The 115,343-nt window shown below is 34.2% G+C and carries 100 protein-coding genes and 4 tRNA genes; 45 read left to right on the top strand and 59 right to left on the bottom strand.

The window, feature by feature from the left end; genetic code table 11:
* Positions 1 to 231: 231 nt before the first annotated feature.
* Positions 232 to 585, bottom strand: a complete 354-nt coding sequence (locus B6C99_RS01605) for a DMT family protein (protein ID WP_086358231.1) — start codon at positions 583 to 585, stop codon at positions 232 to 234.
* A gap of 196 nt (positions 586 to 781) precedes the next feature.
* Here B6C99_RS01605 and B6C99_RS01600 point away from each other — a divergent pair, with 196 nt between their 5' ends.
* Positions 782 to 1,945 carry a sugar transporter gene (locus B6C99_RS01600; RefSeq protein ID WP_086358230.1) on the top strand — a complete coding sequence of 388 codons (1,164 nt, stop codon included), beginning with the start codon at positions 782 to 784 and terminating at the stop codon, positions 1,943 to 1,945.
* Positions 1,946 to 1,972: 27 nt separating this feature from the next.
* Here the strand turns inward: B6C99_RS01600 and B6C99_RS01595 are convergent, their stop codons facing one another.
* Entirely contained in the window at positions 1,973 to 3,907 is a 1,935-nt protein-coding gene (locus B6C99_RS01595) for an ABC transporter ATP-binding protein (protein WP_086358229.1), read from the bottom strand.
* Positions 3,908 to 4,106: 199 nt separating this feature from the next.
* Here B6C99_RS01595 and B6C99_RS01590 point away from each other — a divergent pair, with 199 nt between their 5' ends.
* Positions 4,107 to 6,278, top strand: coding sequence for a MerC domain-containing protein (locus tag B6C99_RS01590; RefSeq protein ID WP_086358228.1), 2,172 nt, complete (start codon positions 4,107 to 4,109; stop codon positions 6,276 to 6,278).
* A gap of 60 nt (positions 6,279 to 6,338) precedes the next feature.
* Here B6C99_RS01590 and glyA read toward each other — a convergent pair whose 3' ends face one another.
* Positions 6,339 to 7,595 carry a serine hydroxymethyltransferase gene (glyA, locus tag B6C99_RS01585; protein WP_086358227.1) on the bottom strand — a complete coding sequence of 419 codons (1,257 nt, stop codon included), beginning with the start codon at positions 7,593 to 7,595 and terminating at the stop codon, positions 6,339 to 6,341.
* A gap of 524 nt (positions 7,596 to 8,119) precedes the next feature.
* Between glyA and B6C99_RS01580 the strand changes: the two genes are divergently transcribed.
* The 5 genes from B6C99_RS01580 (at position 8,120) to B6C99_RS01560 (ending at position 13,353) form a co-directional block, all read left to right on the top strand.
* Positions 8,120 to 8,395, top strand: coding sequence for a hypothetical protein (locus tag B6C99_RS01580; protein WP_086358226.1), 276 nt, complete (start codon positions 8,120 to 8,122; stop codon positions 8,393 to 8,395).
* A gap of 89 nt (positions 8,396 to 8,484) precedes the next feature.
* A complete protein-coding gene (locus B6C99_RS01575; RefSeq protein ID WP_086358225.1) occupies positions 8,485 to 9,411 on the top strand; it encodes a TIGR01212 family radical SAM protein in 927 nt (308 codons plus the stop codon).
* 386 nt (positions 9,412 to 9,797) lie between these two features.
* Positions 9,798 to 10,919: a glycosyltransferase family 4 protein gene (locus B6C99_RS01570; protein WP_086358224.1), complete on the top strand. Its 1,122-nt coding sequence runs from the start codon at positions 9,798 to 9,800 to the stop codon at positions 10,917 to 10,919.
* On the top strand, positions 10,912 to 11,715 hold the full coding sequence (gene rfaP / locus B6C99_RS01565; RefSeq protein ID WP_065614468.1) for a lipopolysaccharide core heptose(I) kinase RfaP: 804 nt from the start codon (positions 10,912 to 10,914) through the stop codon (positions 11,713 to 11,715). The genes B6C99_RS01570 and rfaP overlap by 8 nt, the downstream gene beginning before the upstream one ends.
* A gap of 15 nt (positions 11,716 to 11,730) precedes the next feature.
* On the top strand, positions 11,731 to 13,353 hold the full coding sequence (locus B6C99_RS01560; RefSeq protein WP_086358223.1) for a DUF2813 domain-containing protein: 1,623 nt from the start codon (positions 11,731 to 11,733) through the stop codon (positions 13,351 to 13,353).
* A gap of 63 nt (positions 13,354 to 13,416) precedes the next feature.
* On the opposite strand, the gene ettA is transcribed toward B6C99_RS01560, so the two are convergent.
* Positions 13,417 to 15,084, bottom strand: a complete 1,668-nt coding sequence (ettA, locus tag B6C99_RS01555; protein WP_086358222.1) for an energy-dependent translational throttle protein EttA — start codon at positions 15,082 to 15,084, stop codon at positions 13,417 to 13,419.
* Between the two features lie 221 nt (positions 15,085 to 15,305).
* Between ettA and B6C99_RS01550 the strand changes: the two genes are divergently transcribed.
* Positions 15,306 to 16,175 carry a YcxB family protein gene (locus B6C99_RS01550; RefSeq protein WP_086358221.1) on the top strand — a complete coding sequence of 290 codons (870 nt, stop codon included), beginning with the start codon at positions 15,306 to 15,308 and terminating at the stop codon, positions 16,173 to 16,175.
* 56 nt (positions 16,176 to 16,231) lie between these two features.
* On the opposite strand, the gene nfsB is transcribed toward B6C99_RS01550, so the two are convergent.
* Positions 16,232 to 16,876, bottom strand: coding sequence for an oxygen-insensitive NAD(P)H nitroreductase (gene nfsB, locus B6C99_RS01545; protein ID WP_086358220.1), 645 nt, complete (start codon positions 16,874 to 16,876; stop codon positions 16,232 to 16,234).
* Between the two features lie 743 nt (positions 16,877 to 17,619).
* Here nfsB and B6C99_RS01540 point away from each other — a divergent pair.
* From B6C99_RS01540 to B6C99_RS01510, 7 genes are all read left to right on the top strand, one after another.
* Positions 17,620 to 19,311 (top strand): hypothetical protein, encoded by a 1,692-nt coding sequence (locus tag B6C99_RS01540; RefSeq protein ID WP_086358219.1) that lies wholly within the window; start codon positions 17,620 to 17,622, stop codon positions 19,309 to 19,311.
* A gap of 385 nt (positions 19,312 to 19,696) precedes the next feature.
* Entirely contained in the window at positions 19,697 to 21,370 is a 1,674-nt protein-coding gene (locus B6C99_RS01535) for a hypothetical protein (RefSeq protein ID WP_086358218.1), read from the top strand.
* Positions 21,371 to 21,747: 377 nt separating this feature from the next.
* The gene (gene leuA, locus B6C99_RS01530) at positions 21,748 to 23,295 is read left to right on the top strand and encodes a 2-isopropylmalate synthase (RefSeq protein ID WP_086358217.1); all 1,548 of its coding nucleotides are present in this window, start codon (positions 21,748 to 21,750) and stop codon (positions 23,293 to 23,295) included.
* 69 nt (positions 23,296 to 23,364) lie between these two features.
* Positions 23,365 to 24,444 (top strand): 3-isopropylmalate dehydrogenase, encoded by a 1,080-nt coding sequence (gene leuB / locus B6C99_RS01525; RefSeq protein ID WP_086358216.1) that lies wholly within the window; start codon positions 23,365 to 23,367, stop codon positions 24,442 to 24,444.
* A gap of 65 nt (positions 24,445 to 24,509) precedes the next feature.
* Complete coding sequence (leuC, locus tag B6C99_RS01520; RefSeq protein WP_086358215.1) at positions 24,510 to 25,919, top strand: 3-isopropylmalate dehydratase large subunit; 1,410 nt, start codon at positions 24,510 to 24,512, stop codon at positions 25,917 to 25,919.
* An 11-nt stretch (positions 25,920 to 25,930) separates the two neighbouring features.
* A complete protein-coding gene (gene leuD, locus B6C99_RS01515; protein ID WP_086358214.1) occupies positions 25,931 to 26,533 on the top strand; it encodes a 3-isopropylmalate dehydratase small subunit in 603 nt (200 codons plus the stop codon).
* A 39-nt stretch (positions 26,534 to 26,572) separates the two neighbouring features.
* Positions 26,573 to 27,337 (top strand): class I SAM-dependent methyltransferase, encoded by a 765-nt coding sequence (locus B6C99_RS01510; RefSeq protein WP_086358213.1) that lies wholly within the window; start codon positions 26,573 to 26,575, stop codon positions 27,335 to 27,337.
* 35 nt (positions 27,338 to 27,372) lie between these two features.
* Here B6C99_RS01510 and B6C99_RS01505 read toward each other — a convergent pair whose 3' ends face one another.
* The 4 genes from B6C99_RS01505 to lptC are packed head-to-tail and all read right to left on the bottom strand — an operon-like array spanning position 27,373 to position 30,645.
* Complete coding sequence (locus B6C99_RS01505; protein WP_086358212.1) at positions 27,373 to 28,788, bottom strand: RNA polymerase factor sigma-54; 1,416 nt, start codon at positions 28,786 to 28,788, stop codon at positions 27,373 to 27,375.
* Between the two features lie 6 nt (positions 28,789 to 28,794).
* A complete protein-coding gene (gene lptB / locus B6C99_RS01500) occupies positions 28,795 to 29,520 on the bottom strand; it encodes an LPS export ABC transporter ATP-binding protein (protein ID WP_086358211.1) in 726 nt (241 codons plus the stop codon).
* Positions 29,521 to 30,075: a lipopolysaccharide transport periplasmic protein LptA gene (gene lptA, locus B6C99_RS01495; RefSeq protein WP_086358210.1), complete on the bottom strand. Its 555-nt coding sequence runs from the start codon at positions 30,073 to 30,075 to the stop codon at positions 29,521 to 29,523. It lies immediately after the preceding gene.
* Positions 30,076 to 30,078: 3 nt separating this feature from the next.
* Positions 30,079 to 30,645, bottom strand: coding sequence for an LPS export ABC transporter periplasmic protein LptC (gene lptC, locus B6C99_RS01490; protein WP_086358209.1), 567 nt, complete (start codon positions 30,643 to 30,645; stop codon positions 30,079 to 30,081).
* A gap of 398 nt (positions 30,646 to 31,043) precedes the next feature.
* On the opposite strand from lptC, the gene B6C99_RS01485 reads away from it, so the two are divergent.
* On the top strand, positions 31,044 to 31,637 hold the full coding sequence (locus B6C99_RS01485) for a CHAP domain-containing protein (RefSeq protein ID WP_086358208.1): 594 nt from the start codon (positions 31,044 to 31,046) through the stop codon (positions 31,635 to 31,637).
* Between the two features lie 98 nt (positions 31,638 to 31,735).
* Here B6C99_RS01485 and yccX read toward each other — a convergent pair whose 3' ends face one another.
* The 5 genes from yccX to manD all read right to left on the bottom strand — a co-directional run bounded on the left by yccX (position 31,736) and on the right by manD (position 37,071).
* Positions 31,736 to 32,014, bottom strand: a complete 279-nt coding sequence (yccX, locus tag B6C99_RS01480; protein WP_086358207.1) for an acylphosphatase — start codon at positions 32,012 to 32,014, stop codon at positions 31,736 to 31,738.
* An 84-nt stretch (positions 32,015 to 32,098) separates the two neighbouring features.
* Positions 32,099 to 32,782, bottom strand: coding sequence for a GntR family transcriptional regulator (locus tag B6C99_RS01475; protein WP_086358206.1), 684 nt, complete (start codon positions 32,780 to 32,782; stop codon positions 32,099 to 32,101).
* Positions 32,783 to 32,967: 185 nt separating this feature from the next.
* Entirely contained in the window at positions 32,968 to 34,449 is a 1,482-nt protein-coding gene (locus B6C99_RS01470; protein ID WP_086358205.1) for a mannitol dehydrogenase family protein, read from the bottom strand.
* 48 nt (positions 34,450 to 34,497) lie between these two features.
* Complete coding sequence (locus B6C99_RS01465) at positions 34,498 to 35,832, bottom strand: MFS transporter (RefSeq protein ID WP_081300034.1); 1,335 nt, start codon at positions 35,830 to 35,832, stop codon at positions 34,498 to 34,500.
* 24 nt (positions 35,833 to 35,856) lie between these two features.
* Positions 35,857 to 37,071, bottom strand: a complete 1,215-nt coding sequence (gene manD, locus B6C99_RS01460) for a D-mannonate dehydratase ManD (RefSeq protein ID WP_034902860.1) — start codon at positions 37,069 to 37,071, stop codon at positions 35,857 to 35,859.
* A 309-nt stretch (positions 37,072 to 37,380) separates the two neighbouring features.
* Here manD and B6C99_RS01455 point away from each other — a divergent pair, with 309 nt between their 5' ends.
* A complete protein-coding gene (locus B6C99_RS01455; protein ID WP_086358204.1) occupies positions 37,381 to 37,953 on the top strand; it encodes an aminodeoxychorismate/anthranilate synthase component II in 573 nt (190 codons plus the stop codon).
* A gap of 1 nt (position 37,954) precedes the next feature.
* Positions 37,955 to 39,694 (top strand): aminodeoxychorismate synthase component I, encoded by a 1,740-nt coding sequence (gene pabB, locus B6C99_RS01450; RefSeq protein ID WP_158092420.1) that lies wholly within the window; start codon positions 37,955 to 37,957, stop codon positions 39,692 to 39,694.
* A 61-nt stretch (positions 39,695 to 39,755) separates the two neighbouring features.
* On the opposite strand, the gene B6C99_RS01445 is transcribed toward pabB, so the two are convergent.
* From B6C99_RS01445 to B6C99_RS01435, 3 genes are read right to left on the bottom strand one after another with little or no spacing between them, the layout of a single operon-like run.
* Complete coding sequence (locus B6C99_RS01445) at positions 39,756 to 40,340, bottom strand: ABC-type transport auxiliary lipoprotein family protein (protein WP_086358202.1); 585 nt, start codon at positions 40,338 to 40,340, stop codon at positions 39,756 to 39,758.
* The gene (pqiB, locus tag B6C99_RS01440) at positions 40,340 to 41,977 is read right to left on the bottom strand and encodes an intermembrane transport protein PqiB (protein WP_086358201.1); all 1,638 of its coding nucleotides are present in this window, start codon (positions 41,975 to 41,977) and stop codon (positions 40,340 to 40,342) included. Before pqiB ends, B6C99_RS01445 begins: the two co-directional genes overlap by 1 nt.
* 15 nt (positions 41,978 to 41,992) lie before the next feature.
* Positions 41,993 to 43,237: a PqiA/YebS family transporter subunit gene (locus tag B6C99_RS01435; protein WP_158092419.1), complete on the bottom strand. Its 1,245-nt coding sequence runs from the start codon at positions 43,235 to 43,237 to the stop codon at positions 41,993 to 41,995.
* 436 nt (positions 43,238 to 43,673) lie between these two features.
* Between B6C99_RS01435 and recA the strand changes: the two genes are divergently transcribed.
* The 10 genes from recA (at position 43,674) to rarD (ending at position 51,284) form a co-directional block, all read left to right on the top strand.
* Complete coding sequence (gene recA, locus B6C99_RS01430; RefSeq protein ID WP_086358199.1) at positions 43,674 to 44,720, top strand: recombinase RecA; 1,047 nt, start codon at positions 43,674 to 43,676, stop codon at positions 44,718 to 44,720.
* Positions 44,704 to 45,219, top strand: a complete 516-nt coding sequence (locus tag B6C99_RS01425) for a regulatory protein RecX (protein WP_158092418.1) — start codon at positions 44,704 to 44,706, stop codon at positions 45,217 to 45,219. Before recA ends, B6C99_RS01425 begins: the two co-directional genes overlap by 17 nt.
* Positions 45,220 to 45,413: 194 nt before the next feature.
* On the top strand, positions 45,414 to 48,047 hold the full coding sequence (alaS, locus tag B6C99_RS01420) for an alanine--tRNA ligase (protein ID WP_086358197.1): 2,634 nt from the start codon (positions 45,414 to 45,416) through the stop codon (positions 48,045 to 48,047).
* Positions 48,048 to 48,188: 141 nt separating this feature from the next.
* Positions 48,189 to 48,389, top strand: coding sequence for a carbon storage regulator CsrA (gene csrA / locus B6C99_RS01415; protein ID WP_086358196.1), 201 nt, complete (start codon positions 48,189 to 48,191; stop codon positions 48,387 to 48,389).
* A 123-nt stretch (positions 48,390 to 48,512) separates the two neighbouring features.
* Positions 48,513 to 48,605, top strand: a tRNA-Ser gene (locus B6C99_RS01410).
* Positions 48,606 to 48,623: 18 nt separating this feature from the next.
* Positions 48,624 to 48,700 (top strand) — tRNA-Arg (locus B6C99_RS01405).
* Between the two features lie 17 nt (positions 48,701 to 48,717).
* Positions 48,718 to 48,794 (top strand) — tRNA-Arg (locus tag B6C99_RS01400).
* A 19-nt stretch (positions 48,795 to 48,813) separates the two neighbouring features.
* Positions 48,814 to 48,890, top strand: a tRNA-Arg gene (locus B6C99_RS01395).
* A 135-nt stretch (positions 48,891 to 49,025) separates the two neighbouring features.
* Positions 49,026 to 50,318 carry a serine--tRNA ligase gene (gene serS / locus B6C99_RS01390; RefSeq protein WP_086358195.1) on the top strand — a complete coding sequence of 431 codons (1,293 nt, stop codon included), beginning with the start codon at positions 49,026 to 49,028 and terminating at the stop codon, positions 50,316 to 50,318.
* Between the two features lie 69 nt (positions 50,319 to 50,387).
* The gene (rarD, locus tag B6C99_RS01385; RefSeq protein ID WP_086358194.1) at positions 50,388 to 51,284 is read left to right on the top strand and encodes an EamA family transporter RarD; all 897 of its coding nucleotides are present in this window, start codon (positions 50,388 to 50,390) and stop codon (positions 51,282 to 51,284) included.
* A 47-nt stretch (positions 51,285 to 51,331) separates the two neighbouring features.
* On the opposite strand, the gene pflA is transcribed toward rarD, so the two are convergent.
* From pflA to B6C99_RS01360, 5 genes are all read right to left on the bottom strand, one after another.
* Entirely contained in the window at positions 51,332 to 52,090 is a 759-nt protein-coding gene (gene pflA / locus B6C99_RS01380; RefSeq protein WP_086358308.1) for a pyruvate formate lyase 1-activating protein, read from the bottom strand.
* 231 nt (positions 52,091 to 52,321) lie between these two features.
* Positions 52,322 to 54,604 carry a formate C-acetyltransferase gene (gene pflB / locus B6C99_RS01375; RefSeq protein WP_086358193.1) on the bottom strand — a complete coding sequence of 761 codons (2,283 nt, stop codon included), beginning with the start codon at positions 54,602 to 54,604 and terminating at the stop codon, positions 52,322 to 52,324.
* A gap of 64 nt (positions 54,605 to 54,668) precedes the next feature.
* The gene (focA, locus tag B6C99_RS01370) at positions 54,669 to 55,517 is read right to left on the bottom strand and encodes a formate transporter FocA (protein WP_216819339.1); all 849 of its coding nucleotides are present in this window, start codon (positions 55,515 to 55,517) and stop codon (positions 54,669 to 54,671) included.
* Between the two features lie 203 nt (positions 55,518 to 55,720).
* On the bottom strand, positions 55,721 to 56,791 hold the full coding sequence (gene mltC, locus B6C99_RS01365; protein ID WP_086358307.1) for a membrane-bound lytic murein transglycosylase MltC: 1,071 nt from the start codon (positions 56,789 to 56,791) through the stop codon (positions 55,721 to 55,723).
* Positions 56,792 to 56,801: 10 nt separating this feature from the next.
* Complete coding sequence (locus B6C99_RS01360; protein WP_086358191.1) at positions 56,802 to 57,071, bottom strand: oxidative damage protection protein; 270 nt, start codon at positions 57,069 to 57,071, stop codon at positions 56,802 to 56,804.
* A gap of 193 nt (positions 57,072 to 57,264) precedes the next feature.
* Here B6C99_RS01360 and B6C99_RS01355 point away from each other — a divergent pair, with 193 nt between their 5' ends.
* The 3 genes from B6C99_RS01355 to B6C99_RS01345 all read left to right on the top strand — a co-directional run bounded on the left by B6C99_RS01355 (position 57,265) and on the right by B6C99_RS01345 (position 60,151).
* Positions 57,265 to 58,476 (top strand): aspartate aminotransferase family protein, encoded by a 1,212-nt coding sequence (locus B6C99_RS01355; RefSeq protein WP_086358190.1) that lies wholly within the window; start codon positions 57,265 to 57,267, stop codon positions 58,474 to 58,476.
* Between the two features lie 76 nt (positions 58,477 to 58,552).
* Positions 58,553 to 59,155 (top strand): ribosome biogenesis GTP-binding protein YihA/YsxC, encoded by a 603-nt coding sequence (yihA, locus tag B6C99_RS01350; protein WP_086358306.1) that lies wholly within the window; start codon positions 58,553 to 58,555, stop codon positions 59,153 to 59,155.
* A gap of 9 nt (positions 59,156 to 59,164) precedes the next feature.
* Complete coding sequence (locus B6C99_RS01345; RefSeq protein ID WP_086358189.1) at positions 59,165 to 60,151, top strand: serine/threonine protein kinase; 987 nt, start codon at positions 59,165 to 59,167, stop codon at positions 60,149 to 60,151.
* A 9-nt stretch (positions 60,152 to 60,160) separates the two neighbouring features.
* On the opposite strand, the gene B6C99_RS01340 is transcribed toward B6C99_RS01345, so the two are convergent.
* Entirely contained in the window at positions 60,161 to 60,475 is a 315-nt protein-coding gene (locus B6C99_RS01340) for a GIY-YIG nuclease family protein (protein WP_086358305.1), read from the bottom strand.
* A gap of 265 nt (positions 60,476 to 60,740) precedes the next feature.
* Here B6C99_RS01340 and B6C99_RS01335 point away from each other — a divergent pair, with 265 nt between their 5' ends.
* The 13 genes from B6C99_RS01335 to B6C99_RS01275 all read left to right on the top strand — a co-directional run bounded on the left by B6C99_RS01335 (position 60,741) and on the right by B6C99_RS01275 (position 73,215).
* On the top strand, positions 60,741 to 61,445 hold the full coding sequence (locus B6C99_RS01335; RefSeq protein WP_086358188.1) for a lipopolysaccharide core heptose(II) kinase RfaY: 705 nt from the start codon (positions 60,741 to 60,743) through the stop codon (positions 61,443 to 61,445).
* 192 nt (positions 61,446 to 61,637) lie between these two features.
* Positions 61,638 to 62,222 carry a hypothetical protein gene (locus tag B6C99_RS01330; protein WP_086358187.1) on the top strand — a complete coding sequence of 195 codons (585 nt, stop codon included), beginning with the start codon at positions 61,638 to 61,640 and terminating at the stop codon, positions 62,220 to 62,222.
* 283 nt (positions 62,223 to 62,505) lie between these two features.
* Positions 62,506 to 63,177: a CsgG/HfaB family protein gene (locus tag B6C99_RS01325; protein ID WP_086358186.1), complete on the top strand. Its 672-nt coding sequence runs from the start codon at positions 62,506 to 62,508 to the stop codon at positions 63,175 to 63,177.
* 31 nt (positions 63,178 to 63,208) lie between these two features.
* On the top strand, positions 63,209 to 63,568 hold the full coding sequence (locus tag B6C99_RS01320; protein WP_086358185.1) for a DUF4810 domain-containing protein: 360 nt from the start codon (positions 63,209 to 63,211) through the stop codon (positions 63,566 to 63,568).
* A gap of 3 nt (positions 63,569 to 63,571) precedes the next feature.
* On the top strand, positions 63,572 to 64,228 hold the full coding sequence (locus tag B6C99_RS01315; RefSeq protein ID WP_086358184.1) for a DUF799 domain-containing protein: 657 nt from the start codon (positions 63,572 to 63,574) through the stop codon (positions 64,226 to 64,228).
* A gap of 191 nt (positions 64,229 to 64,419) precedes the next feature.
* Positions 64,420 to 65,472, top strand: a complete 1,053-nt coding sequence (locus tag B6C99_RS01310) for an ABC transporter substrate-binding protein (RefSeq protein WP_305793979.1) — start codon at positions 64,420 to 64,422, stop codon at positions 65,470 to 65,472.
* A gap of 9 nt (positions 65,473 to 65,481) precedes the next feature.
* Positions 65,482 to 66,495 (top strand): iron ABC transporter permease, encoded by a 1,014-nt coding sequence (locus B6C99_RS01305; protein ID WP_086358182.1) that lies wholly within the window; start codon positions 65,482 to 65,484, stop codon positions 66,493 to 66,495.
* A 1-nt stretch (position 66,496) separates the two neighbouring features.
* Complete coding sequence (locus B6C99_RS01300) at positions 66,497 to 67,237, top strand: metal ABC transporter ATP-binding protein (RefSeq protein ID WP_086358181.1); 741 nt, start codon at positions 66,497 to 66,499, stop codon at positions 67,235 to 67,237.
* Between the two features lie 3 nt (positions 67,238 to 67,240).
* Positions 67,241 to 67,981, top strand: coding sequence for a substrate-binding domain-containing protein (locus tag B6C99_RS01295; protein WP_086358180.1), 741 nt, complete (start codon positions 67,241 to 67,243; stop codon positions 67,979 to 67,981).
* Positions 67,982 to 68,255: 274 nt separating this feature from the next.
* Positions 68,256 to 69,551 (top strand): 2-hydroxycarboxylate transporter family protein, encoded by a 1,296-nt coding sequence (locus B6C99_RS01290; RefSeq protein ID WP_086358179.1) that lies wholly within the window; start codon positions 68,256 to 68,258, stop codon positions 69,549 to 69,551.
* A 99-nt stretch (positions 69,552 to 69,650) separates the two neighbouring features.
* Complete coding sequence (locus B6C99_RS01285; protein WP_086358178.1) at positions 69,651 to 70,808, top strand: NADP-dependent malic enzyme; 1,158 nt, start codon at positions 69,651 to 69,653, stop codon at positions 70,806 to 70,808.
* 114 nt (positions 70,809 to 70,922) lie between these two features.
* Positions 70,923 to 72,539, top strand: a complete 1,617-nt coding sequence (dcuS, locus tag B6C99_RS01280; protein ID WP_086358177.1) for a DcuS/MalK family sensor histidine kinase — start codon at positions 70,923 to 70,925, stop codon at positions 72,537 to 72,539.
* 4 nt (positions 72,540 to 72,543) lie between these two features.
* Positions 72,544 to 73,215, top strand: a complete 672-nt coding sequence (locus B6C99_RS01275; RefSeq protein ID WP_086358176.1) for a response regulator — start codon at positions 72,544 to 72,546, stop codon at positions 73,213 to 73,215.
* Between the two features lie 78 nt (positions 73,216 to 73,293).
* On the opposite strand, the gene yfbR is transcribed toward B6C99_RS01275, so the two are convergent.
* The 21 genes from yfbR to B6C99_RS01170 form a co-directional block, all read right to left on the bottom strand.
* Entirely contained in the window at positions 73,294 to 73,887 is a 594-nt protein-coding gene (gene yfbR, locus B6C99_RS01270; protein ID WP_086358175.1) for a 5'-deoxynucleotidase, read from the bottom strand.
* Between the two features lie 80 nt (positions 73,888 to 73,967).
* Entirely contained in the window at positions 73,968 to 74,882 is a 915-nt protein-coding gene (lpxC, locus tag B6C99_RS01265; protein WP_086358174.1) for a UDP-3-O-acyl-N-acetylglucosamine deacetylase, read from the bottom strand.
* A 65-nt stretch (positions 74,883 to 74,947) separates the two neighbouring features.
* Entirely contained in the window at positions 74,948 to 76,093 is a 1,146-nt protein-coding gene (gene ftsZ, locus B6C99_RS01260; protein ID WP_086358173.1) for a cell division protein FtsZ, read from the bottom strand.
* An 80-nt stretch (positions 76,094 to 76,173) separates the two neighbouring features.
* Positions 76,174 to 77,427 carry a cell division protein FtsA gene (gene ftsA / locus B6C99_RS01255; RefSeq protein ID WP_086358172.1) on the bottom strand — a complete coding sequence of 418 codons (1,254 nt, stop codon included), beginning with the start codon at positions 77,425 to 77,427 and terminating at the stop codon, positions 76,174 to 76,176.
* 14 nt (positions 77,428 to 77,441) lie between these two features.
* Entirely contained in the window at positions 77,442 to 78,281 is an 840-nt protein-coding gene (locus B6C99_RS01250) for an FtsQ-type POTRA domain-containing protein (protein ID WP_086358171.1), read from the bottom strand.
* A 14-nt stretch (positions 78,282 to 78,295) separates the two neighbouring features.
* Entirely contained in the window at positions 78,296 to 79,204 is a 909-nt protein-coding gene (locus B6C99_RS01245; RefSeq protein WP_086358170.1) for a D-alanine--D-alanine ligase, read from the bottom strand.
* A gap of 2 nt (positions 79,205 to 79,206) precedes the next feature.
* Entirely contained in the window at positions 79,207 to 80,655 is a 1,449-nt protein-coding gene (gene murC / locus B6C99_RS01240) for a UDP-N-acetylmuramate--L-alanine ligase (RefSeq protein WP_086358169.1), read from the bottom strand.
* A gap of 142 nt (positions 80,656 to 80,797) precedes the next feature.
* On the bottom strand, positions 80,798 to 81,850 hold the full coding sequence (murG, locus tag B6C99_RS01235) for an undecaprenyldiphospho-muramoylpentapeptide beta-N-acetylglucosaminyltransferase (RefSeq protein WP_086358168.1): 1,053 nt from the start codon (positions 81,848 to 81,850) through the stop codon (positions 80,798 to 80,800).
* Positions 81,850 to 83,001 (bottom strand): cell division protein FtsW, encoded by a 1,152-nt coding sequence (ftsW, locus tag B6C99_RS01230; protein ID WP_086358167.1) that lies wholly within the window; start codon positions 82,999 to 83,001, stop codon positions 81,850 to 81,852. The genes murG and ftsW overlap by 1 nt, the downstream gene beginning before the upstream one ends.
* Positions 82,998 to 84,329: a UDP-N-acetylmuramoyl-L-alanine--D-glutamate ligase gene (murD, locus tag B6C99_RS01225; RefSeq protein WP_086358166.1), complete on the bottom strand. Its 1,332-nt coding sequence runs from the start codon at positions 84,327 to 84,329 to the stop codon at positions 82,998 to 83,000. Before murD ends, ftsW begins: the two co-directional genes overlap by 4 nt.
* Before the next feature lie 24 nt (positions 84,330 to 84,353).
* The gene (gene mraY, locus B6C99_RS01220) at positions 84,354 to 85,436 is read right to left on the bottom strand and encodes a phospho-N-acetylmuramoyl-pentapeptide-transferase (protein ID WP_086358165.1); all 1,083 of its coding nucleotides are present in this window, start codon (positions 85,434 to 85,436) and stop codon (positions 84,354 to 84,356) included.
* 4 nt (positions 85,437 to 85,440) lie between these two features.
* Positions 85,441 to 86,805: a UDP-N-acetylmuramoyl-tripeptide--D-alanyl-D-alanine ligase gene (gene murF / locus B6C99_RS01215; protein ID WP_086358164.1), complete on the bottom strand. Its 1,365-nt coding sequence runs from the start codon at positions 86,803 to 86,805 to the stop codon at positions 85,441 to 85,443.
* Complete coding sequence (gene murE / locus B6C99_RS01210; protein ID WP_086358163.1) at positions 86,802 to 88,349, bottom strand: UDP-N-acetylmuramoyl-L-alanyl-D-glutamate--2,6-diaminopimelate ligase; 1,548 nt, start codon at positions 88,347 to 88,349, stop codon at positions 86,802 to 86,804. Before murE ends, murF begins: the two co-directional genes overlap by 4 nt.
* A 13-nt stretch (positions 88,350 to 88,362) precedes the next feature.
* Positions 88,363 to 90,135: a peptidoglycan glycosyltransferase FtsI gene (ftsI, locus tag B6C99_RS01205; RefSeq protein ID WP_086358162.1), complete on the bottom strand. Its 1,773-nt coding sequence runs from the start codon at positions 90,133 to 90,135 to the stop codon at positions 88,363 to 88,365.
* A complete protein-coding gene (gene ftsL, locus B6C99_RS01200) occupies positions 90,135 to 90,509 on the bottom strand; it encodes a cell division protein FtsL (protein ID WP_086358161.1) in 375 nt (124 codons plus the stop codon). Before ftsL ends, ftsI begins: the two co-directional genes overlap by 1 nt.
* The gene (gene rsmH / locus B6C99_RS01195) at positions 90,499 to 91,437 is read right to left on the bottom strand and encodes a 16S rRNA (cytosine(1402)-N(4))-methyltransferase RsmH (protein ID WP_086358160.1); all 939 of its coding nucleotides are present in this window, start codon (positions 91,435 to 91,437) and stop codon (positions 90,499 to 90,501) included. Before rsmH ends, ftsL begins: the two co-directional genes overlap by 11 nt.
* 15 nt (positions 91,438 to 91,452) lie before the next feature.
* A complete protein-coding gene (gene mraZ / locus B6C99_RS01190) occupies positions 91,453 to 91,899 on the bottom strand; it encodes a division/cell wall cluster transcriptional repressor MraZ (RefSeq protein WP_086358159.1) in 447 nt (148 codons plus the stop codon).
* Between the two features lie 371 nt (positions 91,900 to 92,270).
* On the bottom strand, positions 92,271 to 92,969 hold the full coding sequence (gene pgl, locus B6C99_RS01185; RefSeq protein ID WP_086358158.1) for a 6-phosphogluconolactonase: 699 nt from the start codon (positions 92,967 to 92,969) through the stop codon (positions 92,271 to 92,273).
* A gap of 13 nt (positions 92,970 to 92,982) precedes the next feature.
* On the bottom strand, positions 92,983 to 94,443 hold the full coding sequence (zwf, locus tag B6C99_RS01180) for a glucose-6-phosphate dehydrogenase (protein ID WP_086358157.1): 1,461 nt from the start codon (positions 94,441 to 94,443) through the stop codon (positions 92,983 to 92,985).
* A gap of 191 nt (positions 94,444 to 94,634) precedes the next feature.
* Positions 94,635 to 94,919 (bottom strand): 50S ribosomal protein L25, encoded by a 285-nt coding sequence (gene rplY, locus B6C99_RS01175; protein WP_086358156.1) that lies wholly within the window; start codon positions 94,917 to 94,919, stop codon positions 94,635 to 94,637.
* 188 nt (positions 94,920 to 95,107) lie between these two features.
* Entirely contained in the window at positions 95,108 to 95,980 is an 873-nt protein-coding gene (locus B6C99_RS01170; RefSeq protein ID WP_086358155.1) for a D-hexose-6-phosphate mutarotase, read from the bottom strand.
* Between the two features lie 187 nt (positions 95,981 to 96,167).
* Between B6C99_RS01170 and hemW the strand changes: the two genes are divergently transcribed.
* Entirely contained in the window at positions 96,168 to 97,304 is a 1,137-nt protein-coding gene (gene hemW / locus B6C99_RS01165) for a radical SAM family heme chaperone HemW (protein ID WP_086358154.1), read from the top strand.
* Between the two features lie 220 nt (positions 97,305 to 97,524).
* Here hemW and B6C99_RS01160 read toward each other — a convergent pair whose 3' ends face one another.
* From B6C99_RS01160 to dnaG, 15 genes are all read right to left on the bottom strand, one after another.
* On the bottom strand, positions 97,525 to 98,475 hold the full coding sequence (locus B6C99_RS01160) for a sugar kinase (RefSeq protein WP_086358153.1): 951 nt from the start codon (positions 98,473 to 98,475) through the stop codon (positions 97,525 to 97,527).
* Positions 98,476 to 98,480: 5 nt separating this feature from the next.
* Positions 98,481 to 99,314 (bottom strand): DeoR/GlpR family DNA-binding transcription regulator, encoded by an 834-nt coding sequence (locus B6C99_RS01155; RefSeq protein ID WP_086358152.1) that lies wholly within the window; start codon positions 99,312 to 99,314, stop codon positions 98,481 to 98,483.
* A 330-nt stretch (positions 99,315 to 99,644) separates the two neighbouring features.
* Positions 99,645 to 100,094 carry a hypothetical protein gene (locus tag B6C99_RS01150; RefSeq protein ID WP_086358151.1) on the bottom strand — a complete coding sequence of 150 codons (450 nt, stop codon included), beginning with the start codon at positions 100,092 to 100,094 and terminating at the stop codon, positions 99,645 to 99,647.
* A 76-nt stretch (positions 100,095 to 100,170) separates the two neighbouring features.
* Positions 100,171 to 101,274: a bifunctional diaminohydroxyphosphoribosylaminopyrimidine deaminase/5-amino-6-(5-phosphoribosylamino)uracil reductase RibD gene (gene ribD / locus B6C99_RS01145; protein WP_086358150.1), complete on the bottom strand. Its 1,104-nt coding sequence runs from the start codon at positions 101,272 to 101,274 to the stop codon at positions 100,171 to 100,173.
* A gap of 20 nt (positions 101,275 to 101,294) precedes the next feature.
* Entirely contained in the window at positions 101,295 to 101,747 is a 453-nt protein-coding gene (gene nrdR / locus B6C99_RS01140) for a transcriptional regulator NrdR (protein ID WP_034882816.1), read from the bottom strand.
* A 149-nt stretch (positions 101,748 to 101,896) separates the two neighbouring features.
* Positions 101,897 to 103,186, bottom strand: a complete 1,290-nt coding sequence (thrC, locus tag B6C99_RS01135; RefSeq protein ID WP_086358149.1) for a threonine synthase — start codon at positions 103,184 to 103,186, stop codon at positions 101,897 to 101,899.
* A 77-nt stretch (positions 103,187 to 103,263) separates the two neighbouring features.
* Positions 103,264 to 104,202 (bottom strand): homoserine kinase, encoded by a 939-nt coding sequence (thrB, locus tag B6C99_RS01130; protein ID WP_086358148.1) that lies wholly within the window; start codon positions 104,200 to 104,202, stop codon positions 103,264 to 103,266.
* Positions 104,203 to 106,659: a bifunctional aspartate kinase/homoserine dehydrogenase I gene (gene thrA, locus B6C99_RS01125; RefSeq protein ID WP_086358147.1), complete on the bottom strand. Its 2,457-nt coding sequence runs from the start codon at positions 106,657 to 106,659 to the stop codon at positions 104,203 to 104,205.
* Positions 106,660 to 106,977: 318 nt separating this feature from the next.
* A complete protein-coding gene (locus B6C99_RS01120) occupies positions 106,978 to 107,307 on the bottom strand; it encodes a hypothetical protein (protein WP_086358146.1) in 330 nt (109 codons plus the stop codon).
* 142 nt (positions 107,308 to 107,449) lie between these two features.
* Complete coding sequence (locus B6C99_RS01115; protein ID WP_086358145.1) at positions 107,450 to 108,202, bottom strand: SDR family oxidoreductase; 753 nt, start codon at positions 108,200 to 108,202, stop codon at positions 107,450 to 107,452.
* Between the two features lie 179 nt (positions 108,203 to 108,381).
* Entirely contained in the window at positions 108,382 to 108,834 is a 453-nt protein-coding gene (uspA, locus tag B6C99_RS01110; protein ID WP_034882809.1) for a universal stress protein UspA, read from the bottom strand.
* Positions 108,835 to 108,898: 64 nt separating this feature from the next.
* Complete coding sequence (gene pitA / locus B6C99_RS01105; protein ID WP_086358144.1) at positions 108,899 to 110,413, bottom strand: inorganic phosphate transporter PitA; 1,515 nt, start codon at positions 110,411 to 110,413, stop codon at positions 108,899 to 108,901.
* A gap of 68 nt (positions 110,414 to 110,481) precedes the next feature.
* Positions 110,482 to 111,453: a bile acid:sodium symporter family protein gene (locus B6C99_RS01100; RefSeq protein WP_086358143.1), complete on the bottom strand. Its 972-nt coding sequence runs from the start codon at positions 111,451 to 111,453 to the stop codon at positions 110,482 to 110,484.
* A gap of 62 nt (positions 111,454 to 111,515) precedes the next feature.
* On the bottom strand, positions 111,516 to 113,354 hold the full coding sequence (gene rpoD / locus B6C99_RS01095) for an RNA polymerase sigma factor RpoD (protein WP_086358142.1): 1,839 nt from the start codon (positions 113,352 to 113,354) through the stop codon (positions 111,516 to 111,518).
* A gap of 82 nt (positions 113,355 to 113,436) precedes the next feature.
* Positions 113,437 to 115,218, bottom strand: coding sequence for a DNA primase (dnaG, locus tag B6C99_RS01090; RefSeq protein ID WP_086358141.1), 1,782 nt, complete (start codon positions 115,216 to 115,218; stop codon positions 113,437 to 113,439).
* Positions 115,219 to 115,343 lie beyond the last annotated feature (125 nt).

The following is a 115,343-nucleotide window of genomic DNA, read 5'->3' as shown; positions in this document are numbered from 1 at the left end:
ACGCAACTTAATAGAACCAATAAAGAAACGGCAAGTTTTATATGTAATGGGATTAGCAATAATTATTATAAATACAGTACTATTTGATAATAAAACATTAAACATTGGTTAGCAAAAATCTTTTTATGAAGAACAGCACATTACTATTTATTGTTTAAGATTTTTGATAACCGCATAATTTATGGTGATGAATAAACAAGTTGTATAATATTCCGACTATGAATATTGCTATTAAGCGATAATTTTATCCTTGAACATAAAAAACACTGCTCCGAGCAAGCATAAACCAGCCCAAATATAATCGGTTTTAAATGGTTCTTTTAGAATGTAAACTGAAAATGGAATAAATACAGACAAGCTAATCACTTCTTGAATTATTTTTAATTGCCCTGCACTGGCGACTTGGAAACCAATACGGTTTGCGGGGACTTGTAGCAAATATTCAAACAGTGCAATTCCCCAACTGATAAATACGGCAACAATCCAAACTTGATTATGCAAAAACCGTAAATGACCGTACCAAGCAAAAGTCATAAAAATATTACTACAGGTTAGTAGACAAACTGTGATCAAAAGTTGATTCATGATATTTAATCGAACGATTAATTGTAGGTGGCGATATTATATACCTTTATATTTTTTAATGTAGAAAAACAGCTCACTGATTAAACAAAAAATAACTAATTTAATCTAATGATTTATTTGCCATCGTTGTTTAATAGTCAATAATATTCAGCTATAATCAAATTATTGAATCTCAATCCCTTCTATAACATTAATCATGAATAATGCTAATAAACGGTCTCGAATCTGGTCGTCGATTCTCTGCCTTGCCCTTGCTGCTTTTATATTCAATACCACAGAGTTTGTACCAGTTGGATTACTGCCGAATATTGCTGAAAGTTTTTCGATGGATGTCGCGCATGCCGGACTATTATTAACTATTTATGCTTGGGCTGTATCGTTATTATCTTTACCTTTAACGGTATTAACCGCAAAAATGGAACGCCGTAAACTACTTATATTTTTATTTTGTTTATTTATTGGTAGTCACATCTTGGCTGGCTTTGCTTGGAGTTTTTATAGTTTAATGGTTGCTAGAATCGGTATTGCTTGCGCCCATGCTGTATTTTGGGCAATTACCACGCCTTTAGCGGTTCGATTAGCACCCAATGGTAAAAAAGCTAAAGCGATGGGTTTTATTGTGGTTGGCACTTCAATGGCAACAGTATTAGGGATTCCTATTGGAACAATGATCGGCCAATTAGTTGGCTGGCGAGTCACATTTTTATGTATCGGGGTTATCGCATTTTGTGTAATGGCTTCATTAATTTATTTGTTACCGGCTGTTCCTAGTATGAACACAATTTCACTAAAAGCCATTCCTGAAGTACTTAAACGACCTGTATTACTAAATATTTATTTATTAACTGCTATTATTATTACCGGCCATTTTACCACTTATACTTATATAACGCCATTTATGCTTAATGTTGGTGGCTTTAGCGAACAAATTGTCGTGAGCTTATTATTAGCTGTCGGTTTTTCAGGCATGATAGGTAGTTTAATTTTTGCCAAATATTCCGAACCACATCCAACCGCCATCTTAGTTATGCCGGTGATATTATTAATTATCTGTTTATTATCGCTTTATGTCTGTTCTTTTAGTCTCATAACCGCAATAGTACAAGGTATGGTTTGGGGACTTGCGATTACCATTATTGGTATGGTGATGCAGAGTAAAGTTATTGATGCTGCACCTGATGCAGCTGATATTGCGACCTCGGTTTATTCGGGTATTTATAATATCGGTATAGGTGGTGGCGCCTTTGTCGGCAGCCAAGTATTGGTTTACTTATCCACCCATTATATTGGCTTTGTTGGTGCTATTTTTGTGATTATAGCGCTAATACTCTTTTACTTTTTATCCAAAAAAACTTGGTAGTCATGAATAAGCGCTCACATTGAGCGCTTATTGAGTTAATGCTTCTAACTGTTCCCAACGTTCAAATACCACTTCAAGCTCGGCTTCTTTATCGGCTAAAGATTGTAGTATTGGGCTCGTGACTTCATGAGGTTGATTGAAAAAGTCACTATGGCCAATTTGTGCTTGAAGATCAGCAATAGCTGTTTCTAATTCCTCGATTTTATTAGGTAACTGGGCGAGTTCTCGTTGTTCGTTATAGCTTAATTTAACCTTCTTTTTAACCGCTTGCTCTGGCGTTTGGTTTGAACTATTGGTTTTGTTGGTGTCACTTTTAACTGATTCATTACTCTTACTATTGGTAGCTTGAGCACTCACTGGTTTAGTCTGCTGTTGTTGCTGTAAAGCATCAGTATAACCACCAGCATAAATACCAATTCGTCCTTGTTCTTCAAAAAACCAACACTGAGTAACCACGTTATCGACAAATTGCCGATCATGGCTAACTAATAAAACCGTTCCTTGATAATCGTTCACAAGTTCTTCTAATAGTTCCAATGTTTCAATATCAAGGTCATTAGTTGGTTCATCAAGCACCAATAGATTACTTGGTTTTAAAAATAATTTTGCTAATAGTAAACGATTTCGTTCACCGCCCGAGAGTGCTCTAACCGGTGTTCGAGCTCGTTTTGGTGGAAATAGGAAATCTTGTAAATAGCCAAGCACATGCCTTGAACGACCATTTACCATCACCTCTTGCTTACCTTCTGCAAGGTTATCCATAACGGTTTTTTCTGGATCAAGCTCTAATCGATACTGATCAAAATAAGCCACTTCAAGTTTGGTACCGCAATGAACACTTCCTGATGTCGGTGCTAAACTACCTAGCATCAGTTTTAATAATGTGGTTTTACCAATACCATTGGGGCCAATTAGGGCAATTTTATCACCACGTAACACTTGTACCGAGAAGTCCTTAACTAACACTTTATCATCGATTTGATAACTGACATTATCTAGCTCAAAGACAATTTTTCCTGAACGCAGTGCCTCCTCGATTTGCATTTTTGCATTGCCCATAACTTGACGACGCTGTGAATATTCTTGTCTCATCGCTTTTAATGCTCTCACTCTACCCTCATTACGAGTTCGACGAGCTTTAATACCCTGACGGATCCAGACTTCTTCTTGTGCTAACTTTTTATCAAATTCGGCATTTTGTAACTCTTCAACACGCAGCGCTTCTTCTTTACCTAGCAAATAACTGTCATAATCACCGCCCCAAGAAGCAACCTTACCGCGATCTAAATCAATAATCCGAGTCGCCATTTGGCGAATAAAAGAGCGGTCATGCGATATAAAAACAATACTGCCATTAAAGCTTTTTAAAAATTCTTCCAGCCATTTAATGGTATCGATGTCTAAATGGTTAGTTGGTTCATCCAATAATAGTACTGATGGTTGGCAAACTAGTGCCTTTGCTAATGCCGCTTTACGCAACCAACCACCCGATAACGAAGACAATAATGCCTCACCATCTAACGATAATGAGGAAATGACGTTACGAATACGATTATCCAATTGCCAACCATTTTGATGATCTAGCTGTTCTTGCATTTTAGCTAATTTAGATAGATTACCCTCACTTGGATCAGTTTCAACTAAGTGTGACAATGCATAGTAATCTTTTAATAATTGCGCTTGTTCTTTTAAACCTTCCGCAACAAAATCAAAAACATTTCCTTGAATATCTCGAGGGGGATCTTGCTGCAATCGAGAGACAATAACGTTGTTTTCATAAACAATTTGTCCTTCATCGAGCGGTACTTCTTTATTCAGCACTTTTAGCAAAGTTGATTTACCGGCACCGTTACGACCAACAAGACAGACGCGCTCGTTAGTTTCTATCGACATATCAATATGATCAAGAAGTGGCGCATCACTAAATGATAAATAGGCATTGGTAAGATTAATTAATGACATATTTGTGGTTTTTATTTGGATATTAAATAATAAGGCGGTATTCTATCATAAAGTTGCGGTTGGCAACCAAAATCAATTATCAAAGATACAATTAACGGCTCTTAAAACGTGAGCATTCCAATTCTCTTCTAAAAAAATGAATACTGTTATAATTATTAATAATTGAATATATTAATAATATTTCGGTATGGAGGTGATTATGAGTCATACTTGGACATTTCAACGTGTTGGTGGATTAGATCAAGTCGTATTAAAAAATGCCGATGACATTATCAATTTACCCAATTTAGATCCTAAATTATGGGTTGCACTCAGTTGCCCAACCACAGGGCTAGATTTTGATCAAAGAACATTACAATTATTAGATTCAGATAACGATGGTCGCATTCGTATTCCCGATATTTTAGAGGCAATTAATTGGCTTAAAGATAAAATAGTTTCTTTTGATAATATTGTTCAATCATCACAAACTTTATCATTATCACAAATTGATGATTCAAACGAACAAGGTAAAAAATTATTAATTACCGCCCATAGCATTTTAGCGAACTTAAATAAAAGCCAAGCCGATTATTTAACGCAAGATGATGTGCAACAATCACTTAAAATTAATGCCAGCAAACTCTACAATGGCGATTTAATTTTTCCACCTTCAGCCGAATTATCACCAGAAATGCAAAATTTTATTCAGGCAGCAATAAAAACAACTGGTGCCGAAAAAGATATGAGTGGTCAGGATGGAATTAATTTAGAGATTGCGCAAACTTTTGTTAAGAACTTAAAAAGTTGGCAAAAATGGCAAACCGATATCAGTAATACCGAAACACCTTTTGGCGAAAACCGCTCAGAAATATGGAAATTGGTTCAAGAATTAAAGCCGAAAATTGATGACTACTTTTTGCGTGTTGAATTAGCACAATACGCACCTCAGGCACAAACAGCGTTAAATGTTGACGAGAAATATATTGTCCCAACCCAAAATGGATTACTTTCTGATGAAGCTTTATCTGAGCTACCTCTATCTAAAATTGATACCAATAACGCATTAGATCTGGTTAATGGCCTGAATCCACTGTGGAAAACTAAAATCATTCGATTTAGAGATTTAGTCGTTTCACACTTAGCCGATCCCAAACAACTAACTGCACAAGAATGGCAAGATATTCAGACTGGTCTTAATGCTTACACTACACTAATCAGTTCTAAACCTGAGATGCAACAATTAAGTGTAACAACTAAACCAACCGCTAGCATTGAGGATCTTACTGGCAATCAAATTGCTAATTTAGTTGATGATAATTTACTAAACGAATTTGAAAAAATGGTCGAACAGGATAACCAAACACCTATTTCAGCCTCAGATGTTTTTGTATTAGAAAAACTAGTCTTATTTCAAAAACATCTCTATCGTTTATTGATTAACTTTGCTTCGTTTGCTGAATTCTTCTCACTTGACCATTATGCGGCTTTTCAATTAGGTAAGCTTTATATTGATGGTCGCTGTGCTACACTTTGCGTTGCCGTTGATAATATCGCCAAACATTCAACCATGGCAAATTACTCTGAACTTTGTTTACTTTATTGTGAATGCACAAGACACGGTCAAAAACAGACAATTGCTGCAGCAATTACCGCTGGACAAGGTGATTTATTAATCGAAGGCCGCAACGGCGTATTTATTGATAATGAAGGCAATGATTGGGATGCAAATGTTGTTAAGATGATTACTAAACCAATTAGTATCCAACAAGCCATTTGGGCACCTTATCAACGTATTGGCCGTTTAATTACTGAACAAATAAATAAATGGGCAAGTAATAAAGATGCTAACATTGAGAAAACCAGTACACAAGCGGTGCAAAATCCAGAAAGCAAATTTGATATTGGTAAAAGTGTTGGTATCTTTGCAGCTATTGGCTTAGCTATTGGCGCTATTGGTACCGCTTTAGCGACTATTTTTCAAGCTATCTTCTCGCTTACATGGTGGCAATTCCCATTAGTGATTTTAGGTTTATTCTTGATTATATCTGGACCATCAGTAATATTGGCTTGGTTAAAATTAAGAAGAAGAACACTTGGGCCACTACTTGAAGCATCTGGTTGGGCGATAAATGGACAAGTTAAAATCAATTTACTGCTTGGTGGTCTGCTTACCAGTAAAGCCGAATTACCTGCCAATGCAAGACGTAATTTAACTGACCCTTTAAAAAAACGTAATAAAAAAGCCCGAATATTATTTTGGTCAGCAATTTTACTAGGCGTAGTAATCGTCGGTACGGCTTTTTGGTTTAAAAATGATATTGCCAATTATTTTAAACAGCAACAACAGATGTTAAGTCAGCAACAAAATAATACTACTGAAAAACAATAACAACTGTTGAATTATGCTTAATAATTTTTCGCCGACATTACGTCGGCGAATATTTTATGATTAATGTTGATAAACAGGTAATCGTCGGCAAATCGCCAACACTTTTTGTTTAACTGATTGAATAGCTTGTTCGTCATCAATGTTATCTAATACGTCACAAATCCAATTAGCTAGTTCACGAGACTCTTCCTCTTTGAAACCACGACGAGTCACTGCTGGTGTACCAATCCGCACACCAGATGTTACAAATGGACTTTGCGGATCATTTGGCACACTATTTTTATTCACGGTAATATTAGCGCTACCTAAAGCAGCATCAGCTTCTTTACCAGTGATATTTTTATCAACTAAATCTATTAATAATAGATGATTTTTTGTTTCACCAGATACTACTTTATAACCACGTTTGATGATCACATCAACCATCGCTTGAGCATTCTTCACGACTTGTTGTTGATATTCTTTATAAGCTGGCTCCATCGCCTCTTTTAATGCAACGGCTTTTGCTGCTATCACATGCATTAATGGACCACCTTGTGCCCCTGGGAATACAGCAGAATTCAATTTTTTGTAAAGTTCTTCACTACCACCTTTGGCTAAAATAAGTCCACCACGCGGTCCGCCAAGGGTTTTATGCGTCGTTGTCGTCACAACATGAGCAAACGGCACTGGATTTGGATAGACACCGGCCGCCACCAAACCAGCCACATGAGCCATATCAACAAATAAGAAGGCTCCTACACTATCAGCAATCTCACGCATGCGCTGCCAATCAACTACGCCAGAATAAGCAGAAAAACCACCTATAATCATTTTTGGTTTTGACTCTGAAGCTATTTTCGCTAATTGCTCATAATCAATATGTCCCGTTTCGTCGACACCATAAGCAACCACATTATACAGCTTACCTGAAAAACTGACCGGTGAACCATGCGTTAAATGCCCTCCTTGTGACAAGTTCATGCCTAGCACCGTATCACCCGGTTTTAATAATGCCATATAAACAGCAAAATTGGCTTGTGAGCCAGAATGCGGTTGAACGTTAGCATAATCAGCACCAAATAGTTCTTTAGCACGATCAATAGCTAACTGCTCAACAATATCAACATATTCACAACCGCCATAGTAGCGCCTACCAGGATAGCCTTCAGCATATTTATTGGTTAGTTGAGTGCCTTGTGCTTGCATCACTCGAGGACTGGTATAGTTTTCCGATGCAATAAGTTCTAAATGATCTTCTTGGCGTTGTTCTTCGCCTTTAATAGCATCCCATAACTCTTGATCATAATCGGCAATGGTCATTTGTTTACTAAACATATTGGCTCCTTGTAAGCAATTACGTCAGCCTAACGGCTCGTTACTGTATTTGATTAGTACAAAAAATATCACATTATCGTCACTTAATAAGCGTTAAATTTCAATCTTTTTTTGATGTTATAAATAATATTTATAAATTATTAAGCTGCTAATTAATTTCATTAGCTAAATTATCCAAATTTAAGCCGACAAAAATCGCCCCTCTACTCTCTATAGTTTCAACATTTAGCGTTGATTTTGCACCTTTTAAACCGTGAAGCATAATTTTAACTAAAAATATTTTCTTTAATATAAATGCAAATAAAACTATCTATTACAAAATATCTATACTCTAATTGATATATTTATCGTTAAGTATAAAGTCTACCAAAAATAGATTTGGCTATTTAATTACATTTTAATAAAAAAATAATTTTGTCTATGGTTTTATCTATTACCTATTTTTTTGCCTATCGGTTAATGCTAGTCAGGTTAATATTAGTTTATTAACTGGCACACTTCTTGCTGATCCGCAAATTGCCATTATGTCATTCTCACCTAGCGATGAGAATAGTAAAACTTTACCAAAACGAGAATATAATAATGTTGAGTTAGAGGTGTTAGTCACTGCTGCAAATATTACTGAAAAGAGAGCTGATAGCCTATGCACTTTGCCTAACAACCAATCTTACAAAATATCGGTCAGTTTAAGAGACGAATATAGTTTAAATAATGCTAATAAAGGAGAGCAAATCAAGTTATTGCATATTTATAAAAATTACCCAAACGGTGAATACAAAGATTATATCTTACAAAACTAATCATTTGATTAGTTGTTTCCCTTAGCATAATAGCCATTGAGTATCTTACATATCTTGGTAAAATAGCCAAAAATTTTGTTTGGTTTATTATGCAACTTCATTTAGTGGTTAATACCTTTGGTTCGGATTTGCAACGTCGCTATGGCGAAAAAATCTATAAGCTCACTTTGCATGGTGGTTTTAGTTGCCCCAATCGTGACGGCACTATAGGGCAAGGTGGTTGTACCTTTTGTAATGTGGCATCCATCATTGATGAATCAATTCAGATTAAATCAATATCAGATCAATTGCTATCGCAAGCCAAGCAAATGAAAAAATCTAAACGTTACCTTGCTTATTTTCAGGCCTATACCAGTACCTATGCTGAAGTGGAAATTCTTAAAAATATGTACCAAGAAGCGCTGAACAGTGCCGACATTGTTGGTCTTTGTGTTGGTACACGTCCAGATTGTGTACCCAAAGAAGCATTAGATTTGCTCGCTGATTATCAAAATCAAGGTTACGAAGTCTGGTTAGAACTCGGTTTACAAACCGCTCACGACAAAACATTACACCATATTAATCGAGGTCATACCTTTGCGGATTATCACCAAACGGTACAAAAAGCACGACAATTAGGTATAAAAGTGTGTACTCACCTTATTATTGGCTTACCCAAGGAGAATAAACCAGACAATCTCATCACTTTAAACAAAGTATTAGACAGTGGCGTTGATGGTTTAAAAATTCATCCGTTACATATTGTTGAAGGCAGTATTATGGCCAAAGCATGGCGAGCTGGGCGGATCAATATGTTATCTCTTGAAGATTATGTTGATATTGCCGGTGATATTATTCGACAAACACCAGCCAATATTTTATACCATAGGATTTCAGCCAATGCCAGAAAACCAACCTTACTGGCACCTGATTGGTGTGAAAACCATTGGCAATCAATGAATGCAGTTGATCATAATTTACGACAATTTGGTGCTCAAGGTAGTGCTATTGGTGATACCTATTCTTTCAAACAATAAAGTATAATTAATATTTTAAAAAATTTTGAGGAACGCCTATTTTTAATACTGATAGTTGCGATAAAAACTGAATTTGTTAATTAAATTATATAAATTTCAACTTCAAAAACCCCTCTCCTCAAATTTTTTAGCCAACATATTTACGCGTTAGATATTGAACTTATAAATTCATCAGAATACGTTTTAATAAATTAAAATATAGCTATGTATTAGGAATAATAGGCTATTTAATCTAGTGTTTTTTCGTTTCGTTACTGTTAAAACAATAGGTTTATTGTATATTGCTACATAGCAATATGTTTGAAATAATTATTAACATCTGGGTATTTTTGTACCTTTGTTAACAACAAGTATATAATGATGTTTTATCATTTGAGATAATCTGCATGCAACTAGCTTTTTGTATTTATAAATTTTTCCCTTTTGGTGGTTTGCAACGCGATTTTTTGCAAATTGCTACTGCTTGCCAAGCTCGAGGACATCAAATCCGTGTTTATGTATTGGATTGGCAAGGCGATAAACCAGCTAATTTTGATATCATAATCGTTCCTAAAAAAGGATTATCTAACCATAGCCGTAATCAAGCTTATTATCATTGGGTAAAGGCTCACTTACAAAGCAATCCTGTAGATTGTGTGGTAGGTTTTAACAAAATGCCGGGCTTAGATGTCTATTTTGCTGGTGATACTTGTTTTGCTGAAAAAGCTGCCCATAAAGGCTTTTTTTATAAACTATCAAAACGTTGTAAACACTATTTGGCATTTGAACAAGTGGTATTTGCTCCTAGTTCGTCCACCAAAATCATGGTGTTAACTAAGCAACAAATTCAAGATTTTAAAAACCATTATCATACTCAAGATGAACGATTCTTTTTATTACCGCCCGGCATTGCGTTAGATCGAAAATATAGCGTTGATTCACCTCAAAAACGTCAACAATTTCGACAATCTAATCAAATTGGCCAAGATGATTTTGTGATTGTACAAATTGGCTCCGATTTTAAACGTAAAGGCGTTGATCGCTCTTTGAGAGCGATCGCAACCTTACCTGATGAACTAAAACAAAAAGTTACTTATTTGGTGGTTGGGCAAGATAAATCAGAGGCATATCAAAAGTTAGCAGATGAATTAGGTATTGCTAAACAGGTGAGATTCTTCTCTGGTCGCAATGACATCCCTGATTTCTTATTTTCAGCTGATTTATTACTACATCCAGCAAGGCAAGAAGCGGCCGGTATGGTTTTGATTGAAGCGTTAGCTGCAGGGGTTCCAGTGATCGTATCAGGTATTTCCGGATATGCTTATCACATTAGCCAAGCTAATGCCGGTATTGTATTATCAGAACCTTATAAGCAAAACATTTTAGATCAAGCGTTAGAACAATCAATTAGAGATAAAGAGCAATGGCTTAATTGGCATAACAATGCCATTGCTTATGGTAATAGTGAAGATTTATATCATTTAGCCCAACGAGCAGCAGACATTATTTTAGGATGTCATTATGAATGAGATTAAACTTAAATCACCCTTTCAACAATTATGGCAAGGTAAAGATCCATTTAATGAAGTGGAATTAATTTCAGGTAAAGTTTACCGTGCAGTCAAACAACGTAAAACCCTTAATTTTCAATTAGAAGATCAATCATATTTCATTAAAATTCACCGTGGTACAACGGTAAAAGAGATTGTAAAAAACCTCATTTCGCTACGGTTACCGGTTTTAGATGCTAAACAAGAGTGGGATGCAATTCATCGTTTGGAACAAGTTGGTGTCAATACCATGGATGGGCGAGCTTTTGGACGTAAAGGATTAAATCCGCTTACTCGACATTCATTTATTATTACCAAAGACCTTAATCCAACTATTAGTTTAGAAGATTTTACTAAACCATGGCTAACTAACCCACCTAGCTACCATTTAAAACGATCATTAACTATTTATTTAGCAAATATGACCGCAAAAATGCATGGAGCAGGCGTAAATCATCGTGATTGTTATTTATGTCATTTTTTATTGGATTTACCTTTATTTGAAAATAATCAGCAAATAAAACTCTCGGTAATTGATCTTCATCGTGCACAAACTCGCGATAAAGTTCCTACCCGTTGGCGTGATAAAGATTTAATTGGGCTCTATTTTTCATCAACAAATATTGGACTTAACCAACGAGATATTTGGCGTTTTTTAAGAAACTATTTTAATAAACCCATTAAAACCATTTTGCGCGATGAACATAAATTAATTGATAGTGCTAAGCGAAAAGCTGAGCGCATCGCTAAAAGAACTGAAAAGTATCATCTTTAACCATAAGGACATGACATGTTTATTGAACAAATTGATATCAAAGGATTTAGAGGAATTAAGCAACTTTCATTGAAACTTAATGCTAAATCTAGCGTGCTGATTGGTGAAAATCAATGGGGTAAATCGAGTTTAATCAGTGCATTAAAATTGCTAACTCTAGATAATAAATTTTATCAATTTGTAGATTCAGATTTCTATTATGATAAGGATGATGGTAATCACATTTCAATAAATGTTGTTTATTGTGAATCTTATGCAAATCAATTAACTGAACAAGCTTATCAGCCTCTGACAGCAGTTAGTTATCGCTCACCAGCAGATAATTTATATCGAATTACTTACCAGATTAATGCCCAAAAAAATGGTGATACTATTATCACTGAACATAATTTGTTGGATGAATATGGTGAAAGGTTAAATCTAGATAATCCAAAATTATTAATCGCTATTTTGATTAACTTAAATCCAGTCATGCCGCTTAAAAATTCAGTTAATGCCAAGGATTTACCTGTCACTAATGAGCCATTATCTCAATACTTTATTGATCAACTATCTGAACAATTAAAAGCACACTCGGCACAATTAAGTCAAGATGAGCTTAATCGTGGCTTACAAGCTGCTCGTTCGTTATTAGCATACTATTTTGTTGATTCTCAACAACGATCTAACTATAAAAAATTAGCACAAAAAAGTAATCCAAAAACCGAAGATTGGAATTCGCTCGAACGAATCAATAATGTCTTAGATGATTTAGATAATGATTATCTTCGCACCGCACTTTTAGGTATATTTGGTTCGATTGTTAATGCTAAAGGAGATAATCCCCTCTCTCACAGTTCAGTGCCAATTTTAGTTTTAGAAGAACCTGAAAGCCAGTTACATCCAATTATTTTATCGGTTGGCTTCCGATTGTTAAAAAATTTACCTACCCAAAAAATTATTACCTCTAACTCAAGTGATTTAGTGTCTCTCTTTCCATTAGAGAGTATTTACCGATTGATCCGCCAACCCGATCAAATTGTCAGTAAGTATATTGCTCCTCATGGGTTAAGTGTTGGCGATAGTCGACGCATTTTATTCCATGTACTTTATCGACGCCCTACTGCGCTATTTGCCCGTTGCTGGTTATTGGTTGAAGGCGAAACTGAAGTATGGCTACTCAGAGAGCTTGCCGAACAAAGTGGCTATCATCTAAGTTCAGAGGGAATCCAATTGTTGGAATTTGCTCAATGTGGTTTAAAACCATTAATTCACTATGCTAATAAAATGGGGATCCGCTGGTATGTGATTACTGATGGTGATATGGCAGGGAAAAAATATGCTGAGACGGTACAATCACAATGTGCACCCGGCGAAAATTTGAATGATTATATCACCGTATTACCAGCCCGTGACATTGAAAATTTTCTCTTTAAACATGGTTTTAGTCACGTATATAAGTTAACTGCTTATAATACCGTTGCCCATATTGATATGTCAGTACCGAAAATTATTCAAAAAGCAATCCACAAAAGTTCTAAACCAGATTTAGCAATTGCCGTTTGTGATGATGCAAAAGCGCGTGGTATTACAGCCATTCCTCGATTATTAACCGATACTTTTGCTAAGTTGGTTAAAACATCAAAATCATTGCTGTAAATTTTTTTATTTATTTAGTAATAAAAAAACGCCGATAATTATCGGCGGAATTTTTTTATAAAACTATTTCCTAATACGTTTATATTTAGCACGTTTAGGTTCAAGCGCTTCTGCCCCTAAAGTGCGTTTTTTCCACTCTTCATATTCGGTAAAGTTACCTTCAAAGAACTCAACATGCCCTTCGTCTTGATAATCTAAAATATGAGTAGCAATACGGTCAAGGAACCAGCGGTCATGCGAAATGACTAACGCACAGCCCGGAAACTCTAATAAGGCATTTTCCAGTGCACGCAAGGTTTCGACATCAAGATCATTGGTCGGTTCATCAAGTAATAGTACATTACCACCAACTTGTAATAATTTAGCTAAATGTACACGCCCTCGTTCACCACCAGACAGTTCACCAACACGTTTTTGCTGATCAACGCCTTTGAAATTAAAGCGTCCGACATAGGCACGACTTGGGATCTCAAAATTACCAATGCGCATTATATCTTGGCCATTAGAAATTTCATCCCAAACGGTTTTTTTATCATCCATACTATCGCGGAACTGATCGACAGAAGCAAGTTGGACGGTATCACCTAAAGTAATAGTGCCTGAATCCGGTTGTTCTTTGCCTGATAACATTCTAAATAGCGTTGATTTACCGGCACCATTAGGCCCAATAATACCCACAATGGCTCCTTTCGGAATGCTAAATGAGAGGTTATCAATCAATACGCGATCACCATATGATTTGGTTAAATTAGCCACTTCAATAACTTTATCACCTAAACGTTGCCCAGGTGGAATGAAGAGCTCGTTGGTTTCATTACGTTTTTGGTAATCATTGCTATTTAATTCTTCAAAACGCGCTAACCGTGCTTTGCTTTTTGCTTGACGACCTTTTGGATTTTGGCGTACCCACTCTAATTCTTTTTCAATTGATTTACGACGCGCCGATTCGGTTGCCGCTTCTTGAGCTAATCGTTGATCTTTCTGTTCAAGCCAAGATGAGTAGTTACCTTCCCATGGAATACCTTCACCACGGTCAAGTTCTAAAATCCAACCAGCAACATTATCTAAGAAATAACGGTCATGGGTAACAGCAACCACTGTACCTTCATAATCATGTAAAAAGCGTTCTAACCAAGCAACAGATTCAGCATCCAAATGGTTGGTTGGTTCGTCAATTAATAACATATCTGGTTTTTCAAGCAATAATTGGCAGATAGCAACACGACGACGCTCACCACCTGATAAATTTTCAATTTTCGCATCCCAATCAGGTAAACGTAAGGCATCAGCTGCACGCTCTAATTGGTTATCAAGATTGTGGGCATCTTGCGATTGAATTATTGCTTCAAGCTCGGCTTGTTCTTTAGCTAATTTATCAAAATCGGCATCAGGATCGGCATAAGCTGCATAGACTTCATCTAACCTAGCCAATGCGTTTTTAGCATCGCCAACAGCCTGTTCAATTGCTTCACGTACAGTCTGTTTAGGGTCAAGTTTAGGTTCTTGAGGTAAATAACCGATTTTAATACCTGGTTGCGGACGAGCTTCACCTTCAATCTCAGTATCTACGCCAGCCATAATGCGTAGTAATGTAGACTTACCGGCTCCATTTAAACCGAGAACACCAATTTTAGCTCCCGGAAAAAAACTTAAAGAAATATCTTTTAAAATATAGCGTTTAGGGGGAACAATCTTCCCCACGCGGTTCATGGTATAGACATATTGCGCCATAAATCATTATCCGTTTAATTAATTAAAACTAGCAAATAGTATTGCTATGTGATTGATGGCGTATATTGTAATGATTCTAGCTGTGTGGTCTAGGGTTATTTATGAATTATGTTATAAATATGGATGAACTATCAACTAATATATAATTCAATATTCAATTAATATATGATTGTTTATTGAAAAATCTGTATAAGCATACTAAATAATTTATAAGGGATAAAATGGAAAAACAAACTGTAGTTATTGAATATTATGTTAATACCCAGTATTGGTTAGATGCTTATTATGCAAAATATGGCGTATTAGACCATGAGTTCGCACAAAAATTGAATGATTCAACACCAGATAATATGCGGCACTTTACTATGTCGTTTAATAATGAAAAATTAGTCATTTTTAATAAAGATAAAAATGAAATCAACACTTTCTACTATCAAGATTTATATTGCATTAATAAAACTGAAAACGGCTATTTATTTTTTATCAATAATCAAGATTTTTATTTTGTTAGTCAACAGTCTTTCAAATCAGATGAACTAGAAATTATTCATGATTTTTTATGTGATTATTTAGAAAAAAATTTAGAAACACAAATAGCAGAGATAGACACCTATGAAATGGATGTTAATAGAATCTATTATTGTTTTTATTATTTACTATTTAAAAAATCTATAATGGCACCTATTTATATACTTGTAATGTTTTTACCATGCTATCTTTTAATAAAAGATTCTAGCCATGCATTATTTTTCGTTTGTATTACAATTATATATTCAATTGCAATCTACTTCAGTATCAAACCTGGTTTGAAATTTTCAGCTGAAAATTGGTGTAAAACAAGTAATAAAATTTTTATTTGTTCAAAGGTCATTTTTTATGAAGATAGATTTACAATGACAGCTAAAACCCAATTAAGTACTACTGTTATAAAGTATGATCAATTACACAAAATAAGAAAGATAAAAAAAGGTTATCTGTTTATTATAAATTGTAATAGTGGTTATCTATTTTATAACGAGGATTTTACATCCCAACAACGACAAGTTCTTGAAGATAAACTAATGCAATATAATAATTTTTATTTAAAATAACACTCGTAAACTTACCCCACTGTTCATCTGGCGGGATAAGTTATAGAGGTATTTTGTTATAAAAAAGTGAAGATTTGTTCTTCTGGTAACCGTGATTTTGGTCGATGGGCATTGCCATCATTTTCAGAGCGATAACCTAATGTCGCAATGACTAAGCTTTTTAATCCTTTGCGCTTTAAATCTAAAATCTCATCCATTTTATCACAATCAAATCCTTCGATAGGCGTTGAATCAACACCAATTGCCGCGGCTGCAAAAAGTAATTGTCCTAATGCTAAATAAGTTTGTTTGCCTTCCCAACTCTGTTGGGACTCAATTGTTTTACTGTTTTTTGTGACAAAAAAACGTCTTGACTCATCCTGAGTTTGTTTAAGTTCTGATGATGGTAATCGTCCATCTTTCTCCTCTTGGTTAAGCAAATTAACTAAATGCGCATCTTCTAAAGGTGATTTAATACAAAACAAAATAGTATGAGAGGAATCAGTTACGCGTGGCTGATTAAATTCAGCTATGGCTGGTAAAATTTTATCTTTAGCAGCATCATTATCAATAATATAAAAATGCCAAGGTTGTGAATTAACCGACGAAGGACTATTTCTTAATACAGTTAGTAACTGTTCAATTTTATCTTTAGGAATCTTTTTACTTTTATCATAATGTTTAGTTGTATAACGTTTTTGCGAAATTTCGACGATATTCATAATGGCTCCAATCAATGATAATTAATGTTGAAATAGCGTTACTTGGGTAAATCTCTTTTTAGAGCAGAAGTGGATACATAAATAATGAACATTCTTATTATTGAAATGATTATTTTGAATCTAGAGAAACTACTTATCAGGCAATTTATCACTTATGCCCTAAACTCTAACCATTCTGCATATTCTTCAACTATTTTTCAATTTATTTTTTCTGTTTCTTTTTTCGAGATTCTTGATAATTAATGATTGGCCTTTGAGGTATTTTTATTTTCTTTAAACACAAAAAATAATTGCTTATTGATCACTCTTTAATCTATAATCCGCTAAATAAGCAATAACTGTTCTGAAAATGTGAAAGGTATCAAATAATTTATTATCTGATTAGCCTTATAATCAAAAAAAAGATCCGTTTTTATAGCTTATAGTAATTTATAAATATTTATTGGTGATATTTATCATGTCGGGAAATTGCTATTCAAATAATCATTGACGGAACAATGATATTTGATAAAAATCATCAATAATTCATAAATAATATTGAGAAGTTAATGATTAAATTTACTTAGCTCCTACCTCGACGCTCTGAATCATTGTGCGTATGCAAAGTAAAAGTAATTTAATAAAAAACTTCTTGATGAATAAATAAAGCCAGCACTAAATTTAAAATAATAAAATTATATACATCAACACTAATTAGTATTACTATCAGTAAGGTTAATGGGATTTCGTGTAAAGACATTATTATGAAAAAAGTAAGTGTTATTTTAGCGGGTAAATCTGTAGTTACGAAAATAAGCTCCTATTTTTTTGTTTTTATTTTTTTTACTTTTCCATCTAGAGCTATGACTGTAGTCTCTGCTAATGAGATTAATGTAGTTACTGCTGCTGAGATTAATGGTACAGCACCTTATATTTCAATAAATCAAGATAGAACACCTTCCGAGATCTCTGATTTACTATGGATTGCGGTAAAAAAAGATGATGATAAAACTCAAACAACGCCATCCGATAGTGAACATTTCCCGTTTGAAGATCCAAACTTAACTTATTATCGCTATGATTTTAATTCTAATCCTGATGAACTTATAGACTTACCTGAGTCTATTGATACATTCGATAAAATTATTACGTTGATATCAGATTATAAAAAGGAACAAGTAGAGCTCGAAAATATTTTAACTGACAAACAATATTTTGAAGATAATGACGGTGATGATGGATTTAAAGCAACAGGTACCTTCAAAATTGAGATTAAAGATAGTGACAATAATATTGTTAAATTAAATGATAAATTAGATGATTGCGTTGGCTTTTATGCTATAACTTTAACTACCTCAGATTCAAAACTTTCAACCACTTATGGTTTACCTAATAATAAAAACTATCCTAGCGCCAGCAAAACTTACTATGTTAGATCATTAAGTGGTGGCTTACCTCATGTTTGTTGGTTACAACCTTCATTAGAAAAAGGTTATCCTCCTTATGCCTATTCACAGCAAGAATATGAAGATTATTTCAATGAATATCCAAAGTATAAAGATTTAACTACAGTTTGGTCGCCAACTAAAGGATTTAAGCCGAACGCCAAATACTTAGAATCCCCTTGGGGAAATTTTCCAAGTACCGCTGCAGATAAGTTATATTTTAATGTTGTGTTATCAGGTGCAAAATGGCAAGACGTTAGTTATACAACAGATCCAGTAAGTCAGGTTGTTGGATTAAAATTAAGCGGTAAAAACAATATACTTAGGGTTGAGTTTAGTGGTCCGACTTTTAGTGAGAAACCTGTCCGAGGCATTTTTGATGATTTATTGCACATGGTGTTTTCATTAAAAGTAGGTGATAGGGATATTTATAGTTTTGAATTAGAGAGTTGGTTTTTAATCTCTACTGACACTGTCAAAGGCTTGAATTATGCTTTTCAATATTGTCGTTGTAAAGGGGGAGCCGCTTTATATCCTACAGAAAAATATAGGGTAACCAATGCTCTTCGTTTTACCGAACTTGGCGATAACAAAGAAAATCATTATATCCGTGAAATCGATACTCTCTTAAGTGAATGGGGTAATACAATTAATGAAGTTTATCCTAGTAATGATTTAGGTAATGTGATGTCAAATATGGTCTGGACATCGGATGTAGTTGATAACGATGACGAAGACGATGACGATGATTTTTTCAAAAATTTATTTAAGAAAAATCATAAAATTAAATCAAAATTACGTCTTATTGGTGACGATGATGATGATGATGATGGTTGGGATGATAATGGTTGGGATGATAATGATAATGATGATGATGACAAATGCAAGAAGGAACCAGAAGATGAAGATCCTAGATATACACATTTTTACGCATTTGATCTCACTGATGGAGGTCTTAAAAAGCTTCCAAAAGAAACCGAGGGCTTGAGAGTAATTTGTATATCTGATTAATACTTGTAATTTATTTTACTTACAAGTATTAATCACCATCATTGTTATAAATAATCTTCTTTTCAAGAAGATAGCTATATTATTTGCAGACGACTATTTAATTTAATCAATATTTATTATCGACATTAGCATTTTTTTTGATAGAAATAGTATCAATATTTTATTCATAATGTAATAATTGAGAAGTTAATGATTAAATGTTCTAACCTCCTACTCCCCTTATAATCATTGTGCGTGTGCGAAGTAAAAATAATTTAATAAACAACTATTGATGAATAAATAAAATTCACACTAAATTCAGAATGATAAAATTATTTACATCAATACTAATTAATATTAATATTACTATTAGTGTGGTTAATGGAATACGTGTAAAAACATTGTTATGGAAAGAGTAAGTGTTATTTCAGCAGGTAAATCTGTAGTTACGAAAATAAGCTCCTATTTTTTTGTTTTTATTTTTTTTACTTTTCCATCTAGCGCTATGACTGTAGTCTCTGCTGATGAGATTAATGTAGTCACTGCTGCTGAGATTAATGGTACAGCACCTTATATTTCAATAAATCAAGATAGAACACCTTCCGAGATCTCTGATTTACTATGGATTGCGGTAAAAAAAGATGATGATAAAACTCAAACAACGCCATCCGATAGTGAACATTCCCCGTTTGAAGATCCAAACTTAACTTATTATCGCTATGATTTTAATTCTAATCCTGATGAACTTATAGACTTACCTGAGTCTATTGATACATTCGATAAAATTATTACATTAGTATCAGATTATAAAAAGGAACAAGTAGAGCTCGAAACTATTTTAACTGACAAACAATATTTTGAAGATAATGACGGTGATGATGGATTTAAAGCAACAGGTACCTTCAAAATTGAGATTAAAGATAGTGACAATAATATTGTTAACTTAAATGATAAATTAGATGATTGCATTGGCTTTTATGCTATAACTTTAACTACCTCAGATTCAAAACTTTCAACCACTTATGGTTTACCTAATAATAAAAACTATCCTAGCGCCAGCAAAACTTACTATGTTAGATCATTAAGTGGTGGCTTACCTCATGTTTGTTGGTTACAACCTTCATTAGAAAAAGGTTACCCTCCTTATGCCTATACACAGCAAGAATATGAAGATTATTTTAATGAATATCCAAGGTTTAAAGATCTAACCGAAGTTTGGTCGCCAACTAAAGGGTTTAAGCCGGCCGTCAAACACTTAGAACGCCCTTGGGCAAATTTTCCAACTACCGCTGCAGATAAATTATATTTTAATGTTGTGTTATCAGGTGCAAAATGGCAAGACGTTAGTTATACAAAAAGTCGAGAAAATCAGCCTGTTGGATTAAAATTAAGCGGTAAGAATAATATACTTAGGGTTGAGTTTAGTGGACCAACTTTTAGTGAAAAACCTGACGATGCCATTCTTGATGAATTATGGGGTCAGGGGTTTTCATTAAAAGTAGGTGATAAGGTTATTTATAGTTTTGAATTAGAGTATTGGTTTTTAATCTCTACTAACACTGTCAAAGGCTTAAAATATGCTAATCAATATTGTCAGTGTAAAGGGGGAACAGCCTTATATCCTGCAGACAAATATGAGCTAACCAATGCTCTCCATCATACCGAAATTGAAGAAAATAATAAAAGAAACAATTATACCCGAATAACCGAAACTCTTTTAGGTGAATGGGGTAATACAATTAATGAAGTTTATCCTAGTGATGATTTAGGTAATGTGATGTCAAATATGGTCTGGACAACGAGTAGAGTTTACAATGATGATTACTACAATTTAATTAGAAAAGGTCATAAAGTTAAATCAAAATTACGTCTTATTGGTGACGATGATGATGATGATGATGATGATGATGACGATGGTTGGGATGATAATGGTTGGGATGATGACGACGAATGCAAGGGGGAACCAAGCGAGTTTGACAAAAACTATACACATTTTTACGCAGTTGATTTGAATGATGGTAGTCTTAAAAAGATGCCAAAAGAAACCGAAGGCTTAAGAGTAATTTGTGTATCTGATTAATATTTGTAATTTATTTTACTTACAAGTATCAATCACCGTTATTGTCTAAATAAAAATCTTTTCAAGAAGATAGCTATATTATTTGCAGACGACTATTTAATTTAATCAATATTTATTATTGACATTAGTACCCTTTTTTGATAGAAATAGTGTCAACATTTTATTCATATTATAATAATTGAGAAGTTAATGATTAAATATACTGACCTCCTACTCAACATCCTCCTCGCATCAGTATGCGCGGATAGCTTGTATGTGGAGTAAAAGTAGTTTAGTAATTAACTCAACAAATTAACAAGAACCCGCGCTAAAGTGCGGGTTTTTTGTTTTCTTAACTTGAAATACCGAGATAGCGCTAAAATATAAAGGAAATAACAATGAGCGATCAAATTATTATTTTTGACACAACATTACGTGATGGTGAACAGGCGTTACAAGCAAGTTTAAGTGTTAAAGAAAAACTTCAAATAGCATTAGCATTAGAGAGAATGCAAGTAGATGTAATGGAAGTTGGTTTTCCTATCTCATCTCCAGGTGATTTTGAATCAGTACAAACTATTGCTAAAACCATTAAAAATAGTCGTGTTTGTGCTTTGTCTCGTTGTATTGATAAGGATATTGATGTTGCCGCCGAAGCTTTAAAAGTAGCCGATCAATTTCGTATCCACACTTTTATGGCGACATCAACCTTACATGTTAAAGATAAATTAAAGATGACATTTGAAGATGTTGTTGAAAAGGCTGTGCACTGTGTTAAACGTGCACGTAATTATACAGATGATGTGGAGTTTTCTTGTGAAGATGCAGGCCGTACCCCAATTGATAACTTATGTCGGATTGTTGAAGCAGCAATTCAAGCAGGGGCAAAGACGATCAATATACCAGATACTGTCGGTTATACTGTCCCTTATCAATTTGGTGGCATTATTCATACCTTGTTTGAACGTGTCCCGAACATTGATAAAGCGATTATCTCTGTTCATTGTCATGATGACTTGGGCATGTCGGTGGCTAACTCGATTAGCGCGATTCAAGAAGGTGCTCGCCAGATTGAAGGGGCGATGAATGGTTTAGGCGAACGCGCTGGTAATACGGCTTTAGAAGAGGTCATTATGGCGATTAAAGTCCGCCAAAATATCTTAAACGTTCACACCAATATTAATCATCAAGAGATCTATCGTACCAGTCAAATCGTTAGCCAAATTACTAACACACCAATACCGTCCAATAAGGCAGTAATTGGTAGTAATGCATTTGCACACTCATCAGGAATTCATCAAGATGGAGTGTTAAAAAATCGTGAAACTTACGAAATCATGACCCCTGAATCAATCGGCTTAAATCAAATTCAACTAAATTTAACCTCTCGCTCAGGCCGAGCCGCAGTAAAACATCGTTTAGCTGAATTAGGTTATCAGAATAATGATTATAATTTAGATCAAGTTTACCAAGCCTTTTTAGAACTTGCTGATAAAAAAGGCCAGGTCTTTGATTATGATTTAGAAGCATTAATTTTTATTAATCAACTTAAAGATGATGAAGAGCATTATGTATTGGATTATTTTAATGTACAATCTGGCTCTACTGTCGTTTCAACCGCTTCAGTTAGTTTGATTATTGGCGATCAAAAATATTCAGATGCAGCAACAGGTAATGGCCCTGTTGATGCCGTTTACCAAGCGATAAATCGTATTACTGGCGAACCTATTTCAATTGTGAAATACCAATTAGCATCTAAAGGACAGGGTGAAAATGCCTTGGGTCAAGTCGATATCGTTGCCGAATATAAAGGACGTAAATTCCATGGAGTTGGGCTTGCTACCGACATTGTTCATTCATCAGCATTAGCATTAATTAATGTGTTAAATAATGTTTATAGAGCAAATCAGGTTGCAGAACAAAAACAGAAATTGCAGCATGACTAAAAAGTAAACATTGTTTCGTTACTTAATAACGAAATACTTAAAATATAATTAGATTGTTAAGGAATAGATATGTCACAAAATTACCATATTGCAGTATTACCTGGTGACGGTATAGGCCCAGAAGTGATGAAACAAGCCTATAAAGTGTTAGATGTTATTCGTCAAAAATATAACTTAGCCATTACAACTAGTGAATATGATGTGGGTGGTACTGCAATTGATATTCACGGTTGCCCGCTACCAAAAGAGACGTTAGAAGGATGTGAAAAAGCTGATGCTATCTTATTTGGTTCAGTTGGCGGTCCAAAATGGACAAATTTACCACCAGACCAACAACCTGAACGCGGTGCTCTATTACCATTACGCAAACATTTTAAATTATTTGCCAATATGCGCCCAGCCAGTTTATATCAGGGCTTAGAAGAATTATGTCCGTTACGTGAAGATATTGCTAAACGTGGCTTCGATATTTTATGTATGCGCGAGTTAACTGGTGGTATCTATTTCGGTTTGCCAAAAGGTCGTGAAGGAACTGGGCCACAGGAACGTGCTTTTGATACTGAAGTTTATCACCGCTTTGAAATTGAACGAATTGCCCGTATGGGATTTGAAGCAGCCAAAATCCGTCGTAAAAAAATAACGTCAGTAGATAAAGCAAATGTTCTACAAACCTCCATTTTGTGGCGTGAAGTTGTCAGTGAAGTAGCTAAACAATACCCTGATGTCACATTAGAGCATATGTATATTGATAATGCCACTATGCAATTAGTGAAAGATCCTGCACAATTTGATGTATTACTTTGTTCTAACTTATTTGGTGATATCCTATCAGATGAATGCGCCATGATCACCGGCTCAATGGGAATGTTACCTTCTGCTAGTTTAAATGAAGATGGATTTGGTTTATATGAACCCGCTGGTGGTAGTGCACCAGATATTGCAGGTAAAAATATTGCTAATCCTGCTGCACAAATTTTATCATTAGCACTGTTAGTCCGTTATAGTTTAAAACGTGATGATATTGCTAAAGCCATTGAAAATGCAGTTAACAAAGCTTTAGAACAAGGTATTCGAACTATTGATCTTGCTCGTGGTGGTAGTTATGTTTCTACCGATGAAATGGGCGATACCATTTGTCGTTTAATTTAATTTTTAAAGTAAGGATTAATAAATCTTATTAATCCTTTTGCAAGAATATTAAAGGAATATAAGCAATGTCTACAAAACCAAAAACATTGTATCAAAAACTATATGATGCACATGTTGTCTATGAAGCACCTAATGAAACGCCTATTTTGTATATTGATCGCCATTTAGTTCATGAAGTAACTTCTCCACAAGCATTTGACGGCTTACGAGCAATGAATCGTAAAGTTCGTCAACCGCACAAAACGTTTGCCACCATGGATCACAATACTTCAACGAAAAGCAATGATTTAAGTGCTTGTAGTGAAATGGCACGAATCCAATTAACCGAATTAGCCAAGAATGCAGAGGAATTTGGCGTATCTTTATATGGCTTACAAAGTCCATTACGAGGTATTGTTCATGTTGTTGGTCCTGAGCAAGGAATGACATTACCTGGTATGACAATAGTTTGTGGTGACTCACACACCGCAACACATGGCGCTTTTGGTGCATTAGCTTTTGGGATTGGGACATCGGAAGTTGAACATGTTTTAGCTACCCAAACATTGAAACAAGGTCGCGCTAAAACGATGAAAATCGAGGTCAAAGGCAAAGTCGCTGATGGCATTACCGCCAAAGATATTATTCTAGCAATCATTGGTAAAACAACCAGTGCTGGTGGTACAGGTCATGTAGTTGAGTTCTGTGGCGAAGCAATTACATCTTTGTCAATGGAAGGCCGAATGACATTATGTAATATGGCCATTGAAATGGGTGCCAAAGCTGGATTAGTTGCACCAGATGAAACCACATTTGAATATTTAAAAGGTCGTCAATTTTCACCTAAAGGTGAAGATTTTGAGAAAGCGGTTGCTTACTGGAAAACCTTAAAAACAGATGATGGAGCACATTTCGATACGATTGTGACTTTAGAAGCAAAAGATATTGCTCCGCAAGTAACTTGGGGAACTAATCCTGGTCAAGTAACCGCTATTGATTCTCAAGTACCAAATCCTCAAGATTTTTCCGATCCAATTGAAAAACATTCTGCTGAAAGAGCTTTAACCTATATGGGGTTAACCGCTGGAACTAAAATGTCTGATATTAAGATCAATAAAGTGTTTATAGGATCTTGTACTAATTCCCGTATTGAAGATCTGCGTGCCGCAGCTGAAGTTGCTAAAGGTCGTAAAGTTGCCGATGGTGTTCAAGCTTTAGTCGTTCCGGGCTCAGGTCCTGTACGAGAACAAGCCGAAGCGGAAGGATTAGATAAGATTTTTATCGATGCCGGTTTTGAGTGGCGTTTACCAGGATGCTCAATGTGTTTAGCGATGAATGATGATAAATTAGCACCGGGTGATCGCTGTGCATCTACCAGTAATCGTAATTTTGAAGGTCGACAAGGTCGTGATGCAAGAACACATTTAGTTAGCCCGGCAATGGCAGCAGCAGCGGCCATTACTGGTCATTTTACTGATATTCGCAAACCGTTTTAAGGAGACTTGTCATGGCAAAATTTACAACACATACAGGATTGGTCGTTCCTTTAGATGCGGCGAACGTTGATACTGATGCGATTATTCCTAAACAATTTTTACAGAAAGTTACTCGTACCGGATTTGGGCAACATGCATTTCATGAATGGCGATTTTTAGATGACGCAGGCAAACAACCTAATCCAGAATTTGTATTAAATAAACCTCGATATGCAGGTGCGAGTATTTTATTAGCTCGTGAAAACTTTGGTTGTGGATCATCGCGTGAACATGCACCATGGGCATTAACCGATTATGGATTTAAAACTATTATTGGTTCGAGCTTCGCTGATATCTTTTATAATAACTCATTCAATAATCAACTATTATTAGTTAACTTGTCTGAAGAAGAAGTTGATGAGTTGTTTAAATTGGTTGAAGCCAATGAGGGAATTGAATTCACTATTGATTTAGTTAATGAAGTCGTCGTTGCTGGTGATAAACAATATTCATTTAAAATTGATGCTTTCAAACGCCACTGTTTATTAAATGGTTTAGATAATATTGGTTTAACCCTACAACATGAAGATGCTATCAGCTCATTTGAGCATAAAATTCCTACATTCTTAAATTAATTTATTAAGGCGCGCAAGCGCCTTGTATAGGAAAAATTAATGACAACCCATCATGATAAAGTAAATCAACAGTTCGGCCAGCAAGCTAACGCCTACTTAACCAGTAAAGTTCATGCACAAGGAGCGGATCTTGAATATCTAGCCAGCTTTTTAACTAATTATCCTAATGCTGAATTTTTAGATATGGGCTGTGGCGCAGGCCATGTCAGTTTTATTGCAGCAAAACAGGTTAAACATGTCACTACTTACGATCTATCGGAACAAATGTTAGCAGTGGTTGAACAAACTGCGGATGAACGTAACTTAAAAAATATTACCACCGTACAAGGTTATGCTGAGCATCAACCATTTGACGATAACTATTTTGATATTGTCGTCAGTCGTTATTCTGCCCATCATTGGCAGGATGTGGGTAAAAGTTTACGTGAATTACATCGTATCACCAAACCAAATGGTAAATTAATTATTATGGATGTGGTTTCGCCTGGTCAGCCTGTTTTAGATATTTGGTTACAAACGATTGAAGCACTACGTGACACTTCCCACGTACGCGACTATACGCCAGGCGAATGGCTGACATTTTTAAGCGAAGCTGGATTTACTATTGATAAGATTCAACGCCATCGTTTACCCTTGATTTTTGATAGTTGGATAAAACGTATGCGTACACCGAATAATTTAGTGGATGCAATAAGGACTTATCAAATAAGTGCATCTCAAGATACAAAATCTTACTTCGAATTACAATCAGATGGTTCTTTTACCTCTGATATGATGATTATTGAAACACAGAAAGTGATTTAGAAATTAATAGTAAAAGAATCGAAAACAGCCAATTATTAAAGCTGTTTTCGCTGATTTGACGGAGGTATCGATAAAGATTCACGATATTTAGCAACCGTTCGACGAGCAATAATAATTCCTTGATTTTCAAGGATTGAAACAAGTTTACTATCACTCAAAGGCTTTTTAGCATCTTCCTCTGAAATATATTTTTTAATTAATGCCCGAATGGCTGTGGACGAGGCTTCCCCACCAGATTCAGTATTAACATGGCTAGAGAAGAAGAATTTCAACTCAAATATACCACTGGGACATTGTAAATATTTTTGCGTCGTCACGCGTGAAATTGTCGATTCATGCATATCAATCGCCATAGCGACATCTGACAAAATCATTGGTTTCATATATTCAGCACCATTTTCAAAAAATTCTTGTTGGTGCTCAACAATAAATTGACTGACTTTTAATAGTGTCTCATTACGATTTTCGACGCTTTTAATAAACCAATTTGCATCTTGCAAATGTGCGCGAATATATTGGCTATCGCTTTCATTACTAATTTTTTCCATTGCTGCATATTGTTGATTAATACGCAGAGTCGGAACAGTATCGTTATTTAATTCAGCAATCCATTTGCCATCAATCTTTTTTACCACAAGATCAGGAATAACATAATCCGGAGGTAAAGTATTGACCGAATCACCAGGATAAGGTTGTAAATGCTGGATAAAATTAATGGCTTCTTTTAACTGTTCATCCGTAGCATTTAAGCGTTTTTTCAATGTTCGATAATCATGATTTGCTAATAAATCTAAATAGTTATCAATAATCTGTTTAACTAATACCGGCGGAGTTAAATGCTGAGTTTGAATAGATAAACATTCTTGTAACGATCTTGCTCCAACTCCAATTGGATCAAAATGCCAAATTCGCTTTAAGACAGCCTCAACCTCATCAAGTTCAATTTGACTATTGCCTTGTTCTTCTAGAATTTCTTCAGTTGAAACGGTTAGATAACCTCTATCATCAATAGCTTCAATAATCGAAACAGCAATTGCACGATCAATGTCACTAAATGGTGTTAAATCTAATTGCCATTTTAAGTAATCATGCAATGTTTCATGCGTTTCACCTTGATAGATTGGTAACTCATCATTACGATAATCTGAGTGAGTTCCTGAAGGAGTACCAGCTGTGTAAATATCATCTAATGAGGCATCTAACGGAATATCCTCGGGAATCTCTTGGCTATCCAATGCTTCACGAGTATCAATGTTTTCGTTTAGTTCATCTTGTTCAACATTAATTTCATCATACTGATCTGCAATCTCTAATAATGGATTGTTTTCAAGTACAGCTTGAATTTCTTGACGTAATTCTAAAGTCGACAATTGCAACAATCGAATAGCTAATTGTAATTGTGGCGTCATTGACAACTGTTGCGAAACCTTCAGTTGTAAGCCTTGTTTCATCATAATCTATAATCTAAATTCATGTCCTAAATAAACACGTTTAACATACTCATTATTTAATATACTATCTGGTGTACCTTCAGCAATTAAATGTCCCTTATTCACTATATAGGCTCGTTCACAAACATCAAGTGTTTCACGAACATTATGATCGGTAATCAGTACGCCTAAACCACGATCACGTAGGTGTTTAATAATATTTTTAATATCAATCACCGAAATGGGATCTACACCAGCAAATGGTTCATCAAGTAAAATGAATTTAGGATTTGCAGCCAACGCCCTAGCTATCTCAACTCGTCGTCGTTCGCCACCGGATAATGATTGACCAATATTGTCTCGGATATGAGTAATATGAAATTCTTCGAGTAACTCTTCTGCTCGATTAATCTTTTCATTTTTATCAATATCATTACGAGTTTCTAAAATAGCCATAATATTATCAATAACAGAAAGTTTTCTAAATATTGACGCCTCTTGAGGCAAATAGCCTATTCCTTTTTGCGCTCTCTCATGTAATGGCAAAATACTGATATCATGATCATCAAGGTAAATTTTTCCGGCATTTAAAGTCACAATACCAACCACCATATAAAAAGTAGTTGTTTTACCAGCACCGTTAGGACCAAGTAAACCTACTATTTCACCAGAGTTTACAGTTAAACTAACATCTTCAACAACTCGTCTTTTTTTATAAACTTTAGCAAGATTTTCCGCTTTTAAAATTGCCATTTATTTATTCATCTCTTTTACTTGACTTGGAATGATAGTACTTTTCACTCGGCCTTTTTTACCTGGTTGTGCAACTATTTGCTGTTTTTTCACATCATAAGTAATAATTGAGCTACTGATATGGTTATCTTGTTGAAATAACTCTGCATTACCTTGTAATACTATATTATTTTCTTTAACATTATAGATAACCTGTTGTGAATGACCGGTCACAATTTTATTATTTTGTGGAAGAATTTGTTTATATTTTACCGGTTTACCATATGCAGTTATTTTTTGTTTACTTGTATCTTGCATATCTGTAATCACAACTTTATCTGCCCATATCGTCAAACCATCTTGAATAATCTGAACATTACCACTAAAAATAATAATATTTTTATCAATATCAATTTGTTGGTTATCTGCATCAACTGTAATTGGCTTATTATCAACAAACATCTTTTGATCTTTTGAGGCGGATGAAGCATCTACGTTAGTCTCATCAGCAAAACAAGTGAATGATGCACATAGCATAAAAAATAATGGAAAAAATGTCTGTTTTTTTGATCTCATTTTTTATTGAGCCTCACTATTATAAAAAGTTTTTACATTTTCAAGTATATTTGCTGTTTTTTCGCGCAAATTACCAACCAATCCCACACCTGTTGAGAAAAAGCCAGTTCCCTTGATTTTTACTGGATCTTTAGAGGTGACTAGTTGCGTTGTTAAATCAACCACTGCATCATCAGTTAATACTTGCTGTAATTGAGAATCGGCTATTAAATTAGTTAATGTTACATCTTGATAAAGGTAAATTAGTTTATCTTTTGTCAAAGTCGCTCGTTTTGCTTGAATATGCCATGTTGCGGTATGATCCTGATCATAAAGTGTAACATTAGGTAAATCAAAATCAGTATTTTCATTATTATCAAAATGCTCTACTTTACCCGATTCAATTTTATATACTATATTACCGGATAAATCATAGACATTGGTAACCATATCTTCACTTTGATAAATTGGCGTTTCAGGCTGATTTGCATTTGATGGCGTACTCAACACGTCATCATCATTTTGATAACTATAATAAACACCAACTATTAAAATAAGAAGCAAGAAACAGATTAAATTTTTTTTATTCATAGTTTACGTTAATTACCTGAATAAGATTAATCAATAACGCAGGCATATCATTATGACAAATCATCTTAATATTAACTTATTTTACTTTATTTTTTACAAAATTAATATCTGACATTGCAAGAAGTTGAATGACATTCTGATAATAATTTATAAACAAGATAACGGTCTTGAAACATCTTAATAAATACGATTTACAGTGTTTAATAATGAATACATAACAATGAGCTGCTCTTTTAATTTAAATAAAATATTATTTTTTAATTGAAAAATTAATTGTTCAGATATAACAATTAATATATACATTTTTTAGTAAAAAGGTTCTATTATTCTTAATATTTAAGTCTGAAAATTAGGTATAATCAATTAATAATGATTAAAAATATTAATAGGAAATCAATATGTTATTTAGATTAAAAAACAGTCTCTATTTATTAACTGTTTTATTAATGCTGGAGTTAGCTAGTTTTTATCATTATGCATATGCTGATTTAAATGTTAATGAGAGTAAAATTGGCACAGTTGTCGACGAATTCAATGGAGTTAAAGTTTACTATAATGGCAATATTAATCATGTTAGTAGTCGCAATGTAGCTAAAGATGGTTATAATTTAGGTCTTAAATATCAATGTGTTGAATTCATTAAACGGTACTATTACGAACGTTTCAATCATAAAATGCCAGATAGTTATGGCCATGCAAAAGATTTTTTCGATGATTCCATTCCCGACGGTAAAATAAATACCAGACGTAATTTACTTCAGTTCCATAATGGATCAACGACCAAACCCAAAGTAGAAGATATTATTGTGCTGGGATGGTCTCAATATGGCCATGTTGCTATTATCAGTAAAGTTAGCGACGGTGAGATCGAAATTGTTCAGCAAAATCCGGGACCTAACGCAAGCAGTCGGGTGACTTTTCCGTTAATTTATAAAGATGGATTATGGGAAATAGAAGGTTATCGTGTTTTCGGTTATTTGCGTAAACGTTAAACAATTAATTAAATAATGGTTTATAAATAATAAACCTATCAATGTTAACTATGTTTAACAATAGGCTATTATTATAAAATACCTTATTAGGTATAAAATTAATATTTGATATTAAAAGCATTTAATTGGTTTTCAGGAATTAATTCTGTAACATTTATCTCTGTTATACGGGCTGAAACTGGCCCGCCCTGTTCAAACCATTGTATTAATTTAGCAATTGATATGTTATCCCCTTGTGCCACTATTTCTACTTCACCATTATCTAAATTTTTAACATAACCAACTAAACCTAGTTTGGTCGCTTTTTGATAAGTAAAGAAGCGAAAACCAACGCCCTGTACACGACCACTCACTCGAATTTTAACTTGTCGTATCATAATAGAAAGTCTCAATTATTATTTATTAGTGATTAATCTCTTTATAAATATTTTTTCTTAACTTAACCTTATTATTTACCTAAGCTAATCCACAAACCAATCATTACGTTGTTGTGACAATATATTTATTGTTTGTAAAATATTAGATAAATGTTCATGCAGCGCCAATGCCGCCATTTCCGGATCATGTTTTTTCAGCGCAGCAATAATTTTTTCATGCTGTTTGACTAAATCTTGTGGCGGAGAAATATCTTCTAAGGTGAGATATCGAACTCTGTCCATCATTGCTTTGATATTTTCGACCGTTTCCCAAGCCATTGGACAATCAATAACATTCATTATAATTTGGTGAAATTCGTCATCTTTTTCCAAAAAACAACGAATATCTTTTCGCTTATTGGCATCTATTTGTTCGGCAAGATTTTTATCCAATAATACCAAATCAGCACTGGTTATTCCTTGCGCAACCCGTTTGATAATTGCACACTCAACAGCTTCACGAATAAATTGTCCATCAATCACTTTTTTAATGGAGATTTTTGTTACAAATGTACCTCGCTGTGGCAGAATTTTAACTAATCCTGCTTCGGCTAATTTGATAAATGCTTCACGAACTGGTTGGCGTGATACATTGAATTGACTTGAGATCTCTTTTTCAGAAAGTAGAACTCCCGGTAACACCTGACATGTAATAATCGCCCTTCTTAATGCGCGATAAACCTGCTGATTAACCGGTTCAGAAATATTTAATTCAATAAGTTTAAACATATAGCATTTTTATATAATCAATTAATTACAATAAATAGTAGGTGATTTTTAAATATAAGAAAAGTTTTTTTAAAAAAATACTATATATATTAAATAACTAGAATGATGACTATAAAAGGTGTAATGACTTAAATAAGCTATTACACCTTAGTTATTATCAATTATTGTTGGTTGCATTTATAGTGCTAAAAAAGTTCAGTTAAATTTTTAACTGTCTGTTTAGCACCTAAATCTCGTAATGACAGATAGGCATTTTTTACCTTATTTACAAAAAGTTGATTATGTGGCAAGTCCCTCCCAAATACATGAGTTAAAGACAATAACGCTTTTACTCTATTTTCATCATCGTTACTATGTGCGACAAGGTCAGTTATTTGCATAATTGACGGATCACTCACTTCAATAGCTTTACCCGCATCATCAACCCCACTAACGTAGCGCATCCAAGCTGCGACACCTAAAGCAAGACAATCAAATGCAGTATTATCAGCTAAGTGATAACGAATTGAATCAAGCATTCGTTGAGGTAACTTCAATGTCCCATCCATTGCAATTTGCCATGTCCGATGTTTTAAACCAGTATTTCGATAACGATCAAGTAGAGAATCAGCATAAGCAGGTAGATCAACATCTTTAACTCGCAACGTCGTTGCTTGTTCATTTAGCATTAAATGCCTAGCAGCTTTAACATAATTAGCATCCTGCATACATTCATCAATATGTAAATAACCAGCTAGATAGCCTAAATATGCAAAAAATGAATGGCTACCATTTAACATGCGTAACTTCATTTCTTCATATGGCAATACATCATTAACTAATTCTGCACCCGCTTTTTGCCATTGGGGGCGACCTGCCACAAAATTATCCTCAATAACCCATTGTCTAAATGGTTCGCCGGCAATACCGGCGGGATCATCAATACCACCTAGTTGTTTATTTATTTTTGCCATAGTTTCTGGCGTTGCGGCTGGTACGATTCGGTCAACCATTGTAGATGGAAACGTCACATTATCATCGATCCATTGGGCTAAATCAGGATCTCGCAGTTTAGCCAATGCTAAAACAACATTACGTGTAACATGTCCATTTTCAGGCATATTATCACAAGACATCACCGTAAATGGTTTTAATCCCTGTTCTTTACGTAAACGTAACGCTTCAACAATGACACCCGGAACAGATTTAGGTGCATGAGGATTGGCAATATCATGACTAATTAATGGATTATTGGTATCAATTGATGCTGTCGATGGCAGATAACAATAACCTTTTTCGGTTACCGTTATTGACACAATCGCAATTTCAGGACGGGTCATCACAGCTAAGACTTTTTGTATTCCATCAATATCTGCATGTAATGCTTCTTTTGCAACGCCTACAACACGAGTATTCCAGTTATCATAGGACATTTCACATACACTAAATAAACAATCTTGTTGTTTTAAATCTTGGATTTGAGCTTCACCACCAATCAAGTTAACTTCACAGTATCCCCAATCGCTATCATGCTGTGCAGCTAGTATATCCGTATAAACTGCTTGATGAGCTCGATGAAAAGCACCAAAACCAAGATGAACAATTTTGGTTTTAATTTTGCTTCTATCATAAGTTGGAACAACTACCTCCTTAGGTAGTTGTGATAAAGTTTGATTTGATAATCTCATAAAAATCTCTGATTAATAATTAATTGAAATAATCATTATTTTGTCGTTTTATTTTCCAACCCATTGTTGGTATTCTTTATTAATTTTATTAGGTGCTGTTTCTGGCAATAACGCAATACCAATAACTGATAAAATACCTAATGTACCAACATATAAGGCTAAACCAGAATAATGTCCACTACACATTTGTAAAATCTTAACCGCACAAAGCCCTAAAATTCCACTTCCAATTAATGAGCCAACCTGCCATATCAACGCAATACCACTACAACGAATTGCGGTTGGGAATAATTCAGGGAAGAATGATGCTTGTGGCGCATAACACATAGCATGCCCAATAGGTAAAACGATTATCATTGCCAACTGAATTAAAATATAATTCTGGGTATTGATCATTAAGAAAAATGGAACAATAAAAATTACTTGAAGAAGAGCGCCAAGTATATAGACTCTTTTTCTTCCCCATTTATCCGATAAAGCACCCATTAATGGGATAGTAAAAATCTCGATGACTACAGCAACAATTATTGCATCTAATACATAACTTTTATTAAATTGATTTACATTTACATAGGCCAAAACAATCACTGTAAACATAGCAAATGAACATGCTTCAATTAGTTTTGCGCCAACCCCTTTAGCAACAATCCCCGGATAATTTTTCATAACATCTTTAAGTGGCATTGAAGATTCAACAGCTTTAGTTTGTCTAATTTTTTCAAAAACTGGTGATTCGTCAATACGTAATCGGATAAATAATCCCAATATTACCAAAAGTAAACTTAATAAAAATGGTATTCTCCAACCAAAATCAAGCATTTGTTCTTCCGAAAGTAATGATGTTAATAAAGCAAAAAGTGCTGAAGGTAACAAAAAACCAAGTGGTGCGCCTATTTGTACCCAACTAGAGAAAAATCCGCGCTTTTTAGGTGGAGAATATTCCGCTGTCATCAACACAGCACCAGCTTGTTCACCACCGACACCAAATCCTTGCAACACTCTAATTAAAATTAGAATTACAGGTGCCCACCAACCAATTGATGCATAAGTAGGTAATAAACCAATAACGAATGTTCCTAATCCAACAATTAAAATAGTAATGACTAACGCTTTTTTTCTTCCTACTTTATCGCCCATATGACCAAAAACAATACCACCAATAGGTCTTGCAAAAAAACCTACGGCATAAGTAGCAAATGCAGCAAGAGTACTAATAAAAGGATCATTACTAGGAAAAAACAGTTGACCAAAAAAGAGTACCGCTGCAGTCCCATATGCAAAAAAATCATAATATTCTGCAGCGGTTCCAATTGATGATGCAACAGCTACACGTCTTATGATATTTCGTTTTTCTTTTTCTTCTATTGTTTCTAAAGTTGACATATTAATTTCCTTAATTATTTCTAGTTACCAATTCCACAATGTGCCATCTTCTAGACGAGCAATTGGCAAATAAGCAGGATTGTATGGATATTTTGCAGCAAGTTTTTCATCAAAATCGATTCCTAATCCAGGTTTGTCACTTGGATGCATATAACCATCATTAAAGGTCCAATTAGGAGAGAAAACTTCTAACATCTGTTCGGAATAACCCATAAATTCTTGTACACCAAAGTTAGGTACCCACATATCAAAATGCAGAGCTGCTGCATGACAAATTGGAGATAAATCAGATGGACCATGCGAACCAGTTCTAACTTGATAAAGTGCCGCAAAATCAGCAATCCGGCGCATATGTGTAATACCACCAGCATGAGTTATCGTGGTTCGAATATAATCAATCAGTTGTTCTTCAATTAACTGTTTACAATCCCATATGCTATTGAATACTTCACCGACAGCAATTGGTGTTACGGTATGTTGACGAATTAAACGGAAGCACTCTTGATTTTCTGCTGGTGTGGGATCTTCCATCCAAAATAGACGATAGTCTTCAATACTTTTGCCAAATCGAGCTGCTTCAATTGGGGTTAAACGATGGTGCATGTCATGCAATAGATGTTCATTAAAACCAAATTTATTTCTTACTGCCTCAAATAATTTTGGTGTGAAATCAAGATATTTGTCAGTTGCCCAAAATTGCTCTTCTGGATAGTTACCTCGAGTAGCCGGTTCGTAAGCTAAGTTTTTACCTTTACTTTGACCGTATGTGGTCTTCATTCCCGGAATACCACATTGAACGCGAATGGCTTTGAAGCCCATCTCTTTATGTTTAGCATAATCATCTAGCGCTTCTTCAATATCTTTACCTGTGGTATGGCAATAAACCATAACACCAGTACGTGAAGCACCACCCAATAATTGATAAAGTGGCATATTGGCGACTTTGCCTTTGATATCCCATAACGCCATATCAATGGCCGATATCGCCGACATGGTCACCGGCCCACGACGCCAATAAGCACCTTTATAAAAATATTGAAAGATATCTTCTATTTGACTAGCATCTCGCCCGATTAATTGGGGGCAAAGATGATCTTTAAGATATGATGCGACAGATAATTCTCGTCCGTTGAGTGTCGCATCACCAACTCCATATACCCCTGAATCTGTAGTGATTTTTAATGTTACAAAGTTCCTTCCTGGACTACACACAAAAACTTCCGCTTTTACGATTTTCATTTAATACCTCTAAAAATGATTAACGAACAAACTTTAATCTAAACAATACTACCATACAAGTAGATTAGAATAATTATGTGATATTGATCACATAATTATTAAATTTATGAGAAATAAGTAATAAAAAACCCCGTTCCTCAATTTTTTTTGAAAATTTTTAAGGAACAGGGTTTTTAAATGTCTAATATAGTATTAGATAGTTTTTTAATAAGTAATTAATTACTTTATATAGCACCGCTTTTTATAATAGAATCGCCAGTCACTCATTAAAACCTCCTTTTTTATAATTATTAAGCATTGGGTACTATTTTGATTCTTCTAATTGATAATTACGATTCTTTTACTTTTAATATCTATGATTACCTTTGCCGTGTGGGAGCCGAAGTTATGGTCATCAAAAATGATGAAAAATCTATTGATGAATTAAAACAATTATCGTTTTCCAAAATGGTCATTTCTCCGGGGCCAGGAACACCCGATAATGCCGGAATATCATTATCGGCGATCAATTGTTTTGCTAATCACTGCCCAATCCTTGGCATTTGTTTAGGTCATCAAGCAATTGCACAATATTTTGGTTATAGCATTGTTAAAGCACCAGTACCAATACATGGTAAAATTGATGAAATTACTCATGATGAACAAGGCTTATTTGTCGGGATTAAAAATCCACTATCTGTAGTAAGGTATCATTCTCTAATTGCCCAAACTAATTTGCCATCAAATGAATCACCTTTAATAGTCACCGCTAAAAATAGGCAAGGATTAATTATGGGATTACGCCATAAAAAACTGCCAATTGAATCGGTACAATTTCACCCTGAGGCAATTAAGACAGAATTTGGTTTAAAAATAATTAGCAACTTTGTTAATGGTAATTAAAATGAAAATTTATATCGATTTTGAAGGTGAACGTAAATGTTTTCGTGATCCAATCAAAATTATAAAACCAAACGATTATAGATCTATTAAAAAGCTCATTGATGAGATAGAAAACTTCACGAATAAAGGTTATTACGCTTGTGGTTATCTTGCTTATGAAAGTGCTATGGGATTTAGTGAAAGCAATAAAACCAAAATTATAAAAAATTCAAATCATGATTTACCATTACTTTTATTTGGTATTTTTGATAAGTATACAAGTGAGCAGATTCCAGATTCAGTTCACTTTTCACCATTATCTTTAAAGTTATCTTGTGATACTGATATTAACGAATATCAGCAAAAAATTGACTTTATTCGTTCGCAAATTGAATTAGGTAATACTTACCAAACCAATTATACCATCCAATTCAGTTCACCATTTAATGGCAATCCTTTAGATTATTATCACTTTCTACAAAAAAATAATCTTGCCAATTATTGTACCTATATAGAATTTGAAAATTATCATATTTTGTCTATATCCCCTGAGCTATTTTTTAAATTAGAAGATAAAACTATTACAACGAAACCAATGAAAGGTACTACCGCACGAGGGTTGACGACACAACAAGATAAACAACAAATAAAGTTGTTGAAATCAGAAAAAAATCTTGCTGAAAATATGATGATTGTTGATTTACTGCGTAATGATTTAAGCAAAATTTCAGAACCTGGTTCGGTAACCGTTCCACATTTATTTACCGCAGAAAAATATCCAACGGTATGGCAACTAACCTCGACTATTCAAGGAATATTAAAAGATAATATTAACTTGTATCAACTTTTGCAAGCACTGTTCCCATGTGGCTCAATCACTGGAGCGCCTAAAGCAAGTACCATGCAAATTATTAGTAATATTGAGAATTCAGCTCGTGGCGTATATTGTGGCTCAATTGGTTATATTGAGCCTTTTATGAAAAAGGCGATATTTAATATTCCAATACGTACCTTAACCATTAATAATCAACAGTTAAATTATGGTGTTGGCGGAGGTATTACCTGGGATTCCAACGCCAATGATGAATATAATGAAGTCTTAGCGAAAACAGCTATTTTGCATAGAACTTTATCTATGCCTGAATATATTATTGAAACCTTATTGCTAGAAAATGGAGAGTTTTTTTTACTTAATGCACATTTGGACAGATTGAATGACTCAACGCAATATTTTGATTTTACATGTGATATTCAAACAATCAAACTGACATTAACGAAGCTAGCCAAAAAATATCCATTAGGAAAATATAAAGTCAGACTTTTGCAATCAAAATCTGGACAATCAGAAATAAGCATAGATTTGCTTACCACCTCAATGGTGATTGATAATATAGCTTTTGCGCCTAAATGTGTCGATAAACACAATGTTTTTCTCTATCATAAAACAAACAATCGGCAACATTTTCCTCAATTGACAATTGGTCAAGAATTTATCAATTATAATCAAAATGATGAAATAACCGAGTTTGTTAATGGTAATATCGCTTTATTAATTAATGATGAATGGATAACGCCTGCCATTACATCAGGATTATTAGCTGGCACAATGCGACAACATTATTTAAATCAGCATAAATTAATTGAGAAAACGATTAACAAAAAAGATATTTTACTGGCCGACAAAATAGCATTTATTAATAGTGTTCGTGGTTGGATTGAGATTGATGAGCAGGTATTTAGTGAATTGAAAAAACAGTTATGATAATTTGAAATCAACTACCGATGACATTCCGCCATTATATAGGCGGAATGTTAAACAATAACTAATATTTGATTGAATTTGCAAATTCAAATTCTTCATCTTGCCAACCTTGCGATAAGGCTTTTACCAGTGCGTCATACCCATTTTTTGCCAATGGCACATGACGATCAATAAATTTAGTCCTAATTTGTCCTTTATTATCTGTCACTACCCAGCGTCCTTTTATCACTGCATCTCCATTATAACTACCATGGAAACCATCAATAAAAAGCTTAATTGTTAAGGTAGGTGTAGTAATAGATTTGGTTGAAACTAAATAATTAGGTAAAAGTTGGGTTAGATCCTGCGCTAATCGATCTGAAAATTGTTGAGACAGTGTCGATGCCCATAAATTATTGGTTGCTGTGACATATTTTATATCTTGTGTTTGTAAAACAATACCTGATTTATTTAAAAAACTGGCTACTTCAATAGACTCAATCCAAATAAACTTATTGGTCGAGTGATTCGTCACTGAATCAACATTAACTAAATTACTCGTTAATTGAAAATAATTTTTTCTTTCGGTATTTGATGAACAACCCACCATTACCGCTAATAATGCTATCAATAGTGTAATTTTAAAACATCGAATCGATTTGAACATTATTTATTTCCTCTGGCTTTTGGTTCTTCATCTTTTTTGTTTGGTGAAGAGAAGATCAATGCGTTACTTTTATTATTTAGCGTATGAAGTAAAGGAGTTAATTCATCCATCATTTGCTGAATTTTCTGTAAACTTTCATTCATTTGTGTATTAAGTTGTGAACCTGGTTGTATTCCTTTCATCGCTTCATTTAATGAACGCATAGCTCTTTGTAAATCTTTTGGCATATTTTGCATCTCTTTACTTGCCATAATTTGATTTATGGTATTCATTAAGCGTTGACTCGATTCTAAGGATTTATTAAATTGCTCCATAGTATTGTTAACAGGTAAACTATTAAAATTATCTAATAATTGCAGTATTTTTGCTTGAATTTGCGCAAATCCAGTTGATGTAGATTCAATCGTATCGTACCCATATTGTTTAGCCAATTTAGTATCATATTTGTCTTTTAACTCTGGATAAAAATCTAAATCAATATAGAGCGCCCCCGTAAACATATTTGAAGTCTTTAATGATGCTCGCAAACCATTTTTTTGCTCATTTATAATTAAATTAGCAATATCTATCTTATCTTCTACCAATTCAGCTAATCTGTCAGGTTCGATTTTGATTAGTATCGGTACTCTTTGATTAAGGATTGATCTTTCTTGCAACATTTCTGTGGTATAAAACGGCACTTTACTTACTGTACCGAGTCTTATGCCATGATATTCAACTGGCGCACCTTCGGTTAAGCCAGAGATTGAATCATTAAGCATGATAATAAATTCCTTATAATCGGTATATTGGGAATCTTGAATTGATTTTCTATCTTCATATAACTTATATACATCATGTTGTTTAGCAGGTTGTCCCAATTTAGCGCCATCAGGTAAATCAAAGCTGATACCGCCTGACATTAGAACATCTAAAGAAGGCACATCTAAGCTGGCACCACGAGAAGATAGCGTTAAATTTATCCCTCCCTCTTTCCAAAAACGTACATTTTCAGTTACTAATGCATCATAAGGCGTGGTAATGAAAATTTGATACTTCATTTTTCGTGCTTCAACATCAAATTCGGATGTCTCAACATTACCGACATGATAGCCGCGAAACATTACTTTAGCGCCACGGGGCACAACACCGCTTTGATCGCTATCTAAATTTAAACGAATTCCTTTTATGCTTGGATCGGATAATGGAGGTGTATCAGACAGCACAAATGGATTGTTTTTAAAGCTATGAGTATCATTACCGGAAACAAGCTCAATATAAACACCGGATAAAATAGTACCTAACCCTGTTACACCATCACGACCAATTTCAGGTTTAACTACCCAAAATATCGAATCATTTTTCAATAGTGGATTCATATCGTTATAAATTCTACCTTTAATTACGACTTGTTTGTAATCATCAGATAATGTCACTTCATCAACAATACCGACATCAACACTACGATTTTTTATCACTGTTTTACCGGCCACAATACCACTTGCATCTTTAGCTAATAAAGTAAAAGAAGTACCTCGATCAGCAAAATGAGCATAGATAATCCATAAACCAACAATTGCGGTAACTATGGGAATAATCCATATTGCTGAAATTGCTCTAATTTTAATTATTTTTGCTAACTTACTTGAGCTTGCCATATTATTCCTATTATTTTATTTTCTAGTTGGTATTCGATCCCATAGCAAACGTGGATCAAATTTTTGGGATGCAATCATTGTAATGATAACAACAGTAGCAAAAAAACTTACCCCTATATCAGGATATACGCCCATCATCTGTTGATTTCTTACTAAAGAACACACGACCGAAACCACAAAGATATCAATCATTGACCATTTACCAATAAATTCAACAGCATTATATAATTTCTTCATTTTTAGACAATTACGTTTTTTCTTATGCTTAACTGCCAAAGCAAAATAACAGAGCAAACTAAGTGAAATAATTTTTAAAATGGGGATAACCACGCTAGCAGCAAAAATAATTAACGCTACCGGTACATCACCAGCTTGCCACATATAAATAACGCCATCCATAATCGTCGAACTTGAAGGTGACCCAAATACTTCAGTAATCATGATGCCAAATAAATTAGCGGGTATATAAATAATCAGTGAAGTGACTAATAGTGCAATCGTCCACTGTATTTTATCCCTTCCTCTAAGTTGGCTTTTTTGTTTACATCTTGGGCATTTAGCATACTCAGTAGGAACCATTGCATGACAACAATTACACAATTTTATATTTTGATAAATTCCTGTTTTACCCACTTGTAACGGTTTTAAGGTAAAATTATTACGGTGGATTTCATTCCATATTTTTCCTGGTGTAAATATTACTAATGCTTTAATATAAAAGAATACAAACAGACAAAATGCCCAAAACGTACCTGTGACACCAATACTGCCATAACTCATTAGTTTAACAAAGCTAACTAAAATTCCAGTTAAAAATATTTCGGGCATACACCAATGTTGGATTTTTTCATAAACAATCAGTAGATCTCTTTTTCGATATTTAGTCAGTTTTATTTTGGAGCAAAGCAATACAATAATAGATAAATTGAGTAATGGAAAAACGAGCACAAATAGAACAAACAGTGCGGAAATATAGCTATATTTATCAAAAAAAAGTGTTTTAGGTATATCCAAAACACTTACACCATTAATATTACCAACTAAATTAATATCAATAAATATAAAACCACAAGCAACAATAAGCATAATTAATGAACAAAATGCATACATTGCCGCACGAAACTTCATATTGTTCTGATTTTTAAACAATGTCGTACTACAGCGAGGACAAGTTGCTTTATGGCCAACTGCAACATCTGTTAATTCGATAACCAAATCACAATGGGAACACAATACATAATCTTGATTATCAACAGTCATCATTTTCCTTTATTTGATAGTTGTATTAATTTGTAAAGATGTTTTTGATTAGCATAACGTTTAGGTATAAAAAATTGCCAATATTTTTTAAACGATTATGTTATGAGGTAATTAATTTAATACATCAATAAGGGCCAAAAGTTTTTTAGTAATAATCATACCAAATGCTTCTTTTTTATGAAAGTATAACCTAATTAAATTAGCATAATTTAATTATTACAATTTTCTAAATGACGATATCAAGATTGTTATTCTAAATAACTACTATGGTAATTTTTAATTTCTTTAGGGAGATGATTTATTAATAAATATTAATAAAATTTGTGAATAATTTCACATAATTAATAAATTTAATATTGTTTATAAAAAAAACTTGATACTGTATAACAATACAGTATAATGTATCTCATATTCTTACTTATTGGAATTTAATTATATGAATGAAAACAAACAACGTGCACTTTCTGCAGCATTAAGCCAAATTGAAAAACAATTTGGTAAAGGTTCAATAATGCGTTTAGGCGATACCCAAACGCTTGATGTGGATGCAGTTTCAACAGGTTCTTTAGGGTTAGATATTGCATTAGGTATCGGTGGCTTACCAATGGGAAGAATTGTTGAAATCTTTGGACCAGAGTCATCAGGTAAAACAACATTAACATTATCAGTTATTGCACAAGCCCAAAAAGAAGGTAAAACCTGTGCATTTATCGATGCTGAACATGCTTTAGATCCAATCTATGCAGCTAAGTTAGGTGTTCAAGTAGATGATTTATTAGTGTCTCAACCTGATACTGGTGAACAAGCGCTTGAAATTTGTGATGCATTGGTTCGTTCAGGTGCAGTTGATGTGATTATTGTCGATTCAGTTGCAGCATTAACGCCAAAAGCAGAAATTGAAGGTGAAATGGGTGATTCGCACATGGGATTACAAGCGCGTTTAATGTCTCAAGCATTACGTAAATTAACCGCTAATATCAAAAATGCAAATTGCCTTGTTGTTTTCATTAACCAGATTCGTATGAAAATTGGTGTAATGTTTGGTAACCCAGAAACAACAACCGGCGGTAATGCCTTAAAATTCTATGCATCTGTTCGTTTAGATATTCGCCGGATTGGAGCAGTAAAAGAAGGCGAAGATGTTATTGGTAGTGATACACGTGTAAAAGTTGTTAAAAATAAAGTAGCCGCGCCATTTAGACAAGCTGAATTCCAGATTCTTTATGGATGTGGTATTTCTAAAGAAGGCGAATTGATCGATTTAGGTGTTAAAAATAAATTAGTCGATAAAGCAGGAGCATGGTATAGCTACAATGGTGAAAAAATAGGTCAAGGTAAAGCAAATTCAATAAAGTTTTTGCAAGAGCATCCTGAAATTGCAAAAGAACTTGAAACTAAATTACGTGAGTTATTATTAAATAGTCCTACTATTTTTGCTGCTGATGATGAAGAGGTTTCGGCAGACGATGAAAGCTTTGAGTAATGGAAAAAAACTAAATAAATTAATTTTAAATAAAGCTGTGCAATTACTTGCACAGCGTGATCATTCATCATGTGAGCTTATCAGAAAACTAACTTTGTTTTTCAGCAAAAAAATAATCTGTTCAGAAGATGATTTTCCAGAACGATTAAGCCAATTAAAAACAGAAATAGCAGATGTAATTGCCTATTGTACTAATCAACGTTGGATGGATGATAAACAATATATTGAAAAATATATTGCTATACGTGCTAATAAAGGTTATGGGAAATATAAAATTGGTTTAGAACTAAAGCAACGAGGTTTATCATCTGATCTTAGTCAAGAGCTATTACATGCAGCTGATATTAATTGGTCTGAAATTGCATATCGACAATTATTAAAAAAATTCAAAGTTATTGAATTAAATAATAATTATCAAAAACAAAAAGTGATGCAATTTTTAACTGCTAGAGGATTTACACAATTTGATGTAAAAACTGTGTATGCTTTATTGACTTAAATAATTATAGTCCCTACAATATCACTCAGAAATTACCCATTATGTAAAAAGCTCTCTAGATCTTTTAAATTTATTCCTTTATTACTTAATAGTAATTAGATAAACCGTTGTATAAAGAATATTTACTTTTCAACTTAAGTTGTAACGGGTATATTACTATGTCTATAAATTTATCGTTTAATATGGAAGTATAAATGAAAAGCACTGCAGAAATTCGTCAAAGTTTTCTTGAATTTTTCCATAGCAAAGGACACGAAATCGTTGCCAGTAGTTCCCTTGTTCCACACAATGATCCAACACTTTTATTTACAAATGCGGGGATGAATCAGTTTAAAGATGTGTTTCTTGGTATTGATAAACGATCTTATACCAGAGCAACAACATCTCAACGTTGTGTAAGAGCTGGGGGAAAACACAATGACCTTGACAATGTAGGTTATACTGCTCGGCATCATACCTTTTTCGAAATGTTAGGTAATTTCAGTTTTGGCGACTATTTTAAACGTGATGCGATTCATTTTGCTTGGGAACTATTAACCAGTGAAAAATGGTTTAATCTTCCTAAAGATCGATTAACGGTTACTGTTTATGCAACAGACGATGAAGCTTTCGCGATTTGGGAAAATGAAGTTGGTATTCCGAAAGAACGTATTATCCGCATAGGTGATAATAAAGGGGCCCCATATGCCTCTGATAATTTCTGGCAAATGGGTGACACTGGGCCTTGTGGACCTTGCACAGAAATTTTTTATGACCATGGTGATCATATTTGGGGCGGACCTCCGGGAAGTGCCCAGGAAGATGGGGATCGATTTATTGAAATTTGGAACCTCGTCTTTATGCAATTTAATCGCCTACCTGATGGCACAATGGAACCTTTACCTAAACCATCAGTTGATACTGGTATGGGGCTTGAACGAATAGCGGCTGTTTTACAACACGTCAATTCTAACTATGATATTGACCTGTTTAAGAAACTAATAAAAGATGCAGCTCAAATCATTCAAACCAAAGATTTAGAAAGTAAATCATTAAGAGTTATTGCTGACCATATTCGTTCTTGTGCTTTTTTAGTTGCTGACGGAGTTTTACCTTCAAACGAAGGACGTGGTTATGTATTACGTCGCATTATTCGTCGCGCAGTGCGTCATGGACATATGTTAGGAGCTAAAGATATTTTCTTCTATAAATTGGTTAAACCATTAATTGAAGTAATGGGAAGTGCCGCTAATGAATTAGCAAATAACCAAAAATTAGTTGAAGATACGCTTAAGATTGAAGAAGAGCAGTTCTTAAAAACATTGGAACGAGGTCTATTTCTACTTGATCAAGAGTTAAGTAGAATTACTGACAACGTATTACCAGGTGATATTGCGTTTAAACTTTATGATACTTATGGCTTTCCATTAGATTTAACCGCTGATGTCTGCCGTGAGAAGAATATCACTATTGATGAAAATGGTTTTAATCAATGCATGGAAGAACAACGAAAACGAGCTCGTGAATCCAGTTCATTTAGTGTTGATTATAGCAATATGATTAAACTTGATGATAAAACTGAATTTTTAGGTTATCAATCTAATGAAGCCTCAGGAAAAGTAATTGCTATTTTCCAAAATGGCAATAAAGTAGAGGCGATCAATGCGGGTGACGAAGCTGTTGTTATTCTAGATAAAACGCCATTTTATGGTGAGTCTGGTGGCCAAGTTGGTGATAAAGGTGTTCTAACTTCTGCTGATTTAGTATTTGACGTCACTGACAGCCAAAAATACGGCAAAAGTATTGGTCACATAGGTAAAACTACCAAAGGTGCATTAAAAGTTGGAGATGTAGTAATCGCTGCAATTGATGTAGAAATACGCGAACGTATTCGTCGTAATCATTCAGCAACACATCTATTACAAGCAGCTTTACAAACTATTTTAGGAAACCATGTACATCAAAAAGGTTCTTTAGTTAACGATAGTTATCTTCGGTTTGACTTTTCACATAATCAAGCCATAACACCAGAACAAATTGTCGAAATAGAAAATTTAGTTAATCAGCAAATTCGACGAAACTTACCGGTAGACATAGAATTAATGCCTATTGATGAGGCTAAAAATAGAGGTGCCATGGCACTATTTGGTGAAAAATACGAAGATATCGTTAGAGTATTAACCATGGGTGATTTCTCTATTGAGCTTTGTGGTGGTACCCATGTTGATAGAACTGGAGATATAGGTTTATTTAAAATTATTTCTGAGTCAAGTATTGCATCAGGAGTACGTCGTATTGAAGCTACATCAGGTCAAAATGCGATGGAATATATCCACCATGAATCCAATTTATTAAACCAAATTGGATTCATGGTTAAAAGTGATAAATCAGCTGTTTTATCAAGAATTGAACAGCTACTTGATCAAACCAAAACATTAGAGAAAGCAATTGAACGCTTGAAAACCGAACAAGCTAGCCAACAAAGTGAGCAATTGCTTAATCAATGTGAAAAAATTAATAATAAAAACTTACTAATTGCTAAAATCGATAACGTCGAAGCCAAAATGTTACGTACAATGATTGATGATCTGAAAAATCAATTAAAAAGTTGTGTAATTATTTTGGCTGCTGTCAATGATGGCAAAATTAATTTAGCAGCTGGTGTAAGCAATGATTTATTAAACATTGTTAAAGCTGGCGAATTAGTATCTCAATTAGCATCAAAAGTAGGTGGTAAAGGCGGTGGGCGGCCTGATTTCGCTCAAGCAGGTGGAATGGATCTTTCGGCGTTACCAGAAGCGTTATCTTCTGTAAAAAAGGAAATCAGTAATAAATTACAAGCAAGTTAGCCAGAAATACTCCAATTTTTGTTAATTAGGCATTAGTGTATTTCTGTAAAATTCCGTCTTTCTGTCTTATTTGATGGGAGGCTGACGAAGCTATATCTTAAAATTGTTTGGATATATACTTAACTGATATTAGGAGATCTAATGTTAATTTTAACTAGGAGAGTAGGTGAAACACTTATCATTGGTGACGATGTTGTTATTACCGTATTGGGCGTGAAAGGTAATCAGGTCAGAGTCGGTATTAACGCACCTAAAGAAGTTTCTATTCATAGAGAAGAAATCTACAATAGAATTCATCAATCACAAGACAAAGTTGATGAATTAGTTCTACCCAAAGAGTAATATTGGGCACTAAATAAACAACCAGCACGTGTTCGCAAAAAAATGTTTGACTTATTTTTTGTAGAACGTAATATGTGCGCCACACATTATGATTTTGTTGTTCAAACAGAGTCATAATGTTTTGGTGAGATGGCCGAGAGGCTGAAGGCGCTCCCCTGCTAAGGGAGTATGCGGTCAAAAGCTGCATCGAGGGTTCGAATCCCTCTCTCACCGCCATTTTAAAAATTAAAATATGCATCCGTAGCTCAGCTGGATAGAGTACCCGGCTACGAACCGGGCGGTCAGGGGTTCGAATCCCTTCGGATGCACCATTTTAAAAATCTAATACGCATCCGTAGCTCAGCTGGATAGAGTACCCGGCTACGAACCGGGCGGTCAGGGGTTCGAATCCCTTCGGATGCACCATTTTTTTACGAACTTACAAGCATCCGTAGCTCAGCTGGATAGAGCACTCGGCTTCGAACCGAGCGGTCAGGGGTTCGAATCCCTTCGGGTGCGCCATTTCGGTTGAATCCCGATATAATTCTAGTATACTAAGTTCACAAATTTCATAAGTGTTATTTATTTTTTATTTCTATATTTGGTTAACTATAATAAAATAAAAAAATAACATTGATAAACAATAATGGATTTTTTATGTTGGACCCAAATTTACTTCGAAACGAATTAGATCTTGTTGCTAACAAACTAGCACGTCGTGGATTTAAATTAGATGTTGAAACCATTCGACAATTAGAAGAAAAGCGCAAAACATTACAAGTTGAAACTGAAAACTTACAAGCACAGCGTAATGCTCGCTCTAAAGCAATTGGAGAAGCTAAAGCACGTGGTGAAGATATTTCAGCAGTACGAGAAGAAGTAAACAAATTAGGAGAAAAACTTAACAGTGCTAAAGCAGAGTTAGATATCCTCCTAAATCAAATTAAAGATATCGCCTCCAACATTCCTAATGTTCCTGATGACTCGGTACCTGATGGTAAAGATGAAAACGATAATGTTGAAGTATCTCGTTTCGGAACGCCAAGAAGCTTTGATTTTCCAATTCAAGATCATGTCGCTTTAGGTGAACGTTTTGGTAGTCTGGATTTCGCAGCCGGCGTAAAACTTACCGGTGCACGCTTTGTGGTGATGAAATCACAATTAGCTCGCTTACATCGAGCTATTGCACAATTTATGTTAGACCTGCATACCGAACAACATGGCTACGCGGAAATTTATGTTCCTTATCTTGTGAACCATGCAACCCTTTTTGGTACTGGTCAATTACCTAAGTTTGCCGGTGATCTATTCCATACAAAACCTCTTGATGAAGAATCTGAAAGTAGTAATTATGCCTTGATTCCTACGGCTGAAGTTCCTGTTACGAATTTAGTCCGTGACGAGATTCTTGATGAAAGTGTTTTACCAATGAAGATGACCGCTCACACGCCTTGTTTCCGTTCTGAAGCTGGATCTTATGGTAAAGATACTCGCGGTTTGATTCGTATGCATCAATTTGATAAAGTTGAATTGGTACAAATTGTTAAACCTGAAGAATCAATGAAAGCGTTAGAAGAACTAACCGCTCATGCTGAAAAAGTTTTACAATTATTAGAACTACCATATCGTAAAATTATCCTTTGTACAGGTGATATGGGCTTTGGTTCCTGTAAAACTTATGATCTTGAAGTTTGGGTTCCTGCACAAAATACTTATCGAGAAATCTCCTCTTGTTCAAATATGTGGGATTTTCAAGCTCGTCGTATGCAAGCACGTTATCGCAATAAAACTGATAATAAAACTTATTTAGTACATACCCTAAATGGTTCAGGTTTAGCGGTTGGACGAACTCTTGTAGCCATCATGGAAAACTACCAGCAAGCCGATGGTACAATCAAAGTACCATCAGTATTAGTGCCGTATATGAATGGTCTTGAAGTCATTGGCTAACATGAATTTCTTATATTCGTAATAGCGCTATCAATTAGCGCTATTTTTTTATTAATCTAGGTGAATAAGATGATAAAAGGTGTTGCACTATCAATACTGGCATCATGTCTTTTTGGGTTGCTTTATTATTACCCGGTATTATTACAACCTTTATCAGTCGTCGACATTTTTTGTTGGCGGTTATTAACATCTTTTCCCGCTATAGTGGTATTAATTTTTATTGAAAAGCAGTGGTCATCAATATCAGTCTTATTTATACGAATTAAAAATCAACCATTCCTTTTAGTGGGATTGTTGTTTTCTTCATTTTTACTTACTATCCAGATGTTGATCTTTATTTGGGCGCCAATAAATGGCCACGGATTATCTGCTTCGCTAGGCTACTTTTTATTGCCATTAAGTATGGTCGTTTTTGGCCAAATTTTCTATAAAGAAAGACTCAGTATTTTTCAAAAAATTGCGGTTGTTCTCGCCGGCATTGGTGTCATTCTAGAAATCTACATTACTGGTGCATTCTCGTGGGAAACCGCGGTTATTGCCTTAGGCTACCCTATCTACTTTATGACACGCCGTAAACTACAAATAGAGGGGATTTCTGGAACCTTTTCAGATTTCTTTTTTATATTTCTTGGATGCCTTATTTATTTTATTCTAAATTATCCCTTCAATCGCATTATTAGTGATCTATCACACTTTCATATTTTTATTCCAATGCTAGGTATTATTACTGCTATCGCTTTTGCCATGTATTTCGTTGCCAGACGACTATTACCACTCGGATTATTTGGACTACTAGGCTACGTAGAACCAGTCTTACTTACCCTTGTTTCAGTACTATTTTTGCATGAATCAGTATCTAGTGAACATATTGTGTCATACGGACTGATTTGGTTATCCGTTTGTGTCCTAGCGCTTGAAGGTACTCTATATCTACTACGCGCGATAAGACGAAATAGATTAAAATAGAAAGTTAAAAGGCACTATTATAAGCACCTTATTTGTATTGAAGGCTTTTATTTACTAAATGTTACATATTGTCCGTAGCTTTCTATAATTGATTGAATTCGATCTAACGTTTCTCTTGGGGGAGCTTCCACTCCGTCCAACATATATTTGTCACCAAGAGTTTCCCATTTATAAGCACCAAGTTTATGGTATGGTAATAACTCTACCCTTTCTATATTTTCCATCCCTTGAATAAACTGACCAAGTAAATGTGCTGAATTATCATCATCTGTCCAACCAGGTACAACGACATAACGGATCCATGTTCTTTTATTAATCTTTTGTAGATATTTAGCAAAATCTAGAACTCGTTTATTAGGAACTCCAACTAATTTTTTATGTATCTCATCATTTATCTGCTTCAAATCTAACATGACAAGATCAGTAACTTCCATTAACTCTTCAATAGTATGATCTAGCAGCCTTGCATAGCCATTAGTATCTAAACATGTATGAATGCCTTCTTCATGACAAGCTCTAAACCATTGCGTGATAAATTCTGATTGTAAGGTGGCTTCTCCTCCAGATGCTGTTACACCACCTCCATTAGGCATTATAAAGCTTTTATAAGTAATAATTTCTTTCATCAATTCATCAACAGTGACTTCACGCCCAGCTTTTAAATCCCATGTATCACGGTTGTGGCAATACAAGCAACGCATTAAGCAACCTTGAAAAAAGACAATAAAGCGAATACCTGGTCCATCGACAGTTCCAAATGATTCAAAAGAGTGAATACGGCCTTTAATGGGCTGTTTAGTTGTCATAATTATATTTTGTTCCATAACAATTCTCTAATAATTGCTTACATTGCTATTTTTTTATTCTAACTCAGTTCTTATAATTTTTTCACCAATTATATCAATAAGCGTTTCAAACTTAATTATACCGAATCAATTATTAAGACCATTAAATATCATCAAACAATTCGATGAATTTTACTAAAAAAATAGCGTCCTTTATGGACGCTATTTTAATTAAGTTTACGTATTAACTAATTACATTGATTGAGTAAAAGTACGTGTGATAACGTCTTTTTGTTGCTCTTTAGTTAATGAATTGAAACGTACTGCATATCCAGAAACACGAATAGTTAATTGTGGATATTTTTCTGGGTGTTCCATCGCATCTAATAATGTTTCACGATTTAACACGTTAACATTTAAATGTTGACCACCTTCAACTGTTGCTTCGTGATGGAAGTAACCATCCATTAAGCCAGCTAAGTTACGTTTACGTGAGTCATCGTCTTTACCTAATGCATTAGGAACGATTGAAAAAGTATATGAAATACCATCTTTCGCATAAGCAAATGGTAATTTAGCCACAGAAGTTAATGAAGCAACCGCACCTTTTTGGTCACGTCCGTGCATTGGGTTAGCACCTGGTCCAAATGGCGCACCAGCACGACGTCCGTCTGGAGTGTTACCTGTTTTCTTACCATATACTACGTTTGAAGTAATAGTTAACACAGACTGAGTAGGAATTGCATTACGATAAGTTTTAAGTTTTTGAATTTTCTTCATGAAACGTTCAACTAAATCAACTGCAATATCATCAACACGTGGATCATTGTTACCGAATTGTGGATATTCACCTTCGATTTCGAAGTCAACTGCTAAACCGTCTTCATCACGAATAGTTTTTACTTTCGCATATTTAATTGCAGATAAAGAGTCAGCTGCAACAGAAAGACCTGCAATACCACATGCCATAGTACGAATAATATCACGATCGTGTAACGCCATTAATGAAGCTTCATAACTATATTTGTCGTGCATATAGTGAATAGCATTTAATGCAGTCACGTATTGTTTTGCTAACCAATCCATGAAGTGATCTAAACGAGCGAACACTTTGTCAAAATCAAGATATTCATCAGTAATTGGATCTTCTTTAGGACCAACTTGCATTTTTAATTTCTCATCCACACCACCATTGATTGCGTATAGAAGAGTTTTTGCAAGGTTAGCACGAGCACCAAAGAATTGCATTTGTTTACCAACAATCATTGGGCTTACACAACATGCAATAGCATAGTCATCGTTGTTAAAATCTGGACGCATTAAATCATCATTTTCATATTGTAATGATGAAGTATCGATAGATACTTTAGATGCAAATTCTTTAAATCCAGAAGGTAATTGTTCAGACCAAAGAATTGTCATATTTGGTTCTGGAGAAGGACCCATTGTATATAGAGTATTTAAGAAACGGAAAGATGTTTTAGTAACAAGTGTACGTCCGTCAACACCCATACCTGCAATAGATTCTGTTGCCCAAATTGGGTCACCTGAGAATAATTCATCATATTCAGGAGTACGTAAGAAACGAACCATACGTAATTTCATAACGAAGTGGTCAACAATTTCTTGCGCTTCTTTTTCGGTAATTAAACCAGCTGCTAAATCACGTTGGAAATAGATATCAAAGAAAGTAGAAGTACGACCAAGAGACATAGCCGCACCATTTTGAGATTTAACCGCAGCTAAATAACCAAAATAAGTCCATTGAACAGCTTCTTGTGCATTAGTTGCTGGTGCTGAAATATCGAAACCATATTTCGCTGCCATTTCTTTAATTTGACCAAGTGCACGATGTTGTTCTGCAATTTCTTCACGACGTTGCATAGTCATTGGTAAATCAACACCATTTTCAAAGTCAGCTTGTAATGAAGTAAATTGTGCAAATTTATCTTGCATTAAGTAATCGATACCGTAAAGAGCAACACGACGGTAGTCACCAATAATACGACCACGACCATAAGCATCAGGTAGACCAGTAATAACACCTGATTTACGGCAACGAAGAATATCTGGAGTATAAATATCAAACACACCTTGATTGTGAGTTTTACGATAATCAGTAAAGATTTTTTTGACTAATGGATCTAAAGTTCTATTGTAAGCTTTACAAGAGTTTTCAATCATCTTAATACCACCAAACGGGATAATTGCACGTTTTAATGGTTTTTCAGTTTGTAAACCGACAATCTTCTCTAAATCCTTTTCTATGTAACCTGCGTCATGAGCAGTAATAGTAGAAATTACACTTGTATCAAAATCAACTGGTGTATGAGTGGAGTTTTCAAATTTGATACCTTCCATCACTTTATCCCACAATTTAGTGGTTGCTTCTGTAGCGCCAGCTAAGAAAGATTCATCACCCTCATAAGGTGTGTAATTTTTTTGAATGAAATCGCGAACATTGACATTACTTTGCCAGTCACCCTCTTTAAATCCTTTCCAAGCCTTTGCTTGTACTTCGTTTAAATTACTCATAGTTATTAACCTCAGGTTTACAAAAATATCTATCTACTCTTAAATAAGGGTAAATATTATAAAATCAATGTGGCCCACGTAAATGTAAAGCCCAATTAGGAAGGGCGACTAATAAGCCCCCTAAAATATTCCCGATAGTAACAGGAATTAAATTATTTACGATAAAATGCTCAACTGTTAGTGCTTTAAAGGTATCAGGAGAGACCCCGGTAGCAGCCCAAAACTCTGGTGACGCAAAATTATTAATTACAATTCCCATAGGAATCATAAACATATTTGCAATACTATGTTCAAAACCACTAGCGACAAACATCGCCACAGGTAACACCATAATTAGCATTTTATCGAGTAAACTGCGACCAGCATAACTCATCCAAGCAGCTAAACACACCATTAAATTAGCTAATAAACCAAGGAACACCGCTTCGATAAAAGTATGGTGTAATTTATGATCTGCAGTTTGTAACACATTTAATCCCCACAAACCATTAGCAACCATATATTGCCCAGAAAACCAAATAATTGCTACAAACAGTATAGCACCAATAAAGTTACCAATATAGACAAAAATCCAGTTACGAAACATTTTTACCCAACTAATTCTATGCGTCATTTTAGGTAGAATAGTTAAAATGGTTGAAGTAAATAGATCCGTTCCACAACATACAACAAGCATCAAACCAAGCGAGAAACAGATACCGCCAACTAATTTAGCAAGTCCGAAAGCAACGGTTGCTGTACCGGTTGTAGCTGTAATATAGAAAACAAATGCAATAGAAATGAAAACACCTGCAAGAATAGCAGATAAGATAGTACTACTAGGGTGTTTATTCACTTTATAGTTGCCAAGTTCCTCGGCGATTTGGGTCATTTGTGCGGGAGAAAATGAGTCCACAAGCTTATCATTACTCAATGTTGACATCCTCAGAAAAAATAGGGTCTTATGAGAAGCATAGTATACTCAAAAAATGAAGTAGATCACGTTTTTTTTATTAAAAATCTTTAAAACTAAAAAAATCATAAGTTAATAATTATATTAATCACTTACAACTTAGCCACTTTTTGATAGCCTCAATTTAGGTTAGATAAAGTGGCTAATAATCGTCTATTTCATGATTACTTATTATCAAGAATTTTACTAACTTTGATAAGATAATTTCGTGACTCTTGAGAAACATGTGAAGTCACTAATTTTCGATAAACTTGTTGAGGTGTCATGGAATTAATAATATTAATTGCTTCATTTCGATCATCAGAAAACGTGCGTAATACACTACCAGCACCACCATTGTAAGAGGTAATCATCGCATATCGTAATGAAATTGGATTATTTATGCCCGCTAAGTATTTCGTTTTTAACAAAGATAAATAAGCCGTTCCCATATCAACATTATTACGAGGATCGAGTAAAAATTGTCGACTAGGTTCACCTGATTTACCTCGCATCTTGAAGATATCACGGCCAGCAGTATGTTGTTGTACTTGCATTAATCCTAATGCATCTGTACGACTAACAGCATAAGGGTTGAAGGCAGATTCAACTTCCATAATCGCTAAAATCAATCGTTCATCAATAAAGTAACGATTTGATGCCTCAGTAACTAAAGGTAGGAATTTTCGTGCACGTTGACTAATGTGATTTGGAACAAGTTTAATTTCAACATAAGTGATTTTATGAGATCCAGATGAGCGGACTTTCAAATTGTTGCCAAGCAAATAATCGGCAAAACTACTTGCTCTACCACTCCAACGAATTGGTTGTCTTTCTTGATCAAGAACCTGATTGTATAAAAAAGGTTCTTCAGATAAATTCTGACTTATTTTATCTCGCCTTATAATATCAACCGGTTCAGGCATAAGTAATGTTGATACAATCGCTTCCTTCAAATTATCAATAGGTGCATCAGATAAAGTTTCAATGGTAATTATCCCTGAAACAAAGTTGATATGAACTCGAGTTTGTAAATTATCTTCATACTGAACATAATCTTTAGGGCCAGCGATAAGGACCTCTTTAGGTCCCCAGATTTGTTCTATATTATTAGCGTACTGACTTATTAAAATATTAAATGCGTTGGTATCTTTTACATAATAGTCTTCGTCAGTTTTTTTGTTATTTGATCCGGGACAGGCTGTTAATAAAGTTACTGAAATGAGTAATGTAAAAATTTTAAAATTGTTTTTCATCGTTAGGCTCTCAATTTTCAGATTTATATCCATCAATAATCACGTTTCCACCTTCAAACAAAAACTTCACCATTTCGGTTTCAATCTTTTTACGATGTTCCAAATTCATCATATTAAGTTTATTTTCATTAATTAACATTGTTTGTTTTTTTATCCATTCTTGCCAAGCTAACTTAGAAATTTCATTATAAATACGCTTACCTAGCTCTCCAGGATAAAGCTGAAAATCTAGACCTTCGGACTCTTCTTTTAGATAATGGCAATAAATAATACGACTCATATTTATTCCTATTTTGGTAAGGATCATTAATTAACCGTTGATTATACCCGAAAATAATTATAGAAAAGAATAAAATATATAACTTTCTTTGAAATGAATATAAATTCAATAATTATGAATAAATATTAACTTTACTATCTTTTTAAATAACATAAAATATAAAATGGTCGTTGTTTAAAATAAGGAATAAATAATGCAGCCCGAAATTACACGAGATCTATTTGATAAAGTAATTCTACCCGTTTATTCACCCGCTAACTTTATACCTGTGAAAGGAAATGGTAGTCGAGTATGGGATCAAAATGGTGAAGAATACATCGATTTTGCTGGAGGTATAGCTGTCAATGCTCTCGGTCATTGTCATCCTCAGTTAATCAATGCTCTACAGCAACAAAGCGAACAATTATGGCATGTTAGTAATGTTTTTACCAATGAACCAGCATTACGACTTGCCCAAAAAATTATTGAAAATACTTTTGCTGAACGTGTGTTTTTTGCTAATTCAGGTGCCGAAGCAAATGAAGCAGCTTTTAAATTAGCAAGATATTATGCTGCTGAAAGATATAGTCCATATAAGACGAAAATTATCGCTTTTTATCAATCTTTTCATGGCCGTACTTTTTTTACTGTATCAGTCGGTGGGCAAGCTAAATACTCCGATGGCTTTGGGCCAAAACCTGCTGATATCATTCATGTTCCTTTTAATGATTTAGATGCTGTTAAAGCCGTAATGGATGATCATACTTGTGCTGTAGTTTTAGAACCAGTGCAAGGTGAAGGAGGATTAACTTCTGCCACACCAGAGTTTTTAAAAGGTGTACGAGCACTTTGTGATCAATATAACGCCCTATTAGTCTTTGATGAAGTACAATGCGGTATGGGAAGAACAGGCAGTTTATATACTTATCAACAATATGATGTCATTCCTGATATTTTAACTTCCGCTAAAGCTCTCGGCGGTGGCTTTCCTATTAGTGCAATGCTAACTACAAATGAAATTGCATCGGTAATGCATTCTGGTGTTCATGGTACTACTTATGGTGGAAATCCACTGGCTTGTGCCGTTGGTTGTGCTGCTTTCGATATCATTAATAGCCCAGAACTACTTGAAGGTGTTCAAAAACGTCGGGCAATGTTTATTGAACAACTTGAAACTATTAATGATAAATTCAAAGTATTTCGAGAGTATCGAGGTAAAGGCTTGCTTTTAGGTGCTGAATTACAACCTGAATTTCATAGTAAGGCACGAGATTTTTTAAATGTTGCTACCGAGTATAAAGTAATGATACTTAATGCAGGGCCAAATGTACTACGTTTTACGCCATCTTTAATTATCTCTGAGGATGAAATAAAAGAAGGCATGAACCGATTTAGCAAAGCAGTCGAAAAAGTTGTCAATTCTTAAGTTTTTCTATACAGTAACGGCATTTTAAGTGATTAAGTGCCGTTAATGCACTTAAAGGATATTGTTTATGACCGACATTCGACCATTAAATTATGCTAAAACGCATTTTATCTTAAGTGCCCCTGACATTACACATTTACCAATTGATACTGGCGTTGAAATTGCATTTGCCGGACGTTCCAATGCGGGTAAATCAAGTGCACTCAATACATTAACCAATCAAAAAGCCCTAGCAAGAACCAGTAAAACTCCAGGACGAACACAACTAATCAACCTTTTCGAAGTTGAAGAAAACTGCCGCTTAGTTGATTTACCTGGTTATGGTTATGCGCAAGTTCCTGAGGCGATTAAACGTAAGTGGCAAAAATCACTAGGTGAATATTTGCAAAAACGAGAAAGTTTAAAAGGTTTAGTTGTCTTAATGGATATTAGACACCCATTAAAGGATTTGGACCAACAAATGATTGAATGGGCTGTATCTGTAAATATTCCTGTAATGTTATTATTAACTAAAGCCGATAAACTGGCTTCTGGTGCACAAAAAAAACAAGTTAATATGGTCAAAGAAGCCATTTTACCTTTTCAGGGTGATATTACTGTTGCTCCTTTCTCATCGCCAAAACGTGTCGGTTTAGAAGCTTTAAAGCAAAAACTAGATGAATGGTTTAGCCAACAATAATGGAACATTATGAATAACAGTGCATTTTCTTTCCAAACATTAACGCCGGAACTGATTCTTGATAGCTTAGCCGCCATAGGTATCTACGTTGATTCAGGCCTTACGGCTTTAAATAGTTATGAAAATCGTGTATATCAATTTTCTGATGAAAATCGCACTCGTTATGTCGTTAAATATTATCGTCCTCATCGCTGGAATAAATTACAAATTATTGAAGAACATCAATTTACTCAGCAATTAGTCCAAGCCGATATTCCAGCCATTGCACCAACAACAATTAATAATAATACCGTGCATGAATATCAAGGCTATCTATTTGCATTATTTCCAAGTGTTGGCGCAAGGCAGTATGAAACCGATAATTTAGATCAATTTGATTCAGTTGCAACTATGCTCGGTCGGATTCATCAAATTGGCGCAAAACAACCTTTTGACCATCGTCCAACCATAGGTTTGCAAGAATATCTTTATCAACCTCAAGAAATTTTGTTATCTAACGCCATCATTCCTAATAAAATCCAAACAGATCTTAACATCATCCTCCGTGATTTAATTAAAACTGTTGAACAACATTGGCATAACGATTGGCAACCAATTCGACTACATGCCGATTGTCATCCCGGAAATATTTTATGGCGGGATAAAGCCATCTTGGTTGACTTTGATGATGCGAGAAACGGTCCAGCAATTCAAGATATCTGGATGCTACTCAATGGTGATCAACAACAGCAGAGAATTCAATTATCCAGTTTTATTGAACTTTATGAGGAATTTTTCCTATTTGATAATAACCAATTGAAATTAATCGAACCATTACGAGCAATGCGAATTGTGCACCATCTGGCATGGATTATTCAACGTTGGCAAGATCCAGCTTTTCCTCGTGCCTTCCCTTGGTTAACTGATATTGATTTTTGGCAACAACAGTTAAAGCAATTTAACCAACAAATTGAAGCAATTAAAGCACCATCATTAAAGTTAATATCAATAATGTAAACTTAAATACTATTCAATCTTTTTTAGATTCAAAAAAGTGAATAACTCATCTAAATTTGGCGATAATAAAACCAGCTTTTCTTTTTGAATTTTAGATAACTGCTTGATACGATATTCTAATTTCAAGGCGGTAGATCTCTCCCCTTCCCCTACACTCAACAGGTAAACAACAGTGAGATCCTGATGTCCTTTTAAATGTTTCGCCCCTTTACCCATCTGATGTTGATGTAAACGACGAACTACGTCAGTAGTAATACCGGTATACAATGATTGTTTTGCGGTTCGGATGATATATAAGAACCATATAGTTGCTTTTGTTTGCATAAAAAAGATTAAAAATATAATTATAATCATATTAAGTTAATTTTAATCAATCGTGAAGTATAGATTTTTCTATTAAAATCGAATGATTAACACTATTTTCAAAATTCATTTCCTATCAATTAAGTTTTGTTAAAGCTCAATCATTATTAAAATGTAAGTAAGAATATAACTTTGATGTTTGTTTTAATAAGATTGATGGATTTACTTTAATAGGGATAATGTTTAAGATAACTTAATTTTTTGATCTATCTTAGGACTACAAAATTTGAATAACTTTGCAAAAATTATTGAAATTGAACGTGGCAACATGAAATTTGCCTACGTAGAAAACGACGAAATCAATTATCTAGATCTTTTTGACCAATTTTTGGCAGAAGAAGGCCATCATGAATTACTCGATCCAAGTGATAGAATTGAGCGATATACCTATTTAATCGATCACGGTCAAAGCAAATTCATTTTTAAAATTGATGGCGGGGTTGAACACCGCTTAGAGCGTCGTTTGATTGCCAAACTTACTGGTGATTTTTATTTCAATTTAATTCACAAGTTAGCCAAAATCGCTTTAGACAAATGTGATATTGCTTATGAACTTTATCTGGTTGCATTTGATAAAGTGACTAAACGCCATTATATGATTTTCAATTTTATTGAAGGCCGCTCTTTAAAATGGGAAGAGATGAAAACCTATGGTGAACAGATAAAAGACTGCATTGAGAAGTTACATAGCTATAATCTGGTTTCTAACGATGTTCATGGTGGTAATTTTATTTTAACACCTGAAGGTAAAATCAAAGCTATCGACTTAACCAACTCTGGTTTCATTTGGCTAACTAAAGCTAATGATGCCATCGAATTACGCGAACGTTTTGGTATTAAGATAAAAGTACCGGTTATGGCAATGGCCATTAAAAAATTCACTCACGGGTTTAAACGATTATCACGAAAAATTCGTGGCAAAGAGGATTAATAATGAAAATGAGAGAAGGACAAACTTCTCTCATTTTCCTGCAAAACCATAATTAATCTTCTAATGTAATAAATAATCTATTTTTTGATAGCTTCCAGAACTAAAAATATTTATACCCTTCTCTTCTAAATACTGGTAAATCCTTGTATAACCATATAGAATTATACTAATCTGACGAATAAAGGATGAGTTATGAGAAAGTTAATTGGTTTTACTGTTCTAGTCACGTTGTTAACTAGTTGTGCTTCTCACAAAATGCAGTCAATCTATAAAACGCAAGGTGTGGAGATCGCGCAAAACTCTTCGGGAGAAGATATTATAAATAAATACAGTACTTCTCGTCCTATTGCCTTACTTCGTTCTTCATTATCACTCTGTATAGCACAAGAACTTGATAATAGCCCAGTAGTTTTGAACAGTGAAAACTATTTAGGTTCTGCTTGGTGGTCATATTATAATATGCCAACCCAACAAGCCATTACTATCAATGGTGGAGAAACCATCAAATTAGTTGAAGGAAATAACATTGTTGCCAATGCTGTTACTAGTTATCAGTCACAATCTAAATATTTTGTCAGTTATACTTTAACTACAACCCGCAATTCCAATAATGTCCGTTATTTATTTAGCAATATCAAACAAGCTCAGCAGAATACTGGTTCTTTTAGCAATGAGGGTTTTGAAAATGTAAAAACCATAGAAAGAGTCCACCCAGATTTAGTTATTGAAGCGCTTAATAACGAAGTCGATAAAATTCAAGCTTGCTTATTACGCTAATCCCCCAACTCTTTCCTTAAAAATTTTTTGAGGGAAGGGTTTTTTAACCACCATATGTTATTTTTATATATATTTTCTTTCCTTAAATAACTATCTTTAATTATAAATTATTTATCATTACTAATACTGTGGAATAATAAAAAAAGCTAATTAAAAATCTAAATCATTAAATAAAACAATAATTGTAAAATAGTTATTGATAACCATTATTAATAATAAATTATTTTATTCTCATAACATTCAATTATGCAGTAATACTATATTAAAAACACAAGGAATAATGATGGAAATCAATAAGTTGTTAGGAGTTATAATTTTTAGTGGTCTATTATTTGGCTGTGCTAAAGAATCTTCGAGAACAATCGAATCACCAACTGTAAATAGCTATCATTCAAATTATAATGGTGTTAAAACCAATATTGCTGTAGGTAAATTTGAAAATCGTTCAAGTTATCAAAATGGTATTTTTTCTGATGGTGTAGATAAATTGGGCAATCAATCAAAGACATTGCTTATCAGTCACTTACAACAAACCAATCGTTTTAATGTTCTAGATAGAACTAACATGCAAGAATTAGCAACTGAAGCTAAATATAGAAAACAAAAGCAAAACGTGATCGGTGCAAATTATATCATTTCTGGTGATGTAACAGAGTTTGGTCGAAAAGAAGTTGGTGATCATCAACTATGGGGAATCCTTGGTAAAGGTAAGGAACAAATTGCTTATGCAAAAGTAAGTTTGAACATAATTGATATCCGAACATCTCAAGTAGCCTATTCAGTACAAGGATCCGGTGAATATAGCCTATCCAATCGTGAAGTAGTTGGATTTGGCGGTAAAGCAAATTATGACTCTACTTTAAATGGCAAAGTATTAGATTTGGCTATTAGAGAAGCAATTAATAATTTAGTCAGAGGGTTAGATAGCGGCGACTGGAAACCTAATACCAAATAAAATGAACGTTAATGATATAAGGATCATAACAATGTTAAAAAAACAATACTTTATATATTTATTGTTCGCAGGAATATTATTTGTATTAAATGGTTGTCAATCATCTAATACTATTTATTACTGGGGTGACTATCAAGAAATACTTTATAACTATACTCAATCAGATAAAAGTGGCTACACTGAGCAGATTCAAGATTTAGAAAAAACTATAGAAAGAGCTAAATCAACTAATAAATCTGTACCACCAGGATTATATGCTCATTTAGGTTTGCTATATGCAACATCTGGTGATACAAATAAAGCTTTTGAACAATTTGAAAAGGAAAAAACACTTTTCCCTGAATCAAAACACTTTATTGATTTTATTGAAAGAAAATATCAAGGGAAATAATCAATGAATAATAAATTTATTGCTCTACTCGGAACATTTCTGGGGCTCTTTATGTTGGCCGGATGTACCGTAAATAAAGAAAGTTATGACTATACAGCATTTAAAGAAAGTAAACCTGCTTCAATTTTAGTTTTATTACCAGTCAATCACTCAAATGAAATCAATGCGAGTTATGGGGTTTTATCTCAAGTAACCTTACCTTTAGCTGAAGCGGGTTATTATGTTTTCCCTGTTATGTTTACTGATGAAGTATTTAAACAAAATGGTTTAACGGTAGCTAATGATATTCAAGCAGTTAGTTTATCTAAATTACAGCAGACCTTTAATCCTGATGCAGTTTTATATATTAATGTGCAAAACTATGGAACTAATTATCAAGTGATCCAGAGTGATACACGTGTAACATTAGAAGCAAAACTACTCGATGCTCGAACTGGAAAAGTTATTTGGACAGGTAGTGCTACGGCTTCTAGTCTTGAAAGCCAACAATCAAATAATAGTTTATTAGGTATGTTAATTTCTGCAGCTATCACTCAAATAAGTGATACTGTAAGAGATCGTAGTGTAGCAATATCAAGCATCGCAGCGGCTCGTTTATTTACACCAAATCCAGTAAAAAGTAACGGGATTTTATATGGTCCTTATGCTAAACAAAAATAACTAATCTAATTATTTCTTTATAAAAAAGCGGTAATAATTACCGCTCTTTCATTGATATAATTACACATATCAATATTAATTTCTTAATATTATTCTATGCTATTCTTCAATTATTGGATTATTTTCATAATTCGTTATATTATAAAATATATAACGATAAGGTAATACATTTTTATAGCATGGAATATCTGATGAAAAGACACATTAAACAGTTGACCCCACTTTTACTTATCCTACTACTTCTGATCAGTTTCACCTCAAAAGCAAAATTGATTACAGATCAGTTAAATCGAACCATTGAGGTTCCTGATAAAATTGATAGAGCAGTTGTTTTACAACATCAAACTTTAAATTTGATAGTCCAACTTAACCGTCAAGATACAGTTGTTGGAGTACTTTCGTCTTGGCAAAAGTTATTAGGAAAGGATTTCGTAAAATTAGCGCCTAATTTAGCTAACATGCCAATGCCTGGTGACTTAACTTCTGTCAATATAGAAAGCCTGTTAGCACTTAAACCACAAGTAGTGTTCTTGGCCAATTACGCTCCTAAAGAAGTTATTGAGCAAATTGAAAAACTTGATATTCCTGTTATTGCGATATCCTTACGCAAAGATATTTCTTCTGAAGCTGACAAAATTAATCCAATAATGGTTGATGAGGAAACTACTTATAATGAAGGGTTAAAAGAAGGTATTTTATTAATTGGTCATGTATTAAATGCCAATAAAGAAGCAGAAGCATTGATTGACTATACATTTAAAAATAGACAACTCGTCACCGACCGCTTAAAAAACATTCCTACAGAAAAACGAATTCGCGTATATATGGCTAATCCAGATCTAACGACATATGGTTCAGGTAAATACACCGGTTTAATGATGGAGCATGCGGGTGCAAGCAATGTTGCAGCCAAAACCATACAAGGATATAAGCAAGTAACCATTGAAGATGTTATGCAATGGAATCCACAAGTTATTTTCGTACAAAATAGATATCCACAAGTTGTAGATACTATTTTAGCTGACAGTTTGTGGCAAAATATTGATGCAGTTAAAAATAAACGGGTTTATTTAATGCCGGAATATGCAAAAGCTTGGGGCTACCCAATGCCGGAAGCATTAGCTATAGGCGAGTTATGGATGGCTAAAAAACTTTATCCTGACTTATTTAAAGATATTGATATGCAACAACAAGCAGATAGATATTATTTAGAATTTTATCGAACACATTATCAAGGTATATGATCATTAACTATGATATCAATATCGTATAATAAAACGTTAATAGGGCTAATTTTTATTATGATAGGATTAGCCTTGTTTTCGCTTTTTTTAGGACACTATTCAATAACGGTTTCTGAAATATTCAATATATTAAGTCAACCTTTTTCAAAAAAACAAGATTATTCGTTTATCATTCACCAACAAATTATATGGCAGGTTCGCATTCCGAGAATATTATTAGCTTTTTTTGCTGGTGCTAGTTTAGCCTTGTGTGGGGCGGTGTTACAGGGTTTATTTTATAACCCTCTAGTTGATCCTCATGTCATAGGTGTAACCTCAAGTTCAGCTTTTGGAGGTACCTTAGCTATTTTACTTAACTTATCTACATTTGGTTTACTCGGTCTGTCTTTCTCATTTGGTCTATCAACACTACTGTTTATTTTCGTATTGCTTAAAGGCCTAAAACAAAACAATCTACTCATATTAATCTTAGTGGGATTAATTCTTAGTGGATTTTTTAGTGCTTTAGTTAGTTTAATGCAATATTTAGCTGATACCGAAGAAAAATTGCCCAGTATTGTCTTTTGGTTATTGGGTAGTTTTGCTACAGCAAACTGGAATAAATTAATTATACTAGCAGTGCCAACCAGTTTAGTTAGTTGGCTTTTAATTAGATTAAGTTGGCGAATTAATATTTTATCTTTAGGGGATAATGAAGCAAAAAGTTTAGGGGTATCTGTTTTATTTTCTTGTTGGTTAATTTTAATACTGTGCACGTTTATTATATCCATCCAAGTTGCGGTTAGTGGTTGTATCGGTTGGATAGGATTAATCATTCCTCATGCTGCACGATTAATAGTTGGTAAAAATCATCAATACTTGCTACCAATTGCTTTTTGGTTAGGCGGCGGATTTATGATGATAACTAATGATATCGCTCGTTTAATTAACAGTGCCGAAATCCCGATAGGTATTATTACCGCAGTAATCGGTGCACCTTGCTTTGTTTTATTATTACGTCAGCAAATTTTTTCGAGATCATAATATGTCATCACCAATTTTAACAACTCATGAATTAATTTGTGGCTATAAAATTGATATTACACCACCTTTAGATCTGGTAGTGAATCATCATGATATTGTTGCCATTTTAGGCGTTAATGGTCGAGGAAAGAGTACCTTACTAAAAACGTTAATGGGAATTATTCCCCCTTTTGCCGGGAAAATTGATTGTGTATGCCAATGTGGTTTTGTTCCACAAAATTTTTCTCTTAATATTGACTATCAAGTATGGGAAGTTGTAGTTATGGGGAGAAGCAAGCAATGGGGATTATTTGGAAAACCTAATGAGGAAACAAAGCAATTGGCCTATGAGACATTAACAAACTTTGGATTAAAAGAGCATATCCATAGACCATTCTCATTACTTTCTGGCGGACAAAAACAACTTGTTTTAATTGCGCGCGCATTATTAACACAATGTGAAATATTACTACTAGATGAACCAACAACTGCATTAGATCTTCATAATCAGCAGAAAATATTAAATCTTTTAACTTCATTAGCAATACAACATAATCTGACAATTATCTTTTCTACACATGACCCAGCACATGCTATGTATGCAGCCAATCAGGTATTATTATTACAAGAAAATAATTATCAATATGGCAAAACAGAACAGTTTTTAACTGAAAGTAATTTAAGTCAACTTTATCATATTTCTATGAAAAAAATCACACTCGAAAACTCACTAACCATTTTTCCGATATATCATAGCGAGTAACATATGGAAAAACTTATTATTTATGCCGCAGGTAGTTTACGTGTAGCATTTCCTGAAATTGCAAAACAATTTACTGAAATACATTCAACACAGATTGAGTTTAAATTTGCGCCAGCCGGTTTATTGTATGAAAAAATAATTGAAGAATCTGCTCATCCTCATGCCCATCTATTTGCATCCGCAAACACCTTATATCCGCAAAATCTAATTAAACAAAATTTAGCATCCTCAGATTTCATTTTTGCAGATAATAGTCTCTGTTTAGTGGTTCGCAATCAACCTCATTGGACAACATTAGATAGTTTAAGCATATTATTCAATTCCAATACTCGAATTGGTATGTCCACACCATTAAAAGATCCATCTGGAGATTATACTTTTATATTATTTGATAATATTGAATCACAGTATCCGGGGAAAGGTGAAGAATTGAAAAAACGCGCCAAGCAACTGGTTGGTGGTACCCTTACACCCACTACCCCTAATGGAATGCATCCCGCTGAATATCTCTTATTGAATAATATTGTTGATGTTTATATTGGTTATACAAATTATGCAGATAAAATTTTGGGTAACCCGCAATTAGCTATTCTTAAATTACCCACCGAACTTATACCAGCTATTAATTATAGCATTGCATTACTCAATCATGCTCATCCTATTACAGAATTATTTATTCATTTTTTACTAAGTAAACAAGGACAAGATTGTTTAGCTATTAATGGTTTTATAAAAAAAGTTTAGGAACATTTTTTTGATTTTAAAAATGGGTGAAAAATGACTTATTAAATCATTTTTTCATAGAGTGTTCATAAAAACCATCTTAATAAATTAGTCATTACTAATTTTTCTATTTTAATGATCACTTTTATATAAAATTTATTATAAATCAATAATAAATTTAATAGTAAACTTACATTAATTACAAAATTAGTTAGTTAACTTTCTTATTCTTCTGATTTCTAACTGCATGACTATACTGCATATGAACTATAAAAAAACATAAAGAGGTATAGTTATGAGCATGCTCCAAGATATAAAAGAAAACAAAATGTATATAGGTTCACTCCCCCTTCCCCTATTTCTAGTTTGTTCCATTATTGTTATTATTGCTGCCCAATTAGATATGCTACCTAAAACTCTAATTGGTGGTTTTGCAGTGATATTGCCTTTAGGTTGGTTTTTAGGAACTCTCGGTCAGAATATTCCCTTTTTCAAAAAATTTGGTGCCCCTGCGATATTATCACTTATTGTTCCTTCATTATTGGTTTACTACCATGTTTTTGATGAAAATACCTTATCAGCTGCCAAGATGCTAATGAAGGATTCTAACTTTTTACTCTTTTATATTGCCAGTTTAGTATGCGGTAGTATTCTTGGTATGCATCGTGTCATTCTAGTTCAAGGCTTTATTCGAATGATGATCCCAATGTTATTAGGAATGTGCTTAGCTGCATTAGTTGGTGTCTCTGTTGCTGTCGCTTTTGGGGATGATTGGGAGCACGCCTTCTTTTATACTGTTTCACCGGTAATGGCAGGAGGAATTGGTGAAGGTGTTTTACAGCTCTCCAATGCTTATAGCAACATCCTTAATCAAGATTATAATACTTTCGTTAGTGCATTAATTCCTGCAACTGTGGTAGGTAATTTTTTTGCAATCACTTTTACAGCAATTATGAGCCGAATTGGTGAAGTTAAACCTCACTTGAGTGGTCATGGTCAGTTAGTAAAAATTGAGTTTGATGGTTTAGCTGAAGCGCTAAAAGATGATAAAACACCACTTGATGCTAGAGCAATGAGTGGCGCAGTAATGATTTTAGCGACGCTATTTATTTTCGGTATGATTTTAGAAAAAATAACTCATTTCCCTGGCCCTGTTTTAATGATTATTGCAACCGCTGTTGTTAAATATTTTCGTCTATTACCAGCTAGTGTCGAACGTGGTAGTCAACAATGGTACAAATTTATTTCGGGCAATTTCACTTTCCCATTAATGGCTGGATTAGGTCTGCTCTATATCGATTTAGCCAGTGTAGTTAATGTATTAACTATCCCATATTTCATCACCATTATCGCTATTGTATTTACTGTTTCAATGACAGGATTTGTCTGTAGCTTCTTCTTAAAAATGTATCCCGTTGAGGCATCCATTATTTCATCTTGCCAAAGTGGTATGGGAGGAACTGGTGACGTAGCAATACTTTCTACTGCTAATAGAATGAACTTAATGCCTTTTGCCCAAGTAGCAACACGATTAGGCGGAGCTTTAATGGTGATAAGTACCACAGCACTAATGCGTTATTTGCATATGTAATTTTCTGCAAAAAAGCAATAATTCACCGTTTGAGATAAACATTGATTTAGTATCACAAAATATTCAAACATAGATTATTTATTTAAAAAGGTAAGTATTATGACAACAGTACAAGAAAAAGCGTTAGCAATCAGTAAACAAATGCACGGTAAATTTGAAACTCATTCGAAAGTTCCGGTTAATTCAATGGCAGATCTTAGTGTTGCTTATACACCTGGCGTTGCTGCAGTGTGTACTGAAATTGCTAAAAATCCTGAGGCAGTTTATGAATATACCAGTAAACGCAATTTGGTTGCGGTTATCACAGATGGTTCTGCTGTTTTGGGATTAGGAAATATTGGACCAGAAGCGGCTATTCCTGTAATGGAAGGCAAAGCAATTTTATTCAAACAATTTGCTAATGTTGACGCTATTCCTTTATCAATTAATACTCAAGATCCAGATGAGCTAGTCAAACATATTGCAGCATTAGCACCCTCATTTGGCGGTATCAATCTAGAGGATATCAGTGCACCAAGATGTTTTGAAATTGAAAAACGATTGCAAGAGTTATTAGATATTCCGGTATTTCATGATGATCAACATGGCACAGCAATAGTGGTATTAGCAGCGCTATATAATGCACTTAAAGTTGCTGGTAAATCAATCGAATCGGTCAAGGTAGTGATTAATGGCGGTGGTGCTGCAGGTTTAGCTATCGCCGATATGTTATTAGCTGCTGGTGTAACCGATCTTAAAATTGTCGATAAAATTGGTATATTATCTGAAGATGATCTTTCTTTACCGCCACACCATTTAGATATGGCGAAAAAAACTAATAAGAATAGACAAAAAGGTACTTTACAAGATGCAGTTAACGGCGCTGATGTATTTATTGGTGTATCAGCTCCGGGAGTATTGAAAGCCGATTGGGTTAAAACGATGGCGGAAAAATCAATTATTTTTGCTATGGCAAATCCGACACCAGAAATATTTCCAGATGAGGCTAAAGCAGCTGGTGCTTATATTGTCGGGACGGGGCGCAGTGATTATCCAAATCAGATTAATAATGTCTTGGCATTTCCTGGCATATTTAGAGGTGCATTAGATGCTAGAGCAAAAAATATTACATTAGCCATGCAACTTGCAGCTGCCAAAGGATTAGCCAATATTATTATACCTGAAAAACTATCGGTTGATTGTATATTACCGAATGCTTTCGAACCCAATGTAGCTAAGGTTGTTGCTGAAAGTGTCAAAAATGCAGCTAAACAATAATTAATGTTTAATAATTCATTCAACTTTAAACCTACTAATACTAAATTTATTAGTAGGTTTACATGCTAATCAGTTATCATAGGTAAATGATTGCTTTTTAGGCAGTAAATAGTAATGAGATATTTATTTAACAAATTACCACTCAAAGTTAAGTTAATAAGCTTAATTTGCTTAGTTTTTATACTTTCGGTTATTGCCCAAAATATTTATATTGTTCATGTAGTGAATAACGAGTATTTAATTAATTCTCGTCAGCGAGTCGAGAATATTGCTAATATTATCTCTACTTCACAAACTATTATTCAAGAAATACAAAACCCAACGCCACAAAATATCGCATCTATTCAGGCAAAAACAGAACAATCGCGGGCATTAACGCAAACCGATTTTATCGTTATATTTAATATGCAAGGAGTAAGATATTCGCATCCAGATAGAAATAAAATTGGTCAAACTATTGTCGGAGGGGATGAACAACGCGCGTTAAAGGGGGAATCTTATACTTCAATTGCCAAGGGAACCTTGGGAGATTCTGTTCGAGCATTTAAGCCAATTATGAATAATAAAAATCAACAAATTGGCGTCGTTTTGGTTGGTCAGACCTTGCAAAAAATTAATCATTTAGCGTCAAGAACAAGCCAACCAATTTGGTTATCATTATTTGCTTCGTTATCAATTGCCATTCTTTTAGCTTATTTGTTATCCCGTAATATAAAGAAAATTTTATACGGCCTTGAACCTATTCAAATGGCACAACTGTTTGCTGAACGAAATGCGATTATTCGAACGGTAAAAGAAGGAATTGTGGTCATCAATCGAGAGGGTTTAATCACTCAGATCAACGATGAAGCGATTAGAATTTTGCGTATCCCAAAAGATAAAGAAAATATCATTGGTTTACCTGTTGGTGACTTTATTCCCAATACTCGATTATATGAAGTAATGATAAGTGGAAATGCAGAATATGATTGTGAACAAAATATCAATGGTGTAGTGATACTAACTAATCGAACCCCACTATTCGTTAATAATGCTTTAGTTGGTGCTATTGCTTCGTTTAGAGATATGACGGAAGTTCGTAAATTGGCTGAAAATTTAACAGGGGTTAATCGTTATGCTGATGCTTTACGTTCACAATCTCATGAATTTAATAACAAATTACATGTCATTTATGGTTTAGCTTATAATGATAATAAATTAGAATTAATTGATTATCTAGAAGAAATTATCGGTAATCAACAAGCTGAATCTAAACTGGTTAGCCAATATATTAAAGATCCTATTATAGCTGGATTTTTAAATAGCAAATTTAGCCGAGCACGAGAACTAAATGTAACATTAACATTTAACATTGATGGTGTTTTAGCGCTAATAACAGATACATCTGTAACTCATAGTTTAGTGACGATACTTGGCAATTTAATTGATAACGGTCTTGATGCGGTTCAATTTTTGGATGATAAACAGATCAAAGTGAGTTTAGTCATTGATAATACCAATTTTGAAATTGAAATTAATGATAATGGTGAAGGTATTTCAGAAAATGATATTCAGTATATTTTCCAAAAAGGTTATTCGACGAAAGGGGATAATCGAGGATTTGGGCTTTATTTAGTGTTAGCTAGTATTGATGAGTTAGATGGACATATTCAATTATGTGATTCTGATAATAAAAAAGGGACTTGCTTTAAGGTATTATTACCACTAAAAGAGATCTATAGGAAAAAATAGTCATATGGTAGAAGTATTAATTGTTGAAGATGATCCAATGGTAGCGGAGCTCAATAAAAAATATTTACAGAAACTTACCGGCTTTAATTTAGCTACAACAGTTACTAATGGAGAACAAGCACTCCATTTTATCCATGATAACCATATAGATCTATTGTTGCTTGATGTTTTTATGCCAAAACTGAATGGTCTTGATCTGCTGAAATATATTCGGATCAGTTACCCTAAAATAGATATCATTATGGTGACCGCCGCATGTAATACTAATGACATCCAAACAGCATTACGTTTGGGAGTCATTGATTATATTGTTAAACCCTTTACTTTTGAGAGATTTCGCACCGCTTTGATTTCCTATCAAGAACGAATTAGACTGTTATCATCTTCTGAAATACTTAATCAAAATCAATTAGATGATCGTATTTTCACTAAGAATTTTAATACTGCAAATCGATTACCAAAAGGCATAGATGCGCAAACCTTACAATCAGTACGTAATGTTATTGTCAACTATCAACAAGATTTTTCGATGAGCGATATTATTGAATTAATTCCCTTATCTCGGATATCGGTTAAGAAGTATCTGGATTATTTAGAAGAGTTAGGTGAAATAGAAAGCCATTTAACTTATCTACCAATTGGTCGTCCAGTAAAGCGTTATATTTACCAAAAATAATTTATATTAAATAAAATTTTATTTGTCATATTATAAATTATTTAAATATTGTAATGGGTAAACACGTTGGTGTTAAAACTATTTATCTAGCGTAATTTCATCTAAAGATAAACTGAAACTTGGTACAAATATTTCTAAAAAGTAATCCATTTCTGGAGTATTTCGTTCTGACAATGTTTTTTTCAAACGTTGTTCCGCTAGTTTAAACTCATTGTTACCAGCACTAAGTTCTTCAATTGTTTTAAGATAAGCACACAGTGCATCCGCTTGTTTTACAATACTTTTTTCAGTTTCATCATAATAATCGTCATCAATTAGTATTTTAAAATCATCTTGCAACTCTGTTGGCAACATATTAATCAGTTTATGCTGAGCGATTTTTTCAATCTTTTTATATTCACAGGTGATTTGTGGATTGTAATATTTAGTTGGCGTCGGTAAATCTCCCGTTAATACTTCAGATGCATCATGATACATCGCCAATAATGCAATACGTTCAGGATTAACATTACCATTAAATCGTTTGTTTTTGATAATCGCTAAAGCATGGGCAACAAAAGCAACTTGTAGACTATGCTCAGAAACGTTTTCTGTTCTCACATTACGCATTAAAGGCCAACGATTAATCAATTTTAACCGCGACAAGTGAGCAAAAAAATGACTGTTATTCATATGATTATCTCATTAATTACAAAATAAAAAACGCCTCCGAAGCGGAAGCGTTAGTAAATTGACTATACGATTTTAATTACTTATGCTAAAACAAGTTGTCTTGTTCCTAAAGCAACCGGAACATTTTGTTCTTCATCAAAGGTTACATATTCCCACGCATCTTGTTTAGCTAGTAACGCTTGCAATAGTTGGTTATTTAAAGCATGACCTGATTTATAACAAACTACTTCACCAATCATATTGTGACCGCTCATGTATAAGTCACCAATGGTGTCTAGCATTTTATGACGTACAAATTCATCTTCAAAACGAAGACCATCTTCATTAAGAACTTTATAATCGTCAACCACTATTGCACAATCTAAACTTCCACCTAAACATAAACCTTTGGATTGCAACGCTTCAATATCACGCATAAAACCAAAAGTTCTTGCTCGGCTAATTTGACGAATAAAAGACTCAGAAGAAAAATCCAATTGATAACGTTGTGAGCTGTTATCAATAGCTGGATGACGAAAATCAATAGTGAAATCTAAACGAAAACCACTATATGGTCTTACTTCTGCCCATTTATCACCATTTTCAACACGAACAGTTTCTTTAACTCGTAAAAATTTTTTCAGTGCATTTTGCTCAGTAATGCCAGCATCTAACAATAAGTAGACGAATGGGCTAGCACTACCATCCATGATTGGAATTTCGGGCGCATTTACTTCAATAATAATGTTATCAATACCAAGCCCTGCTAATGCTGAATTGATATGCTCAACAGTTGAAATGCGAACATTATCTTCATTAACTAAACAAGTACAAAGCATTGTATCACGCACTGACTTAGCATCCACAGGAAAATCAACATACGGACTTAAATCCGTACGACGATAAATGATACCTGTGTTTTCTGGTGCTGGACGTAATGTTAAAGTAACTTTTTTGCCAGTATGTAAACCAACACCAGTTGCTTGAATTATCTTTCTTAGGGTTCTTTGTTTCACTTTGCACCTACTTTTTTATTTGCATCTATCATCTATAGACAATAAAAAATCAAATAAGTTCTATATTAATTTGCCTGCTTACGAATAAACGCAGGAATATCTAAAATTTTATGTTCTTCCATTGGTGAAACTACTGGTTCATTAACAACCTTAGACATTGGCTCTTCTTGCTGGGTTGGAATATGACTTGCTTGACCGAATAATGAAGCATGTGATGTAGTTGGTTTAGTAATTTTAACATCTGGACGTTTATCCATACCAATACCTGTGGCAACTACTGTAACACGAATCTCATCAGACATTTCAGGATCAAATGTTGTACCAACAACTACAGTTGCATTGTCAGAAGCAAAAGCTCTAACAGTACTACCAACGGTTTCAAATTCTTCTAAACCAAGATCAAGACCAGCGGTAACATTTACTAAAACACCTCGTGCACCTGACAAATCAATATCTTCAAGTAAAGGACTTGAAATCGCCATTTCAGCAGCTTCTTCAGCTCTATTATCACCAGTTGCGCGACCAGAACCCATCATCGCATAGCCCATCTCAGACATTACAGTCCTAACATCAGCAAAGTCAACGTTGATATGTCCTGGTTTAGTAATTAATTCTGCAATACCCTGTACTGCACCTTTTAAAACACCATTAGCAGCGGCAAAAGCGTCTAATAGCTTAACACCACGACCTAAAACTTTTAATAATTTATCATTTGGAATTGTGATAAGAGAGTCAACGTGCTTAGCTAACTCAGCAATACCTTGCTCAGCGAAAGCCATTCGTTTTTTACCTTCAAATCCAAAAGGTTTTGTAACAACAGCAACAGTTAAAATACCAAGTTCTTTAGCTATTTCAGCTACAACTGGGGCTGCACCGGTTCCTGTTCCGCCACCCATTCCAGCAGCGATAAATACCATATCAGCACCTTCAATTGCACTGCGAATAACATCACGATCTTCTTCTGCAGAATTCCTTCCAACTTCTGGATTAGCTCCAGCTCCAAGTCCTTTGGTCACATTATTACCTATTTGGATAGTTTGACCAACTTTAATTCTCTTCAATGCTTGTGCATCAGTATTTGCTGCAAAAAATTCAACGCCTTCAATATGTTCAGCAATCATATGTTCAACAGCATTACCACCGCCGCCACCGACACCAATAACCTTAATGACAGCTGCTGGCTCATCATCCGCAACCATAGGCTCAAACATAACTTATCTCCAAATTTATGATATGAGAACATTGTACAGATAACCAACTACAATGTCTACGAAGTTATTAAATATATTAGCTAAAATTCTTTTTTAAACCAACCGGTCAAACGCTTAGCTATCCCTTTAAATGATGATTTATTACTATCTTTAGCATCATCATTTAATAAACTTTGTTTACCATAATGCAATAGACCTACGGCTGTTGAACAATATGGTTTTTGCACATAATCGGTTAATCCTGCAATATTTAGAGGTTGACCAATACGCACTTGATTTTGAAATACTTTTTCGGCACATTCAACCATACCTTTAATTTGTGCAGCGCCACCTGTCAATACAATCCCCGCAGCCAATTGGTATTTAACATTCTGTTTCTTAAGTTCGTCTTGTAATACTAACAACTCTTTTTGAACAAGTGTTAAAAGTTCGGAATAACGAGGCTCTATTACATCTGCTAATGTTTGTCTTTGTAATGAACGAGACGGGCGTCCACCAACACTTGGAACATCAATCACTTCATCTTTACCTACTAGCGAACCAACAGCACATCCATAACGAATTTTTATATTTTCTGCATCCATTGGTGGTGCGCCAAATGCGTAAGCAATATCACTAGTAACCACATTGCCTGCATAAGGAATAACTACTGAGTGACGTAACGCGCCACCGGTATAAACAGTTATGTCCATTGTCCCACCACCAATATCAATGACACAAACACCTAACTCTTTTTCATCATCAGTCAACACGGCATAGCTAGATGCCAAGCCAGAGAAAATAAGTTGATCAACTTTTAAACCACAACGTTCAACAGCTTTAACTATATTTCTTGCCATATCATTATGGCAGGTGACTAAATGAACTTTTGCTTTCATTCTTACACCAGATAACCCAATTGGATTTTTAATACCTTCTTGTAAATCAATAGAATATTCTTGAGCGATAACATGTAAAATTCTGTGTTCATCTAAAATACGGACAGATTTAGCTGTATGAACAACATTTTCAACATCCTCTGCTGTCACTTCTTCATCTGCAATTGGCACCATACCAATTTCATTTTGACAACGGATATGTTTCCCTGACAGACTCAAATAAACAGAAGATATTTGGCAATCAGCCATCAATTCAGCTTGATCAATGGCTCGTTGAATTGATTTAATCACTGATTCAAGATCATTAACACCACCTTTATCAACACCCTTTGATGGACAATGCCCAACACCAATAATATTAACAATACCATCAGGAAGAACTTCACCAACAAGTGCTAGAACTTTTGATGTACCAACTTCAAGTCCAACAACCAATTTTTTATCTGTTGCTTTCATACTTCAGCCTTTATTTATTCCTTATTGATATATTTTTCTCGTTGCACTGAAATACCGTTTTCATAACGTAAATCTGCAACTGTTATTTTTTCACCAGCTGGTATTCTCGACTGAATTTCTGGAAATAATCTAATAAATTGTTGATAACGTTGTTCTATTTTCTCACTACCAAGTATCACTTTTATTTCCTCATTATCAAAACATAAATCAGCTTTGCATTCTTTTATCATTAGTTGCCATGCATTTCGATCGTCAGATATCGCTGCCTGAATTGATAAAGTTAAGTTATTGTCACTCAGTTTTTTAGATATTTCCTCTAACCTAAAATAAGTTTTTAACATCGACTTAGCTTTTCCTTCAGGACTATAAAGTCTAGGCAATTTTAAATCTTTCAAACGATCTAATGGTATACTAAATACACTGCCACTTTTATCAATTAGATATAAATCATTCCAGTAAAACGCAGGTTTATATTCTTCAATGTATACGATCAACCTATCTGGCCACTGCTTACGGATGCTCGCATGTTTTACCCAAGGATATCGCATTATTTCTTGCTGAATATCATCAACATCTTGTCCAATATAGGTATTTGGCAAACCTAATCCTAGAATAGCTTGTCTAAGATCATCTTCTGTCGTATAAGTATAATCACCGCTTAAGGTCAATTGTGATAATACCTGTTGATCAGGGTCTTCCATCCAATCTTTAATACAATCAACTACCCATACACAAATAACAACTATTATAATTAAGAAAAAAAAACCTATCATTTGTTCTGAATTGCGAAAAACAAGCAACATTCTTCTATTTTGATTTTCATGTTTATGAGCTGCTTGTCGGACTCTTTTCATATAAATAAAGCCAATTAAATAGTTGCTAATTGTAAAATACGTTTAACTAATTCATTAAATGACCAACCATATTCTTTTGCAGCCATTGGTACTAAGCTATGATCTGTCATGCCTGGAGCTGTATTTACCTCAAGTAAATATGGTTTTTCATTTTCATCAAACATAATATCTACTCTTCCCCAACCTCGGCAGCCAACTGCTTTATAAGCATCTAAAGCTAATTTACATATCTCCTTTTCTTTGTTAGTAGACAACCCGCTTGGACAAAAGTATTGGGTTTTATCTGATAAATACTTTGCATCATAATCATAAAAATTGGTAGCTGGTTTAATGTAAATTGAAGGTAAAACTTCATCACCAACAATCGCAACAGTAAACTCGGGACCAGCTAAAAATGATTCAACCATTACTGTATTATCATACTTGAATCCAAAATCAATAGCGGCTTTTAATTCGTCTGCTTTATTAACTCTTGACATACCGACACTTGAACCTTCATGACACGGTTTAACAAATAATGGTAAGCCAAGTTGTTTAACAATTTTATCAACATCAATTGATTGTGATTTATCAACCATAACATAATTTGCAACAGGTAATCCAAGTGATTTCCAAACTAATTTGGTTTTTAACTTATCCATAGTTAACGCTGATGATAAAACATCACTTCCTGTATATGGAATATTTTGATAAGTTAAAATAGCTTGAGTAATGCCATCTTCACCACCACGTCCATGCAAAATAACAAATGCTTTTGAAAAACCATCTTGTTTTAAGTTAGTTATACAATACTCTTTTGTATCAATAAGATGGGCATCAATATCATTTGCTTTTAATCCTGCTAGAACAGCTTGTCCTGATTTTAGTGATACTTCACGTTCAGCAGAGGTTCCACCATACAATACAGCAACTTTATCAACCATTATTATAAAACCCCTTTTGAAAATAATTGGCTACCAGCTAATTGACGGGCTATCCGACCAACACTACCAGCACCTTGTGTTAATAACAAATCTCCACCTTGTAACAATTCTTTCATTATCTCAGGTAAAAAATCCAAATCAGAAACATAAATTGGATCCACCTTTCCTCTATTACGAATTGAACGACAAAGTGAACGACTATCAGCACCAGCAATAGGTTGTTCTCCAGCAGAATAAACATCTAACATAACTAATGCATCAACTTGAGAAAGTACTTGGGCAAAATCATCAAATAGATCTCTAGTTCGCGTATATCTATGCGGTTGAAATAACATAACTAAACGCCGATCTGGCCAACCATTTCTAGCCGCTTGAATTGTAGCATTGACTTCACTAGGATGATGCCCATAATCATCAACCATCATTATATCTTTATCATTGCCGTAAGGAAAAATACCTAATAGATCAAAACGTCGACTAGTACCTGCAAATTTTGCCAGCGCGCGTACAATTGAATCATCATCAATACCATCCTCTGTTGCTGCAATAATCGCTGCTGCGGAATTTAAAGCATTATGTTTACCTGGTGCATTTAATTCAATTTGTAAATCATCTCTATCTGGACGGCAAACTGTATAATAACTAACACCTCTTTCTTGGCGATAATTTTTAATCACAACATCGGCTTCTTCGCTAAATCCATAGGTGATAATTCTACGGCCAACAACCGGTAATAACTCACGATTAATCGGATCGTCATAACACATAACGGCTAAACCATAAAAAGGAAGATTGCGTAAAAAAGAGATAAAGGTTTGTTTAAGATTTTCTACACTTCCTTGATAGGTATCCATATGGTCAGGTTCAATATTAGTGACTATAGAGACCATAGGTTGTAGATGTAAAAATGAAGCATCACTTTCATCTGCTTCAGCAATAAAATAACGGCTACTACCTAATCTAGCATGTGTTCCTGCCGCTTTTACTAATCCACCATTAACAAAAGTTGGATCAAGTTTAGCTTCAGCATATATAGAAGTAACCATTGCTGTAGTGGTTGTTTTACCATGGGTACCAGCGATAGCAATACCATATCGAAAACGCATTAACTCAGCTAACATTTCAGCTCTTTGAATCACTGGTATCCGAGCCTCTCTAGCTGCAATAACTTCTATATTATCCTGAGAAATCGCCGAAGAGATAACCACAACACTAGCACTCAGGACGTTTTCAGCAGCATGACCAATGACAATTTTAGCACCTAATGTTTCTAAATGCTGAGTTACAGGATTTTCAGCAATATCTGAACCGCTAATTTGATATCCTTCATTAGCAAGAACTTCGGCAATACCGCCCATGCCCGCGCCACCAATACCAACAAAATGGATATGTTTGACTCGTTTCATTTCTGGAATGATTGCTCTTAATTCAGCTAATTCCTTAGTATTCACACTTAAACCCCTAGCTAGTTAGTTACTTCTTATTTAGTATTCGGTATTTAAAAATTTATTGGACAATCATTTATCAAACAAATTAAGATTAAATATCAAACACATCAATAAAACAATTACTTAAAATTATATATAAAATTCACTATTTTACCACCGAAATAAGCGTTTCGGCTACTCTTTCCGTCGAATTTATAATTGATAAACTTTTTGCTTTAATAGCCATTTCAACTAAATCTTCGCGACTCAAATTCTCAAGTAACGTAAATAGTGAGTCAACATTGAAATCTGGTTGTTCAATTATCTTTGCTGCACCAATATCTGCTAAAGATTTCGCATTCCAAAATTGTTGGCGATCTTTATGCATAAATGGTACGAAAATAGCTCCAATACCAACAACTTCAATCTCACTTACAGTTAATGCCCCACTACGGCAAATTACGATATCAGCCCAATCATAAGCTTCTTTGACATCTGTTATAAATTCTGTCACACGATTATTTGTCATATCACAATGCTGATATGATTTAAGTACATCATCTAACATACCCTTACCTGTTTGATGCCAAACAACATACTTATCAGACAATCTTGTAATTACTTGAGGTACAACATCATTAATGACTTTGGCTCCTTGACTTCCGCCCATAATCAAGACTCTAATTGGGCCTTGTCGATCTTTAAATCTTTCGCTTGGTTCTTTAATCGTTAATAAATCACTACGAACAGGATTTCCAACAACTTCTGCATTAGGAAATGCTGTTGGAAAAGCTTGTAAAACTCTGGTCGCAATTTTAGCTAAAGATTTGTTAGTTAAACCTGCTATACCATTTTGTTCATGTAATACAACCGGAATGCCTAAAGATTTAGCCGCAATTCCACCCGGTCCGGAAACATATCCTCCCATACCTAAAACGACATCAGGACGATAATTTTTTAAGATTTTTCTTGCTTGCAAAACCGCTTTTAATATTTTATAAGGCGCCTTTAATAAGGCCATTTTACCTTTTCCTCGTAAGCCTGATATTTGAATAAAATCAATATCAATACCATTTTCTGGCACTAAATGTGCTTCCATACGGTCTGCAGTGCCTAGCCATCTCACTTGCCAACCTTGCTTCATTAAATAATGAGCAACAGCAATACCTGGAAATACATGACCACCAGTTCCACCAGCCATGACTAATAATTTTTTCATTATTTTATCGACCTTATTCTTGCTTGAGTTTGTTGTTGTCTAAACTCAAAATCTATTCTCAGTAATATTGCAACAGCAATACTCATAACAATAAGGCTTGAGCCTCCATAACTAATAAATGGCAAGGTTAAACCTTTTGTTGGTAACATACCGGAGGTGACACCAACATTAACAAAACTTTGAAATCCAAACCAAATACCAATTTCACAAGCCAAATAGCCTGAAAATTGAGAACCTTCATTCAAAGCCCGATAGCCGATTGCTAATGCTTTGAAAGTTAAAAAGAAGAGTAATAGCAATAACGCAGCAACACCAATATATCCATACTCTTCTGAAATAATTGAGAAAATAAAGTCGGTATGACATTCAGGTAAATAGCGTAATTTAAAAATAGAATTACCAATTCCTTGCCCAGTAATACCACCATTACCAATGGCCATTAATGATGCAACGAGCTGATAACCAGCACCAGTTGCATCTTGCCATGGATCAAGAAATGTCATTAAACGCGTTAAACGATAAGACTCATATAAAATAAGGCAAACTACAGCACCTACTCCAGTTAGTAAAATCGCAATAAATTGCCATAATTGAGCGCCAGCAATAAATAAAATACCTATTGTTACCATGAATAATACAATTACAGTACCTAAGTCAGGCTGTTTAAGTAACAAAATTGACAAAACTGCCATAACCACCATAGGTTTGAAAAAGCCCCAAAAGCCGCTTTGAACTTCTTCTGACTTACGGGCTAAATAACCTGCTAAAAATAAAAATAACGATAATTTAGAAAGTTCAGCTGGCTGAAAATTAAAAACACCTAATGGGATCCAACGAGACGCACCATTGATTGAAGAACCAATCCCTAAAACCACAATCAACATAATAATTGAAAGGATTAATAAAACTGATCCAAATTGTTGCCAACGTTGCATTGGAATATATAACGTAATACCCATTAAAAAGAGCGACATTCCGATTTGAATCAACTCTCGTTGCGTATAGAAGAATGGATCACTCTCATTAAACGCCATTGATGAAGATGTCACCATAATTAAACCAAATACTATTAAACCAATTACAGTCCAAAGTAGTTGGTTATCAAATGGAATATTTGGATTAACTTGTTTTTTTATCCAGAAGAATGTCATGTATCACTCCTTGAACCGTACTGTTTGGCAAGTTGTGCAAATAGATTTCCACGCTCAATATAGTTTTTAAATTGGTCTAAACTCGCACAAGCCGGAGAGAGCAACACGACATCATTTGCAACTACTTTTTTAGCTATACACTGAATGGCTTCGGACATAGTTAACGTAACAGTTGTGATTTCAGGGGCTAAATTAGCTAGTAAATCTCGATCTCGGCCAAAACAGAAAATTTCAATATTTCTACTTTTTAAATAAGGAATCAAAGGGGTAAAGTCTGCTGATTTACCATCACCACCTAATAATAAAAATAGTTTTCCATTACATATAACACTTTTCAATGCCGCTTCAGTACTACCGACATTAGTGGCTTTAGAATCATTAATCCATTTGACATTATTGCTGTCAAATACTAATTCAAAACGATGAGGTAAACCTTGAAAATTAGAAATTGTTTGTAAGCTTGAATCTCTTGGGATCTGTAAATTATCAGCAATAGCTAAAGCAGCCAAAGCATTCAGATAATTATGACAGCCGATTAGTTTCATTGATTTAGTTGATAAAACAGGCTGATTTTGTGCAATTAAATGTTCATACTTCTCATCTAAATGATAGTCTCCATTGTTTAATCCAAATGAGACACAATGTTGTTTACCAAACGGTTTAGTCAATTTATCATCATAGTTAATAACACAACATTTTGTATTATGATAAATGCGTTGTTTCGCTTCAGTATATTGCAACAATCCTAGAGGATAACGATCCATATGGTCTTCAGAAATATTCAAAATTGTTGCCACTGAAGCTTGTAAACTTGATGTTGTTTCTAATTGAAAACTTGATAGTTCAAGGACATAAACATCACAGTCTTGTTGTAATAATGATAAAGCGGGCTCACCTATATTACCACCTACACCAACTTTTATACCAGCTGCTTTTATAATATCGCCAACCAAAGTAGTGACAGTCGTTTTACCGTTTGCCCCGGTAATGGCAATAACTTTTTTATTTGTTTGTTGATTAATTTCACGACAAAAAAGTTCAACATCGCCAATAATCTCAATACCAAGTTCAGCTGCTTTTTGTAATTCAGGTGTTGATAAAGCAATACCTGGGCTAGCAATAATCAAGTCAGCCTCAAATATCCAATCTGTATTTAAATTACCTAAATGATAAATAACTCGCTTATCTAATTGCTCTAATCCTGGAGGAGATGAACGAGTATCAATTACTTTCGGTATAACATTTTGAGCAAGAAAATAGTTAACGCAGGAAAGTCCTGTAATACCTAATCCGATAATAACAATTTTTTTACCTTGATAATCAACCATGATTTAATCCTGCTCTAATATTATTTAGCGTAATTTCAAAGTTAATAAACCAATTACCACTAACATCAGTGAAATAATCCAAAACCGAACAATAACTCTTGGTTCTGGCCAACCTTTTAATTCATAGTGATGATGAATTGGTGCCATTCGAAAAATTCGTTTACCTCTTAATTTAAAGGAGCCTACTTGTAAAATTACCGATAAGGTTTCAATAACAAAAATTCCCCCCATAACTAACAATAAGAACTCTTGTCTAAGTAAAACAGAAATGATACCAAACACACCACCTAAAGCTAATGAACCGACATCGCCCATAAAGACCATTGCCGGATAAGTGTTAAACCATAAAAAACCAAGACCAGCACCAATAATTGCAGTACAAACAATCATTAATTCGCCACTAAATTTAATATATGGAATATGTAAATAGGCAGCAAAATTAACATTACCAGTTGCCCAAGAAACAAGTGCAAAACCAGCAGCAACAAAAACTGTTGGCATAATTGCCAATCCATCGAGACCATCGGTCAAATTCACTGCATTACCAGCGCCAACTATGACGACATAAGTTAGTAAAATAAACCACAATCCTAATTGTGGGATCACATCTTTAAAGAATGGAACAACTAAAACTGTAACAGAACTATCTTTTCCATAAGTATAAAGACCAAAAGCAACAATTAATGCAATAACTGACTGCCAAAAATATTTCCATCGAGCAATTAGCCCCGCAGTATTTTTGCGTATAACTTTTAAATAATCATCTGCAAAACCAACAATACCATAACCAAGTAATACAAATAATGTTACCCAAACATAAGGATTTCGCAGATCAGCCCATAAAAAAACTGAAATTGAAATGGAGGCTAATATAAGCGTTCCCCCCATTGTTGGTGTTCCTTTTTTACTTAAATGAGATTCTGGACCATCATTACGGATAACTTGACCAATCTGCAATTTTTGCAACCAATCAATAACTTTTTGCCCCATAATTAGCGAAATAGTCAATGAAGTTAATAGCGCTAAAATAGCCCTTACCGTAAGATAAGAAATAACATTAAAGAAAGTAAAATATTTAACTAAATATTCTGATATCCACACCAACATAATTTTAATCCCGACCTATTTTTGTTTGAATTTCCACGATAAGATCTTCCATTTTTGCACTACGTGATCCTTTGACTAACATAGTTAAAATTGGATGTAGACGTAGTAAGTTTAATAAATAATCTACAGCACTTTGTTTATCAATAAAATGATGGCCAACACCACTAAATTGACTGATTAATTCACTTAGCTGACCAACACTAACAACACAATCAATATTTTTTTGCTTAGATAACTCGCCGATTTGTTGATGATAAATATTTGCATCGTTACCCAATTCAGCCATATCACCAACGACTAATACTTTATACCCGGGCTGTGTTGCTAAAACATGAATAGCAGCTGACATTGAGCCAACGTTAGCATTATAACAATCATCCCAAATTAATTGCGTTTGATTTAACCTAACAGGATACAACCGTCCTTTTACTGGTTTTGATGCAGCTAAACCGTTTTTAACCTGTGTTAAACTTGCACCTACTGATATTGCTAAAGCTGATGCAGCTATTGCATTAGATATATTGTGCTCACCAACTAACGGTAAGCTAATTTCGCTCTCACCAATTGGGGTATGCAATGTAAAAACTGTCTGATCCATCATTTTTATACTGCTGGCATAAAAATCGGCAGAAGAATCAGCTGTTGAAAAAGTCCAGACAGTTTTATTTTTCAAATTCTTTAACCATTTATCTGAACAACTTTCCAAATTAATAATTGCAATTCCGTTATCAGCTAATCCTTCAAAAATTTCACCCTTAGCTGTTGCGACCCCTTCAAGTGAACCAAATCCCTCAATATGCGCCAAAGCTATATTATTAATTAGCGCACTGTTTGGTTTAACTAAGCGTGTAGTATAAGCAATTTCACCAATATGATTGGCACCTAATTCAACAACTGCAAATTGGTCTTGCTTCTTTAATCGTAGTAATGTTAGTGGCACACCTATATCGTTATTAAAATTACCTTGAGTATAAAGAGTCTCACCACATTGTTGTAAAATATTAGCAGTCATTTCTTTGACGGATGTTTTGCCCGATGAACCAGTCAACGCAACAAATTTTGCTGAACTTTGATCTCTTACAAATTCAGCTAGTTGACCTAATGCTATATAAGTATCATTGACCACTATTTGAGGAATATCATTATCGATTTTACGATTTACAATTACCGCAATAGCACCATCGTCAATAGCTTGTTTAGCAAATAAATGGCCATCAAATTTTTCACCGACCAATGCAATAAATAATGATTGATCAGTAATTTTACGTGAATCCGTACAAATTTCCTTAATAGTTAATTCTTCATCTGGAATATAATAAGATGTACCATTGACGATTGTTGCAATTTGTTTAATAACTAAAGGAATCATGATAGATTCTCTACTCCTAAAATCTGTTTTACCGTTTCTTGATCTGAATAATGATGTTTAGTTTTACCAATAATTTGGTAATCTTCATGTCCTTTTCCAGCAATTAAGATCACATCATCAGCTTTAGCCTGAGCAAGAGTTTCTCGGATAGCTGTAACTCTATCGTTAATAACTTGTGTATTTTTAATATTGGTTAAACCTTGCTCTATATCATGAATAATTTTAGCCTCATCTTCAGTACGTGGATTATCATTTGTTAATACAATTTTATCAGCAAATTGTTCCGCGACTTCGGCCATTAAAGGTCTTTTACCGGTATCTCTATCTCCACCACAACCAAAAATCACCCATAATTGGCCTTTACAATGAATACGGCTTGCTTGTAATGCTTTTTGTAATGCATCTGGCGTATGTGCATAATCTATAATGACTGTAGGACTATTTTTTACATGTATAACTTCCATACGACCACAGATCGGCTTAAGATATGATGCCATATTAACAACAGCAAAAAATGGATAATCAAGAGTCAACAAGGTTGCGATTGCTAACAATACATTTGATACATTAAATTCACCTAATAATCGGCTGTGAATAATAGCATTACCCCAACTCGATTCCATATGAATTTCAGCTCCTTTATCATGATATTCAATCATTGATACACCAACATAGGTTTTATCTAATATTTTTAAACGGCGCAATGATTTAGGTTGACATGACACAACAGTAACACTTGATAATTTATCTATCCAACGCCGTCCGTATTCATCATCATAATTAATAATTGATTTACCTGAACTAGCAACTTGCTTTTCGTGTTCATCACCGCTAAATAACGACCATTTGGCTTTAGCATATTTATTCATGGTTTTATGATAATCAAGATGATCACGGCTTAAATTAGTAAACACTGTTGCTGCACAGTGTAATTCTTTCACTCTATTCATCGATAAACCATGAGAAGAAATTTCCATTGCCACAACTTGAACACGTTTTACTACAAAATCAGCTAGATAAGACTGTAATTCAATAGAAGATAAAGTTGTATTTACCGATGGTTCAAGATGATTATAAATACCATTACCGATCGTGCCTAACAATGCAGCTTTTTTATTTAGCAGTGTTGCACATTGTGCAATCAACTGTGTAACTGTCGTTTTACCATTGGTCCCGGTTACTCCAATTACAGATAAATGTTTAGAAGGAGAATGATAAAAATCTGCTGCAAGTTTTGATAATTTTTGAGAAAGTTGAAACACCTTTATTTGTGGAATAATTTTCTGGTCTTTCTGTTTTAAATAATCAATTCTCAAATCATTTGATTTCCTATTTGTTTCTGTTAAAACTACAGAAGCACCAGCTGAAATAGCTTGAGGTATAAAATCTTTACCATTAACGGTAAATCCTTTGATAGCAATAAACACATCACCATTTTTTACTTTTCTACTATCAATTATTAAGCGATTAATGGGAAAATCATCTACTGTTAGTTTTTTCCCACCTAATATTTCATATAAAGTTTTAAATGTGCTTATTGCCATTATTTATTACCTACTAGTATACAATCATTTGGCCATCAAGTTGGCGATCTGGTTTTACATTCATTGTTCTAAGAACGCCCCCCATGATTCGACTAAAAACAGGAGCAGAAACAGAGCCACCATAATATTGGCCTGCTTTTGGATTATCGATAACAACAACCAGTGAATATTTAGGACTAGTTGCAGGTGCAATACCTGCAGTATAGGCTAAATATTGATTAACATACCTTCCACCTAATAGTTTTTTAGCTGTACCTGTTTTAACTCCTACACTATATCCAGGAACGGAAGCTTTAGTACCACCACCAGTTACGGCTACCGCTTCCATCAATTGCACGACTGTTTTAGCCGTTTTTTCAGCTACAACACGTTTACCTTCTACTGGTTCAGTTACTTTCAATATTGAAACGGGTCTATAGACACCATAACTACCAATAGTCGCATAAGCTCTAGCTAACTGTAGTGGGGTAACACTCAATCCATAACCAAAAGAAAACGTTGCCCGTTCTATATCAGCCCATTTTCTTGTTCTATCAGCTGCAATAGAACCGCTCACTTCTCCACCTAAACCGAGTTCTGTTGGTTGTCCTAATCCAAAACGGCTATAAAACTCAACCAGATCACCTGATTGCATTTGTAACGCTAATTTACTTACACCGACATTACTTGATTTCTCTAATATACCAGCCAAATTAAGTGCTTTTTGATAAGACACATCTTTAATTTCATAGCGATTTACCAAAAAGGGCCTTGTATCAATAATCGTATTTAAATCAGCTATTTTTTTCTCTAATGCAGCCATAACAACTAAAGGTTTAACTGTTGAACCTGGCTCAAATGCATCTGTTATGGCTCTATTTCGTAACAAACTATAATCAATTGAAGATCGATTATTCGGGTTATAAGATGGACTAGTTGCCATCGCTAATATTTCACCAGTATGAACATCAATCAAAACAGCTGTACCACTATCAGCTTTATTAAATTCAACAGCTTGAGTAAGTTCACTATAGACAAGAGATTGTAAACGTTCATCAATACTTAATGTTAGATCAGAAGCAACCTCACTTTCTGTTCTTTCCAGTTCTTCTATAACTCTACCAACACGATCTCGTCTAACGACACGCTGTCCTGATTCACCAATCAGCCACTTATTAAAACTTTTTTCAATGCCTTCAGAACCTTTTTCTGTACCATTTTCATCAATATCAGTTAAACCGATTAATTGTGCTATATTCTCAGCAGCTGGATAATAACGTTTAGACGTTTTTGCAAACGATATTCCTGGTAATTTCAATTGTTTTAAATAATCCGATATTGTTGGTGTAATTTGTTTAGATAAATAAACAAAACGCATTGACGGATTACTCAATTTTTGCTCAAGAGTAGACATTGAAATATTCAACGTTTTTACTAACCCTTGCCAACGGATATCATTAGGATCAACACCACCCTTTTGTACAACAATTTTCGGATCAGCCCAAACATCATACATAGGGACACTGACAGCTAATGCTCTGCCATTACGATCTGTGATCATGGCTCGTGGTGCGCCCATTTCTTGATGACGAATTGAACGCTTATTGGCTTCAGCAATTAACTTATCAGGTTCTATTATTTGTAAAATAGCCAATCGAACGAGTAAACCAATAATTGCTAAAATAATAAAGCCATAAACAAGATAAAATCGAGTAAGGGTAAAAACTTGTTTTTTATTATTTAATTTATTCCCTTTATTCGATTTTATGGTATGTTTTACATTATCTTTTTTATTAGCAAACTTCATTATTTACTCTTTATCACAATAACGGTTTCATTTTGCGGTGTCACATATGTCATACCCAGTTGATGTTTAGCTTTGTCTTCAACACGTTTTGGATCAGCAAGGACATTTTCCTCAATAACCAAATTACGCCATTCACTTTCTAACACATCTTGTTCAAGTAATAATTGTTCACGTTCAAATAATTGTTTACGGACTTGCTGAGTTATCACTAATACAGATCCAGCAGAAATAATAATAAATACCAATAGTAATAATGAAATTTTTTGATGACCGAACAAATCACTAAGGATTAATCCAAATAAACTTTTACTTGTTTTTTTTTGATTGCGTATATCTACACTTATTTTTTTATAAATTTCATCGTTAATATTCATTTTTCCTTTCTGCTATCCTTAATATCGCGCTTCGAGAACGCGGATTATCATATATTTCATTATTACTTGGCTTAATTTTGCCAAGTGATTTTAATTTAGCATTACTATATTGTTTTATTTGTTGTTCTGTTAGTGGTAAACCTGCTGGTAAATTAGGACCTTTACTCTGTTTATTTATAAATTGTTTTACAATTCTATCTTCTAATGAATGAAAACTAATAACCGCAAGTCTTCCTTGGCCAGCAAGGACTGACAAACTACTATTTAAAGCCTGTTCAACTTCTTCAAGTTCGCTATTTATATAAATCCGAATTGCTTGAAACGAGCGTGTTGCTGGGTGTTTATTTTTATCTTTTTTTGGTGTTGCTTTTTCAATTAAATCTGCTAACTCTAAAGTTCGAGTTATTGGTGAAACTTTATTTTGTTCCACAATGGCATGAGCAATCCGTTTAGCAAACTTTTCTTCACCAAAAGTTTTTAAAACCCATGCGATATCATTTTCATCACTACTTAGTAACCACTCACTCGCAGTTACACCTTTATGACTATTCATCCGCATGTCTAGTGGCCCATCACGCATAAAAGAAAATCCTCTTTGCGGATCATCTAATTGAGGCGATGAAACACCCAAATCTAATAAAAAACCATCTATATCACCTAACAACCCTAAATCATTAACATATTGGTATAATTTAGAAAACTCTCCTCGAATAAAAGTAAATCTTGGATCAGTTATTTGAAGTGCTGCTTGTTCAGCTCGTTCATCACGGTCAATTGCAATTAATTTTCCATGTTCGCCCAACTGTTCAAGAATTAAACGTGAATGACCGCCACGCCCAAAAGTGCCATCAACATAAATACCATTTTTTTTTATATTTAGTGCCTTCACTGCTTCATTTAACAAAACAGTTTTATGTTGATAATCCATCTTTGTTTACTCTTATTAAATTGTTAGACTTTTCAGATTTTCTGATAAGTGTTCAACATCAGTTGGTAATGTAGCAATATCATCGCTAATTTGTTGATACCAAATTGCCTCATCCCAAATCTCAAACTTATTAGATTGGCCTACAAACATGGTATATTTTTCTAATTTTGCATAAGTACGTAATGTTGGCGGAAGTAAAATACGTCCTGCATTATCTAAATTACATTCCGTTGCATAACCCAATAATAATCTTTTAATTCTGCGTTCTGCTTCAACAATTGTTGACAATATTGATAGCTGTAATTCGATTTTCTGCCATTCAGACATTGAATAAATTGTTAAACAGGGATGATATAAACCAATGGTACAAACTAAACCGTCAGTCAAAAACTCACGATAGCGAGTAGGAATGGCTATTCTTCCTTTACTATCTAAATTAACTGAGATTGCACCACTGAACATAAAATCACCGTAAATATTAATTTTTATTGTTTTTAAATTATTAAAAAATCAATATCTTAATTAAAACCCTATTTTTTACCACTTAGCCCCACTTTTTACCACAAAAGTCACTAAAATAATAGACATTTAATCAATTAATTTCTAACAATTTCAAAAAAAATACCTAAATGAGTAAGTACTAACAAATCAAGTGAAGTGTTCAGAAATATAAGATAGAATGACTAATAGTATTTATTAGATATTGGGCTTTGATTTTTTAAGATAAAATCATAAACAATTAATTATTTAAATGGATAAAAATGATTGTGTAGCTGCTAATATAAAGTGCTAGATGATAACTTTGCCAGTTTCTACTGACAAAGTTGATTTCGTTAAGATGCAGTCCAAAAACCAATTACATTAACTTTATTTTGCTGCAAAATTGCCCGAATCGGCATTTGGTTAATATCATCGCCCTTTTCTGCTTGTTCTAATACTTGCATTTTGCTTTCTCCTACTAAATGCAGATAGATATTTTGACTATCTAAAATAGTAGGTAATGTTAAGGTAATACGGTCAAGTGGTGCTGTTAATGGTGTCATGCCGACTACTTTTCGACCAGATTTCATATCTAAGCCAGCCATTAAATTAGCCGCACCAGGGAAAAGCGAAGCCGTATGACCATCCTCTCCCATTCCCAAAATTAACACATCAAAGGGCATAGGGATCTTGTTTAAGATTTTATCTGTAATTTCTGCCCCATCAAATGGATTGTCACAACTATTCTTCAAACCAACAAAATTAGCCAGTTTAGCCTTATTTTGTAATAAATAAGTTAATACCAATTTCTCATTACTTGCATCATCGGTATCATCAACCCATCTATCATCTACTAATGTAATAAAAACATTGTGCCAATCCAAATCTTGTTGGCTTAGTAGTTTAAATAATGGAATAGGTGTTTTACCACCTGATACGGCAATAGAGGCATGTCCTTTATTATTGATAGCCTGTTGCAACTCTTTGACGATATGAGCGGTTAAATCTTCAATCAATAATTGACTATTTGGGTATTTATTTAAGGTAAACATTTTTGAGATTCCTCTATTCAAACTCATGCCATGAATGACCGTCTTTAGTGATCAGCGCAACAGAAGCTACCGGCCCCCAAGTACCTGCAGGATAGGTTTTTGGTGATTCATTATCTGAATTCCACGCATTAATAATTGAATCAACCCATTTCCAAGCTGCCTCAACTTCATCGCGATGAACAAATAATGCTTGTCTTCCGCGCATTACTTCAAGTAATAATCGTTCATAAGCATCAGCACTCTGTTGATGAAAAGTTTCACTAAAACTTAAATCTAACTTAGTTGTTTGTAAGTTGTGTGTACTATCTAATCCAGGTACTTTATTTAAAATTTCAATATCCATGCCTTCATCTGGTTGCAGGCGGATAGTTAGTTTATTCTGAGGTAATTGAGAATAAGACTCACTGAATAAATTAAGCGGTAAAGATTTAAAATAAACGACAACTTCAGAACATTTACTTGCTAAGCGTTTTCCGGTTCGTAAATAAAATGGCACCCCTGCCCAACGCCAATTATCAATATCAACACAAATAGCAACAAATGTTTCGGTATTACTTTGCTTATTTGCACCATCTTCTTCTAAATAACCTGGTACATTAATGCCATTAACAAATCCAGCAGTATATTGCCCTCTAACCACTTTTTCGCGGATATTCGCTTTATTTATTGGGCGTAACGCATTAAGTACCGCTATTTTTTCCCTACGTATGCTGTCATCGCCAAGGTTGGCTGGCGGTGACATGGCGATCATCGTCAAAATTTGCAAAAGATGGTTTTGTACCATATCACGCATTTGACCCGCTTTGTCAAAATAGCCCCAGCGACCTTCAATACCTACTTGTTCTGCAACGGTGATTTCAACATGGTCGATAGAATTTCTATCCCAAAGTGAGGCAAATACAGGATTAGCAAAACGTAGGGCGAGTAAATTTAAAACTGACTCTTTGCCTAAATAATGGTCAATACGATAAACTTGTGATTCACTGAAAAACTTTGCCACCGAGTCATTAATTTCTTTGGATGATTGCAGATCAAAACCTAATGGTTTTTCCATTACGATTCTGTTTTGAGCTTGATTCAAACCAGCTTCAGCTAATCCTTGGCAAATCGTACCAAATGCATTAGGATGCATCGCAAAATAAAAGATGGCTGGATGCGACTTTTCAAGCTTATCTTTTAATGCATTAAAACCCGCTATGTCATTAACATCTAATTTATGAAAGTTAAGGCGTTGACTAAATCGTTGCCAAATACTTTCATCTAATGGTTCGGACATAAATGTGGTTAATGCATCTTTTGCAACTTCAGTGTAAGCAACTTGATCCCAATCAGCGCGACCGACACCTAAAATTTTTGTCTGCTCTGGTAACTTTCCATATTTTTCTAATTGATATAGAGACGGTAACAGTTTACGCCTCGTTAAATCCCCTTTAGCGCCGAAAATAACTAAATCGCAAGCTGGGATATCAGACATAGGGTTCTCCTAAAATGGTGTAATCTACAATTTATTTTATTATTGTTTGATTATCAGTATACATCAAGTTAATAGAATAAATCATAACAATAGATATTTATCATTTTTAGACTATGATAAAAAAATAAAAGGTCACCAAAATGGCGACCTTTTATTAGAAGATAGTGTTGAATAGTTTTCAACAACAGCCGTTATGCACGAACAAAATCCATGTGAACTAATTTTGGTTTAAATGGATGACGTTGTACTGCTTGAACTTTAACTTTAACTGCTTTACCGTCAATCTCAATAGTTAATACTTCAGAATAAAATTCTGGTTTTTCTTGCATATTGAAAACTTGGTTGTGATCTAACACAATAGAAATTGCAGGTTCTGTTCCACCATAAACAATTGCGGGGAACTGACCAGCGTGACGCAGGCGGCGGCTCGCACCCTTACCATGCTCTTTTCTAACTTCTGCTTTTAATGTAAACATATCGATTTCTCTTATTTATTTCAAATAAAAAACCAATTACAGGCGACCCAGTAGTTGGCTATAAAATTAGTGCTTTAAAAAGCGCTAAGGATTATAAAGTGTTATGTTAGTAAACGCAATCAAATAATCAGCTTAATAAAGGTAAAGTCAGATATTAATTGCATTTACAATATCAAAAAAACTAATGATTAAATAACTTCAATCTTAAATCCATAGGCTGATTTTTGTGTTGCTGTTAATTTTAATGGTTTATTAATACGACATGATTCAACACAAACCATAGATTGATATTCTTCATCGGCAAAATCAGCCATCGCTTTAGCTTTATCAATCCAAGGATTCCAAGTCACGACATCACTTGCATTAACATTGGTTAATTTGATTGTTCTTTTACCATCGGCGATAGTTATTACGTCATCGGCATTGGTATAAATGCGATCAACTTCTTGATTTACAGTAAGTTGTCCTTGAACTGCCGGTTTATTTTCAACCGGTAAGCGTTCTTGATAAGAATCACCTAAACCTTTAACAATAACATCATGAATATTATTAATACCCAAATAAGTATGTAGGGCACTGGTTGCCTCAAAATCCCCTTGGCAAGATAGTGTTACCTCACAGGTTTGTCCAACATGGATAGTTAACCATGCATGAAAAGGTTTTGTGAAAAAACGTTCTGTTTGTTGATTATTGGTTAATGATAACGTGAGATCCACACCATTATTATCTTCTTTGCAAGAATCTAATTGCCATTCAACAAGACGCGCAAAACCATGCATTGGATCGCCTAATTTACCAAACCATGGCCAACAAACTGGCACACCGCCTCTAATTGCCACTTCCTTTTTAAAATTAGCTTTTTGACTTAACCAAATCACGGGTGTAGTTTCTGTTGACGGTTGCCAAAATAATAGATGAGCACCTTGTAACGATACTGCAGCTGAACATGTTTTATGTTTAATTACTAAGACAGGTAATTCACCAAATGTACTTTGATTGACTGATGCACTCAATGATGCTCCTGAAGCCTGGCTATCTAAAATCTGTTTAACGATACTCATATTTACTCCTAAATATTTAATTTACATGGCGAACATTGCCTATAATTTAATGCTAATTGTACGCGCGTTATTCAAATTATAAAAACGGAATAAAGGCAATAAAAGCTTTTTTTACTAAATTGGAGTAATATAGCCAGCTATTTCTTATTAGTACGCATACTTTATTTTAAAATTTGAGGAAAGGCATATGTTTGATTATAAAATCCCGTTGAGTTTATATATACATATGCCATGGTGCGTACAAAAATGTCCATATTGTGATTTTAATTCACATAAAATGAAAAAAACGCCTGATTATTCCGCATATATAGACCATTTAATTAATGATTTAAAACAAGACATCATGCTTTGTAATAATCGCGCTATCCACTCAATTTTTATCGGAGGCGGTACGCCAAGTCTTTTTTCTGCTGAGTTAATTAATAACTTATTAATCAATATTAATAAAATTATCCCCATAAATCACGACGCCGAAATAACAATTGAAGCCAATCCCAATTCCGTTGATGTAGAAAAATTTAAAGGGTATCAACAAGCAGGAATTAATCGAATATCAATTGGGGTACAAAGCTTTCAGGAAGATAAACTTATAAAATTAGGGCGAGTTCATAATCCACAAGAAGCCATAGATGCTGGCGAATTTGCACACGGCTTAAATTTAAAAAGCTTTAATTTAGATTTAATGCATGGCTTACCAAAACAAAGCCTTGATGATGCCTTAAATGATCTAAAACAAGCAATTGCAATCGCTCCACCACATTTATCATGGTATCAATTAACTATTGAACCTAACACATTATTTGGCTCTAAACCGCCTATTTTGCCTGATGACGATATGCTCTGGGATATTTACCAACAAGGTCATCAATTATTAACAAAACATGGTTATGAGCAATATGAAACATCAGCTTATGCGAAGCCGAATTATCAATGCCTACATAATTTGAATTATTGGCGATTCGGTGATTATATCGGTATTGGTTGTGGTGCTCATGGAAAGATAACCCAAAATGATGGAACTATTATTCGCACGGTAAAAACCAAACATCCTAAAGGCTATCTAGAAGGACGTTATTTAGAACGTTCTTATACTGTTGCAAAAGATGAGTTAGCCTTTGAATTTTTTATGAACAGATTTAGACTATTTGAACCTACACCTAAGTCTGAATTTGAACAACGAACTTTTTTACCGTTGCAATCCATTGATAAACCAATCTCACTGGCTATTGAAAAAAATTATCTGATTGAGGATAACCAAAACTGGCAAATAACTGACCATGGTAAGTTATTTTTAAATTCATTACTTGAAATATTCTTATACTAAAATTAGTAGCAGATAAATATTTACTACTTTTTAACAAAAAAAATACTAACTATTTAAATAAATATATGCATATCTTTACTTACATTTATTTAAAAAGAGAGGATACTATATATAGCAATGCATTTATTTCATTGTTTTCCTATTCCTTATGTTTTCCCAATAACCTCGTTATTGGGAGTTTTTTTGTTTTTTAGAAAAAAATAATAAGATTAATTATATTTTATGATAAAAATTTTTGAATCTCGATGAGCGACGATGTACCTTCCATTGGCCCTTTACAAGATGAAGATAAAGCATAACTAGCATTTGCATATTCTAAGGCTTGTTCGATTGTAAATCCTGTGAGTAATAAACTCACGAATGTTGCATCAAAACAATAATCAGCACCTGAATAGTCAATGATATCCATATCAAAACCTTTAGAATAAATCATATTAATATTATTTCTATTATCGTATACATAACAATTAGCACCGTCACCGCCTTTCTTCACCACAATATACTTGATACCTTTTTCCATTATAGAACTAATAATTTCTTTTTCACTACCATGGTTTTCTGCAAAATATTTGACTTGTTTTTCGTTAATCAACATGATATCGGTATATTCTAAAATATAACTAAAAGACTGTTCTATTTCACGAATTTCAGACATTTCTTTATGTAAATTAGGATCAAAAGAAATTGTCCCACCATTACTTTTAATAAAATTCATTGCTTTACTTATAGCGTCAATGGCTCTAAATGAATAAAGCGATGACCCCATAATATGTAAATGATTGCAGTCTTTCAATAAAGCTTCATCCACATGATCAAATGAAATTAGACTACATGCACTGTTCAAAATGTTATAAATTAAACTTCGCTCTTTTGGAGCAATTTGTGTGGAAAAAGCAGTAGCTGTTTTTACTTTATTATGAGATGTTATACCTTTAACATTCACACCATCTTGTTTAAGTCGATTAATACACATCTTTCCAAAAGGATCTTTACCCACACAACTCAAAAAGATGACCGGAAAACCTAATTTGGCAACTTGGTTGGCAAATATAGCTGGTGCCCCACTAGGATATGGTCCAATATATTCACTTGTCTGATCAAATCGTTGATTGAACTCCTTAGCGACAAATTCAACAAACAACTCCCCTAATGTACATATTTTGACTTTCATGCTTATTAGACCTCCAATACATTATGGTAAGTCACACAATATTTATCCGTTGTAACCTGTTTAAAATTGGAATTAAGCAATTGTTGATGATACTCATTTACAACAGATCTTGATAAAACAATGACGTCTGTATTTTTTAGTTTACCGATAGTATTATTTTCATTGATTTTCATTTGGGGGGGTAAAATACCTATAGAATGATCTGCATTTTTTAATATTTGTTGATAGATTTCTTGATGTTCAATATCTTGAATAACTAAATAATCATTAGCATTTATAGCTGAAAATTCGAAAATGAAATTGGAAAAAGAAAATTGATTTATAATAGAGCTAGAAAGGTTAGAATGTTTCAGTACATTAGATTTATCTAAAACTCCACCAATAAGAATAACTTCAGCATCCGAAAATTCTTTCACTAATTGCGCATTATTTAAATCATTCAAAATAACTGTTAAATATTTTTTATTATGGAGAAACGGAATTAATTTCCGAATCAAACTACCATGACTTAGAAATATTGTATCTCCATTATTAATATAATTAAGACAAGTTGTCACTAATTTAATATCATTGTTATCAACATTAAAATATGACGCCAAACGACTTGGGTATACACTTGTTGAATTGTTTATAAAATCTTCTGGTGAAATATAGATTGCTTTACCAAAAAAACGTTTTAAATACCCTTGATGTTCTAAATATGTTAAATCCTGACGAATCGTAACGTGGGAAACTTGAAGTATATCGGATAACTCATCAACCTTTATTTCACCACATTTGCGTACAATTTCTGCAATTTCCAATCGTCTTTTTAATAGGGCTGAAGATACTTTAGCCATTACATTTCCTATGTTATATATAAATTCCTAGGACAAAATAATAAAATTTATAATATAAGTAGTCAAATATAAACCAGATTAAGTGATTAAAATACATATAATACTTAATGAGTTATTATTTTAATTTCTATGTTTCAGGAATATATTTAACTCTAAAAAATTACTTTAAAAGCTAAGATATTAGCTTAATGATCGGTTACACAATCGAGGATTAAATATCTAATTTATTATCAATATTTCTACAAATTTTTAGTATATTCAATTGATGATAATCAATATATGAAAAATTAAATTATTAATAATATAATAATTAACTCTATATGGCCAGTTTTAGGAATAAAACATTTCTAATCGGTTATCAATTATTCTTTTATCATTAACCATTTCAAATGATTCCAAAATGCCTTCCCAAGTAATACCTAGAACAATTAACATTCCTTCAAAATCATAATAATAACGTATCTGATCTTCAATAACACTATCTTTAAATCTATAGTTATGATTAAATTCATCAGCTAATTCAAACGGGTAACCAATCTTAAAACCAAAGCCAAGGTAACTTAAAATTTGATTAGCTTTATCAATTAAAAAAGCGTTATCCGTAACTTCTTCAATTGATAATGCCTCAACGCGATCTAAAATATAAAAAAATTCAATTTGATAACCACCTTTTGCTATTCCTTGGACATCAGCATAACTGAAATCTTCAATAGTTTGATATTGATCTGAACTAAAAAAATCATCAATATTGAGCATACTAAATTTTGTTTTATCATACATATCAATTAAATCGCTTTCCTATTTTCCGTTTGATCTTATTCAAACTAGATAATTCAACTATCGCCAAGATTGAAGTTTATTTTCTTTTTAAGATAATCCTTAAATCATCACCCACAGCAACCACCGATTCAAATTGAAATTGGGGCGCTAAAGATAATTTTGTAAGATTAGTTAAAACACATAAGTCTTTGGCATTATGCCCTAGCAATTTAGGCGCATAATAAATAATGAGTTCATCAACTAAATCTTGTTCAATAAATGCTCCAGCCAGATGTGCTCCCGCTTCAACCCAAGCAGAATTAATTTGGTTTTTGCCTAATTCTGTTAATAATTCGACTAAATCTATCTGATTTTGGGCTGAGGATTCAATAATTAGCTTGGTATTGGGTTTAATTATTGGAATATTTTGCTTGCGGACTATCCATGTTTCACCCGATTGACTAAAGATATTTTCATTGCCAGTTAATCGATTTTGACTGTCTATAATAACGCGAACTGGTTGTCGAATACTTTCTAAGGGATAAATTTTTCTAATCTCATCAGGTAATTCATCGTATCTAACTGTTAAACTGGCATTATCTTCTTGAACGGTTGCTCGGGTACTCAAAATACAACTGGCCTGCGCTCGATATTGTTGTACATCTTGTCTTGCCACACTTGAAGTAATCCATTTACTTTCACCCGATGCCATAGCAATTTTACCATCTAACGAGGCAGCAAGCTTAAGTTGAACATAGGGTATCCCTGTGCGCATACATTTTAAAAAACCTTTATTAATCGCTTCGGCTTGTTCATGTAAAACACCAACCATAACTTCAATACCGGCGTCTTTTAAACGTTTAATCCCTTTACCTGCAACGTTGGGATTAGGATCTTGCATCGCAATAACAACCCGTTTAATTCCAGACCTAACAAGAGCATCAGCACAAGGAGGGGTTCGGCCATAATGGCTACAGGGTTCAAGTGTTACATAAGCAGTGGCATCTTTAGCTGCATCACCTGCCATTTTTAATGCGTAGACTTCGGCATGTGGTAAGCCCGCTTTTAGATGAAAACCTTTACCAATAATCTGATCATTTTTAACAATGATACAACCTACATTAGGATTTGGAGGAGTCGTAAAACGGCCAAGTTTAGCAAGCTCAATAGCTTGCTGCATATAAAATTGATCTTTATCCATAGTCATTGTGTTAAATTGGATTATTTTTGTTGCAACTTAGCAATTTCATTACTGAATTGTTCAATGTCATCAAAACTGAAATAAACAGAAGCAAAACGAATATAAGCAACTTTATCGAGATTTTTTAGTTCTTCAATAACAAAATTACCAATTAATTTGGCTGGTACTTCGCGTTCACCTGTTGCTCTTAGTTTTGATTTAATTCGCGTGATGGCATCTTCTATTGCATCAAAACTCACTGGGCGTTTTTCTAGCGCTCGTTTTATACCATTACGAAGTTTATCTTCATTGAAAGGTTCGCGAACTTTATTGCTCTTGATAACATTAGGCATAATTAACTCTGCCACTTCAAATGTGGTAAACCGTTCATTACATTCGACACATTGTCGACGGCGACGAACCTGAAAACCTTCACCCACTAATCGAGAATCAATAACTTTTGTATCATCTGCATTACAAAACGGACAGTGCATAAATATATCCTGATAACGTTTCAACTTACATTACAATAGCCGAAATTAGTCATTTAAACAAGATTACAGCTAAGTTATATATACTCTAAAAATTTGTAAGCAAACTAAATGATAAAAATCCGTCACCAATCTGGTGACGGCAATCAAATTTACCATGTTAATGAGATTAAGAAATCACGTAATTTAGTAAAATCATCCGGCATATAGTGAGAAAGTAATGGCATCTCAGCTCTTTCAGCCAAAGCTGATGGTAATGAGATTGATCGACCAAGGATATCTTCAACCACTTCTTTGAATTTAGCTGGATGAGCTGTTCCTAAAAATAAACCATACTCTCCTTCTTGCAGCTGATCGCGTAATGCTCTGTAGGCAATAGCACCATGAGGCTCAGATAAATAACCTTTTTTATCCAATTCCTGAACTGTTTTTATTGAAACTTCGTCAGAAACAGCAGCATGTCCTAATGATTTAAGTACCCAACCTTCTCGCTGATAAATTTCTTCGATCCTTGGCCAGTTGTTTGGTTGACTTACATCCATAGCATTAGATAATGTTGCCACGGTTTTATGCGGTTCCCACTTACCGGTTTCTAAATAACGAGGAACAGTATCATTAGCATTTGTCGCAGCAATAAATCGTTTAATAGGTAATCCCATGGTTTTTGCCAGTAAACCAGCCGTTAAATCACCAAAATTACCACTTGGTACGGAAATAACTAATTGTTCACGTTGTTTGGCAGTAAGTTGCGCATAAGCTTCAAAATAATAGCAGATTTGCGCTAAAAGCCGACTGATATTAATTGAATTAGCTGAGTTTAAACCAATGATGGTTTTTAGTTCTTCATCATCAAATGCTTTTTTAACTAAAGCTTGGCAGGCATCAAAATCACTTTGAATAGCAATGGTGTGAATGTTATCACCTAACGTACAAAAGAGCTTCTCTTGTAATGGGCTAATTTTACCTTCTGGATATAAAATCACAACGCGAATATTCGGTAGGTGATAAAATGCATGGGCAACAGCAGCACCAGTATCTCCCGAAGTTGCGGTCAAAATGGTGATTTTTTTATCGGCAGCAACTTGGACTAAAGCTTGTGCCATAAAGCGTCCACCAAAATCTTTAAATGCTAATGTCGGGCCATGATAAAGTTCCAATGATCCAATATCATCTTCTACCGATTTAACAGGGGCGGTGAATTGGAAAGCATTTTGCACTAATCGATGCATATCATTATCGTTAATTTCATTGCCAATAAAAGCGGATAAGATTTTGGCACTGCGTGTAATAAAGTCCATTTTTAATAATGCTTCTATTTCTTGCGCAGAAAATTTTGGCAACTGTTCAGGGAAAAACAGGCCTTGTCCTCTTCCTAATCCTTGTTGTACCGCCTGCGCAAAACTAACCTGCTCGGAATGATCTTTTAAGTTATACAGTTTCATAATGTTTTCCAATAATTTTATACTTTAATTGTTTTCTTTTTGATTTAATCTTATTGTTTTATTTAATAACAATTAACTTAAATCTCTCTTGCACCTTGTGGATCTATTTTACAAATGTGCGTAAAACCATCTTCATTTTGTAAATAAGAACTTTTCAACAATGACTCTATCTGTTTTGCAGTTTCAAGATTATCTGCTACCACAAACATTGTCGGTCCTGAGCCAGATATACCAGAGGCTAATGCGCCAAGTTGTTTTACCTTTTTTTGTGTTGCATCGAAATTAGGTAGCAACTGTTTACGATAAGGCTCGGCAATATTATCAATCAACATTGCCGCAGCAAGTTTGGGTTGTTTGCTATAACAAGCATGTAAAAAACCACCTACATAACGACCATGCGCAACACAATCTGCTTTTTGATATTGAGCAGGTAATATTGCTCGAGCTTCAGCAGTAGAAACTTTAATACCTGGATAAGCCATTACCCAATACCAATTGTCAAAATGCGGTATTGACTCACTTATCACCCCCATTTCATCAAGGATAAGTTGCATTCCACCTAAGTAACAAGGAGCGACATTATCATAATGCACGCTACCAGAAATTCGGCCTTCTAATTCCCCCATCATGGAAAGCATTTCATATTGATTAAATGGTTCATCAAAAAATTTATTTAATGCCACAAAAGCACCAACGACAGAACAAGCACTTGAACCCAATCCAGAACCAATTGGCATGTTTTTTTCAAGCGTTATGTTAACCGGTAATGTTTTACCCATAGCCTTACAAAAACGTTGCCAACATTGATAAACAATATTGTATTTGGGATCCTTGGGCAATTTTTTAACAAATTGCCCTTTGCTTGTAAGGCTAAACTCAGTTGCCGACTCAATGGTAATACAGTCACCTAACATCGCCCCACTAATTGGATTGATTGCTGCACCTAAAATATCAAAGCCTACACTAATATTTGCCATTGATGCTGGTGCATAAACAGTTAATGATTTATGACTCATTTAGCCTCCAATTTTTCCAGATGTGGTTCGTAAAATATCAGCAAACACACCCGCTGCTGTTACATCATTACCGGCACCGTAACCACGTAGTACTAATGGAATTGGTTGATAATATCTGGTATAGAATGCTAATGCATTTTCACCATTTTTAACTTTATAAAGAGGATCTTCAGTATCTACGGCTTCTATTTTGACACTACATTGATCTCCATCGATGTTAGCAACATAACGTAGAACTTTTCCTTCTTTAGCGGCTTTTTCTGATTTTTCTTTAAATTGTGCATCGAGTTGTGGAAGTTTTGCCATAAACTCATCAATATTGCCTTGAGAATATTCTGCTGGTAGCACTGATTCAACATTAATTTGATCCAGTTCAAGTTGTAATCCTGCTTCCCTTGCTAAGATTAATAGTTTTCTTGCTACGTCGGTTCCGGATAAGTCATCACGCGGGTCAGGTTCGGTAAAGCCTTTCTCTTTCGCCAACTTAGTTGCTTCTGATAATGACATACCTTCATCTAACTTACCGAAAATAAAAGATAATGAACCCGATAAAATTCCGGAAAACTTAATTAATTCGTCACCGGCATTAAGCAGATTCTGTAAGTTCTCGATTACCGGTAGCCCGGCACCAACGTTGGTATCATATTGGAATTTACGCTTACTATTTGCTGCTTCTTGGCGTAAACGAAGGTAATAAGCCATTGAACTGGTGTTGGCTTTTTTATTTGGGGTTACCACATGGAAACCATTAGCCAGAAAATCAACATATTTATCTGATATGTCACTACTTGAAGTGCAGTCAACTAAGATTGGATTAAGTAATCGATTGTTTTTAGCAAATTCAATAATACCGTTTAGATTATAATTGGTTTCACTTTGTTTTATTTGATCACGCCAATTATCTAAGTTAATTCCATCACGATTAAGTACTGAGTGTTTGGAATTAAATAAACCACAAACCCGCAAGTCAATTTGTTTATTTTTAAGCCATTTTTGTTGACGGCCGATTTGATCCACCAAGGCGCCACCAACACCACCAACACCAATAACAAATACATCTAACATTTTGTCGGTACCAAATAACATTTGGTGAGTCACTCGAACCCCCATTACAGCAACATCATTATCAACCACAACTGAGATTGAGCGTTCTGATGAACCTTGGGCAATTGCCACAATGTTAATATTGGCGCGCGCTAATGCGGTAAAGAAGTTAGCCGATAAGCCACGTAAAGTACGCATGCCATCACCAACTACAGAGATAATTGCTAATTTTTCAATTACTTCAATTGGTTCGAGTAGGCCATCTTTTAATTCTAAATAAAACTCTTCACTCAATGCCTCTTCCGCGCGGTATAGTTCGGTTTGAGGCACACAAAAACTAATACTATATTCAGACGATGATTGGGTAATAAGTACGACAGAAATACCGGCATATGACATAGCGGAAAAAACCCGCGCCGACATACCAACCATACCTTTCAATCCTGGACCTGATACATTTATCATGGCCATATTATTTAAATTAGTAATACCTTTAACTGGTGTTGAACTATCAATCACATTAGCGCCGATTAAAGTACCTGGAGCATCTGGATTATTGGTATTTTTGATTAAACATGGAATTTGAAATTGCGCAATCGGTAAAATCGTTCTAGGGTGAAGCACTTTAGCACCAAAATAAGATAGCTCCATAGCTTCTTGATAAGACATTGTTTGTAGTAGTTTGGCATCTGGCACAATTCGCGGATCACAGGTATAAACTCCATCGACATCGGTCCAAATTTCACAGCTATTGGCACGTAAACAGGCGGCTAATACTGAAGCCGAATAATCTGAACCGTTACGCCCTAAAACAACTAATTCACCCTTTTCATTACCTGCGGTAAAACCTGGCATCAAAATTATATTTTCTGGAGGAATACACATTTCACTGATTCGTTGAGATGACTCGACAATATCAACGGTCGACTCTAAATAATCGCCTTGCGCAATTAACATTGCCACAGGATTAATAACAGTTACTTCATACCCTTTTGCTTTTAGCAATTCTTCCATAATAGCAATCGAAAGTTTCTCACCTCGACAAATGATTGTGGCATTAATACTATCCGGACATTGACCTAATAGTCGAATACCTTCTAACAGTTGTTTGACATTATTTAACTCATTAAGAGCAAACTTTTTCATTTTTTCATAGGCAAAATTAGGAAGCGTTTCGGCAATACCAGCTAATAAGTCAGCAAAGATTTTTTCAGCATCGTAGATATTGGTTTGGATATCTTGCTTGGCAACTGTTTTTTCGACCATTGCAACTAAATGATTGGTAATTTTAGCGGGTGCAGATAAAACCGTTGCCGTCTGTTCTTGTTTAGCATTATTTTCAATAATCTCTGCTACACGCAAAAAGCGTTCTGCGTTGGCAACAGATGTTCCTCCAAATTTTAAAACTTTCATATCACACCTTACTTATTTTTCTAATTTATGCCAATAATAATTCAAAATACCATTTTTAAAAGATATGCATAAAATGAATATTTTGAATTGTTTTTACTTTAATTTATGTTTTAGAATTTTTTTGTATTACAAAGTAAAAAACCCGCCTTTTTTGGCGGGTTTTTCGATATTTTTTAAGGAAAAATCAACCCGCCCTATAATTGATAATAGTGCCGGTGGTACCAATAATGCTTGAAATCATCATTACCATTTTATTATCTTTCCTAAAATAAACTCTAAACAAAACAGCCCGACATTTTCATGTCAGGCTGTAAATAACTAAAATACCTTTTTGCTGTTTTCGTATTCATTGACTACTTTGTTTAATGCTTGATAGATACTTTCAGCATTTTGTTTTTGTAATGCTTCATCAAGTATATTGAGATACGATAACATTAATTTCTGATTATCTTCAGCAAATTGTGGTGAAACCTCCTGATCTTCATATAACATGACATAAGTGCGTGCAAACCCAAAAATCAAAAAGTAAACGGCTGCGTTACTTGGATCTTCTTGGATTAATATCCTCATAGCCTTACGTAGTTTTACGTACGAATCGGTACCAGGCAAGCTTGTCGCAAATGTTTTTGTTACTTCAGAAAATGTCATTGCTAAAACCTCAATCAAAATCACAAGCGAAAAGGATAGCAATCCATTAACATAAGTGCAAGTCTATTTTGTTTAACAATTCTATTTTTTTATTATTTTTTGCCAAAGGCATTATATCATTCAATGCCTTTGGGATTTTTGTTTAAACTCCTTTACTAACAGCTAAGCCTGCCGAGGCTTGTGCCACCGGCATAATTTCAATTGAATTGACATTAAAATGACTTGGTGTATTCACTAACCATGAGACAGTATTAGCGATATCTTCTGGAGTGATAAAGTCCACATCTTTATACACCGCAGCTGCTTGTTCGGCATTGCCATGGAATCGCACATTGGAAAATTCGGTTCCTCCACACAATCCTGGTTCAATGTTTGTTACTCTAATTTTTTTACCTAATAAATCTGTTCTTAAATTAGCACTAAATTGTTTAACGAATGCTTTGGAAGCACCATAAACATTACCACCTTTATAAGGATAAGTACCCGCGACAGATCCAAGATTAATGATGTAGCCACTATTGCGTTCAACCATTACCGGTAAAATTTGATGGGTTAAATGAACTAAACCAATGACATTAGTTTCAATCATTGTTTGCCAATCATTGTAGTCAGCTTCATATGCAGGTTCTAAACCTAAAGCTAATCCGGCATTGTTAATTAATATATCAATAGGCTGAAATTCTTTAGGTAATTGTAATAAAATTGTTTCAACAGAGTCTTTTTTGCAAACATCTAGAGTTAAAGGTAAAAAGTTATCTCCTAACTCTTGTTCCAGTTTTTGTAAGTTATCAAGTCGTCTTGCTGCACCAATTACTCTATAGCCATCTGCGATAAGTTTTCGACAAATAGCTTGACCAAATCCAGACGAAGCGCCGGTAACCAAAACAATATTCATATTCAATCTCCTTCAATACTCATGGTAGTTATATTAAGTACACATTTGTGATATAGAAAGAAAACAACCATAAGTAAAATAGTAAAATATTATCAATTAGCTTAATAGCCTAAATATTGATAAATTTTTTTGCATAACCTAGAAAAAACCCGCTAAAAAGCGGGTTCATATCGTATATTTCATTTAGATGGTTCTTCGGATGGCTCATCATCTTTCAAAGGAACAATCAACGTATCAATATGGGTATTGTTGATTAATTGACGAGCTGAAGACATTAATTTACTCCAAAAATCTTGGTGATGACCACAAACAACCAGATCCGCACCATATTCATGAATAGCTTCAATTAATACTTGGCCGAATTCACCATTACCAGAAAGAGTATGTGCAATTGGATAACCTGCATCAGCCGCTAATTTATTCAATGCGATATGAGCATCTTCATTAATGCGATCTTTCATATCATTCATATTAATATCAACTAAACCAGTATAAAGATCAGAATAGTTAATACCCACATGAATAAGTGATATTTGAGCATTATATGGTCTAGCCATAGAGACTGCTTTTTCAACAAGAACTTCACTTTCAGGTGATAAATCGACTGCGACTAAAATATGTTTATAAGCCATAATATCCACTCCTTCCTATTTTGATGCTCTAATTAAATTAAAATTTTATACTTCCTTTTTACTACTAAATTAATTTTTGAGCAAGCCAAAAAAGTGACCCAGATAACAATATTGAAATCGGTAAAGTAAGAACCCAAGTAAGCGCGATATTTTTAATCGTTTTACTTTGTACTCCCCCACCATCGACAATCATGGTTCCGGCAACCGATGAAGAAAGAACCTGCGTTGTCGATACCGGCATTCCGGTATAACTTGCTATACCAATAGATAACGCCGTAGTTATTTGCGCCGAAACTCCTTGTGCATAAGTCATTCCTTTTTTACCTATCTTTTCACCTATAGTGATGGCTACACGTCGCCAACCAATCATAGTTCCTACCGCAAGCGCCGAGGCGACACCAATAATTATCCAAATAGGTGCATATTCGACTGTTTTTAATAAATCATCATTTAATGATTTTAAATACTGCTTATCTTTATTTGATATATTGGGTTGTTTAGCTACATGTGATACGGTATCAGACAAACATAATAAAATACGTCTAGCTTGTGAACGTTGATCAACATTAAGTGAGTCATAGTCATTGATTTTATTAAATAGATTGTTAGCAATACCCAAGGTGATAAACGATTTTGAATAATCACAATGATATTTATTTAAATCATTTTCTGGGATTGCAGTATCTACCGCTGATTGTTTACCAATTACTGAATTAAGATCTTCATTATGAGAAACAAAGTATTCTTCAATATTATGAATCGCATTTCTGGTATTAGTAATCTCATAGGTTGATGCACCCATGTTAACAATAAAACCTGCCGGTGCAATCCCCATTAAGACTAGCATCAATAAACCAATCCCTTTTTGCCCATCATTTGCACCGTGCGAGAAACTTACACCTGCTGCTGAAATAATAAGCATTATACGAATCCAAAATGGCGGCTTCTTTTTACCATATAGTTTTTCACGCTGTTCTGGTGTCATAAAAATTCGTTCTCTTTTTTTACTACGTTTTTTACCTTGTCCTTTACGTGTCCAATATTTGCGTAATAAAAAAATCATTAAGCCAGCTATAACCAGACCAACGATAGGTGAAATAATTAATGATAAAAAGATTTGAATCATTTTAGGAATATTAAGTGCCTCAATGATAGATGTATCCATAATAAAGGCATTAGCCAATGCGACACCAATAATAGCACCAATCAGAGTGTGGGAACTAGAAGCAGGGATACCTACATACCAAGTACCTAAATTCCAAATAATCGCGGCAAATAAAATTGAGAATACCATTGCCAGTCCATGAGCAGAACTTACATTCAGTAATAAATCTGTAGGTAAAAGATGAACAATTGCATAAGCAACACTCAGTCCACCAAGTAATACCCCAAAAAAGTTAAACATACCGGCCATAAAAACAGCGAGCTGTTCCTTTAATGCTCGAGTATATATTACTGTCGCAACAGCATTGGCGGTGTCATGAAATCCATTAATTGCCTCATAAAAAAGAACAAAAAACAGCGCCAAAACTAATAATATAATGGTAGAAAAGTCTAAATCAGCAAATAGATGAAACATAATATATCTTTCTGTTGTTAATAGCGACTCTATTATCCTTGAGAATAACCTAATGAGCAAAACAATTTTTACATTTTTCGCTTCGCGTAATGAGAAGCTAAAACAGCACAGATCATTAATTGTACTTGGTGAAAAATCATTAGCGGCAAGATTATTATTCCTGTTATCGACATAGGAAAGATTACACTAGCCATTGGAATACCACTGGCTAAGCTTTTTTTAGAACCACAAAACACGATGGTAATTTCATCTTCTTTACTAAAACCCAATAATCGTGAGCTATAGGTTGTAATCAATAACACAATTGTTAATAAAATTATTGAATAAACAATGATCTCCACAAGAGATAACAAGCTGACTTTAGACCAAATACCATTCACTACCGCGTCACTAAAAGCGACATAGACAACTAATAATATTGATATACGGTCGGTTTTAGAAATCACACTTTTATATTTATCAACCCATTTGCCAATAAAACGTCTCGATAAATGACCAATAATAAATGGCAACATCAGTTTAAGCATAATAGATTCAATGGCATCTAATATATTCATCGAAGCAGCAGCTTGCGTTTGCATCAATACGCCTACTAATACCGGTGTAATAAATACACCTAACAATGTAGAAGCCGATGCACTACAAATTGCAGCAGCGACATTGCCTTTTGCAATTGAAGTAAAGGCAATTGCCGACTGAACTGTAGCCGGGAGGACACAAAGATAAACAAAGCCCAAATAAAGATCTTGTGATAAAAAAGTGGGGACGAGTACTTGCATCATTACCCCTAAAATCGGGAATACGACGAAAGTAATGAGAAAAATTAATAGATGCAACCGCCAATTTTTTATGCCGACAATGATCGCCTCAAACGACAGTTTTGCCCCATGCATAAAAAACAATAAACCTATAGCAAAAGTGGTAAGATTTTCAAAAATAACTTTTGCTTCTCCTTCACATGGAAAAACAGTTGCTGTAGTTACAACACAAATCAAAATCAGTAAAAATGAATCAATTTTAAAACGTTGAAGTATATTCATGATAGTTGTTTGATTAGTTAAAAAAATCGCCACAAAAGTGGCGATGTAGCTGTAAATATGAATTATTCTAAGAAACTACGAAGGACATCAGATCGGCTAGGATGACGTAATTTACGTAATGCTTTCGCCTCAATTTGACGAATACGTTCACGTGTTACATCAAATTGTTTACCGACTTCTTCAAGCGTATGGTCAGTATTCATATCTATACCGAATCGCATACGTAAGACTTTTGCTTCACGTGGTGTTAAACCAGATAAAATATCACGCGTTGCGCTACGCAAACTTTCAGATGTCGCAGCATCCAATGGTTGCTCAAGTGCAGTATCCTCAATAAAATCACCTAAATGTGAATCTTCATCATCACCAACCGGTGTTTCCATTGAAATTGGCTCTTTAGCAATTTTTAATACCTTCCGAATTTTCTCTTCCGGCATTTGCATGCGTTCAGATAATTCTTCTGGCGTTGGCTCACGACCAATTTCTTGTAACATTTGACGAGAAATACGATTTAGTTTATTAATTGTTTCAATCATATGCACTGGGATACGAATTGTTCTTGCTTGGTCAGCAATAGAACGAGTGATAGCCTGTCTAATCCACCAAGTTGCATAAGTAGAGAATTTATATCCTCGGCGATATTCAAACTTATCAACCGCTTTCATTAATCCAATATTACCTTCTTGGATAAGGTCTAGGAACTGTAAACCACGGTTGGTATATTTTTTAGCAATTGAAATTACTAGACGTAAGTTTGCTTCAACCATCTCTTTCTTCGCACGTCGTGCTTTGGCTTCACCAATAGACATTCTTCTATTAATATCTTTGATTTGTTCAATAGAAAGATTCGTTTCTGTTTCAATTTTTTGTAAAGCACTAATTTGCTCTTTAATTGACAATTCAAACTCTTTTAATTTAGCGGCATATGCATTTTTACTAGTAGACGCTTTTATATACCAGTCCATGCTATTTTCATTTCCAGTAAAATGCGTCATAAACTGTTTTTTTGGCATTTTGCATTGTTCAACACAAATTCGCATAATAAAACGTTCGTGCGTTCTTACTCGATCCATCATACTTCTCATATTATTAACGAGAATATCAAACTGCTTGCTAACCAATCGAAATTGTTTAAAAACTTCGGATAGGTTTTCAATTTCTTGCTGTGCTTTTTTATGAGCACGACCATATTTTTTTATTGATGCAGAGGTTTTGTCATGTTGTTCTTGTAATTCAGCAAATTTTGCTTTTGCAACTTCAGGATCTATAGAAACATCATCATCAGCTGAAGAGTCACTATCTTCTTCACTTTCATCATCACTATCGTCAATATCAACATCTTCTACAGCATCGTCTAATTCTTCAGGAAGTTCTTCTTCTGCTCCTTCAGCATTAGGATCGACAAAGCCAGTGATAAGATCAGATAAGCGAACTTCACCACTTTCAACTAAATTATATTGTTCTAAAAGATAAGTAATCGCTTCTGGATATTCAGATACTGAGGTTTGAACTTGATTAATACCATCTTCAATACGTTTTGCGATATCAATTTCGCCTTCACGCGTTAATAGTTCAACTGCACCCATTTCACGCATATACATACGTACTGGATCAGTAGTTCGACCTATTTCTGATTCGACATTAGATAAAACTAATGCTGTAGCTGCTTCAACGGCCTCTTCATCCGGAACATTATCGGAAAGTAATAATTCATCTGAGTCTGGGGCTTCTTCAAGTACTTGAATGCCCATATCATTGATCATTTGGATAATATCTTCAATCTGATCTGAATCAATGATTTCTTCAGGCAAGTGATCATTGACATCAGCATAGGTCAGGTATCCTAGCTCCTTTCCTCGGATGATCAGGAGTTTTAACTGTGATTGAGAATTTTGCTCCATAAAGGTATCCACATTTAGTTATTCGGTCATGTATATTATATATGTAGAATAGAAAATAATTTTCTACATATACCCTAAATATTTAGTCTTTTTTTGATAAAACAAGTATTAATGTCGCTAATTCTTTTTTCTCTGCGGTACTTAATCCGGAGACTCTCTCTTTTGCGATCAGTTCATCTTGCCTTTGGGCGAGTATATTATCATATAACTCTTTTAAAGTATGAGAAAAAATTGACTCTATTTCATCATCTTGGTAATGGTACTCCCATGTAGCTAAACGACTTAGCTGTTTATAAAATGGTCGACTGATACACTCTGTTAATATCTGTGCTGTAGTTATATTTGGGTATTGTTGGCATAATTCAAGTAGCTCAATAAATATATCTATGCCAGCTAAATTAACTTGTCGCATAACATTAATATCTGAAACCATTTTAGCCATATCAGGATATTGCAGTAATAAACCAATCAAAATTCGCATAGTAGTTAATTTCATCTGCGGTGCAGATACTGGTTCAATAGGTTTATTTTCACCTTTGTTTTGATCAGTGGCAATGAGTTGTTCTATTTGTGATATATCAAGTAGGCCTAAATAACGACCTAATTCCTGAAGCAAGTTAAGCCTAAATGCTTTTGCTTTGACCTGCTCAAGCAAAGGTATGGCCAGTGAACTCAATTTAGCTTTACCTTCAGCGGTTTTTAGATCAACTTGTTTTAATAATTCATCAAACAAAAATTCAGACAGATTAGGCGCATTTTTTACATAATCTTCAAAACCATCTTTACCAACTTTACGTACGAAGCTGTCAGGATCTTCATCTTGCGGTAAAAAAGCGAAAGTAATTTGTTTACCATCAATCAAACAAGGTAGTAATACGTTCAGTGCTCGCCAAGCAGCACTTCGCCCTGCATTATCACCATCATAACAAAATATGACAGAATCAGTTGCTCTAAATAATAATTTAATATGTTCTTCAGAGGTTGATGTACCCAATGCAGCAACTGCATAATCAATACCGTATTGGGCCAGTGAAACGACATCCATATATCCTTCAACCACAATCAGCTGCTCAGGATTTCGATTAACCTCTTGTGCTTCATAAAGACCATACAATTGGAAACCTTTATGAAAAATAGGCGTTTCGGGTGAATTAATATATTTAGCTGAATCATTGATAATCGTTCTACCTCCAAAAGCAATGACATTACCTTGCCTATCGCGAATTGGAAACATTATACGACCACGGAAACGGTCATATTGATTACCACTATCATTAGTAACTAACATGCCAGCTTGATTATATAATTTCGTTTCAGCTTTAGTTTTTACTACATTTTGTGAAGTTAAACGCCATTCATTAGGAGCATAGCCTATTTTATATCTAGTTATAATTTCTTGATTTAAACCACGTTGCTCAAGATACATATGAGCATCTTTTGAAGTTGATAAAGCTAGTTGTTGTTGGTAGAAATCGGTGATTTTTGCCATCAAGGAGTAGAGATCACGACGCAAATTACGTGATTCAATTTGCTTTGATTGATCAGCTTGATTACTATCACCTTCCGTGTAAGGAACACGAATACCTTGCATACTAGCAATTTCTTCAATGGCTTCAGGAAAGGTTAATCGTTCATACTGCATTAAAAAATTTACAGCAGAGCCTGATGCACCACATCCAAAGCAATAGTAAATTTGTTTTTTTTCATTTAATGAAAAAGAAGCCGTTTTTTCATCATGAAAAGGACAACAACCGAAATAATTATTTCCCTTTTTTTTCATTTTAACGCGCTTACCTATCACATCAAGAATACTTGTGCGGGCAAGCAAATCTAAAATAAAATCGCGAGGAATAAGACCTTTCATGATAAAATTCAACCAATTATGGCATTATCAAAAGACAACAAGCCGTAATAATAATACGGCTTGTTAAAATTGTTTATATCTAGAATATAAAAATTAATATAGACGAGTGCGACGAGCGTTTTCTC

Origin of the sequence: Gilliamella sp. N-G2, assembly GCF_002142215.1 — a bacterium.
GTDB lineage: Bacteria > Pseudomonadota > Gammaproteobacteria > Enterobacterales > Orbaceae > Gilliamella.
The sequence above is the reverse complement of the archived record's forward strand: the minus strand, read 5'-3'. Positions and strand labels throughout refer to the sequence as shown.

Bases quoted from the DNA above. Each gene is read 5' to 3' on its own strand.
- B6C99_RS01605 (WP_086358231.1), bottom strand. From the start codon at position 585: ATGAATCAACTTTTGATCACAGTTTGTCTACTAACCTGTAGTAATATT.
- B6C99_RS01600 (WP_086358230.1), top strand. From the start codon at position 782: ATGAATAATGCTAATAAACGGTCTCGAATCTGGTCGTCGATTCTCTGC.
- B6C99_RS01595 (WP_086358229.1), bottom strand. From the start codon at position 3,907: ATGTCATTAATTAATCTTACCAATGCCTATTTATCATTTAGTGATGCG.
- B6C99_RS01590 (WP_086358228.1), top strand. From the start codon at position 4,107: ATGAGTCATACTTGGACATTTCAACGTGTTGGTGGATTAGATCAAGTC.
- glyA (WP_086358227.1), bottom strand. From the start codon at position 7,595: ATGTTTAGTAAACAAATGACCATTGCCGATTATGATCAAGAGTTATGG.
- B6C99_RS01580 (WP_086358226.1), top strand. From the start codon at position 8,120: ATGTCATTCTCACCTAGCGATGAGAATAGTAAAACTTTACCAAAACGA.
- B6C99_RS01575 (WP_086358225.1), top strand. From the start codon at position 8,485: ATGCAACTTCATTTAGTGGTTAATACCTTTGGTTCGGATTTGCAACGT.
- B6C99_RS01570 (WP_086358224.1), top strand. From the start codon at position 9,798: ATGCAACTAGCTTTTTGTATTTATAAATTTTTCCCTTTTGGTGGTTTG.
- rfaP (WP_065614468.1), top strand. From the start codon at position 10,912: ATGAATGAGATTAAACTTAAATCACCCTTTCAACAATTATGGCAAGGT.
- B6C99_RS01560 (WP_086358223.1), top strand. From the start codon at position 11,731: ATGTTTATTGAACAAATTGATATCAAAGGATTTAGAGGAATTAAGCAA.
- ettA (WP_086358222.1), bottom strand. From the start codon at position 15,084: ATGGCGCAATATGTCTATACCATGAACCGCGTGGGGAAGATTGTTCCC.
- B6C99_RS01550 (WP_086358221.1), top strand. From the start codon at position 15,306: ATGGAAAAACAAACTGTAGTTATTGAATATTATGTTAATACCCAGTAT.
- nfsB (WP_086358220.1), bottom strand. From the start codon at position 16,876: ATGAATATCGTCGAAATTTCGCAAAAACGTTATACAACTAAACATTAT.
- B6C99_RS01540 (WP_086358219.1), top strand. From the start codon at position 17,620: ATGAAAAAAGTAAGTGTTATTTTAGCGGGTAAATCTGTAGTTACGAAA.
- B6C99_RS01535 (WP_086358218.1), top strand. From the start codon at position 19,697: ATGGAAAGAGTAAGTGTTATTTCAGCAGGTAAATCTGTAGTTACGAAA.
- leuA (WP_086358217.1), top strand. From the start codon at position 21,748: ATGAGCGATCAAATTATTATTTTTGACACAACATTACGTGATGGTGAA.
- leuB (WP_086358216.1), top strand. From the start codon at position 23,365: ATGTCACAAAATTACCATATTGCAGTATTACCTGGTGACGGTATAGGC.
- leuC (WP_086358215.1), top strand. From the start codon at position 24,510: ATGTCTACAAAACCAAAAACATTGTATCAAAAACTATATGATGCACAT.
- leuD (WP_086358214.1), top strand. From the start codon at position 25,931: ATGGCAAAATTTACAACACATACAGGATTGGTCGTTCCTTTAGATGCG.
- B6C99_RS01510 (WP_086358213.1), top strand. From the start codon at position 26,573: ATGACAACCCATCATGATAAAGTAAATCAACAGTTCGGCCAGCAAGCT.
- B6C99_RS01505 (WP_086358212.1), bottom strand. From the start codon at position 28,788: ATGAAACAAGGCTTACAACTGAAGGTTTCGCAACAGTTGTCAATGACG.
- lptB (WP_086358211.1), bottom strand. From the start codon at position 29,520: ATGGCAATTTTAAAAGCGGAAAATCTTGCTAAAGTTTATAAAAAAAGA.
- lptA (WP_086358210.1), bottom strand. From the start codon at position 30,075: ATGAGATCAAAAAAACAGACATTTTTTCCATTATTTTTTATGCTATGT.
- lptC (WP_086358209.1), bottom strand. From the start codon at position 30,645: ATGAATAAAAAAAATTTAATCTGTTTCTTGCTTCTTATTTTAATAGTT.
- B6C99_RS01485 (WP_086358208.1), top strand. From the start codon at position 31,044: ATGTTATTTAGATTAAAAAACAGTCTCTATTTATTAACTGTTTTATTA.
- yccX (WP_086358207.1), bottom strand. From the start codon at position 32,014: ATGATACGACAAGTTAAAATTCGAGTGAGTGGTCGTGTACAGGGCGTT.
- B6C99_RS01475 (WP_086358206.1), bottom strand. From the start codon at position 32,782: ATGTTTAAACTTATTGAATTAAATATTTCTGAACCGGTTAATCAGCAG.
- B6C99_RS01470 (WP_086358205.1), bottom strand. From the start codon at position 34,449: ATGAGATTATCAAATCAAACTTTATCACAACTACCTAAGGAGGTAGTT.
- B6C99_RS01465 (WP_081300034.1), bottom strand. From the start codon at position 35,832: ATGTCAACTTTAGAAACAATAGAAGAAAAAGAAAAACGAAATATCATA.
- manD (WP_034902860.1), bottom strand. From the start codon at position 37,071: ATGAAAATCGTAAAAGCGGAAGTTTTTGTGTGTAGTCCAGGAAGGAAC.
- pabB (WP_158092420.1), top strand. From the start codon at position 37,955: ATGAAAATTTATATCGATTTTGAAGGTGAACGTAAATGTTTTCGTGAT.
- B6C99_RS01445 (WP_086358202.1), bottom strand. From the start codon at position 40,340: ATGTTCAAATCGATTCGATGTTTTAAAATTACACTATTGATAGCATTA.
- pqiB (WP_086358201.1), bottom strand. From the start codon at position 41,977: ATGGCAAGCTCAAGTAAGTTAGCAAAAATAATTAAAATTAGAGCAATT.
- B6C99_RS01435 (WP_158092419.1), bottom strand. From the start codon at position 43,237: ATGACTGTTGATAATCAAGATTATGTATTGTGTTCCCATTGTGATTTG.
- recA (WP_086358199.1), top strand. From the start codon at position 43,674: ATGAATGAAAACAAACAACGTGCACTTTCTGCAGCATTAAGCCAAATT.
- B6C99_RS01425 (WP_158092418.1), top strand. From the start codon at position 44,704: ATGAAAGCTTTGAGTAATGGAAAAAAACTAAATAAATTAATTTTAAAT.
- alaS (WP_086358197.1), top strand. From the start codon at position 45,414: ATGAAAAGCACTGCAGAAATTCGTCAAAGTTTTCTTGAATTTTTCCAT.
- csrA (WP_086358196.1), top strand. From the start codon at position 48,189: ATGTTAATTTTAACTAGGAGAGTAGGTGAAACACTTATCATTGGTGAC.
- serS (WP_086358195.1), top strand. From the start codon at position 49,026: ATGTTGGACCCAAATTTACTTCGAAACGAATTAGATCTTGTTGCTAAC.
- rarD (WP_086358194.1), top strand. From the start codon at position 50,388: ATGATAAAAGGTGTTGCACTATCAATACTGGCATCATGTCTTTTTGGG.
- pflA (WP_086358308.1), bottom strand. From the start codon at position 52,090: ATGACAACTAAACAGCCCATTAAAGGCCGTATTCACTCTTTTGAATCA.
- pflB (WP_086358193.1), bottom strand. From the start codon at position 54,604: ATGAGTAATTTAAACGAAGTACAAGCAAAGGCTTGGAAAGGATTTAAA.
- mltC (WP_086358307.1), bottom strand. From the start codon at position 56,791: ATGAAAAACAATTTTAAAATTTTTACATTACTCATTTCAGTAACTTTA.
- B6C99_RS01360 (WP_086358191.1), bottom strand. From the start codon at position 57,071: ATGAGTCGTATTATTTATTGCCATTATCTAAAAGAAGAGTCCGAAGGT.
- B6C99_RS01355 (WP_086358190.1), top strand. From the start codon at position 57,265: ATGCAGCCCGAAATTACACGAGATCTATTTGATAAAGTAATTCTACCC.
- B6C99_RS01345 (WP_086358189.1), top strand. From the start codon at position 59,165: ATGAATAACAGTGCATTTTCTTTCCAAACATTAACGCCGGAACTGATT.
- B6C99_RS01340 (WP_086358305.1), bottom strand. From the start codon at position 60,475: ATGCAAACAAAAGCAACTATATGGTTCTTATATATCATCCGAACCGCA.
- B6C99_RS01330 (WP_086358187.1), top strand. From the start codon at position 61,638: ATGAGAAAGTTAATTGGTTTTACTGTTCTAGTCACGTTGTTAACTAGT.
- B6C99_RS01325 (WP_086358186.1), top strand. From the start codon at position 62,506: ATGGAAATCAATAAGTTGTTAGGAGTTATAATTTTTAGTGGTCTATTA.
- B6C99_RS01320 (WP_086358185.1), top strand. From the start codon at position 63,209: ATGTTAAAAAAACAATACTTTATATATTTATTGTTCGCAGGAATATTA.
- B6C99_RS01315 (WP_086358184.1), top strand. From the start codon at position 63,572: ATGAATAATAAATTTATTGCTCTACTCGGAACATTTCTGGGGCTCTTT.
- B6C99_RS01310 (WP_305793979.1), top strand. From the start codon at position 64,420: ATGAAAAGACACATTAAACAGTTGACCCCACTTTTACTTATCCTACTA.
- B6C99_RS01305 (WP_086358182.1), top strand. From the start codon at position 65,482: ATGATATCAATATCGTATAATAAAACGTTAATAGGGCTAATTTTTATT.
- B6C99_RS01300 (WP_086358181.1), top strand. From the start codon at position 66,497: ATGTCATCACCAATTTTAACAACTCATGAATTAATTTGTGGCTATAAA.
- B6C99_RS01295 (WP_086358180.1), top strand. From the start codon at position 67,241: ATGGAAAAACTTATTATTTATGCCGCAGGTAGTTTACGTGTAGCATTT.
- B6C99_RS01290 (WP_086358179.1), top strand. From the start codon at position 68,256: ATGAGCATGCTCCAAGATATAAAAGAAAACAAAATGTATATAGGTTCA.
- B6C99_RS01285 (WP_086358178.1), top strand. From the start codon at position 69,651: ATGACAACAGTACAAGAAAAAGCGTTAGCAATCAGTAAACAAATGCAC.
- dcuS (WP_086358177.1), top strand. From the start codon at position 70,923: ATGAGATATTTATTTAACAAATTACCACTCAAAGTTAAGTTAATAAGC.
- B6C99_RS01275 (WP_086358176.1), top strand. From the start codon at position 72,544: ATGGTAGAAGTATTAATTGTTGAAGATGATCCAATGGTAGCGGAGCTC.
- yfbR (WP_086358175.1), bottom strand. From the start codon at position 73,887: ATGAATAACAGTCATTTTTTTGCTCACTTGTCGCGGTTAAAATTGATT.
- ftsZ (WP_086358173.1), bottom strand. From the start codon at position 76,093: ATGTTTGAGCCTATGGTTGCGGATGATGAGCCAGCAGCTGTCATTAAG.
- ftsA (WP_086358172.1), bottom strand. From the start codon at position 77,427: ATGAAAGCAACAGATAAAAAATTGGTTGTTGGACTTGAAGTTGGTACA.
- B6C99_RS01250 (WP_086358171.1), bottom strand. From the start codon at position 78,281: ATGAAAAGAGTCCGACAAGCAGCTCATAAACATGAAAATCAAAATAGA.
- B6C99_RS01245 (WP_086358170.1), bottom strand. From the start codon at position 79,204: ATGGTTGATAAAGTTGCTGTATTGTATGGTGGAACCTCTGCTGAACGT.
- murG (WP_086358168.1), bottom strand. From the start codon at position 81,850: ATGAAAAAATTATTAGTCATGGCTGGTGGAACTGGTGGTCATGTATTT.
- ftsW (WP_086358167.1), bottom strand. From the start codon at position 83,001: ATGACATTCTTCTGGATAAAAAAACAAGTTAATCCAAATATTCCATTT.
- murD (WP_086358166.1), bottom strand. From the start codon at position 84,329: ATGGTTGATTATCAAGGTAAAAAAATTGTTATTATCGGATTAGGTATT.
- mraY (WP_086358165.1), bottom strand. From the start codon at position 85,436: ATGTTGGTGTGGATATCAGAATATTTAGTTAAATATTTTACTTTCTTT.
- murF (WP_086358164.1), bottom strand. From the start codon at position 86,805: ATGATTCCTTTAGTTATTAAACAAATTGCAACAATCGTCAATGGTACA.
- murE (WP_086358163.1), bottom strand. From the start codon at position 88,349: ATGGCAATAAGCACATTTAAAACTTTATATGAAATATTAGGTGGGAAA.
- ftsI (WP_086358162.1), bottom strand. From the start codon at position 90,135: ATGAAGTTTGCTAATAAAAAAGATAATGTAAAACATACCATAAAATCG.
- ftsL (WP_086358161.1), bottom strand. From the start codon at position 90,509: ATGAATATTAACGATGAAATTTATAAAAAAATAAGTGTAGATATACGC.
- rsmH (WP_086358160.1), bottom strand. From the start codon at position 91,437: ATGGATTATCAACATAAAACTGTTTTGTTAAATGAAGCAGTGAAGGCA.
- mraZ (WP_086358159.1), bottom strand. From the start codon at position 91,899: ATGTTCAGTGGTGCAATCTCAGTTAATTTAGATAGTAAAGGAAGAATA.
- pgl (WP_086358158.1), bottom strand. From the start codon at position 92,969: ATGTTTACCTTAAATAAATACCCAAATAGTCAATTATTGATTGAAGAT.
- zwf (WP_086358157.1), bottom strand. From the start codon at position 94,443: ATGTCTGATATCCCAGCTTGCGATTTAGTTATTTTCGGCGCTAAAGGG.
- rplY (WP_086358156.1), bottom strand. From the start codon at position 94,919: ATGTTTACATTAAAAGCAGAAGTTAGAAAAGAGCATGGTAAGGGTGCG.
- B6C99_RS01170 (WP_086358155.1), bottom strand. From the start codon at position 95,980: ATGAGTATCGTTAAACAGATTTTAGATAGCCAGGCTTCAGGAGCATCA.
- hemW (WP_086358154.1), top strand. From the start codon at position 96,168: ATGTTTGATTATAAAATCCCGTTGAGTTTATATATACATATGCCATGG.
- B6C99_RS01160 (WP_086358153.1), bottom strand. From the start codon at position 98,475: ATGAAAGTCAAAATATGTACATTAGGGGAGTTGTTTGTTGAATTTGTC.
- B6C99_RS01155 (WP_086358152.1), bottom strand. From the start codon at position 99,314: ATGGCTAAAGTATCTTCAGCCCTATTAAAAAGACGATTGGAAATTGCA.
- B6C99_RS01150 (WP_086358151.1), bottom strand. From the start codon at position 100,094: ATGTATGATAAAACAAAATTTAGTATGCTCAATATTGATGATTTTTTT.
- ribD (WP_086358150.1), bottom strand. From the start codon at position 101,274: ATGGATAAAGATCAATTTTATATGCAGCAAGCTATTGAGCTTGCTAAA.
- nrdR (WP_034882816.1), bottom strand. From the start codon at position 101,747: ATGCACTGTCCGTTTTGTAATGCAGATGATACAAAAGTTATTGATTCT.
- thrC (WP_086358149.1), bottom strand. From the start codon at position 103,186: ATGAAACTGTATAACTTAAAAGATCATTCCGAGCAGGTTAGTTTTGCG.
- thrB (WP_086358148.1), bottom strand. From the start codon at position 104,202: ATGAGTCATAAATCATTAACTGTTTATGCACCAGCATCAATGGCAAAT.
- thrA (WP_086358147.1), bottom strand. From the start codon at position 106,659: ATGAAAGTTTTAAAATTTGGAGGAACATCTGTTGCCAACGCAGAACGC.
- B6C99_RS01120 (WP_086358146.1), bottom strand. From the start codon at position 107,307: ATGACATTTTCTGAAGTAACAAAAACATTTGCGACAAGCTTGCCTGGT.
- B6C99_RS01115 (WP_086358145.1), bottom strand. From the start codon at position 108,202: ATGAATATTGTTTTGGTTACCGGCGCTTCGTCTGGATTTGGTCAAGCT.
- uspA (WP_034882809.1), bottom strand. From the start codon at position 108,834: ATGGCTTATAAACATATTTTAGTCGCAGTCGATTTATCACCTGAAAGT.
- pitA (WP_086358144.1), bottom strand. From the start codon at position 110,413: ATGTTTCATCTATTTGCTGATTTAGACTTTTCTACCATTATATTATTA.
- B6C99_RS01100 (WP_086358143.1), bottom strand. From the start codon at position 111,453: ATGAATATACTTCAACGTTTTAAAATTGATTCATTTTTACTGATTTTG.
- rpoD (WP_086358142.1), bottom strand. From the start codon at position 113,354: ATGGAGCAAAATTCTCAATCACAGTTAAAACTCCTGATCATCCGAGGA.
- dnaG (WP_086358141.1), bottom strand. From the start codon at position 115,218: ATGAAAGGTCTTATTCCTCGCGATTTTATTTTAGATTTGCTTGCCCGC.